This is a genomic window from Mucilaginibacter sp. 22184 (genome assembly GCF_052045695.1).
In the GTDB taxonomy this organism is placed as follows: Bacteria; Bacteroidota; Bacteroidia; order Sphingobacteriales; family Sphingobacteriaceae; genus Mucilaginibacter.
Window position 1 is genome coordinate 346,029 of sequence record NZ_JBQEPI010000001.1, and the last position, 115,343, is coordinate 461,371.

At 43.9% G+C, this 115,343-nt stretch carries 91 protein-coding genes, 1 tRNA gene and 1 riboswitch (2 of these 93 cut by a window edge); of the genes, 44 read left to right on the forward strand and 48 right to left on the reverse strand.

Features of this window, described 5'->3' with window-relative positions:
* The 4 genes from recO to ACTJKG_RS01445 all read left to right on the forward strand — a co-directional run.
* Positions 1–187, forward strand: the 3' end of a protein-coding gene (gene recO / locus ACTJKG_RS01430) for a DNA repair protein RecO (protein ID WP_440738138.1). It extends 539 nt beyond the left edge of the window; the window shows 187 of its 726 coding nt (coding positions 540–726); the start codon falls outside the window, past its left edge; the stop codon is at positions 185–187.
* A gap of 470 nt (positions 188–657) precedes the next feature.
* A complete protein-coding gene (locus tag ACTJKG_RS01435) occupies positions 658–1,185 on the forward strand; it encodes a DUF2062 domain-containing protein (RefSeq protein ID WP_172336032.1) in 528 nt (175 codons plus the stop codon).
* Positions 1,186–2,049: 864 nt separating this feature from the next.
* The gene (locus ACTJKG_RS01440) at positions 2,050–5,169 is read left to right on the forward strand and encodes a SusC/RagA family TonB-linked outer membrane protein (protein ID WP_172336031.1); all 3,120 of its coding nucleotides are present in this window, start codon (positions 2,050–2,052) and stop codon (positions 5,167–5,169) included.
* A 21-nt stretch (positions 5,170–5,190) separates the two neighbouring features.
* Complete coding sequence (locus tag ACTJKG_RS01445; protein WP_172336030.1) at positions 5,191–7,056, forward strand: RagB/SusD family nutrient uptake outer membrane protein; 1,866 nt, start codon at positions 5,191–5,193, stop codon at positions 7,054–7,056.
* A 66-nt stretch (positions 7,057–7,122) separates the two neighbouring features.
* Here the strand turns inward: ACTJKG_RS01445 and ACTJKG_RS01450 are convergent, their stop codons facing one another.
* Genes ACTJKG_RS01450 through ACTJKG_RS01465 form a run of 4 tightly spaced genes read right to left on the reverse strand, consistent with a single transcriptional unit; the run spans position 7,123 to position 13,914 of the window.
* Complete coding sequence (locus ACTJKG_RS01450) at positions 7,123–8,019, reverse strand: glycerophosphodiester phosphodiesterase family protein (RefSeq protein WP_440738139.1); 897 nt, start codon at positions 8,017–8,019, stop codon at positions 7,123–7,125.
* A 5-nt stretch (positions 8,020–8,024) separates the two neighbouring features.
* Positions 8,025–8,858 (reverse strand): glycerophosphodiester phosphodiesterase, encoded by an 834-nt coding sequence (locus tag ACTJKG_RS01455; protein WP_440738140.1) that lies wholly within the window; start codon positions 8,856–8,858, stop codon positions 8,025–8,027.
* 18 nt (positions 8,859–8,876) lie between these two features.
* The gene (locus ACTJKG_RS01460) at positions 8,877–10,457 is read right to left on the reverse strand and encodes a SusD/RagB family nutrient-binding outer membrane lipoprotein (protein ID WP_172336027.1); all 1,581 of its coding nucleotides are present in this window, start codon (positions 10,455–10,457) and stop codon (positions 8,877–8,879) included.
* Between the two features lie 13 nt (positions 10,458–10,470).
* The gene (locus ACTJKG_RS01465) at positions 10,471–13,914 is read right to left on the reverse strand and encodes a SusC/RagA family TonB-linked outer membrane protein (protein ID WP_440738141.1); all 3,444 of its coding nucleotides are present in this window, start codon (positions 13,912–13,914) and stop codon (positions 10,471–10,473) included.
* A gap of 875 nt (positions 13,915–14,789) precedes the next feature.
* Between ACTJKG_RS01465 and ACTJKG_RS01470 the strand changes: the two genes are divergently transcribed.
* Entirely contained in the window at positions 14,790–15,443 is a 654-nt protein-coding gene (locus ACTJKG_RS01470) for a hypothetical protein (RefSeq protein ID WP_440738142.1), read from the forward strand.
* A gap of 239 nt (positions 15,444–15,682) precedes the next feature.
* Here the strand turns inward: ACTJKG_RS01470 and ACTJKG_RS01475 are convergent, their stop codons facing one another.
* Both ACTJKG_RS01475 and ACTJKG_RS01480 read right to left on the reverse strand, forming a co-directional pair.
* Positions 15,683–16,951, reverse strand: a complete 1,269-nt coding sequence (locus ACTJKG_RS01475; protein ID WP_440738143.1) for a hypothetical protein — start codon at positions 16,949–16,951, stop codon at positions 15,683–15,685.
* Positions 16,952–17,104: 153 nt separating this feature from the next.
* Complete coding sequence (locus ACTJKG_RS01480) at positions 17,105–18,568, reverse strand: alpha/beta hydrolase-fold protein (protein ID WP_440738144.1); 1,464 nt, start codon at positions 18,566–18,568, stop codon at positions 17,105–17,107.
* Between the two features lie 253 nt (positions 18,569–18,821).
* On the opposite strand from ACTJKG_RS01480, the gene ACTJKG_RS01485 reads away from it, so the two are divergent.
* On the forward strand, positions 18,822–20,810 hold the full coding sequence (locus ACTJKG_RS01485) for a hypothetical protein (protein WP_440738145.1): 1,989 nt from the start codon (positions 18,822–18,824) through the stop codon (positions 20,808–20,810).
* A complete protein-coding gene (locus ACTJKG_RS01490; RefSeq protein WP_172336020.1) occupies positions 20,794–21,669 on the forward strand; it encodes a hypothetical protein in 876 nt (291 codons plus the stop codon). Before ACTJKG_RS01485 ends, ACTJKG_RS01490 begins: the two co-directional genes overlap by 17 nt.
* A gap of 563 nt (positions 21,670–22,232) precedes the next feature.
* Here ACTJKG_RS01490 and ACTJKG_RS01495 read toward each other — a convergent pair.
* From ACTJKG_RS01495 to ACTJKG_RS01505, 3 genes are all read right to left on the reverse strand, one after another.
* Complete coding sequence (locus tag ACTJKG_RS01495) at positions 22,233–23,369, reverse strand: acyltransferase family protein (protein WP_172336019.1); 1,137 nt, start codon at positions 23,367–23,369, stop codon at positions 22,233–22,235.
* A gap of 128 nt (positions 23,370–23,497) precedes the next feature.
* A tRNA-Val gene (locus ACTJKG_RS01500) sits at positions 23,498–23,572 on the reverse strand.
* A gap of 116 nt (positions 23,573–23,688) precedes the next feature.
* Positions 23,689–24,003, reverse strand: a complete 315-nt coding sequence (locus tag ACTJKG_RS01505; RefSeq protein ID WP_172336018.1) for a hypothetical protein — start codon at positions 24,001–24,003, stop codon at positions 23,689–23,691.
* Positions 24,004–24,732: 729 nt separating this feature from the next.
* On the opposite strand from ACTJKG_RS01505, the gene ACTJKG_RS01510 reads away from it, so the two are divergent.
* A complete protein-coding gene (locus ACTJKG_RS01510) occupies positions 24,733–25,437 on the forward strand; it encodes a ferritin-like domain-containing protein (protein WP_172336017.1) in 705 nt (234 codons plus the stop codon).
* Between the two features lie 12 nt (positions 25,438–25,449).
* Positions 25,450–26,349, forward strand: a complete 900-nt coding sequence (locus tag ACTJKG_RS01515; RefSeq protein ID WP_440738146.1) for a ferritin-like domain-containing protein — start codon at positions 25,450–25,452, stop codon at positions 26,347–26,349.
* Between the two features lie 67 nt (positions 26,350–26,416).
* Here the strand turns inward: ACTJKG_RS01515 and ACTJKG_RS01520 are convergent, their stop codons facing one another.
* Both ACTJKG_RS01520 and ACTJKG_RS01525 read right to left on the reverse strand, forming a co-directional pair.
* Positions 26,417–26,872 carry a thioredoxin family protein gene (locus ACTJKG_RS01520; RefSeq protein WP_440738147.1) on the reverse strand — a complete coding sequence of 152 codons (456 nt, stop codon included), beginning with the start codon at positions 26,870–26,872 and terminating at the stop codon, positions 26,417–26,419.
* Between the two features lie 101 nt (positions 26,873–26,973).
* Positions 26,974–28,683: a DUF6600 domain-containing protein gene (locus tag ACTJKG_RS01525; RefSeq protein ID WP_440738148.1), complete on the reverse strand. Its 1,710-nt coding sequence runs from the start codon at positions 28,681–28,683 to the stop codon at positions 26,974–26,976.
* Between the two features lie 204 nt (positions 28,684–28,887).
* Between ACTJKG_RS01525 and ACTJKG_RS01530 the strand changes: the two genes are divergently transcribed.
* Positions 28,888–29,850 carry an isopenicillin N synthase family dioxygenase gene (locus ACTJKG_RS01530; RefSeq protein WP_440738149.1) on the forward strand — a complete coding sequence of 321 codons (963 nt, stop codon included), beginning with the start codon at positions 28,888–28,890 and terminating at the stop codon, positions 29,848–29,850.
* Positions 29,851–30,186: 336 nt separating this feature from the next.
* On the opposite strand, the gene ACTJKG_RS01535 is transcribed toward ACTJKG_RS01530, so the two are convergent.
* Positions 30,187–31,428 (reverse strand): MFS transporter, encoded by a 1,242-nt coding sequence (locus ACTJKG_RS01535; protein WP_440738150.1) that lies wholly within the window; start codon positions 31,426–31,428, stop codon positions 30,187–30,189.
* Between the two features lie 142 nt (positions 31,429–31,570).
* Between ACTJKG_RS01535 and ACTJKG_RS01540 the strand changes: the two genes are divergently transcribed.
* Positions 31,571–32,452 (forward strand): LysR substrate-binding domain-containing protein, encoded by an 882-nt coding sequence (locus ACTJKG_RS01540; protein WP_172336011.1) that lies wholly within the window; start codon positions 31,571–31,573, stop codon positions 32,450–32,452.
* Positions 32,453–32,463: 11 nt separating this feature from the next.
* On the opposite strand, the gene ACTJKG_RS01545 is transcribed toward ACTJKG_RS01540, so the two are convergent.
* From ACTJKG_RS01545 to tilS, 4 genes are all read right to left on the reverse strand, one after another.
* Positions 32,464–33,414, reverse strand: a complete 951-nt coding sequence (locus tag ACTJKG_RS01545) for a hypothetical protein (protein WP_440738151.1) — start codon at positions 33,412–33,414, stop codon at positions 32,464–32,466.
* A gap of 104 nt (positions 33,415–33,518) precedes the next feature.
* The gene (locus ACTJKG_RS01550; RefSeq protein ID WP_172336009.1) at positions 33,519–34,040 is read right to left on the reverse strand and encodes a GtrA family protein; all 522 of its coding nucleotides are present in this window, start codon (positions 34,038–34,040) and stop codon (positions 33,519–33,521) included.
* A gap of 28 nt (positions 34,041–34,068) precedes the next feature.
* Positions 34,069–34,551, reverse strand: coding sequence for a hypothetical protein (locus ACTJKG_RS01555; RefSeq protein WP_172336008.1), 483 nt, complete (start codon positions 34,549–34,551; stop codon positions 34,069–34,071).
* On the reverse strand, positions 34,548–35,885 hold the full coding sequence (gene tilS, locus ACTJKG_RS01560; RefSeq protein WP_440738152.1) for a tRNA lysidine(34) synthetase TilS: 1,338 nt from the start codon (positions 35,883–35,885) through the stop codon (positions 34,548–34,550). Before tilS ends, ACTJKG_RS01555 begins: the two co-directional genes overlap by 4 nt.
* Positions 35,886–36,123: 238 nt before the next feature.
* Here tilS and ACTJKG_RS01565 point away from each other — a divergent pair, with 238 nt between their 5' ends.
* Positions 36,124–39,042, forward strand: coding sequence for an OstA-like protein (locus ACTJKG_RS01565; RefSeq protein ID WP_440738153.1), 2,919 nt, complete (start codon positions 36,124–36,126; stop codon positions 39,040–39,042).
* Between the two features lie 482 nt (positions 39,043–39,524).
* Here ACTJKG_RS01565 and ACTJKG_RS01570 read toward each other — a convergent pair whose 3' ends face one another.
* From ACTJKG_RS01570 to bshA, 3 genes are all read right to left on the reverse strand, one after another.
* Positions 39,525–40,916, reverse strand: coding sequence for a voltage-gated chloride channel family protein (locus tag ACTJKG_RS01570; protein ID WP_440738154.1), 1,392 nt, complete (start codon positions 40,914–40,916; stop codon positions 39,525–39,527).
* A gap of 254 nt (positions 40,917–41,170) precedes the next feature.
* Positions 41,171–41,235: riboswitch (Fluoride riboswitch) on the reverse strand.
* A gap of 83 nt (positions 41,236–41,318) precedes the next feature.
* Positions 41,319–41,513: a hypothetical protein gene (locus ACTJKG_RS01575; protein ID WP_166092468.1), complete on the reverse strand. Its 195-nt coding sequence runs from the start codon at positions 41,511–41,513 to the stop codon at positions 41,319–41,321.
* A gap of 188 nt (positions 41,514–41,701) precedes the next feature.
* Positions 41,702–42,874 carry an N-acetyl-alpha-D-glucosaminyl L-malate synthase BshA gene (bshA, locus tag ACTJKG_RS01580; protein WP_172336004.1) on the reverse strand — a complete coding sequence of 391 codons (1,173 nt, stop codon included), beginning with the start codon at positions 42,872–42,874 and terminating at the stop codon, positions 41,702–41,704.
* A 126-nt stretch (positions 42,875–43,000) separates the two neighbouring features.
* Here bshA and ACTJKG_RS01585 point away from each other — a divergent pair, with 126 nt between their 5' ends.
* Positions 43,001–43,423, forward strand: coding sequence for a VOC family protein (locus tag ACTJKG_RS01585; protein ID WP_172336003.1), 423 nt, complete (start codon positions 43,001–43,003; stop codon positions 43,421–43,423).
* Positions 43,424–43,433: 10 nt separating this feature from the next.
* On the opposite strand, the gene ACTJKG_RS01590 is transcribed toward ACTJKG_RS01585, so the two are convergent.
* The 7 genes from ACTJKG_RS01590 to ACTJKG_RS01620 all read right to left on the reverse strand — a co-directional run bounded on the left by ACTJKG_RS01590 (position 43,434) and on the right by ACTJKG_RS01620 (position 51,226).
* Entirely contained in the window at positions 43,434–44,669 is a 1,236-nt protein-coding gene (locus tag ACTJKG_RS01590) for an MFS transporter (RefSeq protein ID WP_172336002.1), read from the reverse strand.
* Between the two features lie 372 nt (positions 44,670–45,041).
* Complete coding sequence (locus tag ACTJKG_RS01595) at positions 45,042–45,425, reverse strand: VOC family protein (RefSeq protein ID WP_172336001.1); 384 nt, start codon at positions 45,423–45,425, stop codon at positions 45,042–45,044.
* A 140-nt stretch (positions 45,426–45,565) separates the two neighbouring features.
* Positions 45,566–46,372 (reverse strand): AraC family transcriptional regulator, encoded by an 807-nt coding sequence (locus ACTJKG_RS01600; RefSeq protein WP_440738155.1) that lies wholly within the window; start codon positions 46,370–46,372, stop codon positions 45,566–45,568.
* A 247-nt stretch (positions 46,373–46,619) separates the two neighbouring features.
* Positions 46,620–47,135, reverse strand: coding sequence for an OmpH family outer membrane protein (locus ACTJKG_RS01605; protein ID WP_172335999.1), 516 nt, complete (start codon positions 47,133–47,135; stop codon positions 46,620–46,622).
* 167 nt (positions 47,136–47,302) lie between these two features.
* The gene (locus tag ACTJKG_RS01610) at positions 47,303–49,126 is read right to left on the reverse strand and encodes a serine hydrolase domain-containing protein (RefSeq protein WP_440738156.1); all 1,824 of its coding nucleotides are present in this window, start codon (positions 49,124–49,126) and stop codon (positions 47,303–47,305) included.
* Positions 49,113–50,744: an amidohydrolase gene (locus ACTJKG_RS01615; RefSeq protein WP_440738157.1), complete on the reverse strand. Its 1,632-nt coding sequence runs from the start codon at positions 50,742–50,744 to the stop codon at positions 49,113–49,115. The genes ACTJKG_RS01610 and ACTJKG_RS01615 overlap by 14 nt, the downstream gene beginning before the upstream one ends.
* 164 nt (positions 50,745–50,908) lie before the next feature.
* Positions 50,909–51,226: a hypothetical protein gene (locus tag ACTJKG_RS01620; RefSeq protein ID WP_440738158.1), complete on the reverse strand. Its 318-nt coding sequence runs from the start codon at positions 51,224–51,226 to the stop codon at positions 50,909–50,911.
* 75 nt (positions 51,227–51,301) lie between these two features.
* On the opposite strand from ACTJKG_RS01620, the gene mutL reads away from it, so the two are divergent.
* The 5 genes from mutL (at position 51,302) to cysS (ending at position 57,894) form a co-directional block, all read left to right on the forward strand.
* On the forward strand, positions 51,302–53,158 hold the full coding sequence (gene mutL, locus ACTJKG_RS01625) for a DNA mismatch repair endonuclease MutL (RefSeq protein WP_172335996.1): 1,857 nt from the start codon (positions 51,302–51,304) through the stop codon (positions 53,156–53,158).
* A 24-nt stretch (positions 53,159–53,182) separates the two neighbouring features.
* On the forward strand, positions 53,183–53,899 hold the full coding sequence (locus tag ACTJKG_RS01630; RefSeq protein ID WP_440738159.1) for a rhomboid family intramembrane serine protease: 717 nt from the start codon (positions 53,183–53,185) through the stop codon (positions 53,897–53,899).
* 125 nt (positions 53,900–54,024) lie between these two features.
* The gene (locus tag ACTJKG_RS01635) at positions 54,025–54,903 is read left to right on the forward strand and encodes a rhomboid family intramembrane serine protease (RefSeq protein ID WP_440738160.1); all 879 of its coding nucleotides are present in this window, start codon (positions 54,025–54,027) and stop codon (positions 54,901–54,903) included.
* On the forward strand, positions 54,893–56,005 hold the full coding sequence (locus ACTJKG_RS01640) for an endonuclease/exonuclease/phosphatase family protein (protein ID WP_172335993.1): 1,113 nt from the start codon (positions 54,893–54,895) through the stop codon (positions 56,003–56,005). The genes ACTJKG_RS01635 and ACTJKG_RS01640 overlap by 11 nt, the downstream gene beginning before the upstream one ends.
* Before the next feature lie 425 nt (positions 56,006–56,430).
* Positions 56,431–57,894 carry a cysteine--tRNA ligase gene (gene cysS / locus ACTJKG_RS01645; protein ID WP_172335992.1) on the forward strand — a complete coding sequence of 488 codons (1,464 nt, stop codon included), beginning with the start codon at positions 56,431–56,433 and terminating at the stop codon, positions 57,892–57,894.
* Between the two features lie 6 nt (positions 57,895–57,900).
* Here the strand turns inward: cysS and ACTJKG_RS01650 are convergent, their stop codons facing one another.
* Positions 57,901–58,572 carry a hypothetical protein gene (locus ACTJKG_RS01650; protein ID WP_172335991.1) on the reverse strand — a complete coding sequence of 224 codons (672 nt, stop codon included), beginning with the start codon at positions 58,570–58,572 and terminating at the stop codon, positions 57,901–57,903.
* A 290-nt stretch (positions 58,573–58,862) separates the two neighbouring features.
* Here ACTJKG_RS01650 and ACTJKG_RS01655 point away from each other — a divergent pair, with 290 nt between their 5' ends.
* Positions 58,863–59,726 (forward strand): hypothetical protein, encoded by an 864-nt coding sequence (locus tag ACTJKG_RS01655; RefSeq protein ID WP_440738161.1) that lies wholly within the window; start codon positions 58,863–58,865, stop codon positions 59,724–59,726.
* Positions 59,727–59,896: 170 nt separating this feature from the next.
* Here the strand turns inward: ACTJKG_RS01655 and ACTJKG_RS01660 are convergent, their stop codons facing one another.
* Both ACTJKG_RS01660 and ACTJKG_RS01665 read right to left on the reverse strand, forming a co-directional pair.
* A complete protein-coding gene (locus ACTJKG_RS01660) occupies positions 59,897–60,859 on the reverse strand; it encodes an AAA family ATPase (protein WP_440738162.1) in 963 nt (320 codons plus the stop codon).
* A 9-nt stretch (positions 60,860–60,868) separates the two neighbouring features.
* Positions 60,869–62,311, reverse strand: coding sequence for a peptidylprolyl isomerase (locus ACTJKG_RS01665; RefSeq protein WP_172335988.1), 1,443 nt, complete (start codon positions 62,309–62,311; stop codon positions 60,869–60,871).
* Positions 62,312–62,491: 180 nt separating this feature from the next.
* Between ACTJKG_RS01665 and ACTJKG_RS01670 the strand changes: the two genes are divergently transcribed.
* The 4 genes from ACTJKG_RS01670 to ACTJKG_RS01685 all read left to right on the forward strand — a co-directional run bounded on the left by ACTJKG_RS01670 (position 62,492) and on the right by ACTJKG_RS01685 (position 64,551).
* Positions 62,492–63,115: a hypothetical protein gene (locus ACTJKG_RS01670; protein WP_440738163.1), complete on the forward strand. Its 624-nt coding sequence runs from the start codon at positions 62,492–62,494 to the stop codon at positions 63,113–63,115.
* Positions 63,116–63,186: 71 nt separating this feature from the next.
* The gene (locus tag ACTJKG_RS01675) at positions 63,187–63,768 is read left to right on the forward strand and encodes a non-canonical purine NTP diphosphatase (protein WP_172335986.1); all 582 of its coding nucleotides are present in this window, start codon (positions 63,187–63,189) and stop codon (positions 63,766–63,768) included.
* An 81-nt stretch (positions 63,769–63,849) separates the two neighbouring features.
* Complete coding sequence (locus tag ACTJKG_RS01680) at positions 63,850–64,011, forward strand: hypothetical protein (protein WP_172335985.1); 162 nt, start codon at positions 63,850–63,852, stop codon at positions 64,009–64,011.
* Positions 64,012–64,065: 54 nt separating this feature from the next.
* Complete coding sequence (locus ACTJKG_RS01685; RefSeq protein ID WP_172335984.1) at positions 64,066–64,551, forward strand: hypothetical protein; 486 nt, start codon at positions 64,066–64,068, stop codon at positions 64,549–64,551.
* Positions 64,552–64,652: 101 nt separating this feature from the next.
* Here ACTJKG_RS01685 and ACTJKG_RS01690 read toward each other — a convergent pair whose 3' ends face one another.
* Positions 64,653–65,789, reverse strand: a complete 1,137-nt coding sequence (locus ACTJKG_RS01690) for a lactonase family protein (protein ID WP_172335983.1) — start codon at positions 65,787–65,789, stop codon at positions 64,653–64,655.
* A 389-nt stretch (positions 65,790–66,178) separates the two neighbouring features.
* On the reverse strand, positions 66,179–67,612 hold the full coding sequence (locus tag ACTJKG_RS01695) for a pseudouridine synthase (RefSeq protein WP_440738164.1): 1,434 nt from the start codon (positions 67,610–67,612) through the stop codon (positions 66,179–66,181).
* A 450-nt stretch (positions 67,613–68,062) separates the two neighbouring features.
* Here ACTJKG_RS01695 and ACTJKG_RS01700 point away from each other — a divergent pair, with 450 nt between their 5' ends.
* Positions 68,063–68,626 carry a lytic transglycosylase domain-containing protein gene (locus ACTJKG_RS01700; RefSeq protein ID WP_440738165.1) on the forward strand — a complete coding sequence of 188 codons (564 nt, stop codon included), beginning with the start codon at positions 68,063–68,065 and terminating at the stop codon, positions 68,624–68,626.
* 217 nt (positions 68,627–68,843) lie between these two features.
* Here ACTJKG_RS01700 and ACTJKG_RS01705 read toward each other — a convergent pair whose 3' ends face one another.
* Positions 68,844–69,995 carry a DUF3800 domain-containing protein gene (locus ACTJKG_RS01705; protein ID WP_440738166.1) on the reverse strand — a complete coding sequence of 384 codons (1,152 nt, stop codon included), beginning with the start codon at positions 69,993–69,995 and terminating at the stop codon, positions 68,844–68,846.
* A 335-nt stretch (positions 69,996–70,330) separates the two neighbouring features.
* On the opposite strand from ACTJKG_RS01705, the gene ACTJKG_RS01710 reads away from it, so the two are divergent.
* Positions 70,331–70,672 carry a superinfection immunity protein gene (locus tag ACTJKG_RS01710; RefSeq protein ID WP_440738167.1) on the forward strand — a complete coding sequence of 114 codons (342 nt, stop codon included), beginning with the start codon at positions 70,331–70,333 and terminating at the stop codon, positions 70,670–70,672.
* Between the two features lie 9 nt (positions 70,673–70,681).
* On the opposite strand, the gene ACTJKG_RS01715 is transcribed toward ACTJKG_RS01710, so the two are convergent.
* Positions 70,682–71,083, reverse strand: coding sequence for a hypothetical protein (locus ACTJKG_RS01715; protein WP_172335978.1), 402 nt, complete (start codon positions 71,081–71,083; stop codon positions 70,682–70,684).
* Positions 71,084–71,339: 256 nt separating this feature from the next.
* On the opposite strand from ACTJKG_RS01715, the gene ACTJKG_RS01720 reads away from it, so the two are divergent.
* The 8 genes from ACTJKG_RS01720 (at position 71,340) to ACTJKG_RS01755 (ending at position 84,843) form a co-directional block, all read left to right on the forward strand.
* Positions 71,340–72,323 (forward strand): phosphotransferase, encoded by a 984-nt coding sequence (locus ACTJKG_RS01720; RefSeq protein WP_172335977.1) that lies wholly within the window; start codon positions 71,340–71,342, stop codon positions 72,321–72,323.
* 256 nt (positions 72,324–72,579) lie between these two features.
* Positions 72,580–75,426, forward strand: a complete 2,847-nt coding sequence (gene uvrA, locus ACTJKG_RS01725) for an excinuclease ABC subunit UvrA (RefSeq protein WP_440738168.1) — start codon at positions 72,580–72,582, stop codon at positions 75,424–75,426.
* A 472-nt stretch (positions 75,427–75,898) separates the two neighbouring features.
* Positions 75,899–77,680 carry a DUF885 domain-containing protein gene (locus ACTJKG_RS01730; protein WP_440738169.1) on the forward strand — a complete coding sequence of 594 codons (1,782 nt, stop codon included), beginning with the start codon at positions 75,899–75,901 and terminating at the stop codon, positions 77,678–77,680.
* Positions 77,681–77,883: 203 nt separating this feature from the next.
* Positions 77,884–78,279, forward strand: coding sequence for a hypothetical protein (locus ACTJKG_RS01735; RefSeq protein WP_440738170.1), 396 nt, complete (start codon positions 77,884–77,886; stop codon positions 78,277–78,279).
* Positions 78,280–78,449: 170 nt separating this feature from the next.
* On the forward strand, positions 78,450–79,841 hold the full coding sequence (locus ACTJKG_RS01740; protein ID WP_440738171.1) for a TolC family protein: 1,392 nt from the start codon (positions 78,450–78,452) through the stop codon (positions 79,839–79,841).
* A gap of 7 nt (positions 79,842–79,848) precedes the next feature.
* Positions 79,849–83,109: an efflux RND transporter permease subunit gene (locus ACTJKG_RS01745; protein ID WP_440738172.1), complete on the forward strand. Its 3,261-nt coding sequence runs from the start codon at positions 79,849–79,851 to the stop codon at positions 83,107–83,109.
* 4 nt (positions 83,110–83,113) lie between these two features.
* The gene (locus ACTJKG_RS01750; RefSeq protein ID WP_172335971.1) at positions 83,114–84,199 is read left to right on the forward strand and encodes an efflux RND transporter periplasmic adaptor subunit; all 1,086 of its coding nucleotides are present in this window, start codon (positions 83,114–83,116) and stop codon (positions 84,197–84,199) included.
* Positions 84,200–84,429: 230 nt separating this feature from the next.
* The gene (locus ACTJKG_RS01755) at positions 84,430–84,843 is read left to right on the forward strand and encodes a VOC family protein (RefSeq protein WP_172335970.1); all 414 of its coding nucleotides are present in this window, start codon (positions 84,430–84,432) and stop codon (positions 84,841–84,843) included.
* Positions 84,844–85,006: 163 nt separating this feature from the next.
* On the opposite strand, the gene ACTJKG_RS01760 is transcribed toward ACTJKG_RS01755, so the two are convergent.
* From ACTJKG_RS01760 to ACTJKG_RS01780, 5 genes are all read right to left on the reverse strand, one after another.
* Positions 85,007–85,387 carry a DoxX family protein gene (locus ACTJKG_RS01760; RefSeq protein ID WP_172335969.1) on the reverse strand — a complete coding sequence of 127 codons (381 nt, stop codon included), beginning with the start codon at positions 85,385–85,387 and terminating at the stop codon, positions 85,007–85,009.
* Positions 85,388–85,413: 26 nt separating this feature from the next.
* A complete protein-coding gene (locus tag ACTJKG_RS01765; protein WP_172335968.1) occupies positions 85,414–86,436 on the reverse strand; it encodes an EamA family transporter in 1,023 nt (340 codons plus the stop codon).
* 1 nt (position 86,437) lies between these two features.
* Positions 86,438–86,866, reverse strand: coding sequence for a cupin domain-containing protein (locus ACTJKG_RS01770; protein WP_440738173.1), 429 nt, complete (start codon positions 86,864–86,866; stop codon positions 86,438–86,440).
* A 19-nt stretch (positions 86,867–86,885) separates the two neighbouring features.
* On the reverse strand, positions 86,886–87,386 hold the full coding sequence (locus tag ACTJKG_RS01775; protein ID WP_440738174.1) for a DoxX family protein: 501 nt from the start codon (positions 87,384–87,386) through the stop codon (positions 86,886–86,888).
* Positions 87,387–87,480: 94 nt separating this feature from the next.
* Positions 87,481–88,047: a Crp/Fnr family transcriptional regulator gene (locus ACTJKG_RS01780; RefSeq protein ID WP_172335965.1), complete on the reverse strand. Its 567-nt coding sequence runs from the start codon at positions 88,045–88,047 to the stop codon at positions 87,481–87,483.
* A 97-nt stretch (positions 88,048–88,144) separates the two neighbouring features.
* On the opposite strand from ACTJKG_RS01780, the gene pdxR reads away from it, so the two are divergent.
* Positions 88,145–89,635 carry a MocR-like pyridoxine biosynthesis transcription factor PdxR gene (pdxR, locus tag ACTJKG_RS01785; RefSeq protein ID WP_440738175.1) on the forward strand — a complete coding sequence of 497 codons (1,491 nt, stop codon included), beginning with the start codon at positions 88,145–88,147 and terminating at the stop codon, positions 89,633–89,635.
* On the opposite strand, the gene ACTJKG_RS01790 is transcribed toward pdxR, so the two are convergent.
* Positions 89,625–90,527, reverse strand: a complete 903-nt coding sequence (locus ACTJKG_RS01790) for a metallophosphoesterase family protein (protein WP_440738176.1) — start codon at positions 90,525–90,527, stop codon at positions 89,625–89,627. The two genes, pdxR and ACTJKG_RS01790, sit on opposite strands and share 11 nt — an antisense overlap.
* A 139-nt stretch (positions 90,528–90,666) precedes the next feature.
* Between ACTJKG_RS01790 and ACTJKG_RS01795 the strand changes: the two genes are divergently transcribed.
* Positions 90,667–90,963 carry a Dabb family protein gene (locus ACTJKG_RS01795; protein ID WP_172335962.1) on the forward strand — a complete coding sequence of 99 codons (297 nt, stop codon included), beginning with the start codon at positions 90,667–90,669 and terminating at the stop codon, positions 90,961–90,963.
* Positions 90,964–91,167: 204 nt separating this feature from the next.
* Here ACTJKG_RS01795 and ACTJKG_RS01800 read toward each other — a convergent pair whose 3' ends face one another.
* Together ACTJKG_RS01800 and ACTJKG_RS01805 are read right to left on the reverse strand one after the other, a co-directional pair.
* Complete coding sequence (locus ACTJKG_RS01800; RefSeq protein WP_440738177.1) at positions 91,168–91,701, reverse strand: 5' nucleotidase, NT5C type; 534 nt, start codon at positions 91,699–91,701, stop codon at positions 91,168–91,170.
* A gap of 19 nt (positions 91,702–91,720) precedes the next feature.
* Positions 91,721–92,170 (reverse strand): DUF1569 domain-containing protein, encoded by a 450-nt coding sequence (locus tag ACTJKG_RS01805; protein ID WP_172335960.1) that lies wholly within the window; start codon positions 92,168–92,170, stop codon positions 91,721–91,723.
* A 97-nt stretch (positions 92,171–92,267) separates the two neighbouring features.
* Between ACTJKG_RS01805 and ACTJKG_RS01810 the strand changes: the two genes are divergently transcribed.
* Positions 92,268–93,017: a DeoR/GlpR family DNA-binding transcription regulator gene (locus ACTJKG_RS01810; protein ID WP_172335959.1), complete on the forward strand. Its 750-nt coding sequence runs from the start codon at positions 92,268–92,270 to the stop codon at positions 93,015–93,017.
* A 158-nt stretch (positions 93,018–93,175) separates the two neighbouring features.
* On the opposite strand, the gene msrB is transcribed toward ACTJKG_RS01810, so the two are convergent.
* The 7 genes from msrB to ACTJKG_RS01845 all read right to left on the reverse strand — a co-directional run bounded on the left by msrB (position 93,176) and on the right by ACTJKG_RS01845 (position 103,663).
* A complete protein-coding gene (msrB, locus tag ACTJKG_RS01815; protein WP_172335958.1) occupies positions 93,176–93,697 on the reverse strand; it encodes a peptide-methionine (R)-S-oxide reductase MsrB in 522 nt (173 codons plus the stop codon).
* Positions 93,698–93,701: 4 nt separating this feature from the next.
* Positions 93,702–94,337 carry a peptide-methionine (S)-S-oxide reductase MsrA gene (gene msrA / locus ACTJKG_RS01820; protein WP_253952245.1) on the reverse strand — a complete coding sequence of 212 codons (636 nt, stop codon included), beginning with the start codon at positions 94,335–94,337 and terminating at the stop codon, positions 93,702–93,704.
* 540 nt (positions 94,338–94,877) lie between these two features.
* Entirely contained in the window at positions 94,878–95,642 is a 765-nt protein-coding gene (locus tag ACTJKG_RS01825) for an SDR family NAD(P)-dependent oxidoreductase (protein ID WP_440738178.1), read from the reverse strand.
* Positions 95,643–95,679: 37 nt separating this feature from the next.
* Complete coding sequence (locus ACTJKG_RS01830; protein ID WP_440738179.1) at positions 95,680–96,462, reverse strand: SDR family oxidoreductase; 783 nt, start codon at positions 96,460–96,462, stop codon at positions 95,680–95,682.
* 97 nt (positions 96,463–96,559) lie between these two features.
* On the reverse strand, positions 96,560–97,492 hold the full coding sequence (locus ACTJKG_RS01835; RefSeq protein ID WP_172335955.1) for a helix-turn-helix domain-containing protein: 933 nt from the start codon (positions 97,490–97,492) through the stop codon (positions 96,560–96,562).
* Between the two features lie 104 nt (positions 97,493–97,596).
* Positions 97,597–99,141 carry a sulfatase family protein gene (locus ACTJKG_RS01840; RefSeq protein WP_440738180.1) on the reverse strand — a complete coding sequence of 515 codons (1,545 nt, stop codon included), beginning with the start codon at positions 99,139–99,141 and terminating at the stop codon, positions 97,597–97,599.
* A gap of 538 nt (positions 99,142–99,679) precedes the next feature.
* Positions 99,680–103,663, reverse strand: a complete 3,984-nt coding sequence (locus tag ACTJKG_RS01845; RefSeq protein WP_440738181.1) for a Pls/PosA family non-ribosomal peptide synthetase — start codon at positions 103,661–103,663, stop codon at positions 99,680–99,682.
* Positions 103,664–104,292: 629 nt separating this feature from the next.
* Between ACTJKG_RS01845 and ACTJKG_RS01850 the strand changes: the two genes are divergently transcribed.
* From ACTJKG_RS01850 to ACTJKG_RS01885, 8 genes are all read left to right on the forward strand, one after another.
* Positions 104,293–104,955 (forward strand): MgtC/SapB family protein, encoded by a 663-nt coding sequence (locus ACTJKG_RS01850; protein ID WP_172335953.1) that lies wholly within the window; start codon positions 104,293–104,295, stop codon positions 104,953–104,955.
* Between the two features lie 53 nt (positions 104,956–105,008).
* Positions 105,009–106,211, forward strand: a complete 1,203-nt coding sequence (locus ACTJKG_RS01855; RefSeq protein WP_440738182.1) for a DUF2252 domain-containing protein — start codon at positions 105,009–105,011, stop codon at positions 106,209–106,211.
* A gap of 506 nt (positions 106,212–106,717) precedes the next feature.
* Complete coding sequence (locus ACTJKG_RS01860; RefSeq protein WP_172335950.1) at positions 106,718–107,227, forward strand: hypothetical protein; 510 nt, start codon at positions 106,718–106,720, stop codon at positions 107,225–107,227.
* A gap of 66 nt (positions 107,228–107,293) precedes the next feature.
* Positions 107,294–107,866 (forward strand): RNA polymerase sigma factor, encoded by a 573-nt coding sequence (locus tag ACTJKG_RS01865; protein ID WP_172335949.1) that lies wholly within the window; start codon positions 107,294–107,296, stop codon positions 107,864–107,866.
* A gap of 156 nt (positions 107,867–108,022) precedes the next feature.
* Positions 108,023–109,198 (forward strand): FecR family protein, encoded by a 1,176-nt coding sequence (locus tag ACTJKG_RS01870; protein ID WP_440738183.1) that lies wholly within the window; start codon positions 108,023–108,025, stop codon positions 109,196–109,198.
* A gap of 273 nt (positions 109,199–109,471) precedes the next feature.
* Positions 109,472–112,936: a TonB-dependent receptor gene (locus ACTJKG_RS01875; protein WP_172335947.1), complete on the forward strand. Its 3,465-nt coding sequence runs from the start codon at positions 109,472–109,474 to the stop codon at positions 112,934–112,936.
* A gap of 20 nt (positions 112,937–112,956) precedes the next feature.
* Positions 112,957–114,729, forward strand: a complete 1,773-nt coding sequence (locus ACTJKG_RS01880) for a RagB/SusD family nutrient uptake outer membrane protein (protein ID WP_440738184.1) — start codon at positions 112,957–112,959, stop codon at positions 114,727–114,729.
* Between the two features lie 174 nt (positions 114,730–114,903).
* Positions 114,904–115,343, forward strand: partial view of an EndoS/ChiA family endoglycosidase gene (locus ACTJKG_RS01885; RefSeq protein WP_440738185.1) — the beginning only. It continues 1,273 nt past the right edge of the window; the window shows 440 of its 1,713 coding nt (coding positions 1–440); it begins with the start codon at positions 114,904–114,906; its stop codon lies off the right edge, out of view.

Sequence of the window (115,343 nt, forward strand, 5' to 3'; positions counted from 1 at the left end):
GTCGCCCCCACATACACAAAATTTTCACCAGCTTTTGCAGTGTAGCTTCGAAAATATGCAGCAGTTAAAATGGAGTAATGATGAGCGTCGTTACCTGATCCAAAAGTTATTAGAATATTACGCGTTACATATAGAGGGTTTCGGCAATATCCGTTCTGCCGATGTGCTGGAAGAAGTGTTGTCCTGAAAATTAAATCGGGGCTTTATGCTGCAATAGTAAAATATAAGGTGGCCCGAAATAAAAAAAGAGAAAGCCCAAGGCTGCCTCTTTTTTGTTGACTGACCTCATTATTTACCATAAAGAACTAATTGGTTAGATCGATAATAACAATTATAACAAATATATGCACTATGGAATTAGTAGACTAATTTTTTAATAAAAAATTAACACACATTGCGCTTATAATGTGCACTATAGCTATAGCTATAACCTATCCATAAAGGTGAACCAGACACGCAGTACAGATATCAGCGAATAAAAGTGCGCTCGTTAACATATCGTAAAGATATTTACCTTTGCCGCTATCGTAACATAAGCGGTTACTTATTCAAAATTTAAAAATCTGTTAATGTTGCCAAGGGTAAATTTGCAATATGTTATAAAATAACCGTCTCAAACCCCTGACCAGGGCGGTTGCCGCATATGGATCAAACACTATGAATAGTTCAGAAAAAATAAAATCAGGTATTCAGAAGCTTAAAGCTGTATGTGTTAATCCCGGATATTTTTTCAGATCTCTTTTCAGTAAAGAACGAGGCAAACAGTTTATAAAAAACCATTTGTTTAACCCAGACCAATCGGCGCAACTTAAGGCTCTGTCAATTGGTTTTGGTGTATTTATGGGGATAGTGCCTATATGGGGCTTTCAGTTGATCGTGGCATTTTCATTGGCTATATTATTAAAGCTGAATAAGGCGCTTGTTCTTCTAGCCGCGCATATTAGCTTTGCCCCCCTGATACCAGTCGTCATATTTTTAAGTTATAAAGCCGGCGGCTACTGGATGGGCGAAAAAAACACTGACATCCCTTTCAGCGGAAATATTTCATTAAAGTCCATCAGCCTACATCTGGAACAGTACCTATACGGCAGTATATCGTTGGCTATAGTGGCTGGTGTAACAGCAAGTTTAATAACCTTAGCTTTACTTAAGCTGATGGGTAAAAAAACTGCTATAGCTGCCTGAGCTAATAATACACACCATTATGCTATTTATTCATATATCATTAACAATGATATCTTTATACATTGTCAAAACTGATAAAACCTTTTAATTCAGTGGTTTCAAAAGAGTTGTTTACCTGAAAGAAACAGGCTAACTATTTCTTTATCTGTGCATTTCACACTTATCAGCAACATACAACAAATGATTTTTAACGAAAACGTTATCGTAAATAAAAACAGTTAAAACTTATGAAAACCTGATCTCCCGGGATATTTTTGGTAAATACAGTTTAGTATTTTGCCAATTACAAATAATAAGAAGCGCTTTAATTAATTATAAAAACAGCTTAATTATTAACTATAACTGCTTTATAAACCTGCAAACTTCATTGTCCTGCGAAAACGTGAATACTGTTTGGGCATTACCTTACAGGTGCAATAAAAGCAGTATCCATTAACCCAAAACCTTAGATCAATGAAAAAATAAATCAGGTCTTCCAAAAAAAAGAAATCGGCAGTGGGTTCAGCACTACCGAGATCAATACGTATCCCTTTTAGTCAAACAGCAACATTGAATGTTGCAGGGGATTTTTTTGCCTAATTCAACCGAAATTTTAATAAGCAATACAAATATGAAGAAAAAATCCTCACATTTTTCTATATAAACGGCCATTTATGCCTGATAGTATCAACTATATTACAATAATAAAACAGGCTTAATCCCAGGCACTTGGGATTAAAAATCTCCGTATTGCTTTCATTAAATCATTTGGGCAGGTCGCGCAGATCCCTTACAGTGGGTCTGTGTGCTTATATGTAAGGGTATACCGGCACTATTTCAATCAAAGCAAACCACTTAAACCAATTAATTAATACTATTAAAATTATGAGAAAACAAATTACTCTCCTCATTCTATTCTTCCTGGCCAGCAGTATGCTTGCCCTGGCCCAGGAGCTGCCTGTTACTGGTACAGTTAAGGACGATAAAGGTCCGGTACCAGGAGTAACCGTTAAGGTAAAAGGAACAGGAAAAGGCGTTGCTACCGATTTCAAAGGCCATTATGTTATTAATGCACCATCAAATGCAATCCTCGTGTTTAGCATAGTTGGCTACGCCAGTCAAGAGCAACCCATAAACGGTCGGAATCAGATCAATGTTACCCTTGCCGAAGATAATAAACAATTAAACGAGGTAGTAGTAGTCGGCTACGGCACCCGTCAAAAAAAGGATGTTACCGGGTCGGTATCCAGTGTAAAAGCAACTCAGCTTGAAAATGAAAACCCTACAAGTATCGGCGACATTCTTAAAGGTAATGTTGCTGGTCTTTCGGTAAGCATGAATACCTCGGCCAAAGGTGGAGGCGACCTGTTGGTACGCGGTAAAACCACTCTTACAGCCAATACTTCCCCCCTTATTGTATTAGACGGGGTGATTTACAATGGTCAGCTGGCAGACATTAACCCCAATGATATTGAATCTGTTGATGTTTTAAAAGATGCGAGCGCCCTTGCGGTTTATGGTTCAAAAGCAGCCACCGGGGTGGTAGCCGTTACTACAAAAAAGGGCAAGAATGGTCCTCCGGTAATTACCCTGAACACTAATTTCGGTTTGGCCGAGCTTTCAAAAAACCAGAAAGTATACAGCCCGCAGGGCTTTTTAGATTGGCGTGCAGACGTGCTGAGAAGTACCAATACCACTAATCCATACTATCAATATACCGACCCGCGCAAATTGCCTGCAGGTGTAACGGTTGATCAGTGGATGGCCCTGACAGGCGCTACCGGCGATCCTGTTGACCAGTGGCTAAGTAGGCTGGGACTTGTTCCTAATGAAAGAGCCAATTATGTGGCCGACAAAACCATTGATTGGGCCGATCTGGTTTTTCGCAAGGGTTTCCGGCAGGATCATACCGTGAGCATGTCTGGCAAAAAGGATGAGGTTAATTACTATATGTCATTAAATTATACCAAAAACCAAAACCTGATCCAGGGCGGGCAATTCAGCAACGTTAGGGCCAGAATGAACCTGGAAGGCCAGGCTGGTAAATTCTTAACCCTGGGTATGAATGCACAATACGCGGTTAGAAATGAAGGCGCTATTGAAGCCGACTGGACGCAAATTACAAACAACTCTCCCTATGGTGACTTTTATGATCCTAAAACAGGTGAGTTAGCCCGGATACCTACCGATGATGCCGGCTTAAATGCCCGTAATCCTTTTTTGAATAATCATTACGATGAAAGCATGAACATACAGAACACCTTGTTTGCTAATCTGTATGGAAAGCTAAAACTACCGTTCGGTATCACTTTTCAAACCAACTTTACACCTGGTTTTGACTCTTATCGTAACTTCTACCATACCTCGTCAAAAAATCCAAACAATACCATTGTGGGTGGTACAGCAAGTCGGGCAATGGAAAACCGGTATTCGTACCAGATTGATAACCTGCTGAAATGGAACCACACTTTTGGAGAGATACACAATATTGATGTTACCTTGTTAGCCAATAAGGAAAAATATCAATCATGGTATACCTATGAGTATAATGAAGGTTTCAGCCCCAATGACGATCTGAGCTTTCATAACATTGGCGCGGGTAATAAACCATCCGTAAGCAGTGATGACCGTGTATATACAGGCGACGCTTTAATGGGCCGCGTTAATTATACCTTATTAAACCGGTATTTATTAACCGCTTCTGTACGCCGGGACGGCTATTCGGCTTTTGGACAGAGATTTCCACGGGCTACATTCCCATCGGTAGCCTTAGGATGGATATTTACTGATGAAAGCTTTATGAAAAAAGCTGAATGGCTAAACTATGCCAAGTTGCGTGTTTCATATGGCGTTAATGGTAACCGCGACTTAAGAGATGGAAATGGCACTGTTGACCCATATAGGGCGCTTTCGGTGATCACTACCGGTAAATATCCCCTTGTTAGTCCAACAGGTGTAGCTACTGCCAACTCGGCCATCTATGTAAGCCAGATGCAGAATGATCAGCTAAAGTGGGAACAAACGGCCTCATTGAACCTTGGTTTGGATTTTACCGTTATCAACAACCGTTTAAGCGGCTCTATTGATGTTTATAACAAAAAAACAACCAACTTGCTGGTACAAAGAGCTATTCCGGATGTTACTGGTTTTAAAAGCGTAATTGCCAATATTGGCGAATTGAACAATAAAGGTATGGAGCTTAACCTAAGTAGTAAGAACATTACAAAAGGCAACATCATCTGGAACACTACACTGAATTTTTTCTTTAACCGCAATACCATCAAACACTTGTATGGCAAGGCTGCCGTTACCGATGCCAATGGCAATACTACCATGGTTGAGAACAGCGACTTAGGCAATGGCTGGTTTATAGGCAAGGATATTGACGTGGTATGGGATTACAAAGTACTGGGCGTTTGGCAAACTGACGAAAAAGATGAAGCCAAAAAATACGGTGCCGTGCCCGGCGATTTTAAACTGGAGAAACTGGTAAACAGCGGCCCCAACCAATATAAATACACCAACGACGATAAACAGTACCTGGGCTACAGATCGCCAAGGTTCACCTGGTCGTTACGTAATGATTTCAATATTTATAAAAACTTTGATTTTTCATTTCTTCTGCTTTCAAACTGGGGACAGCTAAAGCAATATAACCAGGCCTTAAATAGCCCGGGTAGCGTTGGCTTTGGCCGCAGCACATCATATGTGCAACCCTACTGGACGCCAACCAACCCTATTAATGATTACGCGCGCCTTAACTCAGGCTTCAGCGGAACCACCGTTAACGTTTACCGCAAGGCGTCTTTTATCAGGCTCAATACGATTTCATTAGGATACAACTTCCCAAAACAATGGGTTAACCGCCTAAAAATGCAAAGCATGAAACTGTATGCCAACGTAAACAACGCCGCAGTTTATTCACCCGACTGGAATTTCTGGGATCCGGAAAATAATGGTCCAACGCCAAGATATATGTCTGTAGGCTTAAACGTTGTGTTTTAAAAATTTGATCAGAAAAGAAACATGAAAAAGATAAATAAAATATTAGCAATTGTAACGCTAACTTCTGCTGTTATTGCCGGAAGTTGCAAAAAAGACTTTTTAAAACCCAAACTCCTTTCGCAGTTTTCGCCCCAGGTAACCTACACTTCTGTTCCGGCTATGCAGGCGGCGCTCAATTACCTGAGTGTAAATTTGCGTGCAGAGTTTTTTGGAGACTCGGCCCCAATGCTTACTGAATCTATTTTTTCAGATGTAGCTGTTGAAGGCACCACAGATAAAACAACACCTGCCCAGGATCTGAACGTGCGTATAACGCCTACGGCCAACCTCAATAGCGACGATTATAATAAAATAGGTTGGTATTGGACACAGTGGTACAAGGGCGTAGGTTATGCCAATGCTATCATCTCTAATATTGATAATGTTAAATGGGATAATGACGCGCAAAAGAATGCCATTCTGGGTGCCGCTTATTTTCACCGCGCTTACTGCTATTACCGTTTAGTACATGAGTTTGGTGATGTGCCCTGCCCTGTTAAACAGGAAACTTCGCCCAATGTATCTTACGTTAGCGTAAAGCGTGAAGTTATTTTACAAAGACTTAAAACCGATCTGGAATTTGCGCAGCAATGGGTTAAAGATGGCGGTAATAAAGGAGAAGTGACCAAAGGCGCCGTAAGCCATTTATTAACCAAGGTTGATCTGGCCCTGGGTAAATTTGACGATGCTATTGCCGCAGCTAATTCCGTTATTAACTCGGGACCTTATCATTTAATGACCTCCCGTTTTGGAAGCACAGGTGCCGATGTAACTAAGAACGTGATATGGGACCTGCACCGCCCGGACAATAAATCAATAGCATCCAACACCGAAGCGTTGTTTTTAGTGATTGATCGTGAAAACCTGGAAGGTAATACCAATCTTGGTTCGCAATTGATGCGTAATACCACACCTTTTTATTCGCAAGCCAACGTTATACTTACCCCGGGTAAGAAAAAAGCGGGTATTGTTGACGCGATTACTGCCGAAATACCGCTCACTCTTTACTATGGCAGAGGTATTGGCCGCTATCGCGGTACACCATATAGCACCCAATATATTTGGACAGATAACACTGATCTAAGACACGCACCTGGCAACTGGATGAATATGACCGACCTGGTTTATAATAACCCGGCACTGAAAACATCAGACCCTGACTGGTATGGAAAACATTTGGAACAATGGACTAAAGATAACGTAGCTACCCGCTTTTTGAATGGCGCGAAAGATACCATTCGCTGTTGGTTTGGCTGGCCGCATTACAAAGTGTTCATCAGCTCAACCAATATCGCTACTGATAAATCATGGAACCCACCTCGTGGTACCAATACAGACTGGTACGTGTTTCGCCTGGCTGAAACCTATTTATTAAGAGCTGAAGCCTATGTATGGAAAGGCGACTTAAACAGTGCCATGGCCGATCTGAATGTGGTGAGGGCAAGGGCGCAAGCCGCACCATTAACCGACGCCAGCAAAGTTAACATCGGTACTATTCTTGATGAGCGTGCCAGAGAGCTATACTGGGAGGAGCCACGTAAAACGGAGCTTACCCGTATAGCCTATATTTTTGCATTAACAGGCAAGCCTTCTTATACCGGCAAAACCTATAATGTAAATAACTTCTCTGAATCAAATTTCTTTTTTGACCGCATTACTGAAAAGAATGATTTTTATAACAAAGGTGTAGTAACCAACTCTGGTAATACCTTTACCATATCAGCGTATCACGTGTTATGGCCCATCCCGAATAACGACATTCAATTAAATATTAACGGGCATATCAATCAAAATAAGGGATATGCCGGTTCGGCAAGTAATGTTCCGGCGTTGGACAAGATACCGTAACACTTACCTTTAATAAAAAAGGGATAAAGCTTTGCTTTATCCCTTTTTTATTAAAATACGGTTTGGTTATTTTGATTGGTAGCTACCAAATAACTGTACTAGTTTATCCGGATAATTGCTGATGATGCCATCAACGCCCATATCACCCAGGGCAGTCATATCTTTTTCCTGATCTACCGTCCATGGCAATATCAGCATTTTGTTTTCATGTGCCTTTTGTACAATGTCTTTAGTAACAAAAGTATAGTACGGGCTGTAAATAGCAGGTGTAAAACCTAAAGTTTTCAGGTCCTCATCAATATTGATTTTACCAACCAGTAACGAAAGTTTAATTTTTGGATAAGCTTTATGCAGTACTTGCAATGTTCTGACATCAAATGATTGTACAATTACTCTTTTGGCAATCTTTTTCTGATTGATCACCGCCATGACGGTTTCTACAAACACATCAGGCTTTGGATTATAAATACCGTCGCCGGCCGGAGTGCTTTTAGTTTCGATATTGTAATAAACGGGCTTAAGCTTATTCTTTTTAACATAGGCTTCCACGCTATCTATCAGATCTGATAATAAGGGTTTATAAGTTTTCAACCTGGCTTGTTTCGGGAAACGGACATTGGGCTTGGTACCCGCATCAAAACGACGAATGCTATCATAGGTCATTTTATACAGGGCCAGGCTTTTTTCTTCTTCCGGAGTTATTTCCGAGCCATCGGGTTTAAGCATAATGGCCGATGACATCCATTGATCATGCGATACCACTACTTTACCATCGCTGGTTATATTCAGATCGAGCTCCAGTGTTCTTACGCCAGTTTTTACCCCATTGAGCATAGACGCGATAGTGTTTTCAGGCATCAGCCCCATACCGCCACGGTGACCTTCCACATCTAACTTTTGCTGGGCGAAAACGCCACTTAATCCACAAATAATGAAGGCAAGTGTTAATCCTATTTTTTCCATAGCTGTTAATTTAGTTCTTTTTTAATCGTTATCAATAATTTCGGATCATCGGTATAAATCCTTTCTATACCCAGTTTCAGCATTTTTTCGAGTGTCGGGCGATCATCAACCGTCCAGGCACCTGTTTTAAGATTAGCCGCTTTGATCTTATCTACATTTTCCTGCGTAACTCCGGAGTAATGCATTACGATGGTCTCAAATCCTCTTTCTTTAGCCACTTTGATATCCTCATCGATATTGGTTGTTGGCAACCGGTCCCAAAAAATGGGGATAGCGGGCGCCAGTTTTTTAGCTTTAGAAACATAATCTAAACCACTATCATTAAAACCCACTATTTGTTCGGCATGAGCTTCTTTAATTATCGCTATAGCTTCAGTCACGCAATCAACCTTCAAATGCATAGATACGTGGGTACGGTTTTGTTTCATAAACAACAGCAAGGCATCTTTTAACAAGGGCATGCGCTGCACAGGGCATTGCGATAAAGTAAGTCCTTTGGCCTTACGAAAGCTGGCCGCTACATCCAGTCGCTCCAGCTCCTGGTAAGTAGCATTGGGAATAAGCAGTTCTACACCGGTAGTCCGTTTGGTGTCCGCGTCATGGCTGATCACGATCTGTCCGTCTTTGGTTGTACGGATATCAAGCTCCACCCAATCGGCACCTGCGTCTATACCACCCTGAAATGAAGGTAAAGTATTTTCAGGAAACTCAACCGAATTGCCGCGGTGCGCGGTGACGCCGGTAAAAACTCCATTAGCATCCGCAATAGCTGTTTGTGCAGTTGCAGCAACCGGTAAAACCAGCGCTGCAACCACAAACAAAATATTCAATTTTTTCATGATGATGTTGTTATCAAATTATTTCAATAGCCACATCACCCCGTTTACATCGTCCACATTTCCATACTGAGCGATGGCGGCGTTGTAATTAGCCGTATTGGCCGATTGCTCGGCAGCGAAATATTTATAACGTAAAGCTATTTTACCGTTATTACCGGTACCTACACCCGTTTTAAATACAGGATAACCGGTACGCCTCCAGTTAAAATAGGGTTCGAGGCCACTATTCAGAAAGAAAGCCACATATTTCTGCTCATTGATCTGGCGGATACCGGTTTCGTTGTTACCCGCGTATTTTACCGAAGCCTGGGCGTAAAATGCACCAAAATCTACGTTAACGGTATTACTAACATACGGGCCGGCAACAGGCACCCCTAAAGGCAATGAATAAACAGTCATGCTGCCACTAAGCGGCACCGAATAAAAGGCCATAGATGCTTTAATACCTGCCAGATAGTAAGCCTCAGCATCGCCCAAAGCTCCTTTGGCTACCCAGCCCCTGTTAATAGCTTCGGCAATATTAAAGCACATTTCGGTAAAACCAACTATGGCGGTATTTTCGCCGGTATAGCCTGAGTAATACCTGTAACGGTTGATATAGCTGATCTTTCCGCCACCATTCTGGCTGGCCAATACACCCATATCTAAACCGATATTACCACCCTGGAAGGATGAGAAATCAGTAGGGCTGCCGCCTGCTGTTACCAAACCCGGCGCCGGATCGGTAGTTACAAATACGCGCGGATCTTTATTGGCAGTAAGCAAACTTACGTAAGTATCGGCACTGTTGTTTAAAGCGCCATTAGCAAAGGTTTCCTTGTTTAGCGGATACCTGTTGGTTGGGTTAAGCCAAACATATTTAAGATCATCGGCGGTGCTCAGCATCAAAGGGTATTTAACCGGATCGGCCAGGATCTGTGTAAACTGTTGAGCAACTTTTAAATCGGCATCCGCTGTTTTTTTACTCAGGTGTATCAATAGCCTTAAGCGATAGGTATTCACTACCTTTTGCCAGGCCAGCAAGTTGCCCGAAAAATAAATGTCGCCGCTTAACCCACCAACATTGGTTTTTATCAGTGCTGCCAGGTCGTTGTTGGCTTCTTCAAGCAGGTTTAAACTATTCAGAAAAACAGTTTTTTGCGGATCATAAGCCGGTGTAAGCAACTTATCACCCTGTAGTGCCTGGGTCATGGGTATATCGCCCATCTGCAAACTCATCTTGGTAAAAAAGTATGCCCTGAAAAACTTACCCAGCGCGTGATAGGCGTTGTTGTTGCCCGCAGTAGGTGTTACCGCGGCATTTTCCATATTGGTTACATCAGTTAACGTAGGATAGTAATTGCTGCCCGGACCAAAGTTATACTGGTTGTTACCAAAATAAGAATTGTTCTGTAACTGATATTGATTGGTACGATCAAGCTGACCACCCGGTGCCTCCAGCATGCTGTTCAATATGTTATTCAGTAATAATGATGGCGGTACACTGGTTGGCTTGTTCTTGTTCAGGTACCTGTCGGTAAAGTCCTTTTTACAACCCGAGGATACTATGGTAATTATTGTTGCCAGTAGCAGCAACGCATTTTTTATATTTATTTTCATTGTGCGCATCTTGTTAAAAAACAACATTCAGGTTAACACCATAACGGCGTGTGGTTGGCGTTTGCAGGGTTGATGTAGCAATTGGCGTGTTGAACTGCTCGATATCAATACCCTTGTACTTATTGTCGGCATAGAAGTATAGCAGATTTCGGCCAACCAGGGTTATGGAAGCCTTTTTGATCAGTTTGCTTCTTAACCACTCTTTCGGAAAGTCGTAGCCTATCTGTACTTCGCGCAGCTTGGCATAGGTTTTACTTACCAATGAGCCTTCCTGTACCTGGCCATAGTATTGCGTGGCCCAGCTTTGTACCGTACTGGTAGCCGTGTTGGGTGCAAACTGAAGCTGATTGTAATTGGTAATATGGCCAAAATTATCATACTTAATAGCCGCGCCATTTGATACTTGTACCCCATTACCTACATAGGTACCTTTATAAGCCGCAACACCTGCATTGGTATCGTCATCAAGACGTGATTTTCCTATAGCACCTTCAACAGTTGCTATGTTGGCGCCGCCCTGCATGGTAAGCGAGTATAAGCGATCAGATATCTTGCCGCCTACGCTGCCGTCAAATTGAAAGCTGAAGCTGAAATTTTTATACCGGAAACTATTACTTACCGACCAGACGAAATCAGGATTCATGTAACCCAGGAACTGGTTGATCGGGTTTTTTAATGGCTTACCACCCGCGTCATAAACGATCTGTCCGTCCGGGGAGCGTACAAATGCCGAACCGTACAATTTATCGGTCCTGTCGCCTTTCTGGAAGAATGTGTTATAGTAGGTTTGTCCAGGAGGTAACTCCAGGTACCTTTCGGTATAGGTAGACCAGTTGCTCATCACATTCCATGAAAAGTTTGACGTTTTTATTGGGGTAGCCGTAAGCGTAAGCTCCAAGCCTGTTTTACGCGTTTTTAGGGCATTAATGTAATAAGTGGTATAACCCGAGGTTGGCGAAATAGCGTTAGCCAGGATCTGCGGACCATCGATATACTGGAAGAAAGTGGTGCTCAGCCCCAACCTGTTTTTCAGTACGCGGATATCAAAACCTTCCTCAAAGTTTTTACGGTTGTACGGCTTGATGCTTTCCTGGTAAATGTTTTGTGGCGATGATGCAGCAGGTGTATTGTTATATATTTTGCTGGTTGAGAACACCGGCTGTAGCGAATAATCCGGACCACCGTACGGGCTCAGATAATTATTGCCATATTGTGAAAATGCAGAGTTTAAGCTGTTGGCCGTTGAGCCGTTTAGTTGTGTAAACACGTTAAATGGCGTAGCACCAATAGTTGCTGAAGTAGCATCGGCACGTACGGTGGCAAAAGATCCGCGTATCTTGAAATAAGATATCAGCTCGGGCAGCTTAATATAATCTGTAATTACCGAGGCGGCAGATACGCTGGGGTAAAAATAGCTGTTGTTACCTTCGGGAAGGGCCGATGTTTTATCGATACGGGCTGTTCCAGAGATGGTAGCATACTGACCGATAGAGGCATCCAACGAGGCATAACTACTCAACACACGCATGTTCGAACTAAAATTATTAACCATGAGCGTATTGAGGGAGTTGTTGAAATTGTAAACATTCGGTACGATCAGGTAATCGGTAGAGGTAAAGTTGGAGTTGTAGTTGAAAGTACGCATACTACCGCCTACCAAACCCGAGAAATTAATGATACCGGCATTATAGTTATAGTTCACTAATACGTCGGTATTGTTCTCAAACAGATTTCTTCTGTCTTCGCGGTAATCACCCTGTCCTAAAGTACGGGCGTAAGTAAAAGCGCCCCACGGCATTTTTTCGGCCCTCAATAAAGAGTAGGTAGTGATCTGCGAACGGCCGGTAATATTCAAATGCTCATCGAGCTTATAGTTAAAGGATAAATAGCCGTTAATATCGGTCTTGTCATGGCTCCGGGTCCAGTCTTCCACCATCAGCCAAGGGTTGTTATAGTGTACGTGCTCCGGAAATATAGCAACCTGGTTTGTTTTACCGGGTGCCCATATATTCCTGATATCGGGGGCATTAACATCCCATTCGCCACCCGTCCATACCGAAAGGTTATAGATCAAACTGTTTGGCCCGTAGGTTACATCCGGTACGTTGTTTGAATAGGTTTTGGTCAGGTTCAGATCGGCATTAAAAGTCAGTCTTTTGGAAAGCTGGTAACTGGCATTAGTGCTGAAGTTAAAAATATTAAGACCGGTGTTGGGCACTATACCGCGCTGGTTTGACTCCGACGCCGAGAAACGGGCCGCGTATTTTTCGCCTGTGGCCGAAAGGGAAATATTGTTGGTAGTTTGATAACCCGCCTGGATAAAACGGTCAAGGTTGTTTTTGCCATCCACATAACCCCTGTTAACATATGGCGTTGGTTTGATATGCCCTATATAGGTGAGATCGCCAAATTTGGTGGTATAGGTTTGATCGGGCGTATACAGGCCATCATATTGCGGAATAAGCTGTCCCCTGAATTTGGGGCCCCATAACTGGTATTGCGCATCTTGCAAGCCCCCGCCAAAACCATCGGCATAAGCGTACTGACCGTACATACCGCCGCCATAATCATGCTGGGTTTTAGGTTCGGCAATAAAGCCTTTATCCATGGAGTTGGTTGAATTGAATTCCACCACAAAGCCCTTGTCTTTCCCGGCTTTTTTGGTGGTTATCAATATAGCACCATATTGAGCCCGGCTGCCATAAAGCGCCGCACCTGCAGGGCCTTTAAGTACCGTATAACTCTCAATATCATCCGGATTAAGGTTGTAGGTATCTGAACTGATGGGGATACCATCAACCACATAAAGGGTGATCTGGTTGCCACGTAACGATACCGATGGCGGGCCCAATAGCTCGGCATTCATCGCTACAGATAAGCCTGCCACCTTGCCGGTTAAACCGGTTATCGGATTGGAGTCGCGGGCTTTTACCAGCTCGTCGCCTTTAACTTCCTGCGTGGCATAACCAATTTTGTTGGCGCCCTTTTTTACACCCAGGGCCGTTACCACCACCTCATTGAGGCTGGTAGGCGATGGCACCATTTTTACATGCAGCATATTACCGCTGCTGGCTTGCACACCGGTAATGGTTTGCTTATCAAAGCCCATGTAACTAAAGGTAAGGTCATACGATTTACCCGCTACCAGGTTTTTGATACTAAAAGTACCGTCGATGTTAGTGGTGCCTGTTTTTTTGAGCTCGTTGGAGCCGCTTTCCCGTACCTGGATGGTAACGCCAATAAGCGGCAGATCTTTTTCGTCCAGCACCTTGCCTTCCAGGTGGCCATTATCTTCGGTTAAATAACCGGTGCCTGTTATATGGCTTGAATGGTGTAGCAGGGTACCCTTCGCCCTGGTAATTTGCGTGCTGGAACACAGCAGGATAATGATTGTAAAAATAAGGTGAGAGAAAGTGAATAGTGGTTTTAATACATTTCTTTTTGTAGAATTGCGCATAGCTTTTTAATGGTTTGTCGGTTTGCATAATCATGAATTATTGATGGCTTAGTGGGAGTGGGTTGGTGGAACAGCCCGCTCTTTTTTGCATCCGGCTCTGGCTTATATCTTCAAATTTTATCCTCCATCGGTAAGTTTTATAAATAAATTTCTGAATTAAGTGGAAAAGCGCTTTTGTATTCGCTACGCGTAGCTTTTTGTGAAGAGAAACAGGCGCACGGCAGGAGCGCGTTTGTTAATTATAGTATTAAAGCCAGGTAGATTTTTTCCGCCGCTAAAATAATAGCCCATACATTGTCTGTAGGTTAAGGATGTATTAAGGTTTTTGATATGTTAAAAACCCAAACGGCAATGTTTATAACTCACCATACAAGCTTCTGCATACCTTATTGGGCTTTATACTTAAAATGAGGCACTTCCGGCTATTTTTACTCCAGGGCCAACCATGAAGTAAATGTTAAATGTGTATAACTAAGTAAAGATACCCGGCAGGTTTAAAGCTTTGTAGTAAACAAAGTATAATATTTAGCATGCCGCAGGTATGCAACCGGAGTTCAGTACCTATGGCACTGAATAAGCCTCCTTTTTTCCTACAAAGCTTTAAACCCCTATGGGGTTTGCAAAACGCCTTAACCTAATCACATCAAGAAGCCCTAAGTAGGCCAAAAGTGGGTTAACATGGGTTTACACTTTTTTGGGTTAACATTTTTATAACTATTTAATAGTCAAATAATTAATTTCATTTTTGGGGTAAAAAGCCCGAATTTATGTAAACCCACTTTTTACAACTTACAAGCACCATCGAATTACTAATATTTTTAGCATTTTTAAATTAAATTGCTTATATTTATAAAAAATAAAAAGACCAATGCAATATGAAAACACAGCAATTAACTTTAACAAACAGTGAGAAAAAGATCACCGCCCTGATGGCTCTGGAAACCATTACGATAAATGATCTGGATAACCTGGATCTGGCAGAACGGCAATATTTAGGAGTGGTCTGTACCAAAATGCTGCAAAATTTAAGGGATACGGAACGGGATGATTTTCTGAAAAAAATAGAACCAATTATGCTGGATAGCAATCAGCAGGTTTGGGAGTATAACCACCAGGCCATCACCGATGCCATTTCAAGGTTCACCGAAGAGCACGGCAGCATGCCCACCAGAAATCAGCTGGCCGAAGAAACCGGTTTAAGCCGGCAAACCATCAGCAAACATTTAAAAGAATACCAAAGCCATCCCGGGCATGCCGAGCAAATAGAACAGTTTAAAATGATGGCTCCCAGGTTAATGGCCAAAGTATTCCAGTCTGCCACTAAGGGCGATATCCGGGCGGCCAAGCTTTACCTGGAAACCGTTGGCGCTTCCGGTAAACAACAGGTTGTAAAAAGCCAGAACAACCATATCCAGATCAACAATACCATCCTGAGCCAGGAAAATTTAAACCGCCTGAGCGCCGAACAACTCAGCCAGATAGAACACATCGTTACCAAGGCTTTACCCCAGGCCAAAATGATTGGGTAATACGCCCCTATTATTGGGAAGCCCAAGAGTTTCTGCGAATAGACCGATCGTATCTTATCGCCCGGCTAAACACACTAAAATAATAAAGCTCTAGTCATCCTGAACTTGTTTCAGGATCCCTCAGTACAGATGCTGTCATGGGGTACCACTACGCAAGCATCCCGCTTGTGGCCTCTATGATTAGTAATAGCCGCACATGTTCAATTATATATTACCACAAGCGGGACAGTTATTTTTATTTAACGAGGTGTAATATCAATTCCCCATCGAAGATAATATGCGAAAAAGGGATCTGTTATGTGTAATATCCTATCTTCTTTCTCCCAATCAAGAACAGGCGTAGACGATTCATCAGAAGATGCGATGTTAGACATGTGCTCCAAAACCCTTGAGATTTCATGAGCAGCAGGAGGCTTTTCAGTTAGATCTCGCATTTTCGTGCGCAATTCCTCATAATCTACTCGTTCCATGCCTGGTTTTAACTCCGCCAACCCCCGGAGAACTAATCCGTAAATATCGGTTTGCTGTCCATTTTTTAATGTTCTTTGAATTCTATCAGATCGTTGTCTAGGCCCCTTGCTTAACTTGTCAAACATAATTTTACCAGTGCCGACCGCCACTTTTTTAAATAGTTCATCCATAGATGCCGTTCCTATTACCAATTCAGTCGTAACTGTTTCTTCAATTTGATTAGTTAAGCAGAGTTCTCGGCAAAACTCCTGCATTAGGTGAGGGCTACCGATTGCTTCGCTAGCAAATGAATCAATTATAGTATCAGATACTTTCAGGTTTAATAGTGGAAACCCTACTCGCGCAATTGCACATAGCTCTTCTGCTTCCCATGCAGGAACTTGAATAGTTTCAACTCGACCAGTCATTTCTCGCTCTACCTTAACAGCATCTAATCGACGGTGGGGAATTGCAAGGAATATAACAGGTGCTCCTTCGTAAATTACAGCTTTTAAAGCACGGACGATATTACCTTGACTCTCCCGAGGGATGTAATGAAAGTCGTCTATAACCAACGGGGTTTGACGCTCATTTAATGCTTCTATGACTAAGCCCTTAGCAGATCTTTTAGCAGTTTTTGTTATAGAATTAGAATTCGTTGTCCCGTTGGTCTTAGAACCATCAATTTTACCTTTAATCGGAAATAAAGATGTCTGTACTCCTGCTGCTATAGCTATACTATTTGTCGATCCCTCTGTTTGTGTATTGCTTTCACCAATACTTAAATCTAATTGGTCAGCTACGTCATTCCAAAACTCATCTTCTGTTGAAAATGCGCCTCCGTCGAACCAAACGGATTTGCCTTTATCAAACACAGTCTTTGTGAGTACAGTTTTGCCCGATTTGGTAGAGCCAGTTACCATGACTAGCTTACATAAATTATCATTCGCCTTCTGCAAATGTTTCTCTAGTTCTAACGAATTTCTAGGGTTATAAGTCAATTTAGGTAAGCCACCAGGAACGAATACCTTGTTCGTCCTATAAATCTGAGTTTGCAACGTCGGCATATTAGGTACTTGTTCAATACAAATATATTATTAAAAACAATAATATTACCTTTTGCTGGCGCACGCGTGTCGCGTGTGCCCTTTTCATATCCAAATCATTATACATCAGATGCACATGCGATACACCTGCACCTGCCAAAGGCATTATTGATGCTTAGCCAGCCATTCCTGGTATTTTTTTTCCAGGAACTGGTTGCCCAGCGCGCGCACTTCGGGGGTTGACACGGTAAAATGGTCGCCGGGGTAGTAGCCAAAAACAAATGATGAGTTTAGCTTTTTCATTTCGCCGTCCAATAATTTTACTGCGTAGTTCAACAAAAAGTTATCCTGTTCGCCAACGGTAACGCGCACTTTACCATCCAGGTCGCCTTTGATTTTGTCCCAGTTGGTTCTGAGATATAAGGAGATATCGTAATTTTTCCAGTGCTCAAAAACGGCTGCATCAATTTCGCCGGTTTTATAATTAATGATCCGACGGGGCTCACCGTCACTGCCTTTTTCGCTGAATACGGCATCGAATGAATGCATTTGCTCACCGCGATAAATTACGTGCTCCATCGTATAGATATCCCGCATATTAAACCATGGGAAAAAACCGGCAATTGTTCCGGTTTGGTTGAGCGTGCTATCTTTTCCATAATACATATTCTGATGCTCGTACAGGTTCACCCGCTGGAAACTGCGAAAGTCGACCGGATCTGGTGAGCTCGACCAGCAGGCATCAAACACCTTCGGATAATGTGTTTGCAGCCATAAAACCGTCCAGCCGCCGCTGCTGTGCCCGTTCAGCAACCTCGCGCCATTACAGCGATAGGTTTTTTCCAGTTGCGGAATCAGTTCTGTGGTCAAAGCATCGCCCCAGGGACCATTGTTGTCGCTGTTGGCGTATACGCTGTGCCCCAGGCGGCAGTTACCATCAAGATATACCACGATAACCGCGGTAGTATCCATAGCCGGGGAAGGATCGGCACTGCCAGAATAACGTTGGTAATCGCCACCATAACCCGAAACGTTAAACCGCACCGGAAATTTCCGGTTAGGCTCATTAAAATATTGTTTCGGTAAAATAACGGCCGCGGCAATAGTCGTAGGGCGATGACTAAAATTACTAAGCAATGCCGAATTTACTTTCAGCTCCTTAACAAACTGTGTTTCTTTAAAAACCGGTTCAGGAACAACTTTCGTCGCCTTAAGCGGGATCAGCTGATTATAGTTTTTTGTTAGCCTAATTTTCTGAACCGCGCTGTACAAGTTGCCCGGACTGTTGCCTATGGAGCGCCCCCCCAGGTCCCTGTCCCACACAGCCTGTATATAATAGCTGTTTCGTTCCATATCTGAAATGGCAACCGGGTAAGAAATGGCCTTATCACCAATGATAACGGCCTGCCCGGGTTTAATATTTTTAACGTACACTCGGTAACAGGGAAATATATCCAAACCTGCCGTACCGCTCTTGGGGTCTTTGCTGTCTTTTGACAGATACAGCAGGATATTACCGCTGAATGATTGTTTTAATAAGCTGTCGGGAAAACTAACGCTGAATTTTTGCGCAAAGACATTAGAAGCTAAATAAAAAACGGCGAGTAACGTGATAAAGACTTTTTTCATAGGATGCGGTTAAGCCCAAATATACAAGTTTACATAAAGCTTGTTGAAATTTATAAACGGTCTTTTTCGGCACCCAATGCCGTGTTAATATCCCCTTGCTACACACACAGCAGTCCGGCATCTCCTTATCCAAAACCAGGGTATCCGGACCGCTCCGAACGCTGCGGGCAACATGCAGATTAAATAATACCTAAACTATTGATTTGCAGCATTTAAATTTCGATATTGTGGGTGAAACCACTTATCACATTATATGAGACATGTAATCACCCTGCTTGTCCTGTTCATGCTTGTTGGCATGCCCGGACGTGCTTCGGCGGCACAACAACAGCCAAGGGATACCACGCTTTTTAACAGCGCCCGCGACAGTACGATTTTTTATATTGACTGGTCGCAAATGACTCCCCAAACCAAGGCCACCTTCATTAGAGCATTTGGAGAGATAGCCAAAAGGAACGACTTTTATAAGACCGTCACCATTCAGCCTAACGATAACATCAGCAAATTAATCAAGCGCTATTATGATGTGGTTGCGGAGGTGAATAACCATTCCCACCAGGCTCTTATTGGGGTATTGAAAGACCTGAACGGGCTCGACGCGCAAAATACGCTTGTAGCGGGTAAAAGTTTCAAGTTGCTGCGCCTGCCGATTAAACAGGTGCCCGGCAGTAAGGATACCCTGGCCCAGTTTTTTGACCCGTACATCAAACAATCTTATATCCTCAGCACGGCATCCGCAGCCAATTCCGATTTCCGGATGGCTAAAACCGATGTAAATTTTAGGGAAGGCGGATTGTCGGCCTTCAAGCTCAGCCCTGAAGACCTTACGGTGGTTAAATCTATGCTATCCAAAAATCTTTACCGTTCCCTCTACGGCACGGGCATCGTCACTCTTGACAGTGTTCACATTTCCACGGTACGGTTCCCGGAGCGCAAGTCTTCTGTCAGACGCGAATTAACGCATACCCCAATTGTCGATTCTACCGTTGCCCGCCTACTGAACGGCTTAGGTAAGGACAATTTCGGAACTTATTATGTATTCGATAATTTTAACGCCGGTTCAGAACATGGTGAAAAAGTGATGGATGTTGTCAATGCCCGCTTCGCGGCATATGGTCTGGATACGACAGGCCTGCGCATTCACAAAATCCCGATCAACTATTTCGACAATGTGGAATTTGGCCAGGAGCTTATCAAAAAATATTATGCTGTCGATGGCACTCCGTCCAATAAACTACCGTCCCTGGAGATACAGCATGAACTCAATCAGCTCAAGGGCATCGATGTATCAAAGTACGCATATGCCCAGTGCCAGGATTGTATACCCGAAGTTTACCTGCACGCGCTTTTTGGCTATTATTACCGGGATACGCCCGACGTTATCTCCAGTTCTTTCTGGGCCGATATGGAACTGAAGGGCATTCTGCCACGCTTGTATACAGCCCCCGTGACCAGTCTGGTTACCGCGGGCCTTAATGAAGATGGGGAGATTGAACATAAGATAAGAGATATCCTGGTTGAAAAAGACCTGCTGGTAGGAAGCATCCAACCCATCAATGATTACTTTAACTCTTACGCGGATGACGGTGCATTGATCATCGGTAATCGCTTAACCAAGGGTGTTTACTCCGGTTCATATGGTAAACACATCACCACCACCGGCCTTGGGGTAGGCTGGGCCGGCCGTACCATAATGCCCACAGATACTGGTACCAGTTTTGCCACGCCCGACGTTGCCGGCAAAATCTATATCGCCAAAGCCTATTGGCGCTCCAAAAAAATGAACATCAACGCGGCAGAAACACGCATGCGCGTATTATTGGCCACAGACATTGATCCGGAATTCATTGGCAAATTCGAATCGGCAGGCAGCCTTAACATGCTGAAGCTCTTACAACCCGGAAATTATGTAGAAACGGTTTCGGGCGAAATACTTCCGCTCAAATCTATCTCCCTTTCTGACGCCGGTATCGGATCATCAAAATTTAAACGAACACCTTTCGGACGCCGTTCCGTAGATGCCGATGGTGAAGCAACAGACGGTGTTTGTGGTTTCGCTTGCGTGGACGGGCGCTTTTATAAATTCACAGAAATGATGCCCTGGTGGCAGCCTGCTAATTTTAAAGAGATAGCCGTATCCTTTGTCACCAGCAAAGGCCCGGAGGTTATCCAAAGCCAGGAAGCATTCAGCTCAAAATTTAAACAACTTATCATACTTTCCAATCATGAAAAAAACAATTAAAATCGGCCTGACAGTTGTCTTTGCGATGACTGCCGGCTTTGTTCAGGCACAGAATTATAACAAAATGCTGATGGACGCAGTTAAAAAGGAATTTGGCAAAGACTTGCGAGGCTTCCAGTTTTTCGACAACCCGACGGATAACTACGGACTGATCACTACCTACAAAAAGAACACGGATCCGGATAATTTTGAATGCGATATGTATAACTGCATTGGTGCGGTATCCCCAAAATCAACAGATGATACCTGGCTCTCGATGAACGGGTTCGCGGCCGGCGGCGACAATGGCAGAAAGGTTACCCTGAGCGAAGATGTCAGCAATCAGGTGGGCTTAAACCTCATTCTGCCCAAGATCATGAGCATTGTTGGCCTGAGCAGCAGCTATAACAAAAACAATATAAAACACCTCGAACTAACCCTGGGGCCGGTTTACATCCGCCAGTTGAGAAAAGCACCCATGCAGGATTATCTGAATAAGCTCGATAAAACATCCCGTCAATATCTGCTGTATAACAGCGGGCAAATGGTGCTGATAGTAGGCGATTGCGTACTCACCACCATGGATGTCGACATCACACTAAACGATACATCCAAAACAGCCATCGATGCTAAATTCGGATGGAAGGGCTCAACCGTGGCCGCTAAGATCCTGGATAGCGCCTCTGTCAGTGTTAAAGTTGCGCGGGAAGCCGCGGGCCATTATAAATTTACACTGTCGCACCCGGTTATCTTTGCGCGCCTGGCCAAAAAGCAGGCGAAGGGCGGCGAACTGGGCATAACCAAAAACCAATATTTTCAAGACTGGGCAACAATAGACGAGGATAAAGTTATCGACCCTAAAACAATAAAGAAGAAATAAACCGCTCCATCACCCGGAGCCCTCCTGATGCAGCACCAGGAGGATTCAGAACATCTCATTGAACCACTGAATAAAAAGAGCCTTTAACTTTCGTTAAAGGCTCTTTTTAAAATACATTAGTCCTGGTTTGGTAAGCCTATCGGGTTAAGTATTATGGTAAAACCGCCCGCTATAGACCCCTGGCTCCAGAATTTTCATAGGATAATACTGTTATCTATATTTCTCCGCATAGTACAAGTGGGCATACATGACGTATTGGAGAACAAGGATCATCCGGACAGCATCTAAAACATAAAGGAGGCAGAGTGATGCCACCGGTAACATTTTTTAATTCCTCTCTTGTAAGCATTTTTCCCTTCTGAAAGGCAGAAGCTTTTTCAATTAATTTTTTCATCTCTCTTGTTTGGTTTATAATTTGGTAATTATTAGTTTAAATTTAACCAAACAGATATTATGTTTCCAAATATTTAATATTATTGTCAGTTTTCGCATACTTTCACAAGCGCACACCCTTGCTGGTGCACTAATATTGTGTTTTATTCTGCTCTTTAATTTATACCCGATTACTCCTTACCCGCCTTTTTCACCAGAAAACGTTTTCTAAGCCATTCGCGCAGGGGCTCGTCATAAAATTTCAGGCTCAGCCATGCTATGGTTATGGCGATAATGACCAATCCCAGGCCTACCAGTAGGCCCTGGGCCATGGGCACTTTATTATTGTTTACCCACGCGATGTGCCAATACATCAGCGGGTAATGGGTGATATAAAGCGGGTAGGATATGGCCCCCAGAAACTTACAAACTTTGATGGAACTTTTGCTGACCAACTTGCCGCCTGCGCCAATAGCTACAATAAGCGGAAAAATAACGATGATCACAAACGATTCATAGATACCATTCATCCACAAATGTTCGGCGCCCCCGATCCTGGGTACAGATAAAAAAACAATGATCAATAAACTGCAAATGGCAAACGCGCCTTTAATATGGATCAGCTTGCCCATTCGCATTAACAATACGCCCGCGAAAAACGGGTAAAGCAAACGTAGAAAGCCAATATTTAGCTGGATTTTATCAATGGACCAACCGCCAATAACATCGCCCTGGGGCCCCCATACCAAAAAGCCAACAAGCCAGCAGGCCGATAATATCACAAATATGGTAAGCACCGTTTTGGAAAAATGGCGAATGAATACCGCGTAAAGAATATTAGCAACATATTCAAAGAAAAGTGACCATGCGGCACCGTTCAGCGGGTATGTTTCCTGCCATCCGCGAATATCCATGGATGGCAGCAGCGGAATCATGGTAAAACCAACCACCGTTGCCAGCAGCAGCTTCCAAACGGGAGTTGAGGCAACCAGCGGCATCGCCGCTCCGCCCTGGAAGTAAAAAAGCAATGCGCCAATAATGGTACCTACAATTACCAGGGGTTGTAAGCGGATAAGGCGGCGTTTGTAAAAATCCCACTGAGTCATTTTGTCCCAGCGGTCATCATAGGCATAAGCCACTACAAAACCCGACAATAAGAAAAAGAAATCGACCGCCAGATAGCCGTGATTAATGATCTGGTGAAACCGATCACCGGAGTAGGTTTCCAATACATGAAATACAACTACCAGGATAGAAGCCACGCCACGTAATCCGTCGAGGATCTCATAATGGCTTTTTGATTTGAGATAAACTGAGGTTTGGGACATTGTTCGGGTAAAATAGGCAAAAATTAAACAGGTTGTATTTGAGGATTAATTTTTGTGTGATGGGGAAACCGGCGAACCAGGATGATAGAAGATAAAGAAAAAAGCCCAACATTTCTGTTGGGCTTTCGTGGGAGTTACTGGGTTCGAACCAGTGACCCTCTGCTTGTAAGGCAGATGCTCTGAACCAGCTGAGCTAAACTCCCTTGCTTTTGGGTCTGCAAATATAGAAGTTCTGATCTATTCGTCAAAAAAAAATTTAAAAATTATATTAAAGCATTGATTATTAATCATAAAAATTACCAGACAGCCTTTTTAGACTTTACATAGCTATATTATTTCGCCGCGGGCGGGGGTCTTCAGGCAAAATTTCCATATGTGGGTATTGGATATAACTGGCATACCATCTTATGGCACCAACCAGGTCAATAGCATCTTCTGCAGCAATATCAATGGTTTCAAAGGCTAATAATTTACTATTGGCATACCCATATAACTGCACTTCGTTATCATCGGGCCTAAATGTTTCTTCATCAAGGCAATAAACCCTCACCTTTAAGCGGGTATCCCTGGAGTGTATAACATCCCGGCAGGGGTTCTTAGGGTCGGTTGCCAGTAAGTAAATGTTATGTTCCATAAGTAATTAACAATGATATGTTGGTATGGTTTCTAAAGTTGTTATTTATATTTTGTTGATCATCAGCTATTAACTGCCGGGTAACCCGCCCACACATTGGGAAGTATTTTCTACAAACCCTTGATAAACAATGCCCAAATTTGCCTTTTACTTGCTTAAATTGTAGCTAATAAGCAATTGGCATTGCATTTGAATTAAGTTTATTGCCCTTCTAAAAGGGTTGTTTTTCATAGGTAGATGTAGGGCCGAAACACTGCGAGAGTTTTTCGGCCTTTTTATTTATCCTCCGGCAAAACCACTGGATCTGAAAAACTTTTTAAAGCTTTAATTTTAACAATTTCCCGCATAAAAAATTACCAAAGAAGCGTTAAAACTGCTAAAAACATGTTCAAAACCACCTGTTTTAACACTTCTTAACAAACCTCAACACAGCTTTTTCATTTTAAAAAGTATTGGTTTATTGATCATCAATACCCACATATCAATCGGTAGCTTATTGATACTCCACAACAACTCAAATAACTGGCAAGCCCTATTAATTAATTTATATTCCTGATTTGTTTAATTTAGTTTGATTCTTAGCCGCGAGGGTGGCCTGGAATTAATTTAAAGTAAAGTTACTCTAATTAAGAGTGGATTATTTATCAGTATTGACAATCCGGGGTACAGAAATGGGCGTATATCATCTACAAAACAAAACTAATTAAAACTTCAAAAAAATTAATTTCTATGAAAACAGACTCACAAGAAAGCATGCTCAATGCAAATATGGCCCGGAGGTCGTTTCTGCGTTATGCTGGTGTTGGAGTTGCTTCGGTAGGCTTATTGGCTACTGCTGCTTCCTGCCACAAAGATCATAAGATCAATCCACCAACTAATGGTATTGATCTTGGTGCAAAAGGAGACTTAGCTATTTTAAACTACGCCTATGCCCTGGAGCAATTAGAAGCCGCCTTTTACCTTCAGGTAGCAGCTACCCCGTACAGCGGCATCACTTCATCAGAAACGGCATTGCTGACTGATATCCGTGATCATGAGGTTTTGCACCGTGAATTTTTTAAAGCAGCGCTTGGGGTAAACGCCATTCCGGCTTTAACACCCGATTTTTCTGCCATCAACTTTAGCAGCCGTGCCAGCGTACTGGCAGCAGCAGCAGCATTTGAAGATACCGGTGTTAGTGCTTATGACGGCGCAGGCTACCTGATCACCACCCCGGCTTATTTGCTGATAGCAGGTAAAATTGTTTCGGTAGAGGCCCGTCATGCCGCTTTGATCCGCAACCTGGTTACTCCTGGCTCTTTTGCCGGGGCCGATGTAGTTGATCCTACTACCAGCATCAACAAAGCTGCATCTATAGCTGATGTGCTTAAAATAGCCAATATGTATTTAAAAACTAAGGTTACAGCAGTAAACTACGGTTACGCATCCGTTTAAAACCCCATCATCATGAATTTATTTAACATCATAGAAGAAATTGAAAATGTTGATCCGGAAGTTTACGGCCGCATAAGCGAACGCCGCGACGTGATCAAAAATATTACCAGCTTTGGTTCAAAAGTAGCTCTGGCCGCTATGCCATTTGCTGTTGGTACTATATTTAAAAAAGCATATGCGCAAAGCACAGCAACACCATCTGTAGTGGCCATATTGAATTACGCGCTTACACTGGAGTACCTGGAATCATACTTTTATAATCAAGGTAAAGCCAAAGGCACGGCATTAATACCCGCCGCAGCTGCCACCAATTATTTTAACCAGGTAACTACCGACGAAAATAACCACGTAACCTTTCTTAAAGGCGTAATTACTTCGTTGGGCGCTACCCCCGTAACGGCACCGCAATTTGATTTAACAGCAGGTGGTGGTACCGGCAGCGGACCATTTGCCGATGTATTAACCAACTATCAAACCTTTTTGGCCGTAGCCCAGGTATTTGAAGATACCGGCGTACGTGCTTATAAAGGACAGGCGGCTAATATACTGGCCAACAAAGCAGCTGCCGAAGGTGTAAAAGCCGGCTTATATCAAACCGTATTAACAGCGGCTTTAGGTATCCACGCTGTAGAAGCACGCCATGCATCGGCCATCCGTTCTATCCGTGGGCAAACACCATGGATCACCAGCACCGCAACTTTAGGTAATGATACCGGTGTAGCGCTTGTAAACGCTAATTACGATGGCGAGCAAAATGTATCACAGGGCGGGGTTGATGTTACTACATTGAAAAATGCAACAGGAGGCAACACTACTTCGGTTGCCGTGGCCACAGCAGCGTTTGACGAAGCTTTAAGCATGGATCAGGTTTTAACTATACTCTCAGGAAGCTTTATCGTTAAGTCGGCTTAATTTAAGCACCATATAAAGATTAAAGAGGCGGTTTGCAATGTTGTAAACGGCCTCTTTTGCTTTTTTACTATTTATTTAAGCCCTGTACACCAAATTTAATCAGGTCATTAGGCTTTATAAAACCTACCGTTCCATAAACGGGTTTACCTTTGGCGTTAAAAATAATAAGGGTAGGATAAGCCTGTAAACCCCATTGAGCGGCAAGCTCCGGGCCCTGGCCTTTTTCCATATCCATAGCTACATTGATAAATTTGCTGTTATAAAAGGCTATTACATCTTTATTTTTAAAGGTGGTTGCTTTAAGCATTTTGCAGGGTCCGCACCAGGTGGCGTAGGCATCTACAAAAATATATTTCTTTTTAGCGGCAGCTTGCTTTAAGGCTTCGCCCCAGGAGTTTTCAATAAAATTAATCTGGCTTGCTTTTTTGTCGACCGCTTTTTGTGTGGTCTGGGCTTTTCCATTAAGAGGGTGTAAAAGCGATAACAAAGCGATCATCAAGCAGGCAGGAAAAAAATTCTTCATAAAGGTGTAAAATAGGAAGCATAAAAATAGCACATATAAACCGTTACCGGCTTATATGTGCTATAAATATCTGTTACTGTTATATTAACCAGGCAAAAAGCTTATGGCCTGGTGCGGTGTGCCTCGTCCTGCTGCTGCTGTTGTTGTTGGCGTTGCGCCTGTTGTTGTTGCTGCTGTTGCTGACGCTGTGCAGCCTGTTGTTGACGCTGGGCGGCTTGTTGTTGCTGTTGAGCCTGCTGTTGCTGACGTTGAGCTTGCTGCTGTTGGCGTTGCATTTCCTGCTGCTGGCGCTGGGCGGCTTGTTGTTGCTGCTGAGCCTGTTGTTGCTGGCGTTGAACCTGTTGCTGCTGGCGTTGGGCCTGATCACGTTGCTGCTGAGCCTGCTGTTGCTGACGTTGAGCTTGCTGCTGCTGGCGTTGAACCTCCTGCTGCTGGCGTTGGGCCTGATCACGTTGCTGCTGAACTTCTTGTTGCTGACGCTGTGCCTGCTGCTGCTGGCGTTGAACCTCCTGCTGCTGGCGTTGAGCCTGATCGCGTTGCTGCTGAACTTCTTGCTGCTGACGTTGTGCCTGCTGTTGTTGGCGTTGAACCTCCTGCTGTTGGCGCTGAGCCTGATCGCGTTGCTGCTGAACTTCTTGCTGCTGACGCTGAGCCTGCTGCTGTTGACGCTGCACGTCCTGCTGCTGACGTTGAACCTGGCCGCGTTGCTGCTGAACTTGTTGTTGCTGACGCTGTGCCTGCTGTTGTTGACGCTGAGCGTCTTGCTGCTGGCGTTGGCCTTGTTGTTGCTGACGTTGGACCTCCTGCTGCTGACGTTGTGCCTGCTGTTGCTGGCGTTGTTGTACAGCAGGGTTTACATTAGGCTGCTGCGTACGTTGAGCTGCGGGCTGGTTATTATTTACTCTTACCAGTCTGTCATTATTGCTTTTAGCTATTTCGGCCAGGCGGGCAGCGTTGCTGCGGTTTACAGTTGCCTGTCCGGCTACGCGGTGTGCAATACCATTATTAGGGTTTTCCTTACGGTACTCGGCGGCATTCACCACACGTGCTGGTCGCGCGTCGGCAGTTCTTCTTATCTCTGGCCTGTAAATATTAAGTCTGTTATTGGTAATGCTTGTCCTGGCGCCGGGCTGGTTGATGTTGTTAACCCGGTATACCTGTACATTCTGACGGGTTACCTGTCTAACTTCATTTACCCGCGGACCGGTTACATAAGTACGATTATTATAAACATACGTATTGTTGATAACCGTGGTATTGCGTATAATGTTAACCACCCGGGTATGCGGTGCATAATAATTGTAAATATTAGGGCGGTTAATGTAGGCTTGCGGTGCACATACCCAATAGTAATCGGGCACGTGATAGCTGTTGCCAAATGAAATATTAATGCTGATGCCCGGTGTTAGTGGCGCCCAGCCATAATAACCACCGCCACTTCTCCAGCTTACCCAGGCTGGTGCCCATTCATGGCCCGGAATCCATTCCCATCCGTAATAATCATCATAGCGCCAGCGGCCGTAGTGAAAAGTGGCCCATCCCCAGGGATAATCAGAAACCCAGGTGTTGCCATAATCTGTCATTACCCAATGCCCGCGTGTGGCATAGGGCCTGAATCCGTCTTCGGCATCAGGTATCCAAACGTTACCATAGGTAGGGTCATCAACCCAGGTTCCGTAAGGGTCAAGTTCGTCATAAAACTGCTGGTCAGATACATACTCTCCTTCCTGTGCCTTTACCTTATTTGGAGCGGCGAGCATTATCAAAAATGCTACTAAACATAAACCGCTTATTTTTTTTATAATCTTCATCTTTATCAGGATTAAAATGTGACCGGATATACCGTTATCAATATAGGTATGACCTATCAAATTATAAAACGTTTAACAGCATAATTGTTTTAACCTGCAACAATAGGAATAATTAGCACAAACCATCTCTGAAATTTTTTATTTATACCTTGCATAGGCTATCTTAAAAATTAAATAGTTTTACATTTCATAACCCATACCATTATGAGTACAGTAAATATCCCAAGACTTGATCTGAACAATTATATTAACGGCAGCGCGGCCGACCGTCAACAATTTTCAGACGAGATAGGTAAAGCATTTAACGAAACTGGTTTTGTAACTATTACTAACCACGGACTGAGCAAAGAATTGATAGATGAGCTTTACGCCCAGGTAAAAAATCTTTTTACGCAACCCGATGCTGTTAAACAAAAATACGAAATACCCGGTTTAGCCGGCCAGCGCGGTTACACGGGCAAAGGCAAGGAGACCGCTAAAGGTTTTAAAACTCCCGATTTGAAAGAATTCTGGCAGATAGGTCAAACCGTTACCGATGGCTCGCCCATTAAAGAGCAATATCCGGACAATGTGATTGTTGAGGAGCTGCCAGCTTTTAACACCACCACCCGTGAGGTTTATAAAAAGCTGGAATCGGCAGGGATACATCTGCTGCGGGCCATAGCGGTTTATTTAAATTTAGAGGAAACTTATTTTGATAATAAAGTGCATAATGGCAACTCCATACTGCGCACCCTGCATTATTTCCCGATCCTCGACCCGGATTCATTGCCTGCAGACGCGGTACGTGCAGGAGCTCATGAGGATATTAACCTGATCACCTTACTGATAGGTGCCAGCGCAGATGGTTTGGAGCTACTTACCCGCGAGGGTACCTGGTTCCCGGTTAAGGCCCATGGCGAAGACCTGGTGGTTAACGTAGGCGATATGCTGCAGCGTTTAACCAATAACAAACTTAAATCAACCACGCACCGCGTAGTGAACCCGCCGCGCGAGCAGATGAAAAACTCCAGATATTCGGTTCCGTTTTTCCTGCACCCGGTATCAGACATGGACCTCACCAGCCTGGAAACCTGTATCAACGCCGAGCACCCGAAATTATACCCGGATATTACTGCCGGCGAATACCTGGATGAACGCCTGAGAGAGATAGGCCTAAAGATGTAGCTATAAAAAAGAGGCTATATCATGAATTCATGATCAGCCTCTTTTTTATTTGATCTATCCGGATACTCCATCATCAATTGATGTACGGCCTTGGGTTACATTAACTCACTTAACAAAAAAAGTGGGTTTACATGGTTTACACTTTTTAGGGTTAACATCGACCTATTTATTTGACAATCAATTAATTGTGTATTTTTATCAAGAAAAAGTGTAAACCCACTTTTGGTATAAATATTATCGGTTAAATTTCAATTCATAGGTGGCACTACATTAAGATCCGTCAATTTGATTTACTGTACAGCCTCGCGTATTTTATATTATAATAGGAACATATCTTTATCCGGCCAGTATCGCTTTATCATCCACACTGGCTTCAAGCTTTTGCTGCCTTCTTTTATACAAAACAAACAGGGCAGCGGCCAGTACGCCTATAATACCTTCTATACAAACGGCGCGCCTTGGGCCAAGTCCGCTGGCCAGCCACCCAACCAGTAAGCTGCCGATAGGTATCATGCCCTGGTAAGCCATTACATAGTAACTAATGGCACGGGCCCGCATGGCCGGGATAGCATGGGTTTGTATATAAGTGTTAATGGCCGATGTTTGTGCCATCATACCCACCCCGGTAAGCACCATAAATATTAAGGCGAAGGATAACCGGCCGGCATAGGCTACCATCAAAACGCTGAGCCCGAAAATAAGGCTGGCAGTTATCATAATTTTGATAAGATTTTTATTGCTTTTTAAGTTAGCCAGGTAAACCGCGCTGATCACCGATCCCAGGCCAGCCGCACTCTCAAACCAGCTGAAGGTTTTGGCATCACCATTAAAAATATCTTTCGCGAAGATGGGCATCAGCGTATTAAAAGGAATAACAAAAAGACTGCTGACACCCAGCATCAAGATGAGGCTGCTCAGGTCACGATCGCCGGATACATATTTAAAACCCTCCTGTAGTTCAACCCAAATACTTTTTTCTGAGCGGACGATAGTCCTGGTGTTCAGCTTCATCATAAACAAACAGGTAAGAACCGGTATATAGCTTAAAAAGTTGCCGAAGAAACAAAAGTCTTCACCAAAAGCTCCCAGAACAATACCGGCTACGGCAGGGCCCGCGATGCGAGCCAGGTTGCTCATGGTAGAGTTAAGAGCGATGGCATTGGGCAGGTCGTCCTTGTTATCCACCATCTCCATCATTAAAGCCTGGCGGCAGGTAACATCAAAAGCGTTAATAATTCCCTGTATCAAACTTAACCCTATAATGGCCGGAATATTATAGAATTTAAACAGGATCATAAAGGCAAGTGCCCCGGCCTGTGCCATAGATATTACTTGCGTAATCACCAATATACGGTAGCGGTTATGCCTGTCGATAATACTACCTGCATAAGGGGCCAGTATCAACGAGGGGATCAAACTCACAAAACCAACTACACCAAGTAGCAGCGCCGAACCTGTGAGCCGGTAAACAAGCCAGCTAACGGCGGTTTTTTGCATCCAGGTGCCGATAAGTGATATGGATTGCCCGTAAAAAAACAGTTTAAAATTGCGGTACTTTAGTGATCGAAAAACATTCATCGGGGTAACAGATAACAAAAGCTTTTCAGGGGAGATCTTAATGCAAGACTATTGAAATTCTTTATGGTACAAATATCGGCAATGATGATATATTTGTAAAATAGATTGTTCTAATGATATTGATTAGTAAAACCGATTGATTATGGAGTTGAGACAATTGCAATACTTTGTTAAAGCCGCCGAAACCATGAATTTTACCGAAGCGGCGGCAGCAGTATTCATCACGCAAAGCACTTTATCGCAGCAAATTAAACAGCTGGAAGAAGAGCTGGGCATGTTACTGTTTGACCGCATTGGCAAGCATGTACGCATTACCGAGGCAGGCCATATATTTTTAACCCACGCCCGTAAAGTGCTCCTGGATGTACAAAAAGGCAAACAGGCCATCGCCGAATTAAATAACGCGGCTACCGGCGAGTTAAACATTGGTGTATCCTATGCTTTCACCTCTTCACTGTTCCCGGTTTTGGCTCCATTTTCGACCAAATACCCGGGCATTAAAATTTCTATCATTTCTGATAATCATGTAGAACTGGAGAAAAGACTTCGCCTGGCCGAACTGGATCTGATTGTAGCTTATCATAATGAATCGGACGATGAGGATTTGGAAATGCAGCCCCTGTTCAGCTCCAGTATTATAATGGCGGTTGCTAAAACCAATCCCCTGGCGCAGCTCAAAAGTGTAAACCTGAAGCAACTGGCCGAGCTTGAGCTGATACTGCCCGGCAAGGGTTTCAGCTCGCGCACATTTATAAATGAATTGTTTTACAAACACAAGATGAGCCCCAAGATCCAGATCGAGCTGAATGATGTGCATACACTGCTATCACTGGTACAGGACGGCGAATGGGCAACTATCCTGAACGAAAAAACTTTAATAGGCTGGGACAAATTGATTGCCATTCCCATAGCCGGGCAGGAGGTAAAAAAACAATCCTACATTCTTTGGCAAAAAGGCGTTTACCGCAAAAAAGCCGCTATATTATTTACCGAACAACTCATGAAAACCATGAATAACGAATGATGGCTATTATTTTATTTAGCCGCCGCTTTACCTTCCACGTGTAACGATACGGTACTGGCATGAACAAAACCAAGCGTACTGCCTGGTACAACTTTTAAATAGTACTGCAAATAACTGTTCATGATACTTTGTGCAGCTTGCATGTATGCTTTTTCGGCACCTTCATCGCCCATGAACCCTACCAGCGGCCGTGTAAAATGCATCTGGCCTTTGTCATCAACACATATCTCAAAAGAGTAATAAAAATCCTTATAGGCTTTATGGATAGTAATATCAAAGGTAGGATCAAGATAATCATCCGATGCATCAAAATTATTCATGATATCGGGCTTGGTATGCCACGGCTTTACAATTACTAAAGGACTTTTACTTACTAACTGAACAGGTTGCCGGGCCGAAAATGCTTTGGTTATATTGCTGTTGGCTTTGGCTGCCAATCCTTTCACAAACAAAGTATCTTTACGATTGGGGCGCCTGAGTATTGACGTGTCGGTATGCAAAACGTTTTTTACATAATTATCGGCATAAAATAACATATACACTTTAGAGCCATTGATATCAAGTGAATCGCCCTTAGCCTGGAGTATCTCCATGACGATACTGTCCTTGCTTAATTTTTTAATCCTAAACCATGACCGTGCCGCGTTAAAAATAGAATCATATCCACGCGTAAGCGGAAAATTGATGAAGGTATTCTTGGTAGGACTAAAAATGCTCACCGAATCGTCCGAAACGAATTTCATTTTCCATTGGGGTTCCAGCTGGTAACCATATTCGTTGAATGACAGGCCATTTTTTTGCCGCCTGGCTACTTCGCTATAATTAATGCCGTTAAAAGCCCTAAAAGATATCAGGTGTTTTTCTTTCGCCCTGCCCGGATCTTTGCATCCGGAGTGAGCAATAACAGTAATCAGCAGCACTGCCGCGCCTAAATATTTGATGTGATTGTTGGTAAAAAGCATATCGGCTTAAAGATATATAATTCTTGATACCGATATAAATAGTTTAACCATTACCCGTTTGTTTATAGCTTAAACTTTACAAAAAGGGTATTTACCCGTGTTACTTACCGGCCATCTTCGGTAGAAAGCGCTGGTTTCTTTTCGCGGAAGAAGAAATGGGTTTGGCTATAATAGCTAAAGAATACGATAAATATGGTAGCGATGATCTTTGCCGGGGTTGGATAAAGGCCCATTACATCAACCAGTAATTTTAAAAACGCCAGGTTTAGCAGGATACAAATGGCATTAACCAGCATAAAGCGCGATAGCTGCCCTCTTTTAGTGAGGCCCGATTCTTTAAAAACCACGTACCGGTTTAAATAAAACCCGGTGCAAAAAGAGATGCTGAACGAAAATACCTGGGCAGCGATATGCGGGCTCAGCGTATAAAAGCCAAGGTTAATGTTCTGTTTTTTAAAAATAAAGTTATAACCGAAGCTAAAAAGCAGGATATCGAACACCGTATTGCTACCGCCACAGGCTGCATAACGAAAGGTGTGCAGCGGCATCCATTTTTTAAATGGCTTGTAAAACAGATCGATAAAATTCAGGATCCCGTGCCTTATAAAATTGTGGACTTTGCGCATACCGTTCTTCTAAATGCAGATCAGCCTGTTAACGGGCCATCTCTTCTTTAATCGCCCTTAAAAATTCATTGGCATGCTGCGATCCGATGATGTACTGCAAGCCATCCCTGTCGGTGAGGTGTATGGCATCATTTCCGGCGGCATAAAAACGGATGGTTCCTTTGGTGTGCAGGTTATATACTGGGTTATTGAACAGGTAGCGGCTATATATGCCTTTTTCAACTTTTACAATACCGTTCAGATCTATCTTAACCAGGCGGGTTGTCCATAAGCCATTAAGCCTGATGCTTTTATTTTCAACCCGGGTGCTAAAGTGCAGTAAAAAACCCATGATAATAGAGATGATGATAATAGCAAAGCCCACCACTACCAGCAGATCGCCGTTGCGTTCGCGTTCGTCAGTAAAAAAATAGGCCGCGAAACAAAACATGGCCAAAACCAGGCGTATCGTAATCGGGATAAATTCCCGGCCGAGGTACTGTTTTTCTACAAAAATTGCTTTTTCGCTCATCTTAATTTATACAGTTCGAAGATAGTAACTTTTTTAGTGTTATCATTTACTTTATACCTTTCATCGGGCCGGTAACCACCAACCCACATCACTTCGCCATTACCATTTACCAGCACCGGCACCTCTTCTTTTTGATTCAATGATAATTTCTGATTGATAAAAAAATCGCTCAGTTTCTTTCGCCCCTTCATGCCCAGGGGATAAAAATAATCGCCCTCCTGCCATACCCGCAACGTTAGCGGAAATTTCAATAGCGCAGCATCAACAGATAAAGCCAGCGGATTGTCCTTGATGATCAGCGGACTATCATCATGTAAAACCGTTAGCTTATAATTGCCGTAATGCACCTCATGCGTTTTTTCGGCAATTAGTACAGCCTCATGCCCGCCAGTTTTCCGTTTCTCCAATATCAGCCTGTCACGATCCAGTACCAGCGAGTATGCTGTTGATTCAAACACCCGCCCGGAATGTTTATCCAGGGCAGATATCAGGTCATCAACGGCAGTTTCGTTAAAACCGTATGGCTGCAGTAATTTAAACAGCAATAAACGCATTGGGTTTAATTGCCGCACTTCATCCAGCAATAAATAATTACCATCCTGCCCATGCTTAATGATGGTTTGACTTAATACTGCTACCTGGTTTTCGAGCAGTGTTTCCAGGTCGCGAAAATGTTTCAGGTTATTTTCAAAGGTTTTCTCCAAGGCAGGATTCAGCTCTTTTAGTTTGGGTATCACCTCCAGGCGGATTTTGTTGCGGGCATATTTGGCCGAAGCGTTGGAGCTATCTTCCACATAATCCAGCTTATTTTGGGCGATGATCGTGGCTATCGCGTCCCGGTTCAGAAATAGCAGCGGGCGCACCAGGTTACCGTTTTGAGGCAATATGCCATGCAAGCCTGCTATACCCGTGCCCCGGGTAAGGTTTAACAATATTGTTTCGATTGTATCGTTTTGGTGGTGTGCAAGCGCAATAACCTGGTAATCTGATCGCTGGCTTACTGCGCCGAACCATTGATAACGCAGTTCGCGCGCGGCCATCTGGACAGAGATCTTATTTTCGGCCGCATAATTCCGGGTATCAAAATTAACGGTGTGAAAAGGTACACGAAACTGGTTGGCCAGGTCGTTACAAAAAGCCTGGTCGCGCAGGGCTTCGTCGCCGCGCAGCTGAAAATTACAATGGGCAATGCCAAAAGTATAACCGGCCTGCTTTAACAAATGGGCCATTAAAACAGAATCCATGCCACCGCTCACCGCAGCCAAAATTTTGCTGCCTGGCGTAAACAAGGCATTTTGTTCAATAAAATTTACAAATTGTTTAACAGGTAACAAAATAGTGAGTGAATTAGTGATTTATTGAATTACTGATTTTGGTTTTTGATTTGCACCATCAAAATTATTAAATTAAGTTGATGGTTGATAGTTCATAGTTGATGGTTCATGGAAAAAGAAAAAAATACAGTCATCAATCGGTAGCTACTATGAACTATCAACCATCAACTATGAACCATCAACAACGATCTATGAACTTAATTCTCTTTAACCCCGACAAAAAACTAATTTTGCCATCGTGAGTAAATATGTTTTAAGCTTTTTGTTATTGATACTGGCGGGCAATGTTATGGCCCAAAAAAAGAAATCAATTGTAAACCTGATACAATCAGAAAGCAGCACATGGAATAAAATTAATGGGCGCAATGTGATCAAAGTTTATAAAGGAGTTTTCAAACAGGATTTCTCGACCCTGCGTTCAGACAGCGCCTATTTTTACCCCGATGAAAACGCTTTCGACGCCTTTCGCAACGTAAACATCAACCAGGGCGATACGCTGAATATTTTTTCTGACAAACTCAACTATAATGGCAACACCAAGGTAGCTATCCTCACCGATAATGTAAAAATGGTTGACCGCGATGCTACCCTGACCACCAATTATCTTACCTACAACACGGCTACCCGCATAGGCACTTACACCAGCGGTGGTAAACTGGTGAACAAGGATAATGTGCTGACCAGTAAAAACGGTTACTATTTTGCCCAGTCGCGTGATTCATATTTCAGATATGATGTAGTGCTCACCACCGTTGATGCGATTATTAAAACCGATACCCTGCGTTATAATACCGGTACGCGTATATCTTATTTTTACGGCCCAACCAATATTTACGGTAAAAAAGATAAAGATACCCTTTATACCGAAAACGGGCTTTATAATACCGTAACCGAGCAGGCTTTCTTCGGCAAAAAAAACCTCTATAAACAGGGCACCAAATCATTAAAAGGCGATAGCTTATTTTACGACCGGCTTAAAGGCTACGGTCGCGCGGTTAAGAATATCACGTTTAATGACAACGAACAAAAAATAACCCTCAAAGGCGATCTGGGTACTTATTTTAAAGCCGACGAACGTACCGTGGTTACCGAGAATGCGTATATGGTGCTGATCACGGAGCAAAAGGACAGCACTAAAACCGATTCGGCAGCAGAAAAAACGCCACCCGTAATAGCCAAAAAGGCGAAGGATGCGAAAGTATCTAAAACCAAGTATGGACCCGAGATTATCAGTATCAGCAATATGGCTAAAATGGCCAAGGACCTGAAACCCGGAACCATGGTGAGTAAAACAGATTCGACCCGGATAGACTCTGTAGCGAAGGCCCTGATCAAACAAAACAAAGACATGAAGCCGGGCGAAGCTATTCAAAAGGCCGCCGAGATATCAAAAATGGCTGATGATATTAAGAAAAAGGGCGTCGTCGGGAAAGCGGATTCGGTCAAAATAGATTCGATGGCAAAAAAGCTCGGCGTACAAACTAAAAATATAAAATCAGGTGACGCCGAAAAAAAGCTCACGAATATGGCCAAGCTGGCTGCCGATATCAAACCAAAAAATGGAACTAAAACCATAGCAGCACCCGCCGACACCAATAAACAGGGAGAGAAAGTAAAGCGCGACTCGATATTCATGACAGCCGATACCCTGGAAACACAGATCATGACTTTCAAAAATCTGAAAATATACCAGGAGCAACAAAGGTTGCTGCATTTCAGGGATACTTCCGAAGCAGGCTTAAAACGCGCGGTTTTAAACCAGAAACTGAAAGGGATGCCCATAGTTTATATTCACCTCCCGAAAGATACCACTTACCTGCACCGCGACTTTTTTGGAAAACCCAAGGTAGATTCTACCCAGATAAAAAAAGACCTGCTAAACGCCAAAAGAAAGGCCAAACAGGATAGTGTTCGTGCGGTAAATATGAGGAAAGACCCGGTATTTGCCACCCGTGAATTTGATGTAAAAGATACCGCCCGCATCCGGATCCTGATTGCCCATCATCACGCTAAAATATTCAAATCAGATCTGCAGGGTAAAGCCGACTCCATTTTTTACAGCAACGCCGACTCTACCATACGATGTTATGTACATCCCATGTTCTGGACACAGGGTTCACAGCTTTCGGGCGATACCGTGTACCTGCAAATGCGCAACAAAAAGCTGGATAATATCGAATTGTTCCCCTCGGCCTTTGTAGTGAATATCGAGAAGGACGATTCCGTGCACTTTAACCAGTCATCAGGCCGAAAAATGCGGGGTTTCTTTAAAAACGACAAGCTCCACCAGCTATACATAGCCGTTAATGCCGAAAGCATTTACTTTAAGCGCGACAGCGGCAAGGTAGCTGGTATGCAACGATCATTAAGCAGCCGTATTCATGTAGTTTTTAAAAATGGCGAAACCAAGGAGGTTACTTTTTTAACCAAGCCCGAAAACCGCTATATTCCTATAGCTAAGGTGACAGAAGAAGACAAGCTGCTGAAAGGCTTTATCTGGAAGCCAAAGGACCGACCGGCCTCAAAGGAGGCTATCATTCCATCGCGGCATAAAAAAACAGCGGCCTCCAAATCGCCACCTCCGAAAGTTAAGATAGATAGCCTCACTCAGACTAAAATGGATAAGCTGAAGGGAATAATATTGAAGCTCAGCAAGGATTCGACAAAAGCTGATTCCGTGAAGAAGCTGCAATTGAATTTGAAAAACCTGACTGATTCGGCAAATAAAGCAGCCGCAATCATAAAAACTCCACCATCAAAGGTCAAAGTGGATAGTTTAAGCCAGGCCAGGATTGATAATTTGAAAGGGAAAATATTGAAGCTGAGCAAGGATCCGGCTAAAGCCGACTCGGTGAAGAAACTGCAGCTGGCGCTGAAAACCCTAACTGACTCTGTAAGTAAAGCCGCAATAAAACCGGCGACGGCGGTCTCCATTAAAGACAAGCAACCGGCAGCAACCAATGCAGGGAAGGGAACATCAGGAAGTAAAGCAGGTGCAGGAAACCTGCCGACGATAAAAGCTGGTAAAGACACCACAGTTACACCAGCAGTAATAAAGGCTGTAAAGGATACTACAAGCAAAGCCGGTGGTACGCCATCGCCAGTGAAAACGGTTAAGGATACGACTATTGTTCCGCCTAAAAAGCCAGGGAGTTAAATATTGATTATCTTTTTAATTTAGTTTGTCATCCTGAGTGGAGCGAAGGATCTATTCTTCAGTAAGCCTATCGTAGACCCGCTCTTGGCTGCGGGAGGGCCAGTCACTTTTGTCGCCACAAAAGTAACCAAAAAGGCTTCAGCAGAGAGGCTTCTTTGCCGCACATGCCTTTACCCTGCAAATCAGCCAGAATCACGGGCTGCTAAACCTTTCCCCACTTCGTTCGCACATATCCCCAGCTTCGGCAAGGTTTGCTAATGCCCTTCCCAACACACAGGCCTCCATATTCTGTCTGCTTTCGTCCGAAGCTTATCTGCTGATGGGGAAGAAAAATAAAAAACGCGTCATTGCGAGGAGGAACGATGTGGACAACCGATCAAAGGGAGTTCATTAATACCTATAACACATTAATAATCCCCGATCTATAGAGCGAACCAAAAGGATACACTGTTCAAGTAAACCATTACTATAATACTCATCCATTACTCTTCCTTTTTACCCCCAAACCCATACTTCTGCAATTTCTTTTGCACATAATTATGTCTTCGGTTGCCTGCTTCTGACAGGGTAGTCGCGTCAGAAAATCGGGTGTCTGATAATTTGGGTACACCAATGCGTTGCGCGCTATAGATGCCCGAGTGACCACTAAAAAAGTAGGCTGTAAAACAAGCTACCGCGAAAAACAACACATACTGACCGCCAAAAAGCTCTACTCCCATAATGGTGCAGGCCAGCGGCGTGTTGGTTGCCCCGGCAAACACCGCGATGAAACCCAATGCGGCAAATAAACTTACCGGCGCGTCCATCAATACGGATAAGGTATTACCTAATGTAGCACCGATATAAAAAAGCGGGGTTACTTCGCCCCCTTTAAAACCGGTGGCCAGCGTGGTGGTGGTATAAATAGTTTTCCAGAGCCAACTCCAGGTGTGAGCACCGCCTGCATGAAAGGCCGATGGTATGGTAACTGCCCCGGCATACTCCGGATCGACACCCAGGCTCAGGTAATCTGGTTTACCCAGCAATGCAGTGAGGCTGATAATGATCAATCCACCCAGTACCGGTATCAGCCAGGGAATGGGCACCCGCTTTACAAAAAAGCCCTTAATACCATGCACCATCCAGGCAAACAGGTAACTGGCCAGCCCGAACGCTGCCGAAGCGATCATTATCTTGAAAAGCAACACAAAATCAAACGACAGGTAGGAGGAGAACCAATGCGGCGCTGTCGCGAAAATATCAATGTGGTAAGCGGTATGATGAACGCCCCAGGCCGCCACCGTAACATCGCCTACAATACTGGCTATAAGGCAAGGCAGCAGAGCATTGTACTGGATGCGACCTATAGTTAATACCTCCATGGCAAATATGGCCCCGGTAAGCGGTGTACCAAAAACAGCGCCAAAACCTGCTGCAATACCGGCAATGAGTACAATGCGGGTATCGTCATTATTCAATTTAAACCAGCCGCTAAACATTTGCGCTATGCTACCGCCTATTTGCACAGCGGTACCTTCGCGCCCGGCCGAGCCGCCAAACAGGTGAGTGATGATGGTGGTGATGAGCACGATGGGGGCCATGCGTTTGGGCACCCCACCGCCAGGCATATGAATCTCGTCGATGATGAGATTATTCCCTTTTTCGGCCGATCCGCCTATGAGTTTATAAATAAAATAAATGAGCACCCCGGCAACAGGTAGCAGGTACAACAGAAAGGTGTGAGCAAATCTGAAATGAATAGCCCAGTTAAGCAGCCATAAAAACAAAGCCACCATACTGCCAATGACAATAGCAATCGGTATGATGATGACCGTCCAGCGGATGAGGTGTTTCAGGATCGAAAAATGTTCGGACGTAAAAAGCTTATCGTTCATGAGCGACTAATTTAGGTTAAATAATAGAGGATCTGTCATGCTGGACACAGTGAAGCATCTATTAGCCGATAGGTATATTCGAACAATAGATCCTTCGTTCCTCAGGATGACAAGAGAAATAATATAGACTACGGGATACCAGAAAGATAATAGAGATTTCACCCGGGCATTATGCCGGTATATTTTTAAAAGCGATATATTGAGTTTTTTTTCCACCTACAAAAAATCAGCACAGGGTAAGCCCTATGGGTTAATTTATTGTAGGCGCCATCAGCTTTTTAGGGCGGTTGAGTAGGAAGACACCATTTCCTTTGGTACGAATATAGCTCCTTTTTTTATAAAGCCATAATTATGCAGGGCAAGTTTAAAAACAAACCCTTCGCAGCATTTGAACTGACTGTTTTAAACAGCCAGCTCAACTTCTTTAACAGAGATCAGTAAAGTACGGCCCTGGTACTCTACCCACAGATCAGCGAAGCCACTCCCATCATCGTAACCCAGGAATTTCATGAAGGGGTTACTAATGTTTAAATTCTTCCATCTTTTACCAATATACTTAAGTAATTGACCACGTTTTAGGGTTGTGTGCTTTGCCATAAGTTGAATTTTTAAAAGTGAAACAATAAACTAAGTTAATTAACATGGACGAAAAAATTTAACCTTTAGGGAATATTCTTTCGATTGTATCAGCCATGTTACATCTCTGCAGTTGCCAAAAAAGCGAGTTTGAATATAAGAAAAAATTCCTGCAGGTAGCTAATTAACTTTATATGAATTAATTATATTCAGGCAACTTTAGCTTTACCTGTACATAACTCTTTACATTTGTCTTTGCACTTATCAATCACCTGTAAGTAGTAATTTTCATACAAAGGCAAAATGGTGGCCAGGTCAAATTCCTTGGCACGGGCCAGGGCGTTTTCCTTGAACTGATTCAGGCGATCTTCGTCTTCCAGTATATAAATGGCACTTTGGCCCATGCCTTCTACATCGCCAACGTCTTTCAGGAAACCGGTTACGCCATCCACATTCAACTCTGGCAAGCCGCCGGCATTGGTACTGATCACCGGCACTTTGCAAGCCATAGCTTCCAGGGCTGCCAAACCAAAGCTTTCAGATTGTGATGGCATCAGGAACAGATCGGCTACCGAAAGTATTTCTTCAATAGCATCCTGCTTACCCAAAAAGCGCACATTGTCGGCAACACCCAGGTCGCGGCACAACTGCTCGCAGCCAGAGCGTTCAGGTCCGTCGCCAACCATCAGTAGTTTGGAAGGTATCTTTTTAATTACTTCGGCAAAAATCCGCACCACATCCTCGGTACGTTTTACCTTACGGAAATTGGAGGTATGTACCAATACTTTTTCGCCCGATGGCGCTATGGCCTTTTTAAAATGGTCTTTAGCTTTAAGACTGAAACGGGTGAGATCAATAAAATTGGGTATCACGTTGATATCAATATCGATCTCAAAAAACTCATAAGTATCATGCCTCAGGTTTTCGGATACCGCGGTAACCCCGTCTGATTGATTGATGGAGAAGGTAACCACCGGTTTAAAGGTACGATCCTTGCCAACCAGGGTAATATCGGTACCGTGCAGAGTAGTAACTACGGGGATATAAATACCGTAGGTTAATAATATCTGTTTGGCCATAAATGCTGCCGAAGCATGCGGAATGGCATAATGAACGTGCAATACATCCAGCTTTTCGTGCCGGACCACATCAACCAAACGACTGGCCAGGGCCAGCTCATAAGGCGGAAAATCAAAAAGGGGATAGTTGGATACCGACACCTCGTGATAAAACAGGTTTTCGGAAAAAAGATCCAACCGGGCCGGCTGGTTATAGGTAACAAAATGAACCTGGTGACCGCGGTCGGCAAGGGCCTTACCGAGTTCTGTGGCTACAACGCCGCTTCCACCAAAGGTTGGGTAACATACAATTCCGATCTTCATTAAGTTGGTTAATTATGGCTGCAAGTTTAACAGCAATTTATGGCAAATGTGTTAACACTGTGTAAAATGATATAACTTAGTCAAGTTACTCATTTTTTTAATTTTATACGATTAATATCGCCTTACATGAAAAACGCTATCCAATTAAAAATCAACAGCATACAACACATAGGCATCCCGGTAACTAACCTGGATGCGTCACAGCAATTTTACAAGCGGCTGGGTTTTAACAACGTGATGCAGGCCCATTTTACCGACCATGGCGAACAGGGCACCTGCGTCATGATGCAGCGCGAAAACATATTGATGGAACTTTATCAATTACCCGAAGCAGGCTTAACCGGGATCAGGGCTCGTGGTAACGGGCATATTGACCACGTGGCTTTTGACGTAAGCGATATTGATGAAACCTATGCCATCATTAAAGACGCTGGTTTTAACATCATGGAAGAAGCGCCTGTTTTTCTGCAGTTCTGGAAAAACGGCTGCAAATATTTTAACATCACCGGTCCCGATGGCGAACGGCTGGAATTTAACCAGGTGCTTTAACCGCATTTAACTAAGCTAAAGTTTCCGCCGGTGCTTTTTCCCTCTTATTGATGCGGAAGATCAGGAACATGATCAGGCCGGAGAGTAAAATGAATATCAGGTAGCTGAAACTCAGGTTGCGCTCATCTTTGGCCGGTACTACATTAACAATACCGTAGCTTAAAAAGGAAACGATAACGTAAGTAATTCCCCCGGTGAGCCCACCGGCTATGCCAGCATTCTTGGGGAATTTGCTCAAACAAAAAGTAAAATAGTTGTTAAAAGTATACCCGGCGCAAACGTGAATAATAAAGGCAAAAAATATCATTGAATATAAATTGCTGATAAACTGAACGCTGATGATCATCACCAATACAAAAAGGGCCTGCATAAGCACATTAACTACCATCCTTTTAAAGAACGGACGATTGATAGTTGCCTTACCGATAAAGCCGCCAACCATCCACGCAAAGCCCAGTACCAGTGAACTATAGCCCGCAATAACAGGCGTTAGGTGTAAGTGATGTTCGATAATAAACGGGCCGGTCATGTTATAGGTCATCACCATGCAATAGGCTAAACCGAGCATCACAATGCCCAATGTAAAGCTGTGGGTTTTGATCATATTGGCATATACCCTCACGATCTTCTGAAAATGAAACTCTGAAAAATGCACCAGGGTTTCGCCACTAAAAATGAGCTCCAGGATGACAAATACAGCTGCAAAACCAGCCAGGAAATAAAAGTTTGATTCCCAGCCAAAGGCGGTTTGCAGGTATCCGCCGATAAACGGCGCCACGATAGGCCCGGTTGACCAGATGATAGAAAACATGCTCAGGTAATGTTTCAGCTTATCACCAGTAAACAGATCCACAAAATAGGCGCGCTTAGCTACGATGATAGCGCCAACGGTTACGCCGTGGATCACCCGCATCAGGTAAATCAAATAGATATTATGGGTGATAGCGATCACGACACTGGCTATCGCGAAAATAACCAGTGAGCCCAGGCTAACCTTGTACCGGCCAAAACTATCCAGTATACTACCAATAAATAGTTGCGATACGCCATAGCTGATCAGGAAAATGCTTAATGTTAGTTGTACCTGCACATTGCTCACACTCATTTCGCCGGCCATGGTGGGTAAAGATGGTATATAAATATCGGTAGCGAAACCGGACAAAGGGATTAGGGCAAAAGCCAGCAGGGTTGCTATGGACTGGTGATGCTCTTTAATTGCAGGGGCTTTTGATGTTAACGTATTCATAGATACCGCAAAATTAGCAATCTTATCAGCGGTATATGGGATGAAACTATAAAGGGCCAATTAACACAGGCAAAAGATAGCAATGTAATTTTCTAATTATTAATTAGTTACAATACACTCGCCAACAGGCGATACCTTATAAAATTACATCCCCTAAACAAAACACCAGCCCCTTTTTAATAATCTAAAGTGCGTACACTACTTTCTGAAAAATGTCATTTCGACGAACAAGCGTGGGCTCATGCGTGGAGTGAGGAGAAATCTTCTGCGCTGAACATGTTTGACATAAAGAGTTTGCATCAAAAGTCGTAGAAGATTTCTCCCTCCGGTTCGAAATGACATCCCTTCTATTTGTTTGGGATAGACAACATTTTAAAGCGGATTAGTTACCCACCAGGTATTGCCAAAAGGGTCTTTTAGGCCGGCACTGCGGCCATAGGGCTGATCAGCTGGCTCGGTGACGCTTTCAGCGCCGTATTCCAGTGCTTTTTGATAGGTTCCGTCGCAGCTGTCAACATAAATAAACAAGCCGGCATTTTGCGGGAGATAGGTTTCGGTACTATCGCAAAACATAATGGTGCTGCCCTGAATGTTGAGCTCGGCATGCATAATATGTTTTTCATCACGCATTTGTTTGTACTGCTCCTTCGCCCCAAATACGTTTTGCATAAAGATAATAAAGCGGGGAGCATCCTTTACAATAAGGTATGGCATAATACGCTGGTAGGTTTCGGGGATGTTTTTTGTGGTTTCCATGTCGATCTGTTTTTTTATTCAAAACTAATCTGCCCGGCTCGGGCAAAATTGTAAAAACAAGACATTCTCATTTCGGATTTGAGATGTTCGATTTCGGATTTATTATGCTGTTAATTCTGAAATTCTGGTTCAGATAGCATTTACACGTTTCTATATTCCGTTCCTTCGGCTTTGCCCGAAAAGTAAAAGCTGGGGTGATAGCCGGTAAAAGTTTTTACATCGTGTATAAAGTGCGATTGATCGTAATAACCACACTCCAATGCTATCCGGGTTAATGATTTATTGCTGCCGTATCGTTTTATAGCATCCTGAAAGCGGATCAAACGCAGATAACTTTTAGGACTAAACCCGGCATACTCCTTAAAACGCCTATCAAACTGCCTTACCGAAAGGTTAAAAGTATCTGCCAGCTGCGCTACTGTTTTATGCTGATTGGCGTGAATCACCTGCCTGATAGAGGTAATGATCCGGTCGTCTGTAGGTATGTTGTGCCGTAAGCGCATCAGTAAAAAATCACTCAATATCGCGGCACGTTTCCGGTTATCGGGCGCCAGCATTATCCGTTCTTCCAGGTCACGACCGGTACTACCCAAAAAAGTATCATAATCGAGCGCCAGATTGGTGGTTTCGCTGCTGGGGATTTTAAAAAACCTGGGAACAGCAAAGGGATAAATGTAAGCGCCAAAAATGCCAAAGCTTTGCCTGGTTATAAAACGGCGGTAACGGTTAGTTTGAAATTGAATGCCGGATGGCCCTCCGTTTTCCTGCCCCAGATCATTGATCTCATCAAAGGTTGATTGATAATGAAACACCATTTCGGTACAGCCATCGGCTATGGAGCGGTAAACATACTCCGGATCACCGGCACACAGCTCATGCTCCAGCACCCAAAAAAACCTCACAAAAGGTTTTAAAATATCCGGTGGCTGAATGGTATAGTATTTCATTTCGGAGTTGGGAATTTTGATGCCGGATTTACATATAAAGTTATGATTTATTGTTTGATTTTATATTGATAGCCAATATCTTATAAAATTTATTCATAAAACATTGCCTAACAAAAGCGTCATTGCTGTAAAGCGTGGCAATCCCTTACTTACAGAGACGCTCTGCATATCGGGGATTGCCACGTCGTTCCTCCTCGCAATGACGTGTTTTGTAATTAGTTGTGTTAAAAAATGGGAAAGAATGTATTTACTTGATCCCCAACTTAGTTTTAACCGACGCGGTAAGATTAGCGCCCTCATTGGAAACTAATAATGCCGAGCCCTGGGAAGAATCAAACACATAGGTTATGCCTTTTTCTTTGGCTACATCATTAACCGCCGCACGGGCTTTATCGGTTATCGGTTTTATCAGTTCATTTGATTTAGCTTCAACCTGTTGTTGAGCGGTGGCCTGATAATCCTGCATCTTTTTTTGCAGATCTTGCAGTTCCGTCTGCTTGGCTGTCTTATCAGCATCACTCATGGTTTTGCTTTGATCCTGGTAAGCTTTGCCCTTGGTTTGCAAATCGTTGTTCATGGCGGTTAGCTGGGTAACAAATTGCTTTTGATAGGCATCTATCTGGGGCTTAATAGTTTTGGCCTCGGGCATCTGGCTAACGATGGCCTGAAAATCAACATAGCCGATCTTAGACTGGGCATTTGAAAATTTGCTTATAAACAAAAGGCTTAAAGCGAGCAGGGTAACTTTGAATAGTTTTCTCATGTTTGGTAATTTAATTATCAGAGAAAACTGAAACGCATTAATGGGAAAATTGTTTTACTTAAAGTTAAGAAAAACCAATGGTAAAAGGGACGCGAATACGCGTCTCTACGATTTTAATTTTTGTAGAGACGCATAATTGTGTCTCGCCCTTTAACTTTTCAAACGAATCACATCCCCTTATTGATCGCCTCATAAACCACATCCTGTATCCTTGGCCTGATATTGAGGCTGCCCAGCTTGCTGCTTACATCGGGGTGTACCCGGTTACTCAGGAATACATAAACAAGATTATATTTCGGATCGACCCAAATACAGGTACCGGTAAAACCGGTATGCCCGTAGGTTTGCGGCGATGCCAGTTTGGAGGGGTAATGTCTGTCGGCAATGGGATCCCAGCGATCAAAACCCAGTCCCCGGCGACTTACTGCCGACTGCTTAGAGGTAAACAGATCAACTACCTCTGGCTTAAAATACTGTGTGCCGCCATAGGTACCGCGGTTCAGCAGCATCTGGTAAATAATGGCTACATCATTAGCGCTCCCAAAAAGCCCGGCATGCCCCGCTACTCCACCCATCAGCGCCGCGGTAGGGTCATGCACATAACCATCAAGTAAGCTATGACGGTATTCCTGATCGTTTTCTGTAGGTGGTATCTGGTTTTGGTTAAAACGGTACAACGGTAAAAAACCCGCGGTTTGCATGCCCAGCGGTTTATAAAATTGCTGCTGTACATATACATTCTCTGGTACCGAAGTAATGTTTTCCAGTACTTCCATCATAAACAGCATGCTTACATCGCTGTACACATATTGCCCGCGTGTTTTTAACGGCGAGCTCAGCATTTCCGGAAACATGACATCTTTATAATAATCTTTCCGCAAAAAATAATGATCAGATACCCGGGTTGGGTAAGCCGCGGATGAATCGGTGCTATGATCTGTTGGTTTTACTTTTTCAAAGCCTTTAATATCTGGTATCAAACCAGCCTGGTGCATCAGCAGCTCGCGGATCTGTATATTATTCTTATTGCTGTTACGGGTAAGCGGAACATAATCACTAAGGGTAGCCTCCAGGTTCAGCTTGCCTTCGTCGGTGAGTTTCATGGCCTCGACGGTGGTAGCGGTAATTTTGGTCATGGATGCCAGGTCAAAAATATCCGTTATCTGGTCTGGAATGGCTTTATCATAAGTATGATAGCCATAGGCCTTATTAAATATCACTTTGCCATCCTTAGCTACCAATACTACACAGCCCGGGGTAGCATGTTCGGCTATGGCCTGACGGGCAATGTCATCAATACCGGTTAAATTACCGGCATTGATACCGGCATCCTCCGGAACGGTGTATTGCAGCCTGATCTTATCGGTAATAAAACCCATGCCTGCGGCAAAAGCTGGCGAATAAGTACGGGTGAGTTTTTGCGTTACCGGCAAACCGCCAAAAATCGCCTGGGCACTGTATAATGCCGAAACCACTGTTAACCGTTCGCTCCATAAAATGGGTGCGGCAACATTATTGAGTTTGCTTAAAATAGTGCCGCTCCCAAACGCCGCCACGATCACATTTTTGAGTTTTTGGGTACTATTGATAAAATCGAGTATCTGTGGATTGTTCAGATCGGCATCGGTTACCTGCAGAATGACCGTGTTGTACCACTTCAGATCGGCCGACAGATCGGCCAATGTTTTTGCGCCGTTGTACATACGGCCATCAAACGCTTGTACCTTGTTGTATTTATTAAGCAAACTATCAAATGCCGAAGCATATTGATTGGAGAAATGAACGCTGGCAATTTTTAACTGATCGAGATCTTTTAGCGGCAGCAGGTATTTGCTGTTGTTAAATAAAATGGTAGAGCGCTCAACCAGCCGCTCTTCGTTAACATACGCCTGCCCGGTTGGGATAAGCGGTGGTATTTGCGCGCAGGCGGTATTTAAAAAGGTAAATCCGAGTAATACAAAAGGGATACAGCCCCATTTATTTTTTATCATATACTTTAACTCCGTTTATATAAGTACTGGTCACTTTAACTTTTGGCAATTCGGTGCCTTTTATTTTCATGATATCCTTGTCCAGGATCACAAAATCGGCGTATTTGCCGGGCTCCAGGCTGCCTTTTTCTTTTTCTTCAAAATTGGCTTTTGCGGCCCATATGGTAATGCCTTTTAAGGCTTCGTTACGATTCAGCGCGTTCTCGGGCTGAAAGCCTCCTTCGGGAAAACCTTTCAGGTCTTTCCGTTCCACCGCTGCATAAAACGTATACATTGGGTTTATATTCTCTACCGGAAAATCAGTTCCCAAAGGTATCCAGCCATTTTGTTTTAACAATTGCTTGTATACATAAGCCGATTTTAAACGATCAGCACCCAATCTTTTACCGGCCCAGTACATATCGGAGGTGGCATGGGTAGGCTGCACCGAGGGGATGATGCTGTTATCGCCAAACAATTTAATATCCTGGGGCGACAGCACCTGCGCGTGCTCGATGCGCCAGCGACGGTCATTCTTCCCTTTCAACACCGAGGCATATATTTTCAACATCACGCGGTTAGCCGAATCGCCAATGGCATGAGTAGCCATCTGAAAACCCCTGTCGTAGATCTTTTTGGCTACCTCTTCAAAATGTTTTTGGCTGCTTAGTAAAAATCCCTTCCAGTTTTTTTGATCGTTATAAGGTTGTAATAGGCAAGCCCCTCTTGAGCCCAGGGCGCCGTCGGCGTAAACCTTAAATGCCCTTACATTGAGGCTTGGCGTTTTATAAGCGCCGCGCTTAAATAAATATTCGTAATTCTCCTCCCTGTCGGCCAGCATTACGTACATACGCATTTTTAACGCGCCTTTGTGTTGCAGCTCGGCAATGGTATTGATCATGGTATAAGGCAGTCCGCAATCATCAACGGTAGTTAATCCCACGGCAAAACAGTTTTTTTGCGCGGCCAGCAGGGCATCTTCGGTTACCTGGGCAATAGGCTCAGGAATTTTGCGGGTTACTATTCCTACGGCATTATCCACCAGGATACCAGTAAGTTTCCCATTTACGGTTTCTATTTCGCCTCCGTTTATGGTTTGTCCCGGCTTTACCCCGGCAATGTTCAGCGCTGCCTGGTTGGCTATAGCGGCATGGCCATCAACCCGGCTCAGTATCACCGGCCGAACCGGGAACAGAGAATCAAGTTTAGCTTTATTGGGGAATTGTTTCTGAGCCCAATCATTCTGATCCCAGCCTTGACCCGTTATCCAGCCGTCGGTATTACGAACCGAATAAGCCTGCACCGAATCAACCGCTTCATTCCAGCTGTGTGTGCCTGTCAGGTTAACTTCCTGCAAACCTAATCCATATTCATAAAAATGAGCATGGGCATCAATAAAACCAGGATATATGGGGGCGCCTTTCGCGTCAATTACTTCGTTGGCCAGGTATTTTTGTTCCAGCGTATCGGCATCTCCTACGGCCAATATTTTTCCTCCCTTTACCACAATGGTATTGGCGGTAGTAAAGGAACTATCAACCGTATACACTACGGCGTTTTTAACCAAAAGGTCGGCATTGTACTCTTTTTGCTTGCAGGCTACCGCGAAAAGGAGCAGTGCTGGCCATAATTTCTTCATAAAATGTTTCTTTTTAGTATCAAGTAGTTAGTATCAAGTATCAAGACTTGTGAAAGACTCATAACAAAAATGTAGCCGTTTTGATTCTTGATACTAACTACTTGATACTAATTGTAAAGTTATGCCTTCAAATATTTAATTTAGCATAGCCTTTAAAAATTAGATCAATTATCTTTTTTAAACTTTTCGTAATAAACATCAAACTGGTGAGCTAAATTTAAATATTCATGGCTCCAGCCATTTGAAATAGAAAGTTCCTGAAACGTACCTGTAGGAGCAAAAAGCATATATACTTCTTTAAGTGTTTGATGATCACCTACCCGAAGTTTTTGAATACAATCGGTTAATTCATTTGTAAGATCCTGGGCAGAGTTAAATCTTGTCCATACAATATCAGTTTGTATATCTATTTTACTTTGGATGATCTCAAGAATTTCAATTACTTCCTGAAAGTCATTAAATGAAGGAATTATATCTGCCATAAATACAAATCATAAAGTTATGCCTTCAAATATTTAATTTAGCATCGAATTCGAAATTGGAGGGATTTTTTTTAGATGTCAGATATCATACAGCTTTTACCGGATGCCGTTGCCAACCAGATTGCCGCAGGCGAAGTGGTGCAACGCCCCGCATCTGCCGTAAAGGAATTAGTGGAGAACGCGATCGACGCGGGGGCCGGAAAAATTCAGCTCATTGTAAAAGACGCAGGCAAATCATTGATACAGGTTATTGATGATGGCTGCGGCATGAGCCTTACCGATGCCCGCATGTGTTTTGAACGCCATGCCACCTCAAAAATACGCAAAGCCGACGATCTGTTTGCCATCCGTACCATGGGTTTCCGGGGCGAGGCCATGGCATCTATAGCAGCCATAGCACAGGTTGAAATGAAAACCCGCCGCCATGAGGATGAGCTGGGCACCTGCATTTTTATTGAAGGCTCCGAAGTAGTAAGCCAGGATGCCTGCCAGGCCAATACCGGCACTTCTATATCGGTTAAAAATCTTTTTTATAATACACCGGCACGCCGCAACTTTTTAAAAAGCAACCCGGTAGAGATGCGCCATATCATCGACGAATTTCAACGGGTAGCACTGGCCAATCCGCAGATATTTTTCACTCTGCACCATGATGGGCAGGAGGTATATCATTTGCCGGGGGCCGCATTAAAACAGCGCATTGTGCATCTGTTTGGCAATAACTATAACCAGCGGTTGGTACCGGTAGAGGAAGATACCACCATCATTAACCTGCGTGGTTTTGTAGGGAAGCCCGAATTTGCCCGCAAAACCCGGGGCGAGCAGTTCTTTTTTGTAAACAACCGTTTTATCCGCGATGCTTATTTGAACCATGCGGTAATTACCGCTTTTGAAGAGCTGTTACCCGATGATAGCTTCCCGTTTTATGTATTGTTTATTGATATCGACCCATCCCGGATAGATATCAACGTGCACCCCACCAAAACCGAGATCAAATACCAGGACGAGAAGGCTATTTATGCCATCATCCGTTCGGCGGTAAAACGTTCATTGGGGCGATACAACATTACGCCGAGTTTGGATTTTGATCAGGAGAACAGCATTGAGCACCTGATAACGCCCAAGCCTTTTGAGGAGATCGTAGCGCCGACCATATCTTTCAACCCCGATTTTAACCCTTTTGCTTCGGAACAAAAACCGGTACGCGAGCACCCTTTTTTGAGGGCGGATGGCGGTTTTAAAAGCAGCCCTATACCCAAAAACTGGGATACGCTGTATGAGATCAGCAAAAAAGAAGAAAACCTGCAGCATGAATTGCACCAGGAAGAGCGCATCGCGGTAAATGAGCAGGAAGTAAGCAAATCAAGCGAACGCCAACTATTCCAGATCCATAACCGTTTTATCCTGTCGCAGATTAAATCGGGCTTTATGCTTATAGGGCAGCAGGCCGCGCATGAGCGCATTTTGTATGAACGTTTTTTACTGCAATTGCAAAATCATTCGGGTGTAAGTCAGCAAAGTTTATTCCCGCAGTCGGTCACACTAAACGGCAGCGATTTTGAGTTATTAAGAGAATTGTTGCCTGATATAAGGTCTCTGGGATTTGACATCCGCGAGTTTGGCAAAAATACGGTAGTGGTAGAAGGTATACCCGCCGAACTGAGCAATGTAGGTGAGCATGAGTTGTTAGAGCATTTGCTGGAGGGCTTTAAAAATAATATGGCTATTTTAAAACTCGATAAGCGTGATAACCTGGCCCGTTCACTGGCGCGTAACGCGGCTATTAAAACCGGCACCAAATTATCGTTGGAGGAAATGAACCAGCTTATTGACCAGCTTTTTGCCTGCGAAACACCAAACCAGGCATTGAACGGTAAGCCCGTAATCAGTACCTTTACCATGGCCGAGCTTTTAGAACGATTTGAAAAATAACCCCCGTAGGCTTTTATTTATAGTATGAACAGTCAATCACCTTTTGCCAATATACCACCGGTTGTAAAAAACCTGTTGATCATTAATATTATATTCTTTATAGGTTCTCTCACACTGGAAAAATTCATCCCCGATGTGTTTAAGTATCTGCCGGTATATTATTTTAACTCTCCGAATTTCAGACTATGGGAGGTTATAACCTATATGTTTATGCATGGAGGGTTCGCACACATTTTTTTTAACATGTTTGCGCTATTCTCTTTCGGCCCCATCGTTGAGTATTCGATAGGGTCAAAAAGGTTTCTTAATTTCTATTTTATTTGCGGCATTGGAGCCATTGTATTTCAAACATTGGTTCAGGCTTATGAGGTACATGCTATAACAGGTGCATTCACTATAACTCATCCCAGCCTGCCAGAATCTTTTGCCGCGTACGGAGCAAACGCACAAAAATTAGCCGAAATATACTATGTACCAATAGTAGGCGCATCAGGTGCCATATTCGGCTTGTTGATCGCTTTTGGCATGCTTTATCCCAACATGGAATTGATGATCATGTTTATCCCGGTACCCATTAAAGCAAAATATATTATACCTGTATATGTGATATTAGAGTTATTTTTGGGTGTTAAACAGTATTCGGGCGATTCGGTGGCGCATTTCGCGCATTTGGGTGGCGCGCTCATTGGTTATATTATGGTAAAAGTTTGGCGTTTACAAAGGCCAAACAATTTTTATTAATTATGATTAGTATCAAGTAGTTAGTAGCAAGTATCAAGACAACCTCCCAAAGCGATAATTATGGTTATTACTAAATTTGGATACTTGATACTAACTACCGGATATTATAAACGAAAGTATATTTTATGAGTACGCTTTGGCAAAATATTCAATACAAAATGCTGCGGTCGGGCAATAAGCTTAACCTCCTCATTGGCATTAATGTAGCCGTCTTTTTGCTTATCAATGTTTCAGCCATTTTAGAACAATTACTGTTTACCGGTTTTGGCAACAGCAATATCTTAGCCTTCTCGGTGGAGTACCTGCGCATGCCAGCTTCTTTTCAGGCATTACTCACTCATTTCTGGACACCCATTACCTACATGTTTATGCATGATGGGGTTTTGCATATCCTGTTCAACATGCTGTGGCTGTACTGGATGGGACAAATATTTGAAGAGTATTTGGGCAATAAGCGCACCATTGGTTTGTATATCATGGGTGGCCTTGCCGGCGCATTATTTTATTTGCTGGCTTATAACCTGCTACCCGCATTTACCCGCCTGCACGCTGCCGATTCTGCTTTAATCGTGGGCGCCTCTGCCAGTGTTATGGCCATTGTGGTGGCTACGGCCACACTGCTGCCCAATTATACCATATCATTGATCCTGTTTGGACCTGTAAAGTTAAAATGGCTGGTATTTGTGATCCTGGTGATTGATTTTCTGGGCGTTGTTGGCCCCAACGCAGGCGGCGAAATAGCTCACCTGGGCGGCGCGTTACTTGGCTTTGTTTATATTAAACAATTACAAAAAGGGCACGATTGGATAGGCAGTATCGGCAATATATTTAAAGCCAGGCCCAAATTAAAAGTAGCGGCTAAAAACTTCAATAAAAATAGCACCGAGTCTCCACGTCAAGAAGATATTGACCGTATCTTAGATAAAATATCACAATCGGGCTATGACAGCCTGACCAAGCAGGAAAAAGAAATTTTATTTCGCGCAAGCAATAATGAAAGTTAAACGCAAACAGAGTTTTATAGGTAAAATAATTTTATGGATAAACCTGTTGTTATGCGTTGCTTTACTGATAAGCTATTTAGCGCCAAACGTTGACCCGCGGAAGGTCTGGCTCTTCGCCTTTTTTGGCCTGGCCTATCCTGTATTACTCATCTTTAACCTCATCATGCTTACCTATTGGGTGTTGCGTCGCCGCTGGCAATTCCTGTTATCACTGGTTACTATCTTGCTGGGTTATGGCGTATTGTTTAACAACATTGGCTTCAGACTGGGGAGTGCCGAAACCGAAAAACCGGCAGCTACAAATGCCATCAGGGTAATGACGTATAACGTGCATAATTTTAAGCGGTATGGCGCCTCAAATGATATCTCCACCAAGCATCAGATCCTAACCCTCATTAGTCAACAACAGCCGGATATTATTGGTTTCCAGGAATTCTATACTAAAAACAAGGGCCAGTATGAAATGCGCGACTCCCTGATCAGGATCATCGGGGCCAGCAATTTTTATTTCGAACCATTTAACTTTAACAATACTGAAGCCATTGGCATGGCCATTTTTTCCCGGTTCCCGATAGTAGGCAAAGGACTCATCCGCCTTACAGAAACCAAATCCGAGAACCAATGCCTGTTTGTTGATGTAAAAAGGGGGGAGAAGGTTTTCCGCTTCTATAGCGTCCATCTGCAATCTATCCGCTTTGATCCCGAAGATTATAAATACCTGGACAGTGTATCCAAAAAGGGCAAAACAGATATGCAATCAACCAAACGTTTGGGGGGCAAGCTCAAGATTGCCTTTGAAAAAAGAAGTGAGCAGGTTTTCAAGATCAAAGAACACGCTGCTAAATGCCCATATCCTTACCTTATTACCGGCGACTTTAATGATACGCCTACCTCATTTGCCGTTAACCAAATGGCTAAAGGCTTAAAAAACGCGTTCCGCCAGAAAGGATCAGGGTTTGGACGTACCTATAATGGCGATTTCCCCAATTACCAGATCGATTATATTATGGCCAGCCCGCAGTTTGACGTAGCTACGTACAAGATCATCGAAAAAAAACTATCCGACCATTACCCCCTGCGCAGTGATGTGGTGCTCAATTAAGAAGCAAAAAATAAGAGCCAAGAATCAAGAAACACTAAGTGCTTTATGTAGCAATAGTCCGAAGTCAGAGACTTCGGACAGCGCATATACCCCCTCAACAGAATAATAGCCCATTTGGTTAAAAAAGTGGGTTTACATGGTTTACACTTTTTGGGGTTAACATAATTTTAAAAGCCTTATTATCAAATATATAGTGAAATTTTTGCTCGTTTTTCCATAAAATGTGTAAACCCACTTTTTTAACCAGGTTTAGCCATCTTGCTTAAATTCAACCTACCCGTTTAGTTAGGGCAAGAGGTGGCATGTTAGCGTCAAGAATCAAGAGCATGTAAAATAATCCTGGTATTGCCGTAAATCTTGATTCTTGATTCTAATCTCTGGGCTCTATATTAGCATGAAATTGAAAAAATCGTAAGTTTGCGCTCATGCAACAAAATTTGTTTGTTTACAATACTTTAACCCGTAAAAAGGAAAAATTTAAACCGCTTAACGCGCCCCATGTGGGCATGTACGTATGTGGCCCTACTGTTTACAGCGATGTACACCTGGGTAACTGTCGTACCTATATATCATTTGACCTTATTTTCAGATACCTTACCCAAATAGGATACAAGGTTCGCTATGTGCGTAACGTGACCGATGCCGGTCACCTGGAAGGCGATGCCGGCGATGAGGGTGAAGACAAAATATCAAAAAAAGCAAAAATAGCACAGCTGGAGCCGATGGAAATTGTACAAAAGTACACCGTTGGCTTTCATGATGTAATGCAAATATTTAATACGCTGCCACCCAGTATTGAACCCACCGCTACCGGCCATATTATTGAGCAGATAGAAATGGTAAAGCAAATACTGGAAAAAGGGTATGCCTATGAGGTTGATGGCACCGTGTATTTTGATGTAGAAAAGTACAACAAAAGCAAAAACTATGGCATACTGAGCGGTCGTAACCTGGAAGACCTGTTAAACAATACCCGTACACTTGGTGGCCAGGACGAAAAGCACGGCAAGCTTGATTTTGCCCTGTGGATAAAAGCCAAGCCCGAGCACCTGATGAAGTGGCCATCACCCTGGAGCGTAGGCTTCCCGGGCTGGCATTTGGAATGCTCGGCCATGAGCCAAAAATACCTGGGCAACCAGTTTGATATACACGGCGGCGGCATCGACCTGGTACCCACCCACCATACCAATGAAATTGCTCAGCACGAAGCCTGCTGCGGTGTAAACCCGGCCAATTACTGGGTGCATACCAATATGCTTACGGTGAACGGGCAAAAAATGTCAAAATCATTAGGCAACAGCTTTTTGCCGCATGAGCTTTTTACCGGCAACAACTCCATCCTGAATAAAGGCTACAGCCCCATGACCGTAAGGTTTTTTATGCTGCAGGCCCACTACCGCAGTACGCTTGATTTTGGTAACGAAGCCATGGAGGCCTCTGAAAAAGGATTTAAACGCTTAATGAACGCCTTTGCCCTGCTTAACGGCTTAAAGGCAAGCAGCACTACCGAAGTGGAGATAGAGCCCTTGTTACAGCGTTGCTACGCGGCTATGAACGATGACTTTAACAGCCCGGTGCTTATTGCCGAACTGTTTGAGGCTTCGCGCATGATCAATTCGGTTCAGGATGGCAAGATGAAGATAGATGAAGCCAATTTGCAACAGCTCAAAAGCTTAATGAACACTTTTGTTATTGATGTATTGGGATTAAAAGATGAGCAAGCCGCCAATGACGATTTACCCAATATACTGAACTTTATAGTTGAGCTGAGAAGCGAGGCCAAGATCAATAAGGACTATGCCATATCAGACAAGATACGTGATGGCCTGGCCCGGATCGGTTTTCAGCTTAAGGACAGTAAAGACGGTACGCACTGGAGCAAATCTTAAAAACCGTTAAAGCGAGTTGTAATAATTGAACAGCTTGGCTAATGCAGCGTCGTTTTTATAGTCTACGGTATTATTTTTCAAATAAGCTTGCATCTCTGTACTTTTATTAGCCATAGCGGCCAGGATACTCTTTTGGCTCGGCTTAATACGGATGATCTTGTTATCGGCATACAGGTAATAAAAATCGGTATAGGCGAACGTTTTGGTAACCGTAGCCGAATTAAAAGCCTGATCGGTACGTATAGCTTTTCGATAGTGCCTTAACAGCTGCATTTTGCCCGGAGCAATTATCTGGTAAAATGAGGCCGGTGTTTGCACGTCAATGGCCGGGTAGCCACTATTAAACACCAATGGCAGAATGTTGCTTTCATTAATAAAGCCATTGGTTAACGTAAAGCCCTTCACCGGCTCAATAAAATACATCGCCGTTGAATCGCCTTGATGCTGAAATAAAAGCACATCCTTTACCAGGTCATATTTTACTTTAACATTGGTGGCTTTACCGTTAGAAAAGGTAATTGTCGCCCCGGTCCAACTATCAATCAGATAAGGAGTACCATCCACTTCGGTATAGGATTTCTCCATGTATGGCTTACCCTGCAGGTCATGAATTATCTGGGCATGAGTGCTTAAATAGCCCAATACCATAACCATTAAACAGACAATAAACTTGTTCATTACAACGTAATTTTTTATAAATATGAACATAATGATTTTTTTAATCAAAACATAATCAAGCCTCTGCGGTTAATTAGTTTTTAATTTAACGCATTTAGTTAATATTTGCCATTAGGTATCATTTTTTACATGATTAACCCTGTTCAGCTACAATTAAATATCAATCGTTTCGTTTCAAACATGAACCTATTTGGCTGCAATGTTGCAGGGTTATTTACTTATCACCTTAATTCAAATTACATTCCCGACTTAAAATTTATTGTTAAATTGCCCCAAAATCTAATATGACCATGAAGAAAATAATATTAGCTGCTACGTTTATTGGTTACAGTGCGTTTGCCTTTGCGCAAACCGCTCCCGCACAAGTAAATAAAGTGGTTAGTGCCGAAGAAGCCTTTAATAAGTTAGTTGAACGCAAAGGCATAAAAGACGGTTTTTTGTCCGTTGCCGATCCTGAAGGTATTGTTTTTAAACCCAACGCCGTTAAAATAACCGACTTTTACTCTAATATTGATAAACAGGCCGGCAAGCTGAGCTGGGTACCTAAGTTTGGCCGTATATCAGCCAATGGCGATTTAGCCTTTACCGCTGGCCCTTATACTTATACCAATGGTAAAAGCGATGACGACAAAGTTTTTGGCGATTACGTTTCTGTTTGGCGCTCTGATGCCGAAGGTAAACTAAAGCTGCTGATAGATCTGGGCATACAACACCCGGAACCAGAGCAGGAAGAGGTAACTGATTTTAAAGAGCCTACAGCAGCCCGCACCGCGCCAAGCAAGGATCCATTTACCGCAAAAAGCATCATTGTAAATACCGATAAGATATTTAACCACTCGTTAACCATATCTGCACTGGCCAGCTACAAAGAGTTTTTAAGTCCCGAGGCCCGTTATTATTTCCCGGGGTTCGACCCAATGACAGGGCCGGATGTAATTATGAAGTTCATAAACAACCAGGCTATCAGTATCACTGCCGAAACTACAGACGGTGGCCGCTCTGCCAGTAACGACCTGGCTTATACTTATGGCCATGCCCGTATAACCAAAGGCAATGTGGTAAGCAATTACAACTATGTGCGTATCTGGGAACTGGATAAATCAAAAAAATGGGATATCCTGCTGGAAGTGTTCTCAGCAATTGAAAACGAATAAACAGATTCTATAACATAAACAAAAAGGGAGCATTTCTGAAAAATGCTCCCTTTTTGTTTTAGCTCTTTATAGTGGCTGTCATGCTGAGCCCATCGAAGCATGGTGGGCTGGCCTTGGCGTGCGATACTTCGACAAGCCCAGTATGACACCAGCCTTCTTATTAACTTCTTTTAAAACAGCTGTTGAATAATGTCAGCGGCCGACAGCCCTTCGGCCTCGGCATGGTAACTGCGTACAATACGGTGGCTTAAAATAGGTTTAGCTATGGCCTGTACGTCCTCAATATCGGGCGAATACTTACCATTGATCACCGCGTGGCATTTAGCGCCCAGGATGAGGAACTGCGATGCCCTTGGCCCTGCACCCCAGCTTAGTAAACGATTAATCTGTGGTGTTGCAAATTCACCATTGGGCCGGGTCTTGGATACCAGCTTAACGGCATACTCCAATACATTATCGGTAACCGGTATATTGCGCACCAGCTGTTGAAAATAGGTGATCTGCGCAGCGTTGAGTATTTTGTTTACCTCTGTTTGCGTGGTACTCGTTGTGTTTTTAACTACCTGCAGCTCTTCCTGAAAAGATGGATAGTTTAGCGCTACGCTAAACATAAAGCGGTCAAGCTGTGCCTCGGGTAGTGGATAGGTACCTTCCTGTTCAATAGGGTTTTGGGTAGCCAGTACAAAAAACGGCTGGGCCAACTTATGGGTAACACCGGCAGCGGTAACTGCTTTCTCCTGCATGGCCTCTAATAAAGCAGCCTGCGTTTTGGGTGGTGTGCGGTTAATCTCGTCGGCCAGAATAATGTTGGAGAAAACCGGACCGGGTATAAATTTAAAATTCCGGTCTTCGCCCAGTATTTCAGACCCGATAATGTCTGAGGGCATAAGATCGGGCGTAAATTGTATGCGTTTAAAATCAAGATCAAGCACCCTGGCAATAGTTTGTACCAGCAGGGTTTTGGCCAAGCCCGGTACCCCAACCAGCAAACAATGACCATTGCTAAAGATGGATACCAATACAAATTTCACCACTTCATCCTGCCCGATGATAACTTTACCTATTTCAGAGCGTATTTGCTGATATGCCTGCCTTAAAGCATCGGCAGCTTCCACGTCAGATCGGTGTTGCATATAGTTGTTTTATTTAGCTTGCGCGGTGATTGTTGGCGGGGTGATCCATTTTTTCAATATATCACAAGATTGATATTCGTGGTCGATCCTAATAAAAGTCTCTTTCCTGCGTTTTTCAAACCATTGAGTTACCGTACGGTTGGTTTTATCCTCATATGCCATATCCTTTAATTTAGGAAAATCTTGCTCCAGGTTGGCTTTATGCGCACTTGTTGCCGATTTAAGGTACAGTATCTTATACGTTTTTTTACCATCGGCACCGGTAAATACATCGGGTTTTGATATGCTGCCAATTTTCATGGTATCAACCGTAAGGGCAACCTTAGGATCAAGCTTATCTGTAGGGATAAAGGTAGTACGGGTTTGAACGTTTTCGGCATTCAGCATCATACCGCCATTGAACTTGGTGTCCTTGTTATCAGAATAATAAGCAGCAGCGCTCGAAAAATCGATCTTCTTATTGGTCATCATCAGGGTATAAATACTATCGGCTTTTACTTTAGCCCTTTCTAAACTGGCCTGGGTTATTACCGGAGCTATTAATATATGCCTAACGTGTACCTGCTCGCCACGGCGCTCAATCACCTGTAAAAAGTGAAACCCGAAATCGGTTTCAAACACCGGTGATATTTCCCCCGCTTTAAGTCTGAACGCATTCGCTGTAAACTCTTTCACAAAGGTTGTACGGTCGGCAAAGCCCAAATCGCCACCATCAGGTGCCGAACCCGGATCCTGAGAGTATAAACGGGCAAGCGTTCCAAAATCTTCGCCTTTTTTAATACGCTGGCGCAGTTCCTCTGCTTTTTCCTTATACAGTTCTTTTTCTTCCTTATTTAATTTGGGTTGAAATACGATCTCTCCAACCTCCACCTCTTTATTAAAAGATGGTAAACTATCTTTCGGGATCTTATCGTAATAGCTTTTAACATCCTGCGGGGTAACGTTCAGTTTCTCGGTAATGTGCTGCTGCATTTTCTGCGCAACCATTTGTTCTTTCAGGTCGGGACGAATCTCATCTTTATACTGAATAACCGATTTGCCCAGGAATGCTTCCAGCTTTTCCTGTCCGCCGGCTCTTTGGGTCATCTCGCGCATACGGCGGTCAACATTGTTATCAACCTCATCCTCTTTTACCTCGATGCTATCAATAGCAGCCTGCTGTGCCAATAATTTTTGTGTTAATAACGATTGCAGGATGCGGCATTTTACACCCGGATCTGGTTGATTACCCTGAACAAGAAATTGAGCATATGATAATTCAATATCCGATTGTAATATAGGGGCGTTACCCACAATGGCTGCAATTTTATCTAAGGTATGCTTTGGGCCCGATGGTACCACCGTCGAATCGGCCTTAGCCGTTGCCTTTGCTGTGGAATCGGCCTTGGTTTGCGCCCGGGCAACTGATATGATCAAAACAAAACTTAAAATGAATATCCCTAACTTTCTCATGTAATGCACTTATACTCTAAATAATACGGATCAATAGTCCGTTAAAAACTTCGAATTTCGGTAAAATTTATTAATTATAGCTGAACAAAAAACGGCAATTAAATATAAGCGCCTATAATTGTGCTAATATGGCTATAAAGCTTGAAACCGTTTAACTACTTTTGGTTAAAATTTGTTAAAGTGAAAGTTGAAAACCCAGTTGCCCTCCGTTTTATATTACAGGATGATCTTTACCTGTTAAATGCAGACAAATCCTTTTATGAAAAAAGAGAAATACTTCCACCTGTTATTCAAGAAATATCCGAACCTGAAATAAGAACGCAGGTTGATACCCCTGTTATTCAGGAACCTCAACCAGAAATAAAAACGCCGGTTATTGACATTGTACCTCAGGAAGCTAAGCCCGAGGTTAAAACGCCCGAGCCTGCTTTTAATTATCTGGGTAAAAATTTAAAAAACTTCTTAATACTGGTTCATTACCCTGATCAGGAATTTATAGCTGATGCCCATCTAGCTGCCCTGCAAAATATACTGAAACGCAAGGAGTTTAGCCTTGATGATGTGGTTATATTCAACATGGCTAAATATAGCACCACTACAATTGCTCAGCTCGCCGCGTTTTTTAAACCTGTAAAGCTATTATTATTAGGCCAGGCTTCTACACCGCAAGGGATGACCGGGCTTACCCTAAACATGCCAAAAACATCAGGAAACCGCACGGCGTTATATAGTTTTAGTTTTGACGAGATGATGGACAGTGTTGATAATAAGAAAATTTTCTGGGAGCTGATGAAAGCTTTGTAAGTCTACAGTCCGGAGTCTAAAGTCTTTAGTCTAAAAATCCTTTATCCCTTTAATCTTACATCCCATAAAATATGCAGCAATTAGTTTTTGCAACCAACAATCGTCATAAACTGGAAGAAGTATCGGCCAAAATAAACGGCCGGTTTGAACTGCTTAGCCTGGATGATATTGGTTGTACCGATGATATTGAAGAAACCGGCACTACCTTTCGCGAAAATGCATCCATAAAAAGTCAATATATCTATCAGAAATATAAACTAAATTGTTTTGGCGACGATAGCGGCCTGGAGATAGATGCCTTAAACGGCGAACCAGGAGTTTACTCGGCACGCTATGCAGGCGGGCACGGCAATCAAATGGCTAATATTAACAAAGTGCTGCAAAATTTAGCCGGCGAAACCAATCGCAAAGCACGTTTCCGCACAGTGATATCATTAATATGGAATGGGGAGGAGCACTTTTTTGACGGAACTGTTGAAGGCAGCATCCGCACCGAACCCAGTGGCAATGACCCATTTGGCTACAACCCCATATTTGAAGCCGATGGTTACAATGTTACCTTTGCCGAGATCAGCCTGGAAGAAAAAAACAGGATAAGCCACCGCGCCAAAGCCATGGATCAACTCATCCATTTTTTAAGTACGTTAAGCTAAATTAAGAATAATTGTTTTTCGGTTAACCTGGGCGTAACATTCCGCTTAAATGCTCGTATAACTAAGCCTTTAGGAGTGCCTATGAAAACCGTCAAAAATTTTAGCCGTAACGTATTTTCCAAAAATAACGATCAGCAATTTGCCAATAGCCTTACTCATATTAAAGAAGCAGACCAGATAACCGAGGCTATCAATAAGCGATTAGATGAAATTCAAAAAAAGCTTAAGCTAAAAAACTGTTGAGTTTAGCCAGGTTTGGCAGGATTTATGCTCTTATGCCATAAAATAACCCCAATCATGAAAAAGATATTTCAAACCTCAATCGCAATCTTATCTGTTATTCTTGTTTTATCGGCTTGCTCAGGACAAAAAAGCACGGTATCAAACAATGTATCACGAGGCAAATTTGTGGGTACCTGGACGTTAAATAATGTAAGTTATGATGGTCTGGTACAAAATGCTGTTCAAAATGTATTTGATCAGGCACCTCCGGAAGCGTTTGCTGGCAGTACCTGGAAACTAACCAATAGCGGCAATGGTGTGTATACTTTATCGAACGGTGCATCACAAACTATATTCTGGTCGGTTTATAATGGCGGCAGTACCGGTACACAATTCCAGTTCAAAAAACTATACGAAGGCGATAAAGCCAAAAACGTTGCCGAAGGTTATCGTTTAGATATAGCGGGTAATGATGGCTCAACCATGACCCTGAAAGCACCTGTTGCCATTGGCAGTAACGGCACCGGGTATATCATTTACTCGTTTACAAAAAGCAAATAATCTTAGGGCAAAAGGAGAAAGGTCTTTATCCGTAAATAAAAAAGGGCAAAGTTGAATAGCATCAACTTTGCCTTTTTTGTAAAATCCTTTTGCCTTTCACCTTATTCGGCAGGTACAAATTTTAAACATACCGGATTACCAATTTCCAGTTTAGTGCCGGTTGGCGAAATACGGCCGGTGGTTTGATCGATCCGGAATACAAAAATGCTGTCGCTGCTTTGATTGGCTACCAGCAGGAATTTACCTGTAGGATCAATAGCAAAATCACGAGGGTTTTTACCCATTGATGATTGACGCTGTACAAAAGTAAGTTCGCCGGTTTCCTGATTGATGGCATACACAATGATCTCGTTAGTTTCTAAACGATTGGACGCATACAGAAATTTGCCATTAGGCGATATATGAATAGCCGCGCCTGCGGTTTGGCCTTTAAAACCTTCAGGAAGCAGGGTTATGGTTTGTTTTTGTTTAAGCTTACCATTATCATAATCAAATACATAAACGTTTGATCCCATTTCGGTGATCAGGTAGGCGTGTTTTTTATCAGGCGAAAAATCCAGGTGGCGCGGACCATCGCCAGGGGTTACCCTTATCGATGTGGGATCGGTTAAAGGTGAGCTTTTACCTGAGCGGAAACGATAGCTGTATATTTTATCAGTCCCCAAATCATTGTAAAACACGTATTTTTCATCGGGCGATAATATGCTCATGTGGGCGTGAGGGCCTTCTTGGCGTTCCTTATTAGGGCCTGTGCCATCATTTTTTACCGTTTCTACACCGTTGGCTAATGAGCCATCTTTGTTGATTGGCATTACCGTAACCTGTCCGCTGGAGTAGTTGGCGATAAATGCGTTTTTACGGGCTTTATCTACAGTGATGTAGCAAGGATCGGCGCCGAGTGACGATTGTTTATTGATGAACTGTATTTTGCCCGTTTTAGCCTCAAATGAAAAGGAGCTTACTTCGCCCTTGGGTAACTCGTTTACAGCGTATATAAATTTATTATCGGCACTTACGGTTACATAGGAGGGATTCACCACGCCATCAATCTGGCTCAGGTAAGCCAGCCTGCCGTTTTCGGCATAAAAGCGGTAAACGGCTATACCTTTACTGGTACCAGTGGTATAGGTACCAATAACGAGGTCATAAGTTGAGGGGCCTTTCTTTTTGTTTTGCTTGCTTTGCGCCTGCGCTAACAAAGGCAGCAACAGAACAACGAATAATGCGATTTTCTTCATAAGAGATGAATTGGGTTACGAACCGCAAGTTAACAAAATTGCTAAAAAAAAAGCCCTCTCACCCAAAGGACATCAACCCCGAAATAAAAACTTTTTAAACCTGGCATTTCATCACCTTTCTGGTCAAAAAGCGATATAAAACACTTCAAAAATCATCCAAAATTGATTCAAAACTATCGATTTTAACAAATTTCTGATGAAGCTTGAAAGCTTTAAAAAGTATTAACAATTGGACACAAGCATATTAAACAAAAACAGGGCTAAAATAGCCCTGTTTTTGTTTCTGAACCCTGATTTTTAGGATTTCAGGATCAACCTGATTTGTTTAAAAATCGGGGCAATCCTTTAATCTGGTGAATCATGGTTCAGACATCCACCAATCCGTACCTCTATTTAATCAAATGCTTCAGTTGGATAATTTCTTTTTCGTCCAGGAAACGCCATTTGCCGCGGGGCAGATCTTTCTTGGTGAGGTTGGCATAAACCACTCTATCAAGCTTTACTACTTCGTAACCAAGGCTTTCAAAAATACGGCGAACCACACGGTTTTTACCGCTATGTATCTGTATGCCTACTTCTCTTTTGGTGCCGCCGGCTACGTATGATACCGCATCGGGTTTTATCACACCGTCTTCCAGTTCAACACCAAAGCCAATTTTGTTCAAATCGCCCTGGGTTAAAGCTTTGCTTAGCTCCACTTGGTACAACTTGCTGATGTTGCTGCGCGGGTGCGACAGCTTGTCGGCCAGTTCACCATCGTTGGTCATGAGCAATAAGCCGGTGGTGTTCCTGTCTAAACGACCAATAGGGTAAATGCGCTCCTTGGTTGCTTTTTCAACCAGGTGCATTACGGTACGGCGTTCCTGCGGATCTTCGGTAGTAGTAATATAGTCTTTTGGTTTATTCAATAACACATAAACCATTTTTTCGCGGCGAAGGGTTTCGCCGTTGTATTTGATATCGTCTTTTTGGGGATCAACTTTGGCGCCCAGTTCGTCAACCACCACACCGTTTACCGAAACCACACCGGCAATGATCAGCTCATCGGCCTTGCGGCGAGAGCAGATACCAGCGTTGGATATATAACGGTTGAGGCGGATAAGGCCATCGTCTTTAGCTTTTGGTGCAGCGGGGTTTTTACGGCCACGCATGGTTTTAGCCGGGGCATCCTGATCACGCGATGGTTTATCGCGGTAAGGTTTATCTTTAAACGAGGCGTCATCGCGTTTTTTAAAACCGCCTTCGGTTGGCCTGTTGCCAAACTTACGGTCGCCGCCCTCGCTAAAACTTCTTTTGGGTTTACCTTCGGCACCTGCTCCTGAGCGGGTACGTGGGGATGAGTATGGTTTTTTGTCGCCGGTGGCGCTGCCGCCAAAGCTTCTTTTTGGTCTTTCGTCGTCACCAGATGATGGGCGGCCCGAGTACGGCTTCCTGTCGCCTGCTGAATTGGAGCCGAAACTTCTTTTCGGTTTTTCCTCATCGCCGCCTGTTGGCCTGCCAGAGTATGGCTTGCTGCGCGGGCTAAATGATGATGAGCTATCGCCAGACGGGCGGCCCGAATAAGGTTTTGATCTTCCGCCAGATTTTCTTTCACCGGATGATGAGGCGCCATCCCTGAAATTGCTTTTGGGCTTGTCGTCACTAAACCTGTTGTTTTGAAAAGTTTTGGGTTCTGGTTTGGTGAATTTCTTTTTCTCTCCGTTTGGCGTGGCTTTGCCTTTTGCGGTTGCAGGCCTTTTGGGTTTTTCGTCGCTTCCTGAGCTCCGGCCTGTTGTTCTTTTTGGCTTGTCGTCGCGACTACCTTGTGGTCTCTTAAATACCATATTTTTTTGTTTTGCGCTTTCGCAGCGTGAGGGTCAAAGATACGCTTTTTTGGCAATTTTTAATCAAAAAAAGCAAAAATTTTAAGCGGTTCAAAAACCGGGTTTAAACAGTTTTAAAGCCCGTTTTTGGACCAAAAACCGCAACTAAAATATTTAGTATTTTGCTAAGTATTTGATTATGTGCCCTGTATAGCCTACCTTTGCAGCACATTTTAACCAAATGTATAGTTAATGATAAAGAAAGAAATGATCAAAAAACACTTATTTACGTGCTCCGTAATGCTAGTGCTGGTTCTCATTTCAAAGCTCAATATTTTCAGCACAACCATCAGTGAAAAGGTTGTGAGCACTGGAGATATTAGCCATCGGAACTCGAAATTTATTTTTATAAAAAGCAATGCAAATGCATACAATTTTGCAAACGAAGCTTTACCTGTAAACGATGCGCGGGTGACACGAAAATTGAAAGTATCGCTTAAACAGCACACTTTCAAAACCGTTCAGTCAACCATTCTGCATCGCAAAGCCGAAAAATGGTTCCCTATTATTGAACCGCTTTTGAGACTTTACGGTATCCCCGATGATTTTAAGTACATCCCGCTGGTGGAGTCGGGCCTTTGTGAAGGCACTTCGCCCCGGGGAGCACGTGGTCTGTGGCAGTTTATGCCGGGCACCGCGCGTACTTACGGGCTTAGAGTGGGCCATGGGGTCGATGAGCGCAATAACCTGCGCAAATCAACCATTGCAGCCTGCAAGTATATCAAAGAACTATACGGTGAGTTTAATAGCTGGACACTGGCTGCAGCCGCGTACAACAACGGCTCTGTTAAGCTGGAAAGAGCTATAAACAGACAAAATGAAGATAATTACTTCCGCATGAGCCTGAACCGCGAAACCGGTTCATATGTGTACAAGCTTATTGCGATGAAAGCGATTATCCAGCAACCTAAAAAGTTCGGGTACGACGATTATTTCGCCATGACCCCGTCTACACAATTGCTGAATTTTAATTAAGGTTAGTATCGAGTAGTTAGTATCAAGTATCAAGCTTTTTTGTGCTTCACTTATACTCATCATCTTTAATTAAACAATACATTACGGAGCACCCTGAGTCCTGCTTTCCCAGATGGAAAGCAGGACTTTTTTGTTTTTAGTAAGTTAGCTATGATTAGTCAAGTTTTGTTCATTGCATATGGCCATAAGCGTGATTTTTGTGGTAGCGGTCTTTTAATTAAAATATATCTAATAGCTTTTTTAATTCTTTAAATTCGTCTTTTTCAACAATATCAATGGTATTTAATGTCGACAGTTTGATTTTATCTCTTAATATTTTGATACGATTAAGCATCGGCAAAATCATACTGTTTCCATGGCTGATGAATTTATGCAGATCTTTTATATTGGATGGTAACTTATAGCCTGTATTTTCTCCTGAACTGCTACTTACCACGAGCACACCCATATCCCTTATCTTTCCTATAATTTTAGTCCTAAAACTATGCTCTGTTAAAGGTTCAACACGACCAGAATTTAAATGCTGTAATAATTCCTTTGTCGATGTGTACTTATTAAAACGATAGTTATTGAAGTACAACAATAATAACTTAACACAATTAACTTGGTCAGTATCGAATTGATCTTTTACCTTCTTTTGATCTATAAAAAGGTTCGCACTGTTAAATCCTGCCTCAGCTATTTCTGGGTTAAATAAAGGTTCCTCCTTAACAGCCTCTGTATAATAAGTCCGATTATCCTTAGGAAAATGGTTAAGGCTCGTGATCTTCGGCTCTAACATTTTGAGAAATGTTGCGCTTTCCTCTGATTGTTTGGTCTCATCAAAACATCGACCGAGTGTTCCTGCAATAAAATCAGCAAGCTGTATCATATTATTTGCATGACTTGTGCCGAAAGTAAATTCACTTCCGGAAAATAGATTAGGCATATGTTGCTTTTGTACATACTTCTTGAACTGCCTCATAAATTCATTTTCACCATGTTCATCGACAACAAGGTCGAGATCAGGAAAGGTTCTGAAAAGTTCTTTATAAACGAGCCCATTTAGGAATTTGTAGAATGACTGTTTGTACTTAAAGCCCTCACCTTCCAATTTTCGTTTGTCAACAATAACGGCATATATCGAAAAATCAATCTCAACTAATTCATTTAAAATCTTTATTCTCCTACTATGGTTATCAGCAACTTTTTTCGATTTCATTTCACCCGTCTGAAAATATTTGGCTCTAATCTTCTCGAATAAAATTTGATTTTCCTGTAACTTATCTTTCCTGAATATGACGCTGGCTACGATAAAATGACTTCCTTGAGCATTAAACTCAAAAGAGTTGTTTCCATATTCATCTGCAAAGGCAATTATATTACTCATTTTGATTGAATTAGATTAGTCGTATAACGATTATCATAAAATTTTCAAAATGAAGATACACATCTTTTAATATCTATATTAAAGATGTGGATTTAGTTTATTTTTGCATTAAGTTGTGTAAAGTGCGGAGTTTAAAAGGTCTAAAACTTGAGTTTCGCTCTCCTATTAAATATGTTTTTACTCCCTTCGCGAACCATAAATTCAGCCTATAGTTGTTGTTATCACCGCATCACTAATTATGTTATTCCGTTCAAAGCTTCGGCGATAAGTGGGGTGGTGATAACAACGACTATAAGCTGAATGGTTTTTATTATATTTGACTAAACCTTATCAAAATGATAATCTTACAAATCCCCGCAAATCAACCCCTATTCCTAATATTATTCTTATTGGTCATTGGTGTATTACTCTATTTTCTTCCCGCGATATTAGGCCGCAAGAAAAGAGATGCCACTGCAATTGCCTTATTGAATTTATTTTTAGGCTGGTCTTTCATAGGGTGGGTTGTTGCGTTGGTATGGGCACTTACCCCTGATAAACCAATAATAATTTATAATAACCCACAAACAAAATCTAGATCAGATGAATTGCTAAAATTTAAGGAGTTATTAGATAAAGGTGCGATTACACAAGCTGAATATGAAGTTGAAAAACAAAAAATATTAAGAAATAGTTAAACCTACTGCTCAATAAACAAACTTCGGTTTACCATCTTCACAGGCTACACCCTGGGGCGACTGAACCATCATACAATCTGAGCTTACATCCCATCTTTTATTAAACGCAGCCTGCTGCTCGGTATATGATCGCACCCTCTGCAGAAAGGCAGTTGTGTCCATTTTAATAGAGTAGGCTATAAAACCCGTGGGGCCGCCGCATGCTTTTGAGCCAATGGCGGTAAATTTCCAGTCGTTGATATTTTCGCAGTTAAACTGCTGTGTCATTTTTTGAATATTGGTATAAAACTCTTTGAGCTTTTTTTCGTCATCGGCCTTCAGGCTTTGATGATTGTCTTTACAAGAGGTCATCAAAAACAGTGCGAGCAGCATAATAACAGCACTCCAAAGCAGGGCTAAATGTTTCATCATTACAGGATTGTGATTTATTAACCATACGCAGGCAAAAAGAAAAATGCTACAGATATGCTGGAAAAAAGGACCAGGTAAGTGAAGGAAAAGAAAAAAATCACTAATTCACTAAATCAATAATTCAGTAACTAATCTTCAGGGTAAACGTTCATTTTATCTAAAAAGTACGCTTCAAAAAATATACTTTAAAAAGCTATCGAAAGCAGAAAGCCGTAAATATATTTGCCTCATCATCACCATTTTAAAACCTGAATTTATGATTCCTGAGAGTAAAAAAAACGCTGTTGACCATGCCTTGCTGGCAGCCTTTGGCACCAATACCCTGGAAGATATCCGTGAGCTCACCGCCGGCCTTTCCACGGCCCTGGTTTTCCGGATCGTGGTTGGCGGAAAGCCTTATCTGCTCCGCATCATTACCCGCACCGATGCCATGGCCGATCCAACGCTGGAATATAACTGCATGAAAGCCGCTGCCGAAGCCGGGATAGCACCCAAGGTGTGGTATACCAATGTAGATGACAGGATTGCTATTATTGATTTTATAGATGCCAAGCCTTTCCCGATGGAGGAAGCAAAAACAAAACTGCCTGCTTTGCTTAGTCAGTTGCATGCATTGCCGCCATTCCCTTTCCGCATCAACTATCTGGATAAAATTGGGGAGTTTATTGAAAAATTCAGGGACGATGAACTGATGCCTGATGAACTAACCACCGGACTGTTCGACTTTTACACCCAGGTTAAAAACATCTACCCCCGCAATCCCGAAGACCAGGTAGGCTGCCACAACGACCTGAAACCCGAGAACACCCTATTTGATGGCGAACGGGTATGGCTGGTTGACTGGGAAGCCGCCTTTTTAAACGACCGCTACCTGGACCTGGCCATCATGGCCAATTTTTTGGTGAAGAATGAGGACGATGAAAAGATCTATCTAAAAACTTACTTTGGTAAGGAAGCTACCGAGTATCAGCTCGCGCGCTTTTTCCTGATGCGGCAGATCCTTCACCTGTTTTACTTTGTTGTTTTTACGATTGTGGGCAAAACACCCGATAAACCCATCGATCCGGATATGCCCGTGCCCGGATTCAGGGAATTTCACGACCTCATCTGGACCGGGAAACTCAGCCTGGCCAATATGGACAACCGCCTGCAATATGCCCTGGTTCATCGGGAACAGTTGCAACACCATTTGGGATTGAGAAGATTGGATGATTCACTGCAGATTGTGGCGGGCTGCTAATTTCTACTTATTGTCATCTCGAACGAGGTACGAGGAGAGATCTTTTACGCCTGGCAAATGACAATTGCATTTTATCGTTCTCCTTAACCCCGTAAATATTAACCTTATGCTGACACGTTTAGCATACAATCCACATCAATTTTTTGTACATTTGCTTAAATTTTTAGCATTTTCTTTTTAAAGGCTGTATCTTAAACAAGCTTTTAAAAGCAAACCCGTTTACCCGGGTTTAATAAATTTGGTACCAATTACATATATGAACGAAATAACCGTTGACCTGGGCGAACAAAGCGAAGTTGAAGTTTATGGCGCCAGGGTACATAATTTAAAAAATATTGATGTTTCTTTTCCGCGCAACAAGCTGGTAGTGATCACCGGTTTGAGTGGCAGCGGCAAATCATCATTGGCTTTTGATACCATTTATGCCGAAGGGCAGCGCCGTTATATGGAAACATTTTCGGCCTACTCGCGCCAGTTCATGGGCGGTATGGAACGGCCCGATGTGGATAAGGTTTCGGGCCTGAGCCCGGTTATTGCCATTGAGCAAAAAACCACTAGCAAAAACCCTCGCTCAACCGTAGGTACCATTACCGAGATCTATGATTTTATGCGCCTGCTTTTTGCTCGTACCGGCGAGGCCTACTCCTACACTACCGGCGAGAAGATGGAGCGCATGAGCGAAGATCAGATCCTGAAAACCATTACCGAAAAATTCGACGGGCAGCCGGTAAATATCCTGGCCCCGGTGGTAAAAGCCCGAAAAGGTCATTACCGTGAGCTTTTTGAATCGATTCGCAAACAAGGCTATCTGAAAGTATGGATAGATGGCGCCATGGCCGATGTGGAGCCCAAAATGCAGGTGGATCGTTACAAGATACACGATATTGATATTGTGGTTGACCGCCTGGTGGTATCCGAAAAAGACAGCAAGCGTTTATATACTTCGGTACAAACAGCCCTTAAAATTGCCAAGGGCATCATCCGCGTAGGCGATAAGGACAACAACGTTGCGTATTACAGCAAGTATCTGATGGATCCGGTGTCGGGTATATCATACGATGAACCACAACCCAATACATTTTCCTTTAACTCGCCTTATGGCGCCTGCGAAAAGTGTAACGGTTTAGGTTATATTTTTGAGGTTGACGAAGCTTCGGTGATCCCCAACCCCAAACTAAGCATCATGAATGGCGGCCTTGCGCCTATTGGCGAGTACCGCGAAACCTGGATATTCCAGGTGTTGAAATCGCTCGCCAAAAAGTATGAGTTTTCGCTGTCGACCCCGATCGAAAAACTGACGCCCGAGCAAAAGGATATCATCCTGAACGGATCGCCGGATATGATCACTGTTGCCGTGGAGTACAACAAATGGAATGTACAAAGCTACCAGATCACTTTTGACGGTATTGTGCGTATGCTGGAAGAGCAGCAGGAGCGTCGCGGCGACGAAGGCATGGACGATATGGAAAATTATCGTGTGTTAAAAACCTGCCCGGTTTGCGAGGGTGCCCGATTAAAAAAGGAGTCGCTGCATTTCAAAGTCGATAATAAAAATATATTTGAACTGGCCTGTATGGACATCCGTACCCTGCAGGAGTGGTTCAACAACCTGGAAGACAGGCTGACCGAGCGCCAGAATGTAATTGCCAAAGAGATCCTGAAAGAGATCCGTGCACGTATTGTATTCCTATTGGATGTGGGTTTGAGCTATTTAACGCTCGACCGTACGGCCAAAACCCTTTCAGGCGGTGAAGCACAGCGGATCCGTTTGGCCACGCAGATAGGCTCGCAGCTCATGAATGTGATGTACATCCTGGATGAGCCCAGCATCGGTTTACACCAGCGCGATAACGAACGCCTCATCAATGCCCTCAAAAACCTGCGCGACCTGGGCAATACCGTGCTGGTGGTAGAGCATGATAAAGATATGATACTGGAAGCCGACCACGTGATTGATATGGGTCCGGCGGCTGGCGTACATGGCGGACAGGTAGTGGCCGAAGGCACCCCGGCCGAGCTGATGGCCAAACATACGCTCACCACATCCTATATCAACGGCGAGCGTTCCATTGCCATCCCTGCAAAACGCAGGGAAGGTAACGGCAAAACGCTGAGCCTGAAAAAAGCTACCGGCCATAACCTGAAAAAAGTATCGGTTGAATTTCCGCTGGGTAAACTCATTGGCATCACCGGCGTATCGGGCAGCGGTAAGTCAAGTCTCATCACTGAAACTTTGTATCCTATACTAAACCATCATTTTTTCAGGGCCAAGAAACAGCCTTTGCCTTATGAAAAAATTGAAGGGTTAGAAAATATCGACAAGGTGATCGAGATCGATCAAACACCAATCGGTCGTACACCGCGATCCAATCCGGCTACTTATACCGGGGTGTTCTCAGATATCCGTAACCTGTATGTGGCCCTGCCCGAATCCAGGATCAGAGGTTATAAACCAGGTCGCTTCTCCTTCAACGTAAAAGGCGGCCGCTGCGAAACCTGCCAGGGCGCCGGTATGAAAGTGATCGAGATGAACTTTTTACCCGATGTACAGGTGCCTTGCGAAGAATGCGGAGGTCGTAGGTACAATCGCGAAACACTGGAAGTACGCTATCGCGGCAAATCCATCAGCGATGTACTGGACATGAGCATTGAGGATGCTACGCCATTTTTTGAGCATATTCCATCCATATACCGCAAGGTGAAAACCTTATATGATGTAGGTTTGGGTTACATTACCCTGGGGCAGGCCTCCACAACGTTGTCCGGTGGTGAGGCGCAGCGTGTTAAACTGGCTACTGAGCTCTCCAAAAAGGATACTGGCAATACTTTTTATATACTGGACGAGCCAACAACCGGTTTGCATTTTGAAGACATCAACGTACTGCTGGGCGTACTGTACCAGCTTGTTGATAAAGGCAACACCGTACTGGTAATTGAACATAACCTGGATGTAATTAAAGTGGTTGACCACGTGATAGATCTAGGCCCCGAAGGTGGATCAGGAGGTGGGAATACCCTATTCTCCGGCACGCCAGAAGGACTATGCAAGGTTAAAAACAGCTTTACCGGTCAGTTCCTGAAAAAGGAAATGGGAATAAATTAATTATTGAATTAATGATTTAGTGAATTATTGATTGAAAAACCTTTCTTTCCTCGTCAGCAAATAAGCTTCGGGTGAAAGCGGGCAGAACAATGGTGAGATGTGCGCTTGTAAGGGCATAGCGAACCTTACCTGAAGCGTGGGGGACTGAGAGAACGAAGTGGCGGTAAGGTTTAGTCCCGATAGCTATCGGGATGGTTCTGCCCGATTTGCAGAGCAAAGGCCTTGCGCGCAAAGAAGCATTTCTGCTGACTTGATTTTTTGGTTACTTTTGTATCAAGACAAAAGTAACAGCCTCAGCGGCAATTGAGCGCTCTACGACATTCATCTTCGCCCTGTATAAAAGGAATCGCTTCGTTCCTCGGAATGACGTATCGAATCAGGCTTGTGCATCATGCTTTCAACTAAAAGGTGATTCACGCACAGTTTTCTTTATTTTCATTTTGTTAGCTTTACTCATTAACTACTAACTAAAATGAAGAAAACCGTCCTTTACCTCTTCGCTGCGATTGTATTAGCCGCATGTAATCAGCCTAAAACAAACAGTTCATCCAAAACCGACAACCCGGAGCTGGTCAAAGTATTTAACAATTACTTTGAAGAATCATTAAAACTATACCCGCTTACTGCCACCGGCATTGGCGATAACCGCTATAATGATCAGCTGCCCAATGATGGCTCGGCAGAATTTTTAGCGAAATCAAAAGCTTTTTATGAAAACTACCTGGCACAGGTAAAACACTTTAACCGGGAAGACCTTAGCGAGGCCGACCAGCTTTCCTACGATATTTTTACTTACGAGGCTCAGCTCGCATTGGACGGTTTTAAACAGCATTTTGAATACATGCCCTTTAACCAGTTCTATGCACTGCCACTTACTATAGGGCAGTTAGGCTCGGGCTCGGGTTCACAACCATTTAAAACCGTAAAGGATTATAATGATTGGCTAAAACGCGTATCGGCATTTTCAGTTTGGGCCGATACCGCCATCAGCAATTTCAATAAAGGCATCAAAGCCGGTGTAGTTTTGCCCAAAGCGCTGGTAGTAAAAACCATTCCCGAATTGCAGGATCTGGTAGTTGCTGACCCTACAAAAAGTTTATTTTACGGCCCGATCACCAATCTGCCCAAAGACTTTTCTGATGCTGATAAAAAACAACTCACCGAAGCTTACAAAAAGGCCATCACCACCGTTATTTCGCCCACCTATAAAAAACTGGCCGATTATTTAAAAACCGAGTATTTGCCGCACGCACGTACAACTTCGGGTTACTCAGCCTTGCCCGATGGTACGGCCAAATATGCCTACCTGGTAAAACAACAAACCACTACTGACAAAACGCCTGAGGAAATTTACCAGACTGGATTGAAAGAGGTAAGCCGCATCCGTGGTATTATGGACAGCATCAAAACCAGTGTTGGCTTTAAGGGCGATCTGCAGGCGTTTTTTGAATACATGCGAACTGATCCTAAGTTCACCCCTTACAAAACCCCAAAAGAGGTTTTAACCGCGTTTGAAAACATCCACAAACGCATGGAACCAAACCTGGAGAAAATGTTTAACCACGTGCCTAAAACGCCTTTCGAGATCAGGCAAACGGAAGCTTTCAGGGCAGCATCAGCCAGTGCCGAATATAATGCAGGATCCGCCGATGGTAGCAGACCGGGTATATTTTATGTACCGATACTGGATGCTACCAAATTCAACATTACCTCGGGCATGGAGTCATTATTCCTGCATGAGGCTATCCCCGGCCATCATTACCAAATCTCGTTGACCCAGGAAAACAGTTCACTGCCAAAATTCAGACGGTTTGATCAGAATGAGAATGCCTACGTAGAGGGATGGGCGCTGTACTGCGAATCCTTAGGTAAAGAACTGGGCCTGTATACCGATCCTTACCAATACATGGGCGCTCTGGGCGACGAGATGCACCGTGCCATCCGCCTGGTGGTTGATGTGGCCATCCACACCAAAAACATGACCCGCGAGCAGGCCATTAAATACATGATGGATAACGAAGCCATCAGCGAGCAAGGCGCCACCGCCGAAATTGAACGCTATATGGCTATCCCGGGTCAGGCACTGGGCTATAAAATAGGGGCGCTTAAAATACGCGAGTTGCGTAACAAGTACGAAAAACAGCTGGGCAGCAAATTTAACCTGGCCGAATTTCATAACCAGGTGCTTAAAGACGGAGCCATGCCACTTGCCGTATTCGAAGCCAAAATGAACGCCTGGGCCGCGAAACAATAATACACAAACTATTTTCCGTTGCCCGTATCCTCACGGGCAACTTTCATATTCACACCATTGCCCGTATTATCACGGGCAATTTTTATATCACCCTATCGCAACTATTTTGCATTAAGTTCATCAGTACTTCATATTGCAACAATATTTTTGCATAAAAACAATTGGTTTTTTTTTGACCTTTGTTGTATAAAATTGTTGCCTGCGTGAAACAAAGTAATACAGATATCCTTAAAAAATTGCAAGTGCTATGCATAGCTGCCTGCTATGTTTTTATTGCCGTATCGCATATCTTTTTTTTACCACGTTTAACAGGGCCTGTAGCCGAAGCCGCCGTAAGTCATAATTCCATCTTTAAAAGAAAGATTGAAACCATTGTGACCAGCATTTCCCACACCAATTTTTTTCAGCGTACCGATAAGTTTGTCATGAATGATAAAAAATCGGCTATTGATTTGTTAAGTATGGTGGTGGGCAGTTTTATCATCCTGTTGTTTGCACAGCGTCTCTGGAAACTCAATCCGCAGCGTTTGCTCAACATTAATTGCTCAGTCACCGATTCACAATACTCCTATTTGTCCTTCTGCACCTTTAAAATTTGAGTTGATGGGGCCTGCTCAGGCCCCTGAGCTTATGCTCCGTCATGTATTCAAACTAGTTATCTATCATTTACCGGTATTTACTGTATGCTTGCCTTTAGGGTGATGCTTTTAATGCATCCTATCTGCTTAGTTTTTAACAGCCGCCGGTATAAGTTCATTTTCAGAAACTTATGCAAAGTTTAAAAATAACCGTATGTATTGCCCTGGGCCTGCTCCTGGCAGTAAATACCTATGCACAACAAAACAATGATCCGGCAGTCAGTCTAAAAACGCTGCTTAACCGGGTTGATCAGAATGCGCCAACCCTGCTTACCGACTCCGCGGCTATCAAAATCCGCCGCACGCAGGCAGCCGAAACGCATAGCAACTGGTTGCCCAACCTGCGACTTAATTACCAGGCCGATTTAGGCACCAACAATAATGTGGCCGGCCCTTATTTTGGGTTCGGCATTATCCCAGCCGACTCTAAAGTACGCGCCGAAAGCAACAGCTCTACCGTATCCGCCACTGTGGGTGTAGCTGCCCTCGACTGGGAGATCTATAATTTCGGCTCTTACGGCGCTCAAAACAAAGTGGCCAATTCTGATATCCAGGTAGAGCAAAATCAATTTGCAAGCACCAAATACCAGTTACGGGCCTATACCATCAGCAATTATCTGCAACTGTTGCGCCTGCATGATCTGCTGGGTATACAGTCGCTCAATATACAGCGCAATACCGAAATCCTTCGCTCCATACAGTCATTGGCTAAAAGTGGTGTGCGGGCTGGCGTTGATACCAGCATATCCGAAGCCGAGCTGTCAAAAGCCCGGTTAAATTATATCGAACTGATGAACCAGCAAAAGCAGGTGCAATTACAGCTTTCGTCGGTTAGTGGTTTGCCCTACCAATCCATCGTTCCGGATACTACCGCCGAGATGACGCTGATCGGGCAGTCGGCAGTGGTACAATCCTTAAATCCCGATACGGCTAATCACCCTTTGATCAACTATTACCGGTCGGTATACCAAAACAGTCTGCAGCGCGAGGATATGGTTAAAAAAAGCTATAATCCCAAGATCATGTTCGAAGCCGCGGCCTGGGGCCGGGGATCAAGTATCGATGCTAATGATCATTTCAACAGCCTGTCAAGTGGCCTGGGTGTCGACAGGAGCAATTACCTTGTAGGTATCGGCTTATCCTATAATTTGTTTGATATCCGCCGCCGCCAGCTCAAGCTACGTACCCAAAAGGCAACCACCGACTACAGCTCGCAAAAGCTGGCCGAGCAAAAACAACTGCTATCCATCAGCGCCAGCCAGGCCGATGTTGAACTGGAAACCGCCAGGCAGCGCTTGCAGGAAATTCCGCGACAGTTAAAAGCGGCTAACGAAGGTTACCGGCAAAAGCTGTCATTATATAAAAGCGGCTTAACCGATATTATTGAGCTCAATGCCGCGCTCAATATCCTTTACCGTGCCGAAACAGACCTGGCACAGGCCAAATTCGCTTACACCGGGGCCTTGTTCCAGAAAGCCGTTACCGAAAATCAGGTCAATACCGTTTTAAACCTTTTAAAATAATTTAACTATGTCAATGGTCACCTCCGCGCTGAAAAGGCCCATCACTACCATAGTGATCACCATGAGTTTGCTGATATTTTCAGTGCTCAGCGCAGTAAAAATACCGATAGATATATTCCCGCAACTCAACCTGCCCACCATATACGTTATCGAAGCCTATGGCGGCATGTCGCCGCAGCAAATGGAAGGCTTTTTTTCTACCAAGTTCCAGGATCAGTTCCTGTACATCAATGGTATTAAAAGCATCACCAGTAAAAACATACAGGGTTTAACCCTCATTAAATTGTCCTTTTATGAAAGTACTAACATGGCCGAAGCTTCGGCACAGGTGGCGCTGCAGGTAAACAGGGCATCCAGCTTTTTCCCTCCCGGTGCATTGCCGCCGCAGGTAGTCCGGTTTGATGCCTCCTCCTTACCTGTTGGTCAACTGGTGTTCTCGAGCCCGACACGAAGTCTGAAGGATATTTACGATATGGCTGCCACCAAGATCCGCCCTATGTTTGCTACTGTTCCGGGCCTTTCGCCATCGCCGCCATTTGGCGCCAACGCGCGCTCCATCACCGTAAATCTTGATCCGGATAAACTGCGCAGTTACAATTTAACACCCGATGAAGTGGTTGACGCGCTGGCCAAGTTCAACGTAACATCGCCATCAGGTAACCTCAGGCTGGATAATACGATGTTCCTGACTACCATGAACACGCTCATTAAAAACCCGGACAACTTTGGCGATATCCCCGTAAAAACGCAGAATGGCGTACCCATCTTTGTAAAGGATGTGGCCCGCGTGGCCGATGCTGCAGATATTACGGTGGATTATGCCCTCATCAACGGCAAACGCTCGGTGTATATCCCCGTAGTGAAAACCGCCGATGCCTCTACCTGGGCCGTGGTGCAAAACCTCAAAAGCAAACTGCCCGAAATGCAGAACCTGCTGCCCGATGATGTGAAGCTGAGCTATGAGTTTGACCAATCGGTGTTTGTGGTGAATGCCGTGAAAAGTTTAATGACCGAAGGCGGACTGGGAGCCTTACTCACCGGTTTAATGGTACTATTGTTTCTTCGCGATTGGCGAAGCAGTCTTATCGTGGTGATCACCATCCCGGTATCTATCCTGATAGGAGTGTTACTGCTCAGTATGTTCGGGCAAACCATCAATATCATGACCCTGAGCGGATTGGCGCTGGCTATCGGCATCCTGGTCGACCAGGCCACGGTAACTATCGAGAACATTCACCAGCACCTGGAAATGGGCAAATCCAAACGCCAGGCCATTTATGATGCCTGCGAGGAAATCTCGTTTCCGCTTTTACTCATCCTGCTTTGTATCCTGGCCGTGTTTGCACCATCTTTTATGATGACCGGTGTGCCCAAAGCCATGTTTTTACCGCTTTCGCTATCTATCGGTTTAACCATGATCGTATCCTACGTACTGGCTCAAACCGTGGTACCCATCCTGAGTAACTGGCTCATCAAAGCTGAGCGTTATCAGCATTATCATCATGAGGATATTCACGCTCATGCTGGTGAGGCTTTAGACATGCAGGAAGAAGGTCAGGTAAAAAACCACCTCGATAACGAACAAAAACACCCCGAAGAGAACGATCTTTTTGAACGCATCAAGTTGTGGCTTATCGGAGTGCTTAACAGGAGCATGCCGCGTAAAAAAGGCATTGTTTTGGTGTACCTTTTTAGTGTGATCATCCTGGCCGGTTTTTGTTTTGTTTTTATCGGTAAGGATATGATGCCGAAGCTCAATAATGGCCAGTTCCAGATCCGCATTAAAGAACCCGATGGTACCCGGTTGGAGCGTACCGAAGATGCCTTTAAACAGGTATTGCAGATCATCAACCAAACGGTGAATAACCATGTGGAGATCACCTCAGGTTATATCGGCCTGGTACCTACCGCCTATGGAACCAGTAACCTGTATGTGTTTAATACTGGTACCCAGGAAGCCGTATTGCAGGTAAACCTGGATGAAAAATACAAGGTGAATATGGATGAGCTGAAAGATGCCCTGCGTAAAAACATCCACTATAAACTGCCTGAATTGCGCATAACCTTTGAACCTATTGACATGACCGAGAAGATTATGAGCCAGGGTGCATCATCGCCTATTGAGGTGCAGGTAGCCGGTAAGGATATGGCCCAGATTGAAGGCTATGCCAACAAAGTGGTAGACAAGCTCAAAGGCATCAGTTACCTGCGCGATGTACAGATAGCTCAACCCCTTAAATTTCCGGTGATCAAGATCACGCTCGACAGGCTAAAAGCTGCGCAGCTGGGGCTTAATATCAAGGATATTGCCCGCTCGGTTACCGCCAGTACCTCATCAAGTCGTTTTACCGATAAAAACCTTTGGTTAGATGAAAAAGGAGCCTATACCTACCAGGTGCAGGTGCAAATTCCGGAATATGTGATGAACACCATGGATCAGTTAAAGGAAATCCCACTGGTTAAAGGCCAAAGTAGCCCGGTATTGAGCGATATCGCCACCTTTACTACCAGCTACGTACCGGGCGAATATGACCGGGCTGGGCCTCGCCGTTTTGTAACCATCAGCGCCAATATTTATAAAAAGGATTTGGGTACCGCTACCAACGATGTGCAAAAGGCCATCAACTCGCTGGGTGCAGCACCTAAGGGCTTGGTGGCATCACAAAATGGTATGGCTAACCTGCTTACCGAAACGCTGAGCAGTTTGCAGAATGGTTTGGGCCTGGCCATCCTGGTGATATTCTTGTTGCTGGCGGCCAATTACCAGTCGTTCAAGGTATCGTTAACGGTATTGTCAACCGTGCCAGCGGTAATATTAGGCTCGCTGCTGATGCTGCTGGCTACTGGTTCAACGCTCAACCTGCAATCATACATGGGTATGATCATGTCGACGGGGGTGTCCGTGGCCAACGCCATCCTCATCGTAACCAATGCCGAAAAGCTGCGCCTGGATTATCGTGATGCCACCAAAGCGGCCATCACCAGCGCATCTATCCGTTTACGCCCCATCCTCATGACCAGTTTAGCCATGATAGCGGGTATGATACCCATGGCCTCGGGCATGGGCGAGGCCGGTGAGCAGTCTGCCCCGTTAGGCAGGGCGGTAATCGGCGGGCTATTTGCCTCAACACTGGCAGCCCTGTTTATTTTACCGCAGGTATTTGCCTGGGTACAAAACAAAACCGCCTACGATTCGCCATCATTAATGCCTGGTGAATCTGCCGAACACGCAACCGAAATAACAGAAGAAGAAACCTTAACAGTATAAGATCATGAAATTTAAATCAATCATCATATTAGCAGCTGCCACCAGTGTGCTGGCAGCCTGCTCCAGTAACCAAACACCGGTCAATATAGCAGCGGTTTCCACCAGCAAAAAATCAGCCTATGAAACCGGTATCATAACCGAAAAAGCGCTATCCAGCCAGGCTCGCCTGCCGGGGCAATTAAAGCCTTTTAATGAGGTAAACATTTTCCCCAAGGTGAACGGCTTTGTAAAACAACTATATGTTGACCGTGGCGCCATAGTCAAAAAAGGGCAACTGTTGATGACCCTGGAAGCTCCCGAAATGGAATCTCAATTACAGGCGGCCAATTCCCGTTTTTTGCAGGCCCAGGAAAACGCCATCGCCAGTAAAGAAAAATACCAGCGCTTAAAAGAGGCCGCCAAAGAACCCGGCTCGGTATCCCCGCTCGATCTGGACAATGCCTCAGCCAAAATGAAAGCCGATGACGCTATGGCCCGGTCGGAGCAATCCAATGTAGCTTCGGTACGTACCATACAGGATTACCTGAATATCCGCGCGCCATTTGACGGCATGATCGTTCAGCGTAACGTATCGCCCGGAGCGTTGGTATCACCCGGCAAAGGAACCGATCAGCCGATGCTGATTTTGCAGGACATCAGCAAAATGCGTTTGGAAGTATTTATCCCAGAGGATTATGTGGACAAGGTAGATCTGCAACAGCCCGTTACCTTTGTATTTAACGCCATGCCAGGCAGTCAGCAAACTGCAAAAATAAGCCGCTCGGCTAACTCTCTGGGCAGCATGCGCTCCGAAGCTATTGAAATTGATGTGCAAAATAAAAACGGGCAGTTAAAGCCGGGTATGTATGCCGAAGTGCGTATTCCTATGCTCTCAGGCGCTAAATCCCTGCTAGTTCCTAACAATGCTATTGTACGCTCAACAGAACGCGAGTATGTGGTTACTGTTAAAGAGGGAAAAGCCGTGTTGGTTGATATTAAAGAAGGCCTGGCCAGGAATGACTCTACCGAAGTATTCGGTAACCTAAAAGCCGGCGACCAGATCATTAATCACCCGGGTGATGAGTTGAAAGCCGGGGCGGCGATTAATTAGTGAATAGAATCAAGAGATAAGAGTCAGGAATCAAGAGGAAAAAATATATTTCGCCCTAATATAAATTGACGAAAAGAAACGTTTTGTCCTGATTCCTGACTCTTATCTCTTGATTCTCTTTTTTGTCGTTATTCACCCGCTCAATTGTCGTGTTAGGCCCCCACAAAATTGCGTTGCAACACTCATTTTTGTATAGTCAATCAATCTGTACTTATTAAAGGTAAACCAACATGGCAAATATCAATTCATACTTAACTTTTAACGGTAATTGCCTGGAGGCCATGACCTTCTATAAAGAATGCCTTGGAGGTGAACTCAGCTTCCAAACCGTTGGCGAACTACCCCTACCACTTAATGAGCCCATGCCCCCCTGTATGGAAAATTGTGTGGTACATGCCACCCTCACCAAAGGCGATATGATACTTACTGCCTCGGATATGGTACCCGAATCTGGCTTGATCAGAGGCAATTCGGTTTCCTTACTATTAAATTGCAATACAGAGGAAGAGGCCCGGGATTATTACGCGCGGTTATCTACCAATGGCGAAGCAACTCATCCATTGGAAGATACTTTTTGGGGCAGCCTGTTTGGCGATCTTGTTGATCAATATGGCAACCAATGGCTGATTAGCTATGAGAATTAAGAGTCAAGATACAAGAATCAGGAGCCAGGAAATCAGAGACAATAAGGTGGTTTAAATCCAATTGAAGCTTCCTTCATTAAATGAATATTCCTATAAATTTAATCGAATAGCTTTTAAGTTACCTTGGATCCTGATTCTTGTATCTTGATTCTCTTAAAATAGATCAGGCTTGTTTAGCCTTTAATCTTTTATGGTGATAAATGTAGGACCCTATGATCAGCGCGAAACCAATTAACATAGGCAATACCTGTAATACCGGTGTGCCTATAGCCAGGGAAGAATACGTAGCTCCGGTAAGGTCAAAAACAAAACCCGCGTACACCCATTCCTTGATCCTGGGAAAACCGGGAATTAAAATAGCGATCACGCCCAGTAATTTAGCAGCACCTAAAAAGGGTGATAGGTAAGCAGGATACCCCAATTGCTTAAATATGGCCAGGGCTTCGGGCATCGACAACAGATCTGGCACCGCGCCTAATCCCATAAAGGCCAATAGCAAAATGGTAAAAATCCAGTAAGCAATGTTAATCTTTTTCGTATTCATGTGATTGTTTTTTAGGTTATTACGAATTAATCCAGACAGACTTTAGTACGCTGGGCAGGGCTTAAATGTTCTACTAATTTATCATTACGGCTGCCTAATTTAAACCACGAGCGTATAAAGGTGATTTTGCCATATTTAGCCATGTTCACCAGTAACACACTGATTAATATCACTATAAGGCCAAATATTTGCAGTACTGATATGTTTTCATGAGCAAACAGGATACCCAACAACACGGCTATAACCGGGTTTACATAGGAGTGCGTACTTACCTCGGTTGCCGGGCGCACTTTCAATAACCATACATATGCGCTGAATGCGGCTATCGAACCAAAAAATATCAGGTACACAATAGCCAACCATGACTGCAAAGGCACACTGGCCAGATGAAATGAACCCAGTTCATGGCCAAACAAACTGGCAGGTATAAAGGCCAGACCCGAGATGATCATTTGCCAGGAGGTGTTTACCCTTGCCGGAGCATCGCTACCCCGTTTTTTGGAAACCAACGAGCCTGCCGACCAGGCAATAGGGCCGGCCAGCAGCAGGATCAGGCCGGTTAACTGCTCATGGCTTATGGCACCAGATAATGATTTGCTGAAAGCCTCACCAAAAAGCAGGATCACCCCGGCAAAACCCAGTATCAATCCGGCAATGGTGGTACGGCTTTTAAAATTGGCTTTCCAGTTTATCCTGTCAAGAATTACAAACCAAATAGGGTTGGCCGATACCAGGATGGCCACCATAGCGCTTGGCAGGGTACGTTCGGCCCAGAACACAATACCGGTACCCACAAAAAGCATCAGCAAACCACTGATGGCCGAAGTGATGATATCTCTTTTAACCCAAAGCTTATCACCTTTCAACTGACACCATGTTAATAACAATATGCCAGCTGTAAAAAAGCGAACAGCTCCCATCAGCATAGGCGGAAAGCCGTGTACGGCCATCTGGATAAAAAAGTAGGTGGAGCCCCATACCACATAAACAATGACAAAGGCTATTACCACTAAAAAGGTTGATGGTTTATTTGAAGTCGCAGTTTTCATATTATTTAGTTTTTACAGGTACGGTAGTAGGTTTATTTTTTTCGGCGATGAAGAATACCAGTAGCTTGGCCGGTTTATTCTTGCTGCTATTACGGGTTACCGCATGCAGGCCGTTTGGCTTTTCATAAAATAAATCGCCGGGTTTATAATGATAGGTTTTGCCCTCAAAAGTTGATTCCAGCTCACCTTCCAGCAAATAGCCAAAAGTTGGAAAAGGGTGCCTGTGCGCGGCAGACACACTTGCCGGCGGAAAGGTTACCACCAGCATTTGCACCTCTTTATTGTTGATACCCCGCTGATTGAGCAAGGTTTTGAGCAGATAAGTTTCAGTTATGTTGCTCTGCTCTTTATGGTGTACCTGTTTCGGCGTACTTAACTTGCCAAAGCATGGGGGCAAAAGCGTTAATATAGCGATAAATAATGTATTCATTTTTATAAAATTTATGGACTCAAACAGTTTCTACACCGTTTTTATCCTGGTAAATACTCAGTTGCTTGTTGATTTTTTGATGTGATAGCAGGCTGTCGATGCTCCAGGCATATGATGGTAAGCTGGCCAGCAAAATACTCGCCGCGCTCAGTGTAAATACCGAATAACCCAACGGCGATTCGATACCAAAGGATATGGCCATGGCTAAGGCAAAACAGAATCCTAAAATTCCGGAACCAATTGCCGCCTGGCGGGTGAACAAACCTATCAGGATCAGGAAACCAAAAACAGCTTCGCCTATGGTAGCGAGGGTAGCAAGAGCGGGAATTACCGATGCTGGCAAAAAGCTCATCACCTGGCGGGCATAATCCACAAAATGCGGCCAGTCGCCCCAGCCTACATGCGGCCTGCCATGAGCGCCTAACACACCCAAACGGTCGGCAACTTCCCATAAATAAGCCGAGCCTATGGCTACGCGTAAGTACAGGGAGGGGAGTTTAAAATTTTGAGTCAGCTGCATAATCTTTGTGTTTTATTAAATAACACTTAAAGGTACGCCGCCTGTGGACCACTTATGTGGTCCACTAATAATAACGAAGATGGTCCAGTTTGAGTTAGCGGATATTCTTTCTTATCCGGCTCAGGGACGTAGGAGTAACGCCGATGAATGAGGCGAGATATTTCTGAGGTATCTTTTGCAGAAAAGTAGGTTTGGTCAGCAGGTCGAGGTAACGCTGTTCGGCCGAATCCCGTTGGAGGGCAGTGAACCGCTCCAGCAGGTTAAGGATCACATCTTCCCAAAAATTGCGCATCATTTCCTGCATTTCCGGGTATTGTCTATACAAGTTGGTCAGTTCGCTTTTGGGCAGGTACCATATTACTGTGTCCTCAATAGCCTGCAAAAAATACTTTGAGGGTTTTTCGCTGATAAAACTATAGATCTCAATAGCCGAGGAATATTCAAAAGCAAACCACACCGATATTTCTACCTCATCCTGCAAATAATACAGTCGTAAACAGCCCTGCTGCACAAAAACCAGGTCGGAGCATACCAAGCCTTCCTCCAATAAAAGATCATTCTTTTTCAGGCTGCGTTGCTTAAACTTCTGGGTAACAGCATCCAGCTTATCCTCGTCAAGATCCGCGTATTGTTTTATAAAAGCCCTAAGTTCTGCCGTCATTATGCCGATTAATGTACAAATTTTGTTTTTATTGTATCCAATAAAAAAGCATTGGCCTATATTTATCATTCATAAACCAATAGCCAACTGGTCCAGTATGCACTTAGCCGAATTTTTAATACCGATTGACAAAACTGCGCAAACACCGGTTTATCTCCAAATTGCCAATGGCATTATTGGCCAGATACGTCAGGGTAAATTAAAGCCAGGCTCGGCATTACCAGGCAGCCGGGCATTGGCGCAAAAACTAGCCATACACCGTCAAACCGTGGTAGCCGCCTATGACGAGCTGTATGCACAAAGCTGGGTTGAGGTTTATCCGCGCCGGGGTCTTTTTGTAGCTAAGAACCTCCCCGATATTAAACCACGACAGTTATCTGAGCATGCCGAACCAGGTGGTTATAATGCAAAAACCTATTTTGACGTAGACGACAACAGGATCCCCTTTCCCCAATTATTTAAGCCTGCTCATCATGCTAACCTGGTCATTAACGATGGTTTTCCGGATACCCGCTTAGCTCCAATTGACCTGATGGTACGCGAATACCGGCGCTTTGGCAATTATCATTTCACCCAACAATATCTCATGTATGGCCCGGAGTATGGTTCCGAAAACCTGCGTACAGAGCTTGCCCGTTTTTTGGGCGAAACACGCGGCTTGCAGGTTAATCCTGAGCATATCATGATTACCAAAGGTGTGCAAATGGCACTATACCTCACCGCCCAGATATTACTCTCCAAAAACGATACGGTAATTGCTGCCGATCCCGGCTATCCCGAAGCAAACCACACTTTTGAACAGGCCGGGGCGCAAATGGCGCTGGTTCCGGTTGATGAGTGTGGGATTGACCTGGAAGCCGTGGAAGCTATCTGTAAAAAGAAAAAGGTAAAACTGGTATATGTTATTCCGCATCATCACCGCCCAACTACGGTTACCTTAAGTTCTGAACGGCGCATGCAGCTGCTGGAGCTTGCGCATAAATACCGTTTTGCAATTGTTGAGGACGATTATGATTATGATTTTCATTACTCAAGCGGCCCCATCTTACCATTGGCCAGCGCCGATTACTATGGTAGTATCATTTATATCGGCTCGTTTTGTAAAACCATAGCGCCGGGTATCCGCATCGGCTTTATGGTGGCACCGCCCAACTTAATTACACAGGCCGCCCGCTTACGCAGATTGATTGACAGGCAGGGCGAATTACTTTTAGAAGAAGCCATGGCCAACCTGCTAAAGAACGGCGATATAGGCCGGCATCTGAAAAAAGCCAACAAAACCTACCACGAACGGCGCGATGTATTTTGTAACCTGCTCAAAGAGCAGCTTCATGAACATATTAGTTTTAAAATACCCGATGGTGGTTTTGCAGTTTGGGTAAATTATCTCAATGGCATTAAAGCCCGTGAAGTGGCTGAAAAAGCCGCGGTTATGGGCTTGTCCGTAAGTAATGGCAATGGTTATTACCATGACGCCGCATTTCCCAGCTCTTCGGTGCGTTTAGGCTTTGCCTCTTTAACGCCCAAAGAGCTGGAAACCGCTACCGGGATATTAACATCGGCTGTTAAAAAATCGCTTAATAGTTGATATAATCTTCGGTAAAACTGCCATCGGCATACAGATCTATAAGCCCATAACCGGGAGCCGTTTCCCTGCGGTTGCCTTCCCACCAGGCACCGCTTACCGCACCATTGCAAAGGTAGGTAACATGGTTATACACCAGTTTTTCGCGTAGGTGGATGTGCCCGCTCAGGCAAAGCTTTACGTTGGGATGCTGGTAAAACAGTTTGATGATCTTGGCATTATCGGTATGCATATCGCCGCCATACATTGTCCACCGGTTCACGGTGTTATCCTCAATCAGGTTAGTGGCTGTCAGGATAGGGATATGCGTCATCACCAACACCGGAGTAGATGGATCGGTAGTTTTCAATTCCTGTTCGAGCCAGGCAAATTGCTCATCGCCCAGTTTGCCGATGTACCAGGTATTGTCAATATCCAGGTGAACACTATCCAGGATAATGAATTTCCAGCCGTTTTGCGTAAAACTATAATAAGGTTTAACAAGGCCCAGCTGATCCATGGAGTATTTTTTGCCGTAAATAGCTTGTCCTTTATCGTTCTCGTTCCACCAGATGTCATGATTGCCCAGGCAGTAACGTACCGGTACGCTGCAATCGGCCTTCATGATGGATTTGCTTAGTTGCCATTGATCGTTTATGGTGCTGAGATTTTCCTTGTTCATATCAAATACCACGTCGCCGCCATTCAATACCAGATCAACTTTGGGGCTTTGCTGTTGCACATGGTGCAGGCATTTGGCAAACCTGGCCGGCGCATCGAATTTATTTTTAAGGTGGATATCGGTTAAATGAGCTACCCTCAAAACGGGCTCTTTTACTGCAGATGTCTTACCAAATGTCAGGGAAGGGACCAACAGCAGTCCCCCGATATTTTTCAGGGCCGATCTTCTTTGCATAATACAATAATTATGGATGCAAAGGTGCTTTATCCATTTGGATTTTAACTTAAATCAGGGTTAAATAATCTGTTACAAAAATCTATAAAACCCAATGAGGTAAAAATACCTATTCATTACATTTGTCAAAATTTAAACAATGATAGTACACCACGTTTTATTCTGGCTCAAAGCCGACACTACCGCTGATCAAAAAATAGCTTTTCGTAAAAGCCTGGAAACATTAGCAGGCGTTGAAAGCATTAAAACATTACATATTGGTACACCTGCCCCCATTGAACGTGCAGTTGTGGATACCACCTATACTTTTAGCTTAACCGTATTTTTTGATGATCTGGCCGGGCACGATGTTTATCAAACCCACCCATTGCACCTGGCTTTTTTGGATGGTTTCCGCGTATACTTTGATAAAGTAGTGATATACGATGCCGAATAAACTATAAAATACCATACATACAAAACCCGCTTTATATTAACATAAAGCGGGTTTGCTGAGATTGAGTAAAGTTGATCGGTATTTATAGATAGAATAAGATAAGTATCTGGTATTAGCTCTATAACGGCGCTCTGCCGTTTTCATTATATTTACGGTAATTTCAAGGGGTTTTGGTTTATCTATTATTCTATTTCGGGTATCAGATCATTTTTTTTTTAATAAAGTTAATACCTCTGCCCATGACCGTACCCGCTGATGATGATCAATATTGGCATTATGTGCAGCATTAAACATAATGGTTGTCCCTTTAAATTTATCCAGGTTTTTAGGATGATCATCGATCATGTAATCGGTATTGATGAGGCTTTTATCACCGCAAAAAACAATATGGGTCCAGGGTATAAATGGAAAGTGCTCCTGCAGCCACTCATATTTTTCGGGCAGTGATAAGGGGAATTCCATGGCCGCCGATACGATAAAAATTTCGTAATCCTCCATCAGTTCCCTGATAGCCTCCACTGCGCCCGGAACCACCGGCAGGGTACGGAAAAAGCCAGGTGATAATATAAACTTGCGTATGGCGCCTTCCTCCGGGAAACCTTCTCCTTCGGGCTTACCTACCATGTGTTCATAAGGGATCTGCACACCATAGGTATTGTAGTACCAGGTTAAATATTGCGTATCGGTATCTGCCAAAACGCCGTCCATATCTACTGCAATTCTTTTTAATTTCTTCATGTTTTATTGTTGTTATTCTTTAAGCTCCAAACTGTCGTAAATGATGATCAAGATGTTTATGCATACCAACGCCCCAGGTAGCCGGTGTAAGCTCCCCGAAAAAAGGATGTGGGTGCTTGGTTGCCCCATTTTCGCCGGCAGCCTGGAATTTTTTGATATATGCTATTAGTCTTTGTTTTTCTGTCGCGAAATCCCTGTTGTCAGTAATTTTCAAATGCTTGTCTGATGGCACATTCTGCGCAAAAGGTTTTTCGTTAAAATATTCCTTTTGGGCCATCCGTCCGAAGATCCAGCCTAAAAAAGTTCTTGGTAAATTCTTTTCGCCATTAGCCATTTGCAGTGTTACTGAGCAATGAGCCAGCATTTGCGCAATCTCCATTTTGCCCCAAAGCGGCTTTGGGGTGGGCTTTAAATGTTCAACACGATCAAGGATTTCAGATGTGTCGGTTTGGTTAAATAGATTTTTCATATTGCAATATTATGCAATAAATATCAATTTATTGCAAATTAAATATGAATTTAATGCAATAATTTGCAATAAGCAATTTATCCTTATATTTGTTCTTATGCTGAAAGAAGAACGTCTTCAAAAAATAATTGAACAGATTGCCCAGGACAATAAAGTTGTTTTGGACGATCTGAGCCGCTTGCTCAATGTGTCGACAGACACGGTTAGAAGGGATATCAAAGAATTATCAGACAAGGGCCTCTTAAAAGCTGTTCGGGGTGGCGCCATTATGAGTTCACCAGTACATCCCCATTTTAAGGAACGTCAGCATATTGATACACATCATAAAAAAGTAATAGCGCAAAAAGCTTTAGAATTTATAAAACCCGGGCAGGTTATCATTCTTAATGGAGGTACCACCACCACCGCGGTTATTGCCGCGTTGCCAAAAGACATCAGCCTAACCGTTGTTACCAACAGCTTCCCGGTGGTATCTATTTTAGAGGATTACCCCCATGTTACCGTTTTTTTTATTGGCGGCGAGCTTAACAAACATGCGTTTTCAACTACCGGGCATGAAACCATTGAGGCCATACGTAATTTCAGGGCAGATGTGTGTCTGATGGGTATTTGCAGCATTGATCTTAAGCTGGGCCTAACCGGCTTTACTTACCAGGAAAGCCTGGTTGACAGGGCCATGATCGAAACATCAAAATATGTTATCGCCCTATCCACCTACGATAAAATAGGTGCGTCGGACCCATATTATGTATGCGCGGCTAATGCTATCGACGTTATTGTTACCGAAAAAGATCCATCCACAACAGACCTGAGTGGATTTAAAGAAGCAGGGATATTGATTAAGTAAGAGAGAATCAAGAATCAAGAGGCCCCTCTAAATCTCCCCCAATGGGGGAGACTTTAAAAAGATTATTTTAAAGCCCTCTCTCCCGATAGCTATCGGGATGGAGAGGGTTGGGTGAGGCTCTTGATTCTTGCCTCTTATATCTTTATTCTATTCCAATTCTATTTAGCTTTCAACCCATCAGGAGCGAAATCAAGCGAGATGGAGTTCATACAATACCTTTTATAGGTTGGCGCCGGGCCATCATCAAAAATATGCCCCAGGTGCGAGCCACACCGGGCACAAAGCACTTCGGTACGTTGCATCCCATGCGAATCATCTTCCCGGTAAATCACGCTGTTTTTACGTACAGCCTGGTAAAAGCTTGGCCAACCGCAATTGCTGGCAAATTTAGCGTCGGACCGGAACAGTTCATTTCCGCATACGGCACAATAGTAAGTACCTTTGGCATTTTTATCCCAGTACTGCCCGGTAAACGGGGCCTCTGTTGCTTGTTCTCTCGCAGTAGCATATAAATCTGGCGGTAATATCTTTTTCCACTCCGCGTCGCTTACGTTTAGTTTTTTGGTATCGGTATTGGAGTAATACGGGTTCTTTTCGTGCCCTTTATTGCTTTTCAGGTTCTGGGCATTAGCTGCTCCAAAGAAAAGCACCAATACACATGCTAAAATTATTGCCTTCATTAGTTTATGATTTCAATTTGTTTTTGAATACCTTTTTGAATTTTTCCAGCTCGGGCTGTATCACGTATTTGCAATAAGGCTGACTACCATTTTGGTTAAAATAGTTCTGGTGATAATCTTCGGCCTTGTAAAATACTTTATAAGGCACTACCTGGGTTACGATATTGCTTTTATAAGCTTTCTCGGTATTGAGCTTGCCGATGTAATAATCGGCTTTTTGCTTTTGAGCTGCATTGTGATAAAATATAGCCGAGCGGTATTGCGTACCCACATCATTACCCTGGCGGTTAAGTTGGGTAGGGTCATGGGCAACAAAAAAGGCTTCCAGCAACTCGTCAAAGGAGATCTGCGCCGGGTCATAGATAATATTGCAAGCTTCGGCATGCCCGGTTGTACCGGTACAAACCTGCTCGTAGCTCGGGTTGGCCACATGCCCGCCACTAAAGCCCGAGATTACTTTTTTTACACCCTTTAACTGTTGAAACTTGGCTTCGGTGCACCAGAAACAGCCAGTAGCGAAAGTGGCCGTATCCAATTTTGGGCCGTGTAAATTACCGGTAACCGGTTTATTACCCGTTGCGGCGAGGGCAACAGCGCAATTGGCCATGAATAGCATTAAAAGCACGATATTCTTTTTCATTGATATTTTATTTATACGTTTTATACTTTCTTAGGATTCTATTACAACTAACGTAATAAGTTTGCCCATGGTTAATGAAATGTATTCTATTTTGCTGAATGTGATGATTGGCTGACAATCTGCTTTAGTAATACTCTTTAAGTCTGATCATTGTTTTAACGCTTAGTCGGCTAAAGTGGGTAAACCTTACAGCAAGATTACGAGGTTTTATGAAATATATTGACACAGCAAAACCCGCTTTATAAATAAAGTGGGTTTTGCTGTTGAAAAAGTAATGGCCTTTGATTAAACACCGCATGATGCATGATCGACTCACCCGGTCTACGCTTCGCTGGACCACCCTCTCTTCGCCTGCGGCGAAAAGAGGGTCAAGGAAAAATAAAAACATTTGCAGTCGCTCGGCTCCAGCCAAGTGACTGCGAAAAAAAATGAAAACCCCCTCTATGCGCGAAGCGGAGAGAGGGGTGACGAGCGCAGCGATGTCGGGGTGAGTCGATACCACGCGTTCGATCCTTATCATCTGTCTAATTCATGGATGGATTAGATGTGCATACCACCCGATGCTTCGATGCGTTGGGCGTTTATCCAGCGGGCATCCTCGGTACATAAAAAGGCTACCACACCTCCAATATCTTCGGCCACACCTACTCTGCCTAACGCGGTAGCGCTGCTTACCATCTTATTTACATCTGCATTGTCCCGAACCACGCCTCCCGAAAAATCAGTGGCAATAGCGCCGGGAGCAACAACGTTTGCCCTGATACCGCGTGGCCCTAACTCAACTGCCAGGTACCGGGTAAATACTTCAACCGCGCCTTTCATGGAAGCATAAGCCGATGGCCCAGGCATGCTAAAACGGGCTAAACCTGATGATATATTGACGATACCACCGCCATCATTCAGCAGGTTGAGCGATCCCTGTGTTAAAAAGTAAACGCCTTTAAAATGGATGTTCAACAGTTCGTCAAACATTTCTTCAGTCACCTGGCCAAAAGGCGCGTGACCACCGATGCCGCCGTTATTGATCAAAAAGTCGAAATGATTGGTATTAAACGTATTTTTCAGCACACCGGTTAGCTCTTCAAAAAAAGCAGGGAAGCTTTTTACATCGCCTACATTGAGTTGCAGGGCTGTGGCCTTGCTTCCGGCTTGCTCAAGCTCGGCCACTACGGCCAGGGCATCTTCTTTGCGGCTGTTGTATGTTATAATAACGTCGAGGCCTTTTTGAGCCAATTTAAGCGCCATGTTTTTCCCCAACCCGCGGCTGCCGCCGGTTACCAGGGCAATTTTATGATTTGTTGACATTGTGTTTGTGTTGTATTATAATTTGTAAAAAGTGTTTTTAATTTTTAGATGCAATCCATTGAGCGCCTACCTTGCTGGTTTGGCTTAATAAAAAACCGGGAGCCAGGCGGCTCATTATCCTAATTACACGGGCCAAGCCGGGATATATCTCCAACTGGTCTTTCATCAGGCCTTTGATGGCCACGTCTATCAATTTTACGGATTCCATCAGCATTTTATCGTCAAAACCGTCTACCGCAGGAAACTTGTCATTCAAAGGGGTTTTGGAAGCAGGCGCTATCAGCTCAAACACCTTAATACCTGTGTTTTTAAGTTGCACACGCAATGATTTGGTATACGATCGCAAACCCGATTTGGTAGCCCCGTAAATTGGCGACAATGGAAAAGGCATCAATGCTATGCCGGAGGTGACATTTAAAATAGCCGCAGCTTTTTGCTTTTTGAGATGCGGCAAAAACTGTTGCACCATGCGGATAGGTCCCATGAGATTAATCTCTACCTCACGTGTGATATCATGCAGATCGATAGAACTATCATGAAAACTGATCATCCGCATTTCGCCGGCATTATTGATCAGCATGTTCAGACCGGGAAATTGGGTAGTTACCCGTTCAAATAAAAGGGCTATTTGTTCCGGGTCACTTACATCACTTTGAAAAGTGTGTATACCGGGTAGTTTGGCCCGGGCCTCATCCAGACGATCCTGGTTACGACCGGTAATGATCACGGTATTGCCTAGGGCCAGCAGGCGCGAGGCAAATTCGTAACCAAAGCCGCTGGTGCCGCCGGTAATGAGTATAGTATTATGCTGGAGTTTCATTTGTTTTATCTTAAAATTTGATAAAACAAAGTTCCGTTAAATACCGCCCTGACCGTTTGTGAATATCAATCCGTTTTTTGCAAAATTCAAATATTACTTATGCCCGAAACTTCAATGGCGCAATATTAGTTTGTTTTTTAAAAAAGGTAGAAAAATGCGCCACTTCCTCAAAACCCAGACTATAGGCAATCTCCGAAATATTCCAGGCGGTTTGTTTAAGCAGGATCTTGGCTTCCTGTATAATTCGGTTGCTGATATGCTCGGTAGTGGTTTTACCGGTATTTTCTTTAAGCACTTTGTTGAGGTGATTGATATGGACAGATAGCCTGTCGGCATAATCTTTGGCGGTACGCAAACCTATTTTCTGGTGCGGCGAATCGATAGGAAACTGGCGTTCCAAAAGCTCAATAAACAGGGACGATACCCTGGCAGATGCGTTATGCCCGGCATACAGCGTGGTGAGTGGTTGCAGCTTTTGCCCGTAATGAATCAACTCCAGTACATAGTTTCGCAACAGGTCGTACTTGTAGGCATAATCAGAGCCTATCTCCCCACTCATCTTTTTGAAAATGTGACGAATATCGGCGGCCTCCTCATCACTCAACTGAAACACGGGGTAGCCACCCGGTTTAAATATAGGCAGGTCATCCAATACTACACCGCTCTTGCTGGGCAACAGAAAATCGGCTGTAAAAATGCAAAAGAATCCTAATTGCTGATCGGTCTGGGGCACCCAGTTATAGGGTATTTTTGGGGTAGCGAAAAGCAGGGCATTCTTTTCTATCTCAATAGTCTTGTCGGCATATTCGGCCATGCTATGCCCGCTTATCAGGCTTATTTTATAGTAGGCCCGGCGGTTGTAAGGCATCAACCCGGGTGCCTTTTTGATCCGTGTAAATAGTTCAGCTACATCAAAAACATTGAAGTGACCAATCTCTTTGTTGATGCCTTCGGGCAATAGCGAGTTCACACTTTCGCCACTTACAGAGGCCGCGTGTTCGTAAAAATCATCCAGCGTAGTAACATCCATAGCACACAGAATTTATAAAATTCAAATATACTATTGTTAAGTCATAAGTCTTGAGTTCTAAGTCTTAAGTCGCTTTTTTTGACTTAAGGCTTAGGACTCTGGACTCAATGTCTAATCGCCGATGTATTTTTACTTATTTCATTTTTTAAAAGCTGGTCAAGCTCTTTTACCTTATCCGGATACGCATCCGCCAGGTTCTTTTTTTCGCCGATATCATCTTTAAGATTATACAGTTGCGGCGCTGGTGAATTACCCGATTCTATGCCTACATCTTTCATAAGCGCCACACCGGGATGCGGTTTTATATATTTCCAGTCGCCTCTGATGATGGCTGTGGGATCTGCGCTGCCTTGCTCTATTAGTGTTGATCTTCCTTGTTTACTCTTCCCTAAAAGCGCTTCCAGATGATCTTCACTATCGGGCGCATCCCCGTTAGGGACTTTCTGATTCAGCAGGTGTGCTACCGATGCTAAAATATCCATCTGGCTAAACAAGGCATCCGAAACCCCGGGCTTTACCTGCGCAGGCCAGTTCACTATAAAAGGTACACGGGTACCTGCTTCCAGGGCGCTGTATTTGCCGCCCCGCATTGGCCCCCAGGGCGTATGCCCACTCAGTTGGGTAACGGCACCATCCTGGTACCCATCATCAAGCACGGGACCGTTATCGCTCGTGAAGATGATGAGCGTATTTTTGGTCATGCCATTCAACTCCAGGGTTTTCATCAGTTGGCCAATAGTCCAGTCGAGCTGAAGGATATCATCTCCCCGATAACCCAGGCCGCTGGTGCCTTTAAAGCGGGTGGCCGGCATGCGTGGCACATGGGGCTCGGTTAAAGCATAATACAAAAAGAAAGGTTTTTGGCGATGATCGGTTACAAACTGCTCCACTTTGAATAAAAAGGTAGCTGATACCTCCTCATCCACCCAGCGGGCCCGGTACCCACCACTCATATAGCCAATGCGACCGATACCGTTCACAATGGTATTATCATGTCCCTGCCCGGGTGATGATTTGAGTTTTAACAGCTCCGGATGTTCTTTACCAGTAGGATCATTGCCTATTTTCTTGCTGTAATCAACCGCTATGGGGTCATTGCCATCACTCGCCACTACCCGGTGATTTTCCAGAAAAACGGTGGGCACCCTATCGGCCGTTGCCGGAAAAATGAACGAGTAATCAAAGCCAACTTCATTGGGACCGGGTTTTATTTCGCCGTTCCAGTTTTTGTTGACGCTGTCGCCCAGCCCCAGGTGCCATTTACCCACAATAGCCGTAGCATAGCCTGCCCGTTTAAATACCTGTGGCAGGGTGGTTTTATCGGCTGGGATAATGAGTGCCGCGTTTCCCGGCAATATGCCCGTACCGGTTTTGCGCCAGGGGTATTTGCCGGTCATCAGTGCGAACCGCGATGGTGTACAGGTGGCTGAAGTAGCATGGGCATTGGTAAAGCGGATACCACTTTTGGCCAGCTTATCCAGGTTGGGCGTATGCAGTTTGGTAGCGCCATAGCAGCTCAGGTCGCCGTAACCCAGATCATCGGCGTAGATGTATATTACATTGGGCCTTTGCTGTGCATGGCTTGCGGAAAACCCGCCGATTAGCAGAAAAAGGACGTTTATAGTTTTCAGTAAGATTTTGTTCTTCATACCAGCGTAATTCAATAAGGTATATAAATGACTGTCGATACAGTGCTTTTAGTCCAACAAGATACTTATAAAAGCCGGGCCGCCTAAAGCTTAAAATAGCACAAACGTTTGCACGGGGTTCGGGCGGGCTATCTGGCCCGATCTGGAGAGTAAAAACTTTTTAAACATCAAATTTTAACACTTTTTTGGTCAAAAACGGGGGTAAAACGTTCGTGTTTTGACGGTTTTAACTAAATTTTAACGCCATTTTAACACTTTTTAACAAATTTTTGGTGGGTTTTTAAAGGCTTAAAAAGTTTTAAATAATTGATCATCAAATAACTAAATGCTAAAAGTAGTTTTTTTGGCCCCTTTTATCTCTTAAACAAACGGCCCGGATCTCCTTTTTCAGGAGATCCGGGCCGTTGTATGTATACAAATATACGGATTTAAGTTCTTAGTTTTAAGTGTTGAGTCGCCCTTTTGCAGAGACGCAAATATGCATCTCTATACAGAAAATGCTTTCCGAAATTTCCACTCATGACTTCGGACTCCAGACTTACCCCAGCGCCTTAATCGGGCTGCCTGTCCATTCGGTTTCGGACGCCAGGCTTTCGCCTTTCATTACCAGGGACAGGGGTTCCAGTTTTACATCGTTGCCTATTTCGCTATCATACAAAATAATGCTGCGGGCGCCTATACTGCAGCGGGCGCCTATTTTTACGGTTCCTACTTTCATCACCCGGTCTTCAAATAAATGGGTTTGCGGACCGCAGTCTTCATTCAGCGCCGCGTCATCGCCTATGGAAACCATATCGTACTCGGTAATATCGGTGGTGTTGAGCCATACCCGTTTACCTATTTTCACACCAAACAGGCGCAGCGCCCAGGGTAAAAAGGGCGTGCCTTTTAAAAATTCCAGCATAAAGGGAACAGCCAGGGCTTCGTAAGTAGTGGTGATGGCTTCGCTTCGCCAAACGCGGTGCGTCCACATGGGGTTTTGTTCTTTTTTAAACCTGCCTATCACTACCCATTTTAAAGCCAGGGAGATGAGGAAGGCCGGGAGCCCCATATAGAAAAGGTAATAGAACGGCACCTTGGGTATTTGTTCAAAGATCTGCAAAACAGTACGTTCCTTGATGAGATCATGGCAATAAGCGATGAAGAGCACGCTGCAGCAAATGATCACGGTTTCGGGCAGCAGGATACGGATAGTCTCGATCATCCCGCGGGCCAGCTTGCGCGACCATGAAGGGGTGGTGGTCAATGATGCCGGATACGTACCGCTGTCCTGGCGGCGGGGCAAACCTATAGCCGGCGAGCCAAACCAATCGCCCAGCGGATTTTCCTGCTGTTGCTCAATAGTTGGCGGTACCGATAATACACCTATCAACATATTGTCGCCCAGTTCATATCCCTGGGGAATCAATGCGCTGTTGCCTACAAAACTGCTGTTGCCAATGGTGGTCTTTTTTAAGATGAGCCGCTGTGCACGGATATCCTCTTCGCCCAGGGTAACGGCATCGGCAATGAATGATCCGTTACCTATCTCGAGCATGGTATGGGTAACGTTGCTGGCGGTGGAGATCTCGGTATTTTTACCAATTTTCGATCCCAGCATCCTGAAGAAAAAGGAAACAAAAACGGTAGCGTAGATGGGGTGAAGCACGATAAGCGCGACAGATATCAATTGATCAGAAAGCCATTTACGTACATACGTACTGCTGAAAACAGGGTAGGTGCCGGGTTTGATCTTCCACAACAACAGGCGCGATAACAGCACGGTTTCCAACGCGTACAATACAATATATAGCAGCGTAAGCGCCGGTACGTGGATAAAATAACTAAAGTCATAATCGCCGGTTTGCAAATCCAGGTAATTCAACAACCTGATCACGGGGAGCAAAGGCACTAATACAACGGCCGGAAAAATAATAAGCAGCAGCGTATACAGAAAGCCGTAAGTTTTGATCTTCAAAAAAGGAGACTTAAGCGGTTGCGGCAACTCTTCGGGCTGCATTTGATGCACCTTTTCTGCCGGACTACCCTTCCATACCTCGTAAGCCTTGATGGTTTGGCCGCTTTGCAAATGGCTCAGGTCCTGCAGTTCGCCCCAGTCTTCTACAACAGTGCCGCCCGACAGCACCGCGCCGCTGCCAATGTAAGCATGAGCTCCGATACTGATCTTACTGAATTTGATCAACCCGTTTTCCACCGATACGTTATCCAGCACCACGCCCGAGCTCAGGCTCACATCGCTGCCAATTTCCAGCAGGTCGTTGGCGCCAATAGTAATCGCGCTTATTTGCGCGTCTTTAGCCACGCGGGTACCCAGCATACGTAAATATAAAGGATAAAGCGGCGTACCATTCATGAACTGTGCGGGGGCCAATTGTGTTAAGCGGTTTACGAGCCAGTAACGGAAATAATAAGAACCCCATAAAGGATGTTCACCTTCTTTAACCTTGCCCAGCAATATCCATTTGGCGGCAATGCCCAGTAAAGATAAAAATGGAGGGATCAGACAATATAACAACAGTGCAATTGCGAGGCCAATGCCCGAATTGTCCTGACCTGATTCTGTTTTACTCACCACATAATAGTAGCCCAGGTAAGGCACAAATATCTGCACGGCAAACAGGCCGTATATAAACAACAGGGAGATGGCCTGCGCCAAACCACACAAGAAATAGCGCAAAGGAGGAATTTTATGAAAGATCTCTTTGTCGACCGTTTTCTTTTCCCGGGCTTTCTTTTCTGCAAGCTCCCAGGTAGTGATGAGGTTTTTTACCGGACGATTGGTATAAATATCTTTTAATGACGCATGCTGTACACCAGCCTCTTTGCGCAGCCATGATGAAAATGTGGCCGCTAATAAAGAATGCCCGCCCAGATCTGTAAAGAAATCCGATTCGGGGGTGATATCCCTGCCGGGGAACAGGTGATTGAGCCCGGCCATTACTTTTACCGCCAGCGGATCATCAGGGCTGATATGAATTTCCTCCTGTTGCGGTACATTTTGTAAAGCCTCAGGTACAGGGAGCGATTTGCGATCGATCTTGCCGCTCGGCAGCCGGGGGAATTTGTCTATCTGTATAACTACTAACGGTACCATGTAGGGAGGTAATACCTCTGAAAGGCGGCTGCGGCTATGCTGCTGATCAAATGTATGACCCGGTTTTAACGTCACATAACCTACCAGTTGATCCTGCCCTGTGGAGTCTTTTTTCAAAGCCACAGCGGCTGTGGCTACCTCTTCGAGCTGGTTCAATCTCGATTCAATTTCGCCCAGCTCTATCCGGTAACCACGAAGTTTCACCTGATCGTCCAGTCGGCCATGGAAGTCGATCCGGCCATCAGGCTGCATCACCACGGCATCGCCGCTCAGGTAAATACGGTCGCCTGCCAATTCCATCAAAGTTGCAGGTTTATCCAGGAATTTTTCGCGGGTCAATTCAGGCCGGTTCACATAACCCTCGCTCACACCCGGGCCCGAAATAATGAGTTCGCCTTGCTGTCCGGTAGGCAGCAGGTTAAATTTATCGTCAACTACGGCCAGGTCGTAGTTGGGCAGCGGTCCGCCAATGGTAATAGCATCGCCGGGTTTCAGCGGCACCATAGTGGTGGTTACCGTTGTTTCGGTAGGGCCGTAGCTATTGTAAAATATGTTTTTGCCAGGTTTGCTCCAGCGGTTTAACACGGCTGGGGTACAGGCTTCGCCGCCGGCGTTAATGAGCCGCAGGGTGGGGATATCATCATCCATAACCGCCAACAGGCTGGGTACGGCGTGCAGTATAGTAATTTGTTGCTGCTTTAATATATCGCTTAACTCATCGATAGATTTTGCCGTGGTGGCATCGGCTATCCATAAAGATGCGCCCGCAAACAAACTTATCCAGGTTTCTTCGCACCACATATCAAATGATACCGAAAAGCCCTGGTATACTTTATCCTGTTGCGTGATGCCGAGCACACTTTGCTCTGAGCGGATAAGATGGCAGATATGTTTATGCTGAATGGGGATCCCTTTCGGTTTACCCGTACTACCCGAGGTGTATAACACATAGGCGCGATCATCCGCATCGGGTCCTACCGGTAAAACATAATCCTCATATTGCTCCCGATATTCCGGAACGGCAAAAACCGGGCAGTCCAGGGCAGGATGGGCATCGCTAAAACAGGCGGCAGCGCCAATTTCCTGTAGTACGATCTGCAATCGCTCTTCGGGCATTTCCCTATCCAGCGGAACGTAGGCGGCACCCGATTTTACAATACCGAGGATAACGGCTTGCAGATCGAGCCCTCGGGATTGCCATACCCCTATGGAATGGCCCTTGCCAATACCTTTTGAAGCAATAAATCCCGCGATGTAATTACTCCAGGAATCGAGCTGGGCATAATTCAGTTGCCTGTCGCCAAAAATGAGGGCTGTATTATGGGCATATTGCGATGCCGACGCTCTGAAAATGTCGGCAAGGGTTTCGTGTTTAATAAAGTCAGGTCGTTCTGTACCTTTTAGTAAGCTCTTGGCTATCATCATCATGGTTAGGCCTCTGGTAGTTTTTGTCTGCAAATTGGTAATGCAAACCGTTGCCAACCAAATGTATTAAAAATGTCGGGTTGAAGAATTTAATAACAGATGATTTAACAGCAATATATTATTAATATTTCATCCCGGTTTCAACAGACGGATATATGACTTTGTTTAGGTATAAACGTTTAAAGCGGTTATTTTTTTTGTGTGCTGCCGCGGTGTCGACTCACCCCGCCTGCGCTGGGCTGGGCGACCCTCTCTCCGCCTTCGGCGCAAAGAGGGCGGATGAATATATTTGTCATGCTTATACTCCCGCGAGATTAGCGCAGCGTATCTCGTGGACTACAGGCCGGACGAAGGCTACTCCGCAGGAGTAAAAGCTTTGTAGCAAACAAACGCTAAGAATCTGACATGCCGTAGGTATGCAACCAGAGTGCAGTACCTCCGGCACTGGTCTTTAAACTACTTTTATTCTACAAAGCTTTAACCCCGATGGGGTTCACTGTATCTTCCAGCGTATAAACGGGTTGGATACCGTACAATTCAAATCGCTGTACGGTGTCGGCCATCATTCACCACATTATTTTATTTATATTTACGAAACCTGCTATTTCGAAAAATATTAAAGTTTAATCTAAATGCTTCTCAGTTCAGTTCTCAATACCACCCATGCTATTAATGGCGATGAGGTATTAAAAGTAATTTTATCGGTTGTATGCGGCAGTATCCTGGGATTTGAGCGGGAGATCAGGGGTAAATCAGCAGGGTTCCGTACGCTGGCGCTGATCTGTTTTGGCTCAACGGTATTCACCATTTGCTCTTACCTTTTAGGTGTTGACGCCAACCGCGATCGTATAGCCGCCAACATTATTACCGGTGTGGGCTTTTTAGGCGCCGGTGTTATATTCCGCAATAATGTGACCGTTTCGGGCATCACCACCGCCGCTTCCATCTGGATTGCCGCTGCCATAGGTATGCTCATCGGCATTGGCGAATATATGCTGACGGGCCTTTCGCTGGTGCTCTCCTTATTTATACTTTACGCCCTTGATTTTATCCAGTTCCAGATAGATTTCCGCTTTCAGCACCGCGATTATAAGATCACTTTCAAGGACAAATATCCTTCGGGAGCCATTCAACAGCAAATAGAAACTTTAAAGCTGCAGGTTACCAATTCCAAACTATTACGCTCCGGCGAACAGGTGATCCTGGAAGTACTGGTATCCGGCAAGGGCAAACAACTGGAATTGTTTAATGACTGGCTACTCGATCAAGATATTGTCCAATCCTTTGAGTGGTAAAAGCCTTTTCACCTGCCCTGCATTATATTCCTACATTTTAAATTCAGTACATCATGGATACTATTATTGAAAGAATTAAAAAATTTAATGCACCGCTGCTGCCCGATAAGGTTCAACTCAAATATAGGGCGATGACCGAGAGCCCTTTTCGCTTTTTTAGGGGCACCTGCCATTTGTTTTATGAAGACCTGGCCCGGGTTAAAGATTTCCCGGTTTCGCCGCCGGTATGGATCTGCGGCGACCTTCACCTGGAAAACTTTGGCAGTTTTAAAGGCAACAACCGCCTGGTTTATTTTGACCTGAATGATTTTGACGAATCGATGCTGGCTCCTTTAAACTGGGAATTGGCCCGGGTACTCACCAGCATTTACGTAGCTTTTGATACGCTGAACCTCACCAAAGCCGAGGCCGACACCATGGTTAAGCTTTTTTTGAAGAAGTATAGCGAAGTGCTGCAATCGGGCAAGGCCTATTATATCGACCCCAGAACAGCAGGCGGCATTGTGAGTGATTTTTTAATCAAAGTTAAAAAGCGGAAAGAAAAAGATTTTATCAAAAAAATTGCCGCCCCGGTACATAAACAATTGCGCATCAGCATCAATGATCAAACCCATTTTGCGATCCAAAAACCCCTGAAGACCGACCTGATGCAACACCTGGACAGCTTGCTGGAAAAAAGCACGGCCTGGCCCAATAATTATGAGGTTAAAGATGCCGCCTTCAGAGTAGCAGGTACCGGGAGCATTGGGTTAAAACGTTATATGTTCTTATTGCAGAACACCAAAAATAAAGCCGACTTTTTATTAATGGATCTTAAAGAAGGTACACGATCGTCCCTCGCGCCTTATAACCCAATCCCGCAACCACAATGGACTTCGGACGCCGAGCGGATCATCACCACCAAATACCGCATGCAAAATATATCGCCGGCATTACTAAGCACCACGGTATTTAAAGGCGACACTTATGTATTACAGGAAATGCAGCCCTTTGCCGATAAGATCAACCTGGACGTTTTAGCCGGTAACCTGAAGGATATGCAATGTGTACTGCTGGATATGGCTACATTAACCGCCTCGGCACAATTGCGAAGCTGCGGCATACAGGGCTCGGCCATTAATGATGAGCTCACCGCCTTCGCCCACGAAACCGCCTGGCAAAAAACACTCATCAGTTATGCAAAAAGCTATGCCGGCCAGGTTAAAAAAGATTACAAACAGTATATGGCCGGTTACAAGTCTATCAAAACCAAATAATTAAACTTCAATAGCTATAATTTAACATTTATCTGCTCAACAAAACCAGCACTTTAAACACATCCTATCTTAAACCCTTTATTTTTAATTGTTTACGCAAACGCTTGCGTAAACAATTATTGATATAGCCAACTGCTATCTCCGCAATTATTTCGTTATAAAAAAACTCCCCGTAAAATAGCCTGTTTTGCTGCGCTTTACCAGCCTGTTTCATTTATATTTTCCTTAAAGGCAATAACTCCAAACAAACGTTTGCGTGGTGATAGAACAGGCAAATTATATCTTTTTAAAATACATTCACTCCACGAAAGTAAACCAGACTGATAACCCTGTTTTTTATAACGCACTGCAAAATAGATTGATAGATACAGAACGAATGCTTTTGCGCCAGGTAGCCACTGGTGATCAAACGTCGTTCACTATACTTTTTGAGCATTATTCAAAAACAGTGTATCCCTTTGCTTTAGTAAGCAAAATTTTGGGGTGAACTCTAAAAATACTTTAATATGAAAAAGTTTATTTTTCTTTCAATTTGTTTACTGTCAACTTCATTTGTCGGTAAAAGCAGCGATTTTCATTTAGTTAATTATTACTGGGATCCGGTTCGGGATCTTCATTATCATCTCAATAAAAAAATATGGGATGGAACACATAGTATAGCTACTTCTATACAGATTGTCAATATGATGGATGTACCGGTAATCGTAACAGGTCCTGCTTACATCAATCCACCACTTACACCACCAATGGGTGCTGGTGGATCTTTGGTTTTATCTCCTCATACTACTGATTACTTCCAGACAAGTATTGAAGCAAACAATAACGGGGTAGCAGGAGGTATTCAAATTAATTTTCAGTCTTCAGGGGATATGACAGTTAATAATGGAATATCAAATCCAGGTCCTATTGGTGGATCAACTATTAATGGCTACCTGAGTTTTGTTATTCCTCCTCAATACTTCACCACAAACCCTTATCAAACATTTGTTTTATACGTTACTCGCGAACCCCTATAAATTTATTGAGTAAAATCTAAATCCAAAATTAATAACCCTGTTTTTTATAACGCATTGCAAAATAGATTGATAGATACAGAACGAATGCTTTTGCGCCAGGTAGCCACTGGTGATCAAACGTCGTTTACTATACTTTTTAAGCATTATTCAAAAACAGTGTATCCCTTTGCTTTAAAGCTTACCCGGTCTGATGAGCTGGCCGAAGAAATTTTGCAGGAGATCTTTCTGAAGATCTGGATCAATCGCCAAAACCTGCCCGAGATTGAAAATTTTGGCGCTTATATTAACCGCATGACCCGCAATTACGCCTATAATGTATTAAGGCGCATCGCTCATGAAAACCTTATCTCCTTTGAACTGAGCAAACAAATGACGGAGGAGGTAAACAGCACCGAAGACACGGTTATATACCGAGATCTGGAACATTCGCTTAACCGGGCTATCAGCTGCCTTACACCACAACAAAAACTGGTTTATACGCTGTGCCAGCAGGAAGGATTAAAATACAGTGAAGTAGCCGGGCGGTTAAATATCTCGTCATCAACAGTGCATACCCACATGAAACTGGCCCTCAAATTCATCCGGACCTATTTTGTCCAGATCAATACCCTCATCCTGTTCTATTTGCTTTTCAAATAGCCTCGTCAATATTTTATTTCATTGATCTTCAGATACTTAAAATAAAAGTCAATAAAATCACTATTTCAACTCACCCTACCGGCCCTGCCGTGTGTCAGTGTATATAAAGGGCTAAATACGCGATCTGCCTTCCCGTAAATGCGCCCTTTACATAACATGAATAACCAACAACTCGCTCAATTATTTAACCGGTATATGAACAAAGAAGCGTCTGGGGCAGAAACCTATGAGCTTTTTGATTATATCAATGATCCGCTCAATGCACAACAGGTAAAAGAAATAATTGGAGATGCCCTTATCCAGGAGACAGAACACCGTGCCTTACCCGATCATCGCCAACAATTGATCCTTGATCGCATTTTTGATCAACAATCGTTACCGGCAAAAAAGTTTAATGGCCGGGTATTACACTGGGTAAAGCTGGCAGCGGCTATACTCCTGTTTATTTTACCCGGGATATATTTCATTAAAAACAACAATCCAAAACCAACAGGCTTAACTGCTTTAAATAAACCCAGGCCAATTGATGTACAACCGGGTGGTAATAAGGCTATACTAACCCTTGGCGATGGTTCGCGCATTGTTTTAGATTCGGCCCGGAACGGCTTACTGGCTCACCAGGGTAATACCAAAATTGTGAAATCGGCCAACGGGCATATCGGTTATAACACTACAGCTAATGATACCGATGCTCCTATATTTAATACCATGACAACGCCCCGGGGCGGCAAGTATGATCTGCAACTTGCCGATGGTACCAAAGTATGGCTCAACGCTTCGTCATCCATTACCTATCCCATCACTTTCACGGGTACCGAACGCAGGGTAAGCATTACCGGTGAAGCCTATTTTGAGGTGGCTAAAAATAAAGCGATGCCCTTTAAAATTAATGTGAACGGACAGGAAGAAGTGCAGGTTTTAGGCACCCACTTTAACATTATGGCTTATAACGACGAAGCCGTCATTAAAACTACGTTGCTTGAAGGATCGGTAAGGATTGTGAGAAATAAAATGACCAGCATGCTCAAACCCGGGCAGCAGGCACAGCTTACCACCGATGGCAAATTATCCATTACGGATGACGCGGATATCAACGCCGTTATGGCCTGGAAAAACGGGCAAACCTTTTTTGTAAACGAAGACATCAAAACCATTATGCGGCAGGTGTCACGCTGGTATGACATCGATGTGGAGTATCAGGGCGATATGCCCACCCGCTTATTCACCGGCGGTATCTCCCGCGAATCAAACCTGTCTGTTTTATTAAAAATACTGGAATTAAATAAGATACATTTTAAAATGGTTGGTAAAAAGCTCATCGTAACCCCCTAAACCTTATTAAACTCAATTGATTGATCACCCCTAAACAATAGCAACTATGGCATAAAAGATACTTAATCCACCATGGGGTAACCAAAAAAAATCCGGCAGTGCTACCAACACCGCCGGGCAATATTTGGTTAACCCCTTCCCGATTGTATCGGGATAAAAAATCCAGTTTCAGATAATCTATTCAGTTAACCTAACTCCTAAAGTATGAATTTTTATACTCTTTTTAAGCCTTTGTTTTTTAAGCAGAGGCCGCTCACTAAAATTTTCATGGTTATGAAATTTGTAGTTTTTTTGATGACATTGGCCTGCTTACAGGCATCGGCTACAGGATATGCGCAGCAAGTAACGCTTTCAGAAAAAAACATCTCTATAAAAAAGGTTTTTACTGCCATACAGAAGCAAACCAAATACATTATTTGGTACGAAGACGAAGTATTGCGCGGAACGCACAATATTGATATTTCACTGGATCATGCCACTTTGCAACAGGCACTTACCGAGTGCTTTAAGGGCCAGCCAATAGCTTATACTATTGTTGATAAAACCATAGTGGTTCAAAAAAGCACCGCACAGGCACCGGTAATACAAGCGGTAAACGTAACGGTTAAGGGCCAGGTAAGCGATGAAAATGGTCTGCCATTGCCCGGTGTAACGGTTAAGTTAAAAGGCTCATCTATATCTATGGCTACCGATAGCAAAGGTAATTACGCGCTCTCGGTACCCGATGCACATGGTACACTCACTTTTAGCTTTATTGGTTACCAGACAAGCGAAGTGGAAATTAACGGTCGCGCCGAGATCAATGTTCAGCTAACCCTGCGTAAGAGCGATCTTAGTGAGGTTGTTGTTGTAGCTTTTGGCACCCAGAAAAAAGTAGACCTTACCGGCGCAGTTGACCAGGTAAGCGGCAAAGATCTGCAAAACAGGCCCGTACCTAATGTAGGCAGTGCCCTACAAGGTGTAATGGCGGGTTTAAATGTAACCACCAATTATGGTGGCGGAGCTCCGGGTTCGGCCAAAACAATCAACGTGCGCGGTTTTACCGGGTTCCATATTGATGGCAATGGCAATTACCAAACCGATACAGGCGGTCCTTTAATACTGGTTGATGGGGTTGAGACCGACATTAACAGTATCAATGTTAATGATATTGAAAATGTGAGTTTGCTGAAAGACGCGGCATCCGCGGCGGTGTATGGTTCCAGGGCTCCCAATGGCGTATTGCTGATCACGACCAAACAAGGTAAAAAGAATCAGCCTGCCCGTTTTAGCTATTCAAACAATTTCTCTTATGCAAAGCCGCTAAATGTGCCGCAAATGTCCAATTCATTGATTTTTGCCAACACCATGAATGAGGCTTTTGCCAATGCCGGACAACCCCCGCTTTTTACCGATGATGCTATCAGCCGGATAACCACCTACGTGCAAAACCCCGGTTCAATACCGAATACCATACCGGTCGCCGGCTCCAACCAATGGGCCAGCTATGATCCGGTGTTTGGAAATGCCAATAACGACTGGTTTAAAATTTACCTGAAAAAAACATCGGCAAGCCAGCAGCATAATTTTAGTGTAGATGGTGGCAGCGACAAAATAACCTATTTTGTAGGCTTTGGGGCCACAAACCAAAACGGATTGTTTAACTATTTTAATGATAGTTACAAACGCAATAACCTAAGGGCCAACCTTACTGCCGATATCAATAAGTATATCACCTTTAGTGTAAAGACAGCCTTTTCGCAGGAGAATAACTTATCGCCATACAACGGTGGTAGTAATACCGGGGGGAATTTTTTTCACCAGATAGCACGCCTTTGGCCAAACCTGGCTTTGGTTGATCCCAATGGCGGATATGACCCCACTTCTTATGTACCCCAGATACAACAAGGCGGCAGCAATAAAAGTCGCACCAATAACAGCCGGATAGGTGGCGATATTATCATCAAGCCTTTACCTGGCTGGAATATTACCGGTCAGTATACTTATAACTATCAAAGCTATAATCAAACAAGTACCGTTTTACCTTACTATTATTCAACACCAGGTAATCCGCAAACCTTAAGTAATACCATATCGTCGGTAGCTCAAAATTACGGGCTAACCAGCTATTATAATTACAACTATTTTACCAGTTACGAAAAGCAAATAGGCGGTCACTATTTTAAAGTATTGGTTGGTCAGCAAACCGAACAAAAAACCTACTCTAACTTATACGGCTATAACCAATACCTGTACAGTACCAGTCTGCCATCCCTGGCACTTACCAGTGGTACAACTCCTATTGTAACAGATGGCGCTAACGGTATTAATGGTGTTCCGCCATACAGCTGGGCCACTCACAGCAGCATCGGAAGGTTCAATTATAATTACAAGGAAAAATATCTTTTAGAGGGTAATGCCAGTTATATGGGTACTTCCTTATTTCCACAGAATACACGTTACCATTGGTTTACCTCGGTATCGGCAGGCTGGAATGTTTCTAAAGAAAGTTTCTTTGAGCCCTTACGCAATCATATCAGTAACCTTAAATTCCGGGCATCTTATGGTGGTTTAGGTGATATTACATCGCTTTTAACGCAGAATACTTTTTATCCATACCTGAGTAATTTACGGGTTAGCCAGGCCAATAATAGTCAATGGATATTTACACCATCAAACGGCGGCCGCCTGCCTTCCGTGTCTAACCCCGGCAACCTACCCAGCCCAACCATTACCTGGGCAAAACCATCTATGCTGGACATTGGTATAGATGTGGATTTCCTGACCGATTTTAGCCTCACCGCCGATTGGTATAACAGGAAGGTAAAAGATCAGTTTGCGCCGTCTACCACTCCTCCTGCTACATTGGGCATCGCAGCCCCAACAGTAAATGCCGCGGCATCAACTACAAAAGGATGGGATGCAACACTGTCATGGAAACACCAATTTAACCAGGTTAGGGTGATGGTTAGGGCAAACATGGGCCATTACTCTGGCAAAATAACCAAGTACGATGGCAATTCGGCCAACCTCATCAACCAGCCTTATGTTGGGGAGCCAATGGGCGCTATATGGGGATTTAAAACGGTTGGTAAATTTCAAACACAGGCCCAGGTTAACAACTCACCAGATCAAACCGCCATTAACGGAAGCGGTTATAAACCCGGCGATATCCAATATGCCGATCTGAACGGGGATGGAAAGATCACCTACGGCAAAAACACCGTTGGCGACCCTGGCGACCGGGCCATTATCGGCAATACCACCCCTAAATACTTATATGGCTTTAATGCCAATGTAGGCTGGAAAGGTATTGACGTTGCTATATTTATACAAGGCCAGGGCCATACGGATTATGCACCCGGCAATAACTATTTCTGGGGCGTAACCTCACAATATCAAAGCACCGTAACACCTAAAATGGCCGACCGCTGGACACCAACCAATACCGGTGGCTATTTCCCAAGGCTGGATATCAACAACGGCCCGGGTAAAAACCAGATCACTCAATCGGGCTACCTGTTAAACGCGGCCTATATGCGCTTAAAAAATGTGCAGTTAGGCTATACCATTCCCGACAGATTTACTCAAAAATTCCACATTTATGGCGTACGCTTATATGGAAGCGTGGATAACGTGGCCACCATTACCGGGGTATTTAAACACCAGTATGTAGATCCGGAACTGTTGCAAAGCGACGAGAAGATATACCCACTACAGCGCACTTATTCCTTTGGTTTACAAATGAATATTAAATAACAACATAAATATTTAAAAACATGAAACCGAAACAACTCCTATACATATACACTACCATACTGGGCCTGCTGGCTATATCATCCTGTAAAAAGGACGGCCTGCTAAATCAGGCTCCACCTACCAGTCTTACCGAATCATCCTACTGGCATACCCCCAGCGATTTGCAGAGCTACATGAACAACTTGTATGCAAAGGATAATATCTTTCCGCACTATCGTAACTATGGAAGCCTGGGTATCTATAGCGTAGACGATAACAGTGATAACATGACTCCGCAATCGCTGGATAGCCGGTTAAGCGGTCAGTTAACCATCAACAATTCCAGCTATGCCGATTGGGCCAATATCCGTGATGTTAATTATTTCCTGACCAATTATTCAAAGGTTAGCGGCGCGGCTGGTGATATTGCACCATCTGTTGGCGAGGCCTATTTTTTCAGGGCGATGTTATATTTCCAGGCCGTTCAGAATGTGGGCGGTGTGCCGTTTATTACCAAACCTTTAAACGTTGATGAGATAGACGCTTTAAAAGCGCCAAGGCTGCCGCGTAATGTAGTGGTTGATTCTATTTTGAATGACCTTAACCGGGCTATTACCAATTTGCCAACAAAAAGCAAAGCACAATCACAACGTTTATATAAGGAGTATGCCCAGGGTTTTAAAGCCAGAGTATGCCTGTTTGAAGGTACCTGGGAAAAATACCATGCCGGCGATGTCTTTGGTGTTAGCGGTCAAAACGGGGCTAATTATTTACAAATGGCAGCCGATGCGGCTAATGCAGTGATCTCTTCGGGTGTTTATCAGTTAGATAATGTTGGTGTATCCAACGGTTACTTCAATCTATTTAACCAAACAGATTATACCGGCAGCAAGGAGATCATGTTTTGGGGAGCATATAATCAGCAAGCTGGCATCACTACTTACTGGCAAAACTATTACCAGTTTGGATCGGGTGGTACCAACTCCGATGGCTTGTCAAAAAGCCTGGTTGATGATTACCTGTGTACCGATGGCAAACCGATTAGCCTGAGTCCGCTGTATAAAGGTAACGATTCGCTTGCCCACCAATTAAAAAACCGTGATCCGAGGTTAAGGCAAAGCGTGTTTTTATATGGCGATACGGTAATATCCAATATACCGGGAGGTTCTCCAATTAAGTTGTTCACCTACCCCGGGCTTGTTTCCGGAACTCCGTGCACTACCGGTTTCCAGATCAGAAAAGGGCTCAATACCGATTATTTCCAGGATAGCCATAATGGCCCGGGTGGTACCGATGGGGTGATCTATATGCGTTATGCAGAGATACTACTGATATATGCCGAGGCCCGAGCCGAGCTCGGCACACTAACACAAGGGGATGTGGATATCACCATCAACAAACTCCGCGACCGCGTAAAAATGCCGCATTTAAATATCGCATCCATAACCACAGACCCTAACTGGCTTTTCCCTTCACTTTCACCGGTTATTAACGAGGTACGCCGCGAGCGCCGGATAGAATTAGCCTGCGAAGGTTATAGGCTGAATGATGTATTAAGATGGGCAGCCGCGTCAACCGTTATTGTAGGTAAATCGCCCCTGGGCGCTAAAGCCAATCAGTTTTTAACCGTTATACCAGCCATTAAAATAGGCAGCAACCTGTTTGTTAATGCCGACGGGTACATTGCCCCATACGGTAATGTAAGCAGCATGGCCAGCGGGTACCAATTCAATATAAACCGCGACTACCTTTTACCAATTCCGGTACAGGAAACAGTAGTAAACCCAGCCATCAAACAAAACCCGGGCTGGTAGGTAAAGATCCTGCTATCGCCGGAGTGAGTACCGGTGTATAGTTGATTAGTTGGTTATAAGAACCCTTCTTCGGGAGGGTTCTTTTTAACATTGATAACTCACAAAATGCTATTTGCCACACCGTCTATCGCTAACAAATTTTGCCCTCATATATAAACCTTAAAAAAACCTATTATGAAAAAAAACATCTTTGTAGTTAAGGCATGCCTGCTCTTGCTGTGCTCCTGCGTTATGGCATTTGTTACCTCCTGTAAAAAGGATATCAGCAATGGCACAAAACAACCGGCAGTTAATTCGGCGGCAAGCCATTTAAACACCACCGCTACTAATACAGAACTGATCGCCTATAAAAACAGCGCTCACCAGCTTATGGTAGGCTATTACCGCACCTGGGGCGATAAAATAGTATCCGGAGATGTAAACGGCCCTGCCATGACCGATATGCCGGATAGCGTAGATATCATTTGCAACTTTACCGATTATACGCCCGGCACATCGCCCTACTGGCCCGCTTTAAAAAACACGTATATACCGGCTTTACATGCCAAAGGCACCAAGGTGGTGAATACCACGAGCCTACCCAATACCACTTCCGATACTTCGTATACCAATCA

Bases quoted from the DNA above. Each gene is read 5' to 3' on its own strand.
- ACTJKG_RS01835 (WP_172335955.1), bottom strand. From the start codon at position 97,492: ATGGATGTTACTACGCTGGATGATTTTTACGAACACGCGGCCTCTGTA.
- ACTJKG_RS01845 (WP_440738181.1), bottom strand. From the start codon at position 103,663: ATGATGATGATAGCCAAGAGCTTACTAAAAGGTACAGAACGACCTGAC.
- ACTJKG_RS01520 (WP_440738147.1), bottom strand. From the start codon at position 26,872: ATGAAGAATTTTTTTCCTGCCTGCTTGATGATCGCTTTGTTATCGCTT.
- ACTJKG_RS01745 (WP_440738172.1), top strand. From the start codon at position 79,849: ATGTCAATGGTCACCTCCGCGCTGAAAAGGCCCATCACTACCATAGTG.
- ACTJKG_RS01880 (WP_440738184.1), top strand. From the start codon at position 112,957: ATGAAACCGAAACAACTCCTATACATATACACTACCATACTGGGCCTG.
- ACTJKG_RS01600 (WP_440738155.1), bottom strand. From the start codon at position 46,372: ATGAAATACTATACCATTCAGCCACCGGATATTTTAAAACCTTTTGTG.
- ACTJKG_RS01750 (WP_172335971.1), top strand. From the start codon at position 83,114: ATGAAATTTAAATCAATCATCATATTAGCAGCTGCCACCAGTGTGCTG.
- ACTJKG_RS01605 (WP_172335999.1), bottom strand. From the start codon at position 47,135: ATGAGAAAACTATTCAAAGTTACCCTGCTCGCTTTAAGCCTTTTGTTT.
- ACTJKG_RS01715 (WP_172335978.1), bottom strand. From the start codon at position 71,083: ATGATGAAACATTTAGCCCTGCTTTGGAGTGCTGTTATTATGCTGCTC.
- ACTJKG_RS01805 (WP_172335960.1), bottom strand. From the start codon at position 92,170: ATGAAAAATCTATTTAACCAAACCGACACATCTGAAATCCTTGATCGT.
- ACTJKG_RS01775 (WP_440738174.1), bottom strand. From the start codon at position 87,386: ATGCAGCTGACTCAAAATTTTAAACTCCCCTCCCTGTACTTACGCGTA.
- ACTJKG_RS01435 (WP_172336032.1), top strand. From the start codon at position 658: ATGAATAGTTCAGAAAAAATAAAATCAGGTATTCAGAAGCTTAAAGCT.
- ACTJKG_RS01465 (WP_440738141.1), bottom strand. From the start codon at position 13,914: ATGCGCAATTCTACAAAAAGAAATGTATTAAAACCACTATTCACTTTC.
- ACTJKG_RS01555 (WP_172336008.1), bottom strand. From the start codon at position 34,551: ATGAGCGAAAAAGCAATTTTTGTAGAAAAACAGTACCTCGGCCGGGAA.
- ACTJKG_RS01675 (WP_172335986.1), top strand. From the start codon at position 63,187: ATGCAGCAATTAGTTTTTGCAACCAACAATCGTCATAAACTGGAAGAA.
- ACTJKG_RS01460 (WP_172336027.1), bottom strand. From the start codon at position 10,457: ATGAAAATAAATATAAAAAATGCGTTGCTGCTACTGGCAACAATAATT.
- ACTJKG_RS01755 (WP_172335970.1), top strand. From the start codon at position 84,430: ATGGCAAATATCAATTCATACTTAACTTTTAACGGTAATTGCCTGGAG.
- ACTJKG_RS01495 (WP_172336019.1), bottom strand. From the start codon at position 23,369: ATGTCCCAAACCTCAGTTTATCTCAAATCAAAAAGCCATTATGAGATC.
- ACTJKG_RS01595 (WP_172336001.1), bottom strand. From the start codon at position 45,425: ATGGAAACCACAAAAAACATCCCCGAAACCTACCAGCGTATTATGCCA.
- ACTJKG_RS01795 (WP_172335962.1), top strand. From the start codon at position 90,667: ATGATAGTACACCACGTTTTATTCTGGCTCAAAGCCGACACTACCGCT.
- ACTJKG_RS01780 (WP_172335965.1), bottom strand. From the start codon at position 88,047: ATGACGGCAGAACTTAGGGCTTTTATAAAACAATACGCGGATCTTGAC.
- ACTJKG_RS01840 (WP_440738180.1), bottom strand. From the start codon at position 99,141: ATGAAGAACAAAATCTTACTGAAAACTATAAACGTCCTTTTTCTGCTA.
- ACTJKG_RS01685 (WP_172335984.1), top strand. From the start codon at position 64,066: ATGAAAAAGATATTTCAAACCTCAATCGCAATCTTATCTGTTATTCTT.
- ACTJKG_RS01765 (WP_172335968.1), bottom strand. From the start codon at position 86,436: ATGAAAACTGCGACTTCAAATAAACCATCAACCTTTTTAGTGGTAATA.
- ACTJKG_RS01830 (WP_440738179.1), bottom strand. From the start codon at position 96,462: ATGAAACTCCAGCATAATACTATACTCATTACCGGCGGCACCAGCGGC.
- ACTJKG_RS01705 (WP_440738166.1), bottom strand. From the start codon at position 69,995: ATGAGTAATATAATTGCCTTTGCAGATGAATATGGAAACAACTCTTTT.
- ACTJKG_RS01585 (WP_172336003.1), top strand. From the start codon at position 43,001: ATGAAAAACGCTATCCAATTAAAAATCAACAGCATACAACACATAGGC.
- ACTJKG_RS01740 (WP_440738171.1), top strand. From the start codon at position 78,450: ATGCAAAGTTTAAAAATAACCGTATGTATTGCCCTGGGCCTGCTCCTG.
- ACTJKG_RS01480 (WP_440738144.1), bottom strand. From the start codon at position 18,568: ATGAAAAAAGTCTTTATCACGTTACTCGCCGTTTTTTATTTAGCTTCT.
- ACTJKG_RS01450 (WP_440738139.1), bottom strand. From the start codon at position 8,019: ATGGAAAAAATAGGATTAACACTTGCCTTCATTATTTGTGGATTAAGT.
- ACTJKG_RS01695 (WP_440738164.1), bottom strand. From the start codon at position 67,612: ATGGTATTTAAGAGACCACAAGGTAGTCGCGACGACAAGCCAAAAAGA.
- ACTJKG_RS01640 (WP_172335993.1), top strand. From the start codon at position 54,893: ATGAAAGTTAAACGCAAACAGAGTTTTATAGGTAAAATAATTTTATGG.
- ACTJKG_RS01875 (WP_172335947.1), top strand. From the start codon at position 109,472: ATGAAATTTGTAGTTTTTTTGATGACATTGGCCTGCTTACAGGCATCG.
- ACTJKG_RS01535 (WP_440738150.1), bottom strand. From the start codon at position 31,428: ATGAATGTTTTTCGATCACTAAAGTACCGCAATTTTAAACTGTTTTTT.
- msrB (WP_172335958.1), bottom strand. From the start codon at position 93,697: ATGAAGGCAATAATTTTAGCATGTGTATTGGTGCTTTTCTTTGGAGCA.
- msrA (WP_253952245.1), bottom strand. From the start codon at position 94,337: ATGAAAAAGAATATCGTGCTTTTAATGCTATTCATGGCCAATTGCGCT.
- ACTJKG_RS01720 (WP_172335977.1), top strand. From the start codon at position 71,340: ATGATTCCTGAGAGTAAAAAAAACGCTGTTGACCATGCCTTGCTGGCA.
- ACTJKG_RS01665 (WP_172335988.1), bottom strand. From the start codon at position 62,311: ATGAGAAAGTTAGGGATATTCATTTTAAGTTTTGTTTTGATCATATCA.
- ACTJKG_RS01515 (WP_440738146.1), top strand. From the start codon at position 25,450: ATGAATTTATTTAACATCATAGAAGAAATTGAAAATGTTGATCCGGAA.
- ACTJKG_RS01490 (WP_172336020.1), top strand. From the start codon at position 20,794: ATGAAAAAAACAATTAAAATCGGCCTGACAGTTGTCTTTGCGATGACT.
- ACTJKG_RS01455 (WP_440738140.1), bottom strand. From the start codon at position 8,858: ATGAAAAAATTGAATATTTTGTTTGTGGTTGCAGCGCTGGTTTTACCG.
- ACTJKG_RS01790 (WP_440738176.1), bottom strand. From the start codon at position 90,527: ATGCAAAGAAGATCGGCCCTGAAAAATATCGGGGGACTGCTGTTGGTC.
- ACTJKG_RS01530 (WP_440738149.1), top strand. From the start codon at position 28,888: ATGAGTACAGTAAATATCCCAAGACTTGATCTGAACAATTATATTAAC.
- ACTJKG_RS01850 (WP_172335953.1), top strand. From the start codon at position 104,293: ATGCTTCTCAGTTCAGTTCTCAATACCACCCATGCTATTAATGGCGAT.
- ACTJKG_RS01440 (WP_172336031.1), top strand. From the start codon at position 2,050: ATGAGAAAACAAATTACTCTCCTCATTCTATTCTTCCTGGCCAGCAGT.
- ACTJKG_RS01610 (WP_440738156.1), bottom strand. From the start codon at position 49,126: ATGATAAAAAATAAATGGGGCTGTATCCCTTTTGTATTACTCGGATTT.
- ACTJKG_RS01655 (WP_440738161.1), top strand. From the start codon at position 58,863: ATGAAGAAAATAATATTAGCTGCTACGTTTATTGGTTACAGTGCGTTT.
- cysS (WP_172335992.1), top strand. From the start codon at position 56,431: ATGCAACAAAATTTGTTTGTTTACAATACTTTAACCCGTAAAAAGGAA.
- ACTJKG_RS01590 (WP_172336002.1), bottom strand. From the start codon at position 44,669: ATGAATACGTTAACATCAAAAGCCCCTGCAATTAAAGAGCATCACCAG.
- ACTJKG_RS01620 (WP_440738158.1), bottom strand. From the start codon at position 51,226: ATGGCAGATATAATTCCTTCATTTAATGACTTTCAGGAAGTAATTGAA.
- ACTJKG_RS01760 (WP_172335969.1), bottom strand. From the start codon at position 85,387: ATGAATACGAAAAAGATTAACATTGCTTACTGGATTTTTACCATTTTG.
- pdxR (WP_440738175.1), top strand. From the start codon at position 88,145: ATGCACTTAGCCGAATTTTTAATACCGATTGACAAAACTGCGCAAACA.
- ACTJKG_RS01825 (WP_440738178.1), bottom strand. From the start codon at position 95,642: ATGTCAACAAATCATAAAATTGCCCTGGTAACCGGCGGCAGCCGCGGG.
- ACTJKG_RS01855 (WP_440738182.1), top strand. From the start codon at position 105,009: ATGGATACTATTATTGAAAGAATTAAAAAATTTAATGCACCGCTGCTG.
- ACTJKG_RS01680 (WP_172335985.1), top strand. From the start codon at position 63,850: ATGAAAACCGTCAAAAATTTTAGCCGTAACGTATTTTCCAAAAATAAC.
- ACTJKG_RS01570 (WP_440738154.1), bottom strand. From the start codon at position 40,916: ATGAACGATAAGCTTTTTACGTCCGAACATTTTTCGATCCTGAAACAC.
- ACTJKG_RS01615 (WP_440738157.1), bottom strand. From the start codon at position 50,744: ATGAAGAAATTATGGCCAGCACTGCTCCTTTTCGCGGTAGCCTGCAAG.
- ACTJKG_RS01810 (WP_172335959.1), top strand. From the start codon at position 92,268: ATGCTGAAAGAAGAACGTCTTCAAAAAATAATTGAACAGATTGCCCAG.
- ACTJKG_RS01860 (WP_172335950.1), top strand. From the start codon at position 106,718: ATGAAAAAGTTTATTTTTCTTTCAATTTGTTTACTGTCAACTTCATTT.
- ACTJKG_RS01545 (WP_440738151.1), bottom strand. From the start codon at position 33,414: ATGCTTTTTACCAACAATCACATCAAATATTTAGGCGCGGCAGTGCTG.
- ACTJKG_RS01690 (WP_172335983.1), bottom strand. From the start codon at position 65,789: ATGAAGAAAATCGCATTATTCGTTGTTCTGTTGCTGCCTTTGTTAGCG.
- ACTJKG_RS01525 (WP_440738148.1), bottom strand. From the start codon at position 28,683: ATGAAGATTATAAAAAAAATAAGCGGTTTATGTTTAGTAGCATTTTTG.
- ACTJKG_RS01540 (WP_172336011.1), top strand. From the start codon at position 31,571: ATGGAGTTGAGACAATTGCAATACTTTGTTAAAGCCGCCGAAACCATG.
- ACTJKG_RS01650 (WP_172335991.1), bottom strand. From the start codon at position 58,572: ATGAACAAGTTTATTGTCTGTTTAATGGTTATGGTATTGGGCTATTTA.
- bshA (WP_172336004.1), bottom strand. From the start codon at position 42,874: ATGAAGATCGGAATTGTATGTTACCCAACCTTTGGTGGAAGCGGCGTT.
- ACTJKG_RS01660 (WP_440738162.1), bottom strand. From the start codon at position 60,859: ATGCAACACCGATCTGACGTGGAAGCTGCCGATGCTTTAAGGCAGGCA.
- mutL (WP_172335996.1), top strand. From the start codon at position 51,302: ATGTCAGATATCATACAGCTTTTACCGGATGCCGTTGCCAACCAGATT.
- ACTJKG_RS01510 (WP_172336017.1), top strand. From the start codon at position 24,733: ATGAAAACAGACTCACAAGAAAGCATGCTCAATGCAAATATGGCCCGG.
- ACTJKG_RS01800 (WP_440738177.1), bottom strand. From the start codon at position 91,701: ATGAAGAAATTAAAAAGAATTGCAGTAGATATGGACGGCGTTTTGGCA.
- ACTJKG_RS01445 (WP_172336030.1), top strand. From the start codon at position 5,191: ATGAAAAAGATAAATAAAATATTAGCAATTGTAACGCTAACTTCTGCT.
- ACTJKG_RS01470 (WP_440738142.1), top strand. From the start codon at position 14,790: ATGAAAACACAGCAATTAACTTTAACAAACAGTGAGAAAAAGATCACC.
- ACTJKG_RS01870 (WP_440738183.1), top strand. From the start codon at position 108,023: ATGAATAACCAACAACTCGCTCAATTATTTAACCGGTATATGAACAAA.
- uvrA (WP_440738168.1), top strand. From the start codon at position 72,580: ATGAACGAAATAACCGTTGACCTGGGCGAACAAAGCGAAGTTGAAGTT.
- ACTJKG_RS01485 (WP_440738145.1), top strand. From the start codon at position 18,822: ATGAGACATGTAATCACCCTGCTTGTCCTGTTCATGCTTGTTGGCATG.
- ACTJKG_RS01575 (WP_166092468.1), bottom strand. From the start codon at position 41,513: ATGGCAAAGCACACAACCCTAAAACGTGGTCAATTACTTAAGTATATT.
- ACTJKG_RS01630 (WP_440738159.1), top strand. From the start codon at position 53,183: ATGAACAGTCAATCACCTTTTGCCAATATACCACCGGTTGTAAAAAAC.
- ACTJKG_RS01505 (WP_172336018.1), bottom strand. From the start codon at position 24,003: ATGGAACATAACATTTACTTACTGGCAACCGACCCTAAGAACCCCTGC.
- ACTJKG_RS01730 (WP_440738169.1), top strand. From the start codon at position 75,899: ATGAAGAAAACCGTCCTTTACCTCTTCGCTGCGATTGTATTAGCCGCA.
- ACTJKG_RS01550 (WP_172336009.1), bottom strand. From the start codon at position 34,040: ATGCGCAAAGTCCACAATTTTATAAGGCACGGGATCCTGAATTTTATC.
- ACTJKG_RS01635 (WP_440738160.1), top strand. From the start codon at position 54,025: ATGAGTACGCTTTGGCAAAATATTCAATACAAAATGCTGCGGTCGGGC.
- ACTJKG_RS01710 (WP_440738167.1), top strand. From the start codon at position 70,331: ATGATAATCTTACAAATCCCCGCAAATCAACCCCTATTCCTAATATTA.
- ACTJKG_RS01770 (WP_440738173.1), bottom strand. From the start codon at position 86,866: ATGAATACATTATTTATCGCTATATTAACGCTTTTGCCCCCATGCTTT.